This window comes from Legionella adelaidensis, from assembly GCF_900637865.1.
GTDB lineage: Bacteria > Pseudomonadota > Gammaproteobacteria > Legionellales > Legionellaceae > Legionella_A > Legionella_A adelaidensis.
The window spans coordinates 1-115343 of the sequence record NZ_LR134428.1; the positions used below are offsets into that span (position 1 = coordinate 1).

The window sequence follows — 115343 nt, forward strand, 5'->3', positions numbered from 1 at the left end:
GTTGCCATTTATATGCTAGACAGAATACTCCCTGCCTTTTTAACAATGGCACTATGGGGTTGCTTATGCGTATTTAGTGGTATTTACATGGGTGCGCTGCTAAAGGCCGAATCAAACGCAGGTAAATTACGGCAGGGTTTAGGAATCATTTTTTTACTGTATGGCTTGCTCATTATTATTGGCGCTAGCAAAGGAAACACTAATCCATTTCAACCTTTAGTGACGCCAACTAACCTCGCTTCTTCTACAGAAATAGATAAAGTAGTGCGTACTTTGCCAGAAGCCCAACAAGCCATTCAACTAGCAAGCGGCCAACCTATTCTTTTAGATTTTTATGCGGATTGGTGTACTTCATGTAAACTGATTAAAGCGACAACCCTAAAAGATATAGAAGTCAAAAACCAATTGAAAAATTTTGCCGTCATTACGGTCGACTTATCTGCAAATAATGAAGCAAGTAAAGAGCTGTTGAACTATTTTAAGGTGGTTGCTCCGCCTACATTTTTATTTTTGAATGACAAAGGTCAGGAAGTAAGAAAATTGCGATTGGTAGGGGAAATAGATAAAAATACCTTATTAGCAAAAAGTAAACATTTAATGTAGGCTTGGCACCGAAGGTTCATTATTCCTTACCAAAATTGTTTTTATGGACCTTCGGCATCAACCTACATGTATGTTATAATCCGTCCAATTTTTTAACAACAAGAAGTATATGAATCATAAAGTCGGTTTTGTTAGTCTCGGTTGTCCCAAAGCATTAGTTGATTCCGAACGAATTATTACGCAATTACGTGCACAAGGTTATGAATTAGTTTCTACTTATCAAGATGCGGGAGTAGTAGTCATTAATACTTGTGGGTTTATTGATGCGGCTGTGAAAGAATCGCTCGATACTATTAAAGAGGCCATGGCAGAAAATGGGAAAGTGATTGTTACCGGCTGCTTAGGCGCTAAAGCGGATATTATCCGTGAAGCCTGCCCGGACGTATTACATATTAGTGGTGCGCATGCTTATGAAGAGGTAGTTCGAGCAGTACATAGGCATCTCCCACCTCCTGCCGATCCCTTCACGCAATTAATACCTCCACAGGGAATAAAACTTACTCCGCGTCATTATGCTTATTTAAAAATTTCTGAGGGATGCAATCAGAAATGTACTTTCTGCATCATTCCAACTATGCGTGGAAAGTTGCAAAGCTATCCTATTCAGCAAGTTTTAAGTGAAGCTAAAAAATTAAAAGATGCTGGAGTGCAAGAGTTACTGGTAATTTCTCAAGATACAAGTGCTTATGGCGTCGATACAAAGTACCAACCTGTCACCTGGCAAGGCAAAGAAATAAAAACCCGCTTTTATGATTTATGCGAGCAATTGGGAGACTTGGGAATGTGGGTGCGACTTCACTATGTATACCCCTATCCGCACGTAGATGAAATTATCCATTTAATGGCACAAGGTTTAATCCTTCCTTATTTAGATATTCCTTTACAACATGCAAGCACCAGAGTTCTCAAAACAATGAAGCGTCCTGCCAGTAGCGAAAATACATTAAATCGTATTAAGAATTGGCGCGCCATCTGCCCAGAGATTACCATTCGTTCCACCTTTATTGTGGGTTTCCCCGGGGAAACTGAAGAAGAGTTTGAGGAATTGTTAGAATTTTTACAAGAAGCGCAATTAGATAGGGTAGGTTGTTTTCAATACTCCCCAGTTGAAGGTGCCAAAGCAAATGACTTGGCTAATCCAATTGCCGAAGATATCAAAGAAGAACGCTATCATCGTTTCATGCAAATCCAGGCAGAAATTAGTCAAAACAAATTAAGAAAAAAAATAGGCTCTACACAAACAGTATTGGTAGACGAAGTTCTTGAAGACCAAATTATTGCCCGCAGCATGAGTGATGCACCTGAAATTGATGGTCTGGTTTACTTACCCTTTCACTCTGAAGTAAAAGCAGGGTCTAAAGTTGAAGTGAATATTGTAGATAGTGATGAGTATGATCTATATGGAAACTATATATCTTAAAATATATCGTTCTAAAGTAGAGAGCATAACAAAGATTTAATCTTAATTTATGCTAATAGACTTCTATGTAAAAATTCATGGCATAGCATATAGGCATCGGATAGTTTTTGCAGCGTTTCTTTTGGCAAAATCCCTAACTCGCCTAACTTCTTCATTTGTTTTAAGGTATTCGTGTGATTGAAAAGAATTTTGTGCGGGTTTGATAATAGTAAATATTGCACGAAAAACTCTATGTCTAACAAAATACTGGTGGCCTCATCTACCAACTCTTGTTTTATGCTATTTTTTCTAATTTTTAACCGCATCTCTTCAATATCACTTGCTAGAATTTCTTTATTCCTCTGCTGCATTAAAACTTCATTTTTTAAGGCAATAAATTGATTTTTTAAGTTAAGGTTAGTAGTCAAAATTCTTGCTTTTAACAGCGCTTGGTGCTCCCAAGTCCAAGCTTGTTCTTTTTGATACTTTGCAAAAGCCTCCAAATGGCTAACTAAAAGTCCCGAAGAACCTGAGGGCCGCAAACGGGTATCTACAGCATATAAAACACCGGATTGGGTTCGTGTAGTTAAAATATGCAATATTTTTTGACTTAAACGCGTGACCAATGCCTCTTGATTGCTCGCGGTGTTATATAAAAATACCAAATCAACATCCGAGTTGTAATTCATTTCCTGGCTTCCCAGTTTGCCATATGCAATGATCGCAAACTGCGATTGTATGGCAAGGATTTGGGGATATCTGGCCGCTAAAGCTAAAACTGCCAGGTTCAACACTTCAAGTAAGAGAATTTCTGTTACCTGCGATAAATAAAGGCTAATCTCGGCAGCATGACAATATCCATAAAATTCAGCTCGAGCCGCCAATAACCACGCACTTAATTTAAATTGCCTTAGAACTTCCTCTTTTTCTTCTAGACTCACACAATGCATTAATTTTCTTCTTAACTGCTCTTGGATGTGAGCCCTTGTTGATGGGCGCCAAGAGATTTTTTGATCGATTAATACTTCCAATAAAAAAGGATGGTTCAAAATAAGATTGGAAATAAACGAGCTGTTTGCAAATGAATATAATACTTCTTGTAAGACTTCAGGATTTTCAATTAACAAAGCAACATAGGCACTACGGCTAGCGATATTTTCTAATAAATGAAGAATATTACGTAAAATTAAATCAGTACTCGGCTTCTCTGCTAATTCCACGAGTAAAAGCGCGATAAAACGGTCAAGACGTAGCCTGGAAGCATGAGATAGCCTGCGACACTTAGGCGAATTACGAAATGCTTGAATCATTTGAAAACAATTTTCAGGGTTTTCATAATGTAAACTCATGAGCAAATGAACAGCCATCTCATTTTCAAGCTGTCCTTGCCACAAATTCCCTAATTGATTTAATAAAATACTTTTCTCTGTTTCGTATGTTGTGCCTGTGGATAAAACCCCTTGGAAAGAAAAGCTCACGATACGTCTATATTGCTCCACCTTATTATGTAAAGCAGGCCAATTATCAAAACCCATAAGCAAGGCCAATTGAAGCTGCGTCTCAGAAGTAGTAGGCAAACTATGCGTTTGGCGATCATTTTGAATCTGTAGGAAATTTTCTAACTTTCTTAAAAAAAGATACGCTTTTTTTAAGGCTTCTGTATGATTTAATAGATTAAAGTGCTTTAGTACATTTAAAGTATGCAAAGTGTTACGGACCTGGATTTGTGGAAGTCGTCCCCCGCGGATTAATTGAAAGCATTGAACGACAAACTCTATCTCTCTGATTCCTCCTCTGCCACGTTTAATATCATTTAACATAGGCTTTAATAAAATTTCTCGCTCGATAAGTTTTTTCATTCCTCGTAAAGATTCAATAACACTATAATCTACATATTTGCGGTAGACAAAAGGAACAATTAATTGTTGGAACCATGCGATATTTTGTTCTTTCTGGATTAACCGAGCTTTGACCATTGCATAGCGTTCCCAATCGCGCCCCTGTTCTTGGTAATAAGTTTCCATGCTGGGAATAGACAATACCAGTGGGCCACTATCACCATATGGCCGTAAACGAAGATCGACACGAAAAACAAACCCTTCTTGCGTATGAGTTTGTAAAATATGTATAAAATTCTGCACTACTTTTGTGTAAAAAACTTGATTGGGTACGGAATCTTTTCCATCCGTATAACCATCTTTGCTATAACAAAAAATTAAATCGACATCAGAGGATAGATTTAATTCATTACCACCCAGCTTTCCCATTGCCAAGGTAAATAATTGGGGTAAAGGCAGGGTGTCGGCCTTAGGAAAACCATGAATAATAGCTAGCTGGTGCATACAGTACTGTAACGTATGCTCTATAATAACATCCGCACAAGCAGACCAAGATTGCATTGTTTCAGTGGTATCCGCCAAATTTGTCAATTCCCTCAAAACTACCCGTAACAATTGAGCATGGCGAAATTGGCGAAGACGCTGCATAAAAAGTTTCAGGTTAAGAGACAGTGGTATTCCATTAATTATTTTTTGATAATTTTCTGCAGAAAATTTTTCGCTGCAATCATCATGAGCCAATAAATTTTCAAGCACTTCTATATTTCTGGTGGCGAAATCACTAAAGTTACATAATTGGCAAAGAGCCTGTTTCATTGGCTCCGTTAAATGTATAAAATGGTTATCTATGAGCCCAGAATATGGTTGATGGGATTGGGTCTTTTCCACTCGTCTTACCCTTATTTAAAGACTTATTAAAGATACTATACTCAAGAACGGCAAAATACTATTTTGTTTATATACTTATTAAAACGGCTTTTCAGGATAAAGATGAAACGGATTCTTACATTTTTTGTGTTATTTTTTCTTTTTTATATCCCCCATTTATTTGCGCAAGGACCTACATTACGAGTAGCGGTTGCTCATAACTTTCCCCCATTTGTGATGAGAGGAGCAAATAGTCAGTTTTATGGGTTTGATATAGCTATGATGAACTATATTTGTAAAACCCTCGACAGGCCTTGTCGTTTTATCCCCATGGATTTTGTCCAACTTTTAAATGCTGTTATAGAGGGAAAGGCAGACGTCGCCGTTAGCTCAATTACAATCACTGTAGAGCGTTCCCAAATCGTTAATTTTTCTATACCTTATCTACCAAGCAAATCCCATTTTCTCGCGGGGCCTGATACCCCTGTACAAAATTTTAGCCTGGACTTGATTAATGGGAAGCGAGTGGGTGTCGAGACGGGGACAATATTTAGCAATCAACTCGAGCAAATGGGTGCAAAAAATGTGGAAAAAGTGAGTTATGCACGTGAAGACGACATTATTCAAGCGCTTAGTGACGGAGAAATAGATTTTGCCTTGGTCGATGCAGAAGCGGCTGTTTATTGGCAAAGCTATACTACCGGGATTTTAAAAGTTATAGGTCCTCCATTTCCCCATGGATTTGGTTATGGAATCGTTATTTCTAAAGACAATCTTAACCTTCTTACCAGTATTAATCAGGCTTTAAAAAATTATATTCAAAGTGAAGAGTATAAGAAGAATGTAAGAATGTATATTGAGTATTAAGCTTTTTCTTAATGAATTACATGCCCTTGGGTAATGCACTTTGTAATGACTTGGCGAGTGACAAAATCGCCCTGATTGGCGCCATATAATGTATTAAAATGATAGGCTATAGCAATTACCCAATTTGCAATACGAAAATCGAGTTTTTTTTCTTCTGTATCGACTACCAGCTCCAATAACCCTAGGGAATCGCTATTTTGCTCTCTTGCATACTCCTCCATAATTAATTGGGCCGCATGCATATCTTTTTCTTTAGTTGGCCATTCTTTATTCACATCTTTTCCTTTTGCTATGGGCTTGATCTCCATTTTTAGATGGTGGCATGTGCGCCTAATACCAGTGAGGAGATCGTTTTCTTTACCTTTCGGCTGTAACCTACGCTTTATATGGGTATCTTTTTAAAAAATTCAAGTCTCATTGCTTATTGGCTTTACTTCTCTCGTATGTACATACCCTTGCGACTCATGCCAAAGGGTAATAAATAAAACCATAATTACCGGGCCTAAAAATAGACCTAAAATACCCAAGGTTTCCACACCACCTAAAATACCGAAAAGAACCGCTAGAAAAGGTAACTGAATCGCACCACCAATGAGAACAGGCTTAATAAAATGATCCGCTACGAACATAACCAATGTTCCCCATACTACAACTATAATTGCAGCAATCATGCTGTTATATGCGATTAAAATAAGTGCCACCAAAGTAAATACAATAGGAACAACAAAAGGAATCATAGCGGCTACTGCCGTAATAAATCCAAGCAAGGTAGGTGCCGGGAATCCCACTAGTGCATAGCAAATACCCATTAAAATACCGACTCCAATACCCACTACAATCGTACCATTTACAGTAGCTCTCAATGCGGAAGGTAATCTATCTGCATAGCGGTACCAGCGTTTCCCCATACAAATTTCACCAATCTGATTAATTTGTTGAAATAATTTATCCCCATCGCGATAAAAGAAAAATAAAGTTAATAAAGTAAACCCTAACTGAAAACCACGGTGGGCTAAGTTAACTCCAATTTGCTTTATAAAATAGCTCGCGGGCGCAACCGAGAGATGAATATTTGATAAAAAATCTTTTAAAAATCCAGGACTACCAAAATTTTCATCCCAGTAACTTACTAACTCATTACCAATTAATGGAATATCTTTAAAAAAAGCAGGCGCTTGCCCTCCTTCTTTATTAATATGTTGTAAATAGCTAATAAATAATTGCGATTCTTTAACTAATACACTCACTAACCAACTGAGAGGGATTATAAGAAGTAAACTTAGAAGCGTGGTAAAGAGAAAGGCGGCAATATTGGCCCGCGAACCGAACATAACACGCCAGCGTACATACAGAGGATACGTGGCAATTACAATCATTGCGGCCCAAAGGATGGAAGGAATAAAACGATGAATTATAAAAAGAGTAAGAGCCACTATAGTAATAGTTACTCCAATACTAATTAACTCTTTATGTTGTTCGTTCATGCCGCCTCAAGTCTAAGCAATTTCTGCAAAACACCACACTAAAACCTGTAGGCAAGCCCATGCAGGTATAGCTGCTAATAAATCATCTAACATAATCCCCAAGCCACCCTGGACATATTTATCAACAAAGCGAATAGGTTGGGGTTTCCAAATATCAAAAATCCGAAAAAGAATAAAACCAGCTACCATCCAGGGGATACCTATAGGTACCATAAACATAGTAAATAAGTACCCCACTATCTCGTCCCAAACTATGCCAGAAAAATCATGAACTCCAACATCTCTTGTAACTTTGGCGCAAAAGTAAACCCCTGCCATAAAAGCTAAAATAGTAAACGACAGGTAAATGTACCAAGGTTTATGAGCGATCAATAGATAGAATGGTATTGCAGCTAAGGTACCCCAAGTACCTGGAGCAAAAGGCATTAGTCCACTGCCAAAACCAAAAGCTAAAAAATAAATGGGATCTTGCCATACCTTATTTGAAAGTTTAATCATTTGCATGTGCAATCTCAGTGAATTATTATGGGGCCTTCGTCTTAAGTATCGTCACCTTTATTCAACTTTTTTTTATTTTTATTATTCCCGCCTATTTTACCGAAATTTTAAAAATGCTGATACCCTTGTGGTACAAGGCTTTCTATTCCACCTTGTTTTTTTATACGTAAACCCGATTGTGACTGGATTTCACCAATACAAAAACATTCAATGCCTTGTTTTCGCGCATCGCAAATAAACGCCTGTTCTTTCTCCGCAGGAATAGTAAAGCAAAGTTCATAGTCATCTCCACCCTTAAGAGCAAAAGAGGTGGCGTTTTCTTTTTGATATTTTTTTACTAAGGGGTGTACAGGGATTTTGTTTTCTTCAAGCATAGCCCCTACATTACTTTGTTCACATATATGAAATAAATCTGCACTTAATCCGTCGGAAATATCAATTGCAGCGGTGGCGTAGGATTGCAACAAAGAATGAAAGCTTACTCTGGGCTCAGGACGTAATAATTTATCCATTAACATAGTACGATCTTCTTTTTTTATTTCTTTATCTAAAAGAGATACAGCCAAAGCAGCAGCTCCCAAATTGCCACTTACATATATTTTATCTTTAGCTTTAGCACCTTGGCGAGTAATTGCCATTCCCTGCTCAACTAACCCCAGAATGGTAATAGTGATGCTTAGAGGCCCTTTGGTAGTATCCCCGCCCACCAGCGCCATGGAATAGTGGTTTAAAGCGGTACTTAATCCTTCAGAAAAACTTTTTAACCATATTTGATTCAGTTGCGGAAGAGTTAGAGCAAGAGTTATCCATTTAGGCACCCCACCCATCGCTGCAATATCGCTAATATTCACCATTAATGACTTATAAGCGATGTCAAAAGGATCCCATTCACTCAAAAAATGGGTTTCGGCCACCAAAGTGTCGGTACTAACCAGAAGATGCTGGTTAGGGGGTATTTTTATACAAGCAGCATCATCACCAATACCTAAAAGAACACCATCTTCTTTACAGGAAAAGGGTTTGAAAAAAACATTTATTAATTCAAATTCGTTCACTAGTTTTTAAATTCGATAGCACGGGTTTGTTTAGCTACCTCATGCAGTACACCATTTACATAACGATGCCCATCTTGGGAGCCAAATTCTTTTGCTAATGAAATCGCTTCGTCCAACACTACTTTATAAGGGGTCTCGGGACAATACATGCATTCAAAGGTACTTAAGCGCAAAATGGTAAGCTCAATAGGATTTAAACTAGTAAGCGGCCTATCTAAATAAGGGGAGAAGGTTTCTTCCAAGAGGCTAAGCTTAACAGGAATGCCATGTAAAAGACGGGTAAAATATTCTAAATCTACCTTAGCCATATCATTTGCCACTCTAAATTGGGCATCAATTTCGTTTAAATCGGAGCCCGACATCAGCCATTGATACAACGCTTGAACTGCGAGCCTACGTGCTTTACGCTTACCTTTAATTAATTGTTTATCCACCATTACTTCCAGTTGCTTCATCTTTTATTTGATCAATTGTATGTTTAAATTCACTAATATCTTTAAAACGCTTATACACCGACGCAAAGCGAATATAAGCGACATGGTCCAATCTATATAATTGTTCCATTACCCATTCCCCGATTAAACGCGAGTCAATTTCACGCTCACCATTCCTTCTTATCTTCTGCATTATAGCTATAATGGCACCTTCCAGGGCATCTGCGCTCACAGGCCTTTTTTCGAGCGCTCTTAGCATCCCAGCTCTTAAATTATCAATGTTAAAAGGTTCTCGCCGCCCATCTCTTTTAATTACTAAGGGCATTATTAATTCTGCAGATTCAAAAGTGGTAAAACGTTCATTGCATTCAAGGCATTGACGACGACGACGTACTTGTGCACCTTCAGCGACTAACCGTGAATCAACAACTTTCGTTTCTTCAGCATGACAAAATGGACAGTGCATAATTACACGCGATAAACGGGAAATTCATTACACAAGCTTAATACTTCCTTTCTAATTTGGGTAATTTTGTTTTCGTCTTCTAAATTTTCTAATACATCTGCCACCCAATTGGCGACCACTTCAATTTCTGTTTCTTTAAACCCACGGGTTGTGACTGCCGGAGTACCTAAGCGCAATCCACTGGTTACAAAAGGAGAACGCGGATCATTGGGAACGGAATTTTTATTTACGGTAATGTTGGCTTTGCCCAAAGCTGCATCGGCATCTTTACCGGTAATATTTTTATCGATTAAATCAAGAAGGAACAAATGGTTCTCTGTACCGCCTGAAACAATTTTATACCCTCTTCTTTGTAATGTATTAGCCATGTGTTTGGCATTGGTTATTACTTGTTGTTGATATGTACGAAACGCAGGTTGCAATGCTTCTTTAAAAGCAACTGCCTTGGCAGCAATCACATGCATTAAAGGCCCACCTTGGCTACCAGGGAAAACTGCAGAGTTAATTTTTTTCTCTATTTCCTCATTGGACTTAGCTAAAATAAGCCCCCCACGCGGACCGCGTAAAGTTTTATGGGTAGTAGAAGTGACCACATCTGCAAAAGGAACAGGATTAGGATATAAATTTGCAGCTACTAAGCCAGCCACATGGGCCATATCTATCATTAAATAAGCACCAACGGCATCGGCAATTTTCCGAAAACGTTGCCAGTCAATAATTTGTGAGTACGCCGAAAAGCCCGCAATAATCATCTTTGGTTGATGCTGGTGTGCTAAGGCTTCGACCTCTTCATAATTTATCAACCCCGTATTAACATCTAAACCATACTGGAAAGCATGGTATAATTTTCCCGAAAAATTTACGGAAGATCCGTGAGTTAGGTGACCTCCATGAGGAAGTGCCATCCCTAAAACTGCATCCCCAGGATTTAATAAAGCCATCATTACGGCCGCGTTGGCTTGGGAGCCTGAGTGGGGCTGCACATTGACATAATCTGCAGAAAATAACTCTTTAGCCCTTTCAATAGCTAAATTTTCTGCAATATCTACATTTTCACAACCTCCATAGTATCTTTTACCCGGGTATCCTTCTGCATATTTATTAGTCAGCACCGAACCCTGCGCTGCCAGAACGCGCGGGCTAGCATAATTTTCAGAGGCAATTAACTCAAGATGTTCTTCCTGACGAATTTTTTCCCTTTCAATTGCTTGCCAGAGTGCATCATCAAACCCGGAAATAGTATAACTATGGTCGAACATGGAGGTCCTTGGGAAAATTATTTTATAATCAAATCATTACGAACCGATTGTACATTTGCCGTTTTTTTGGCAATTTCACCGGCTTTAACTTTTACACTAGCGTTATTAACAAACCCGCTTAATTGCACTTCGTCCTTATAAGTTTTTACATTAATAGCAAATCCCTCGGCGCCTAATTTATCGATAAGGCTCGCTTTTACTTTTGCAGTAATCGTAGTGCTGTCTAAATACTGACCAGTCGTTTCTGGTTTTGACTGTTTGGCACAAGCTATAATGATAAAGGCAAATAGCGTTAATGAAATGCATTTAAATATCCGTAACATACTTTACCTACTCCCTATTTTTAAACTTAGAAAGCTTAGCATAATTGTGAGGAAAGGAAAGTATCACTCTGTTTTTAAGGACATATGGCCTTATTGCTTTGTTAGGGCTTTTTATGGCAATTTTATTTTGCGTGAAGCATCAATTTAACCGTGCCCGTGCAGGTTCCCCGTAATATTCGGTTGAACTCGCGCTATATGCCCATGCTCGTGACTTTCCGGAGCTACTATAGGAGCGGCACTTTGTACATGACCATGTTGATGTATTGCTGCTACTGGTGCTTGGCCTATATGTCCATGCTGATTTCTAGCGGCCCTAATTGGAGCAGTCGGCGTTATGTGTCCATGATAATGAGGAGCCGGTGGCGGTACAGGTGCTACTGGGACGAAGATTATCTCCTCTTCCTGAACTATTACAACAGGCTTGGTATGTGCATGCACATGGGTTCTTGTCGTTTTTCTTGCTTGTTGAACGATTGGTTTTTCTACAATTTTTTTAGCTACTTTCTTGGCAGCTGGTTTAGGGGTTGGCTTGGCGATCGCTTGCGGTTTTTCTGAATTACAGGAAACAAGTAATAGAGAAGAGACCATTAATAAAAAGATACGTTTCATTTTACAGCTCACATTGGGATAAAAACAGCATCCGCCCGAATTAGTCCAGGCGGATGAAAAGTGATTAATGTGTATTATCGTTTAATCTTTAACTCTGCTTTGGGTTGTTTTAAATAATTAGGAATAATATTTATTGTTGAATAACGCGGAGTATATTGAGAATAAATCGGATACCCGGCTAAATTGGTAATATTAATCATCATTCCATGGCTGCAACGACCATTATAGAAAAGACTTATATAATGTGGAGCATCATTTACATAAATGTAAAAAGGTATTAAGGGAGTTCCATCATTAAACTGGCCAGAGACAATGAAATCCTCATAACTGAAGTTATTGATTTCAATTTCACACAATCCAGGCATTGATACCGAATTCTTCACATTGTCATTTTTCCCTGCCTGAGGATGATAATGCGTGTTGACTGCAAATGCAGAAGAAAATAACCCGAGACAACACACTAATAAGAGTGACTTTAACTTCATATATACACCTTTTGACTTAGATGGAGACAAGATGGTAACAAAGTATTGCTTTTAGTCAATGGGGTATTAAAAGAAACAATACATTCAAAACTTTCCTTTATAAATGCCCACACATCATCCTGCATCTCTTTTAAGTAGTCTTGTATGCACGTGCTTTTGCAACTTACTGTTTGATTTTTAATAATTAAAACTTAATTTGGCGGATCAATTAAAAAATGATATAAGCTACCTTAATTGATTGTAAAAAGGGACACGCAATGAGAAAGCGTATGACCATTATGATAATTGCCTTAGGAATTATCTTTGGTGGGATCATAGGATATAATATTTTCAAAGGGATCATGATGAAGCGCTATTTTGCTCATTTTGAATCCCCAGCTGTTACTGTTTCTTCAGTTACAGTGAAAGAACAGAATTGGGAACCGCGTCTGCCCGCCGTCGGTAATTTTTCGGCAATGAATGGGGTAAACGTAGGTTCAGAAGCTGCTGGCAACGTCGTGCAATTACTTTTTGATTCCGGGCAATTTATTTCTAAAGATGAACTTTTATTAGTGATTGATGATAGCGTTGAGCAAGCCAAACTAAAATATAATCAATCCGAGCTTACGCTGCAGCAATTAAATTACAAACGAATGAGTGACCTTTTCAAGCGTGGAGCCACACCAAGCTCAAGCGTTGATGAGGCAAAAGCACGTTTACAACAAGCAGAAGCAAATGTAGAAAGCACGCAGGCAGCTATTGCCCAGAAGCATATCAAAGCGCCTTTTACTGGTAAATTAGGTATACGCCAGGTAAGTTTAGGCCAATATATTACTCCAGGCCAAACCAATATTGTCACATTACAGTCTCTCGACCCGCTTTTTCTGGAGTTTTATTTGCCAGAGCAATTATTACCAAAATTACATTTAAATCAGCCAATTAATTTTACCGTAGAACAAAACCCAGACGTAATCTTTGAAGGAAAAATCACAGCCCTCAATGCAAAAGTAGATATTAACACCCACAACATTTTAATCCAGGCCACCGTGCCAAATTGCCCTAGTGATGTACTCACCAATCTGACTAAGACTAATCTGTTTAAGACCAGTAAAGATCCAAACAGCGGTAAAACTTTAGTCCAGTGTGACAGTGAATTAAATCAAAAAAATAAAATCAAACAATATAATTTTATTCCTGGAATGTTCGCAGCTATTGATATCAGTCAGCCGAAACTACCTAACGTTATTGTGCTGCCCACTACCGCCATTTCCTATAGTCTTTACGGTAATTCTGTTTTCCTTATTAACAAAGAAAAAACGGATGAAGGCAAAGAAATTTTAAAGGTGAAACGTACTTTCATTGAAACAGGTGATCAACAAGGAAATTATACGGTTGTAACCAAAGGGTTAAAAGCAGGTCAAATCGTAGTCTCCTCTGGCGATCTAAAGCTGGAAGATGATACTCGGGTGGAAATAAACAATACTGTAAATTTACCCAATATCGCTCCTGTTAAACTAAGTGAATAAAACTAATAAGGTTTAAATGAAATTTACAGATTTATTTATTAAAAGACCTGTTTTAGCGACCGTTGTAAGTTTGCTAATTTTTTTGTTTGGTCTGAATTCCATTAGCAAAATACAGGTCCGCCAGTTTCCGGAAATGGATAATACGGTAATCACCGTTACCACCGCATACCCCGGCGCGGATGCTAACCTCATTGCCGGTTTTATCACTACTCCTTTAGAAGCTGCGATTGCAAGCGCTGAAGGTATTGACTACATGACCTCTTCCAGCACGCAAGGGGTTAGTACCATTACGTTAAACATTAAACTAAATTTTGATCCACAAATTGCTTTCACTGATGTAATGAGTAAAGTACAGCAAACGATCAATTTATTGCCACCACAATCACAACAGCCTGTGATCGTAAAATCTTCTGATTCGTCCTCTGCACTTTTATATCTCAGTTTAGACAGTGAAAAAATGACGGCCCAACAGATTACTGACTACGCTACGCGCGTAGTCCAACCACAATTACAAACTGTGGAAGGCGTTGCTAAAGCAGAAATATTGGGTGGACAAACTTATTCCATGCGTATTTTTTTAAATCCCATCAAGATGGCTGCTTTGAAAGTGAGTCCCTCCGAAGTATTTACTGTATTAGCTAACAATAACTTCCTAACTGCTGCGGGTAGTACGAAAGGAGAATATGTTGCGATTGGGATTAATGCCCAAACCAACTTAAATAGCGCCCAAGGCTTTAGTCAGCTTATTGTGCGTAGCGATAAAAGCTCCATTATCCGCTTAAAAGATGTTGCAAGAATTGAGCTGGGCTCTCAAAGTTATGATACGTCCGTTACTTTTGACGGTAAAAGAGCGGTATTTATTGGAATTTCCCCAACTCCCACCGCCAATCCTTTAACGGTTATATCTAAAGTAAGAGAACTCTTCCCTTCTATCGTTAAGCAATTCCCTCCTTCTTTAAAAGGATTAATTGTTTATGATGCTACCGAGTTTATCCGTGAATCCATCCATGAAGTGATTACGACTATTGTGGAAGCGGCTGCCATTGTTGTTTTGGTTATTTACTTGTTCTTGGGCTCTTTTCGCTCTGTATTAATTCCTATCGTGACAATTCCTTTGTCTCTGGTAGGCGTTGCTACCTTAATGCTTTTCTTAGGTTATTCTATTAATTTACTTACGTTACTAGCCTTTGTATTAGCTATTGGCCTTGTCGTAGACGATGCCATTGTTGTGGTGGAAAATATACATAGGCATATTGAAGAAGGTAAATCTCCTTTTCAGGCGGCAATTGAAGGTGCGCGAGAAATTTTTACTCCGATTATTGCCATGACCATAACTCTTGCTGCAGTGTACGCACCGATTGGTTTTATGGAAGGTCTAACGGGGGCTTTATTCAAGGAGTTTGCTTTCACCCTTGCGTCGGCAGTGGTGATTTCTGGTATTATCGCTTTAACGCTTTCACCAATGATGTGCTCAAAGATTCTCACCTCAGAGGTATCCAGCGGCCGTTTTGTGCATTTCCTTGACAACCTTTTCTCTCGCTTACAATTACGCTACAAGAGAGCCCTGCATAGTTTGCTACAAACGCGCTCTATCATGCTTGTGTTTGCTGCCGTTATTCTTTTGGTTCTTCCCTATTTATATAGCCACACAGCAGCTGAAACGGCACCTGAAGAAGATCAGGGGTTTTTCTTTGTCGCCAGTATTGCCCCCCAATATGCCACGTTAGATTACGTAGAGGCATATACAAATTTATTTGGAAAAATATATACAAGCTTCCCAGAAACGAATCATTATTTTACCATTAATAGCCAATCCCCGATGTCTGGAATGGTTTTAAAACCATGGGATCAGAGGGCAAGCCAATTTGCTATGAAAGCCCCCCTACAGTATAAGCTCGATCAAATTACCGGCTTAAAATCCTTCGCCGTAATTCCTCCCCCGCTACCTGGTGGTGGAGGTGGAACCCCAATACAATTTGTTATTAAAACAACCAGTGACTTTAAAACCTTGTATGAAGTTTCAACCAAACTGTTAGAAAAAGCGAAGCAAAGTGGCATGTTTATATATCTTGATAATAGTCTACGTTTTAATAAGCCACAGATTGATCTACAAATAAACCGCTCAAAAGCTTCGGATTTGGGCTTGGATATGCAAGCATTAGGTAGCAGTTTAACCAGTGCTTTATCCGGAGGTTATGTTAACTTTTTCGATCTTCAAGGACGTAGTTATCAAGTAATTCCACAATTAGAAAGACGTTTTCGCTTAACACCCGAAGAATTAGGGCAAGTTTATGTAAAAACTTCTAATGATAGTATGGTGCCTATTTCTACGGTAGTTACTCCAAAAGCATTAACCCAGCCGAATGCACTCTCCCACTTCCAACAATTAAATTCTGCGACAATCCAAGGTGTAACTATGCCTGGAGTAACGCTAGGACAAGGACTTGGCTATTTACAACAAGAAGCAGATAATCTTTTACCGAAAGGGTTTGCTTATGATTATGGCGGCCAGTCTCGTCAATTTTTCCAAGAAGGCAGTACGCTATTAATCGCTTTCTTTCTCTCAATTGTAATTATTTTCTTGGTTTTATCTGCACAATATGAAAGTTTTAGAGATCCACTAATTATTCTAATTAGCGTTCCTATGTCGATTTGCGGAGCATTAATTCCCCTAAATCTCGGAGCAGCTACAATTAACATTTATACCCAAGTTGGCTTAATCACCCTTATTGGTCTGATAAGTAAACACGGTATTTTAATTGTAGACTTTGCTAACCATTTACAACGACAAAAAAATCTAGACAAACAAGCAGCCGTAGAAGAAGCAGCGGCTATTCGCTTAAGGCCTATTTTGATGACTACAGCAGCCATGGTATTCGGTGTGTTGCCTTTACTTTTCGCTTCCGGCGCTGGAGCCGTTAGCCGTTATAATATTGGCTTGGTTATTTCTGCGGGCTTATTAGTAGGGACTTGTTTCACGCTCTTCGTAGTACCTACAATGTATACCTATTTAGCAGCTGATCACAGGCATGACGAGATGGAAGAAAAATCCCCACTCCCTGATGGTTCGCCCGGATAAACAAAATCTCCGCTCCCTCATGGTCGCGTCTCAGATTACCATACCAACCGAGCCGCGCACGTAAGTAAGCGGAAATTTGGTTTACTCTTCATACCAGAAGTCGCTTCAATGCTAAACCCTTCCTTGATTACGTTTCACTCCATCAAGGCTACTTTATGTTTGCAATGACGTGAATAAAACTCTGTGGTAAACTCGCGGGTTTATTTTTTACAGGTTATCTCAATGGAAAAAACGTATTCTCCTCAGCAAATCGAAGAAAAATGTTATGAGAAATGGGAAAACCACCATTACTTTGAGCCAAAAGGAACGGCTAAACCTTTTTGTGTAATGCTGCCTCCGCCTAATGTCACCGGCAGTTTACATATGGGCCATGGCTTTCAACATACTTTGATTGACGCTTTAATACGTTACCAACGCATGATGGGAAGACGTACCCTATGGCAACCGGGAACCGACCATGCCGGAATTTCCACCCAACTCGTAGTAGAAAGCCAATTAGAACGCGAAGGCCTTTCACGAAAAAACATGACGCGGGAAGAATTCTTACAACGCGTTTGGCAATGGAAAGAAGAATCTGGCGGAACCATTACCCGACAAATGCGACGTATTGGGTCTTCCGTTGACTGGTCCCGTGAACGCTTTACAATGGACGAGGGGCTATCAGCTGCTGTTCAGAAAGTATTTGTGCAACTATACGAAGATGGCCTTATATATCGAGGAACCCGATTAGTAAATTGGGATCCTAAATTGGGTACTGCTATTTCTGACCTGGAGGTACTTTCAGAAGAAGAAGACGGATATCTCTGGCATATACGTTATCCCATAGCTAATTCCAATGAATCCATCGTAATCGCAACCACAAGACCTGAAACGCTCTTAGGCGACACTGCCGTTGCCGTACATCCGGAAGATCCCCGCTATACACATTTAATTGGCAAAGAAGTACAACTCCCGCTTTGCGATCGTACTATTCCAATTATTGCCGACGAATACGTTGATCCTGAATTTGGCAGTGGATGTGTAAAAATAACACCGGCTCATGACTTTAACGATCATGAAATTGGTAAACGCCATGCGCTTCCTATGATTAGTATTCTTACTAAAAAGGGAACTATTAATAAAAATGCTCCTATTGCCTATCAAGGAATGGACCGCTTTGTAGCCAGGGAACAAATTATTACTGATTTAGAGGCACAGCATTTATTAGTAAAAACAGAGCCTCATAAGTTAAAAGTTCCGCGCGGTGAAAAATCGAATGTAATTATTGAACCATTACTTACGGATCAGTGGTATGTAAAAACTCAGCCTTTAGCGCAACCAGCTATTGAGGCCGTAAGGAACGGGGAAATAAAATTTGTTCCTGATAATTGGTCTAAAACCTATTTTCAGTGGATGGAAAATATTGAAGACTGGTGTATAAGTCGCCAACTTTGGTGGGGACATCGGATCCCTGCCTGGTATGATAACCATGGGCATGTTTACGTAGGTTACAGTGAAAAAGATGTGCGCTTTAAATATAAATTAGATGCCTCCGTTTCATTAAAACAAGATGAGGATGTTTTAGATACGTGGTTTTCCTCGGCGTTATGGCCTTTCTCTACCCTCGGCTGGCCAGAGCGTACTCCTGATTTAGAGCAGTTCTATCCCACTTCTGTACTTTTTACAGGCTTTGATATTATCTTTTTTTGGGTAGCCCGAATGATTATGATGGGCTTAAAATTTACTGGAAAAATCCCTTTCAAAGACATCATTATTACCGGCCTTATCTGCGATAGTGAAGGCAAAAAAATGTCCAAATCCAAAGGCAATGTTTTGGATCCATTAGACATCATTGATGGTATCGAATTAGAGGCACTAGTGGCCAAACGTACTGACAAATTAATGCTCAACTCCGTGCGTGATAAAATTATCAAAGCGACTAGAAAACAATTTCCAGAAGGCATACCAGCTTATGGGAGTGACGCACTGCGCTTTACGTTCTGCTCTTTAGCCTCTACTGCAAGAACGGTTCGTTTTGATTTAAACCGTGTAGAAGGATATCGAAATTTTTGTAATAAACTATGGAATGCAGCCCGTTATGTATTGATGAGCACAGATGAAGAGCGCATCGATTTTGGGGATGGTGCATTCCAATATAGCCCCGCTGACCAATGGATTCTATCTAAATTACAACGGATAAAAACAACTTGTCATTATTACTTTGAAACGTACCGTTTTGACTTGTTAACCAATACTTTGTATGACTTTGTGTGGCATGAATATTGTGACTGGTACTTGGAACTGTCAAAACCCGTATTAAATGATGACGAGTCTTTAGGTTCTATGAAAAGAGGTACCAGAAGAACCCTCATTCATGTATTGGATCAAATATTAAAATTACTCCACCCCATCATTCCTTTTGTGACTGAAGAAATTTGGCAAAAGATAACAAAATTAACCAGTGAAAATGGTGAAACCATTATGCTAAGCCAATACCCACTGGTAGAAGATGAATTTATAAATGACCAGATTGAAGAAGAGTTAGAATGGGTTAAAAAAATCATTCAGTCGGTTAGAACAATCCGCAGCGAAATGGGAATAAGCCCTGCGAAAGTAATTCCTCTCAAACTTCGTAATGCTAATGAAATCGTTAAAGAGCGCGTGAATAAATACAGTGCTATTCTGCAAACGCTAGGTAAAGTTCATAATATTCAATGTTTAGCCGCTGAAGAAACAGTTCCTGCATCAGCAAGTGCCGTAGTGGGAGATCTGGAGTTATTAATTCCCATGGCAGGCCTCATTGATAGAGAAGCTGAGTTACAGCGATTAGCAAAAGAAATTAGTAAATTAGAAAAAGATATTTCCTTAGCCGAAACAAAATTAGGAAACCCCGCCTTTACCGACAAAGCACCAGCCGAGATCATTGCAAAAGAGCAAGAAAAATTAGCACAAGCTAAAGCGGCTAAGGAGAAGTTGTTAAAGAACAAGGAAATGGTGGAAGGATTATAGATAAGAAAATGGAAAATTATTTTTTTAAAACTATAATTTAACAGGAAGAATTTCAAGGAGTTAATTATGAAAAAAAGTTTTTTTGCGCTAACAGGAAGTATTTTATTGATTTTATGTTCTCCGATTAGCGCTAAAAACGTTAATGCAAATGATGGCAATAACGTAGTAAAAAGTATTACGCTAAAACCCAGTACCCCTTCTTCAGACAAGAATTTTGATATCGTGGTGAAGTTATCAAATGGTGAGACAGTCACTAAAACTATTTCGGAAGAAAATATTGAACAAGTCAAAAAGGGTAATGAGGTCAAATTGAGTCTTGATATATTCGGTTAAACCTTACAATATATTCCTAAACCAAGAGTAAGCAGGCTTATTCTTGGTTTATCTCCCGATCCTAATGAAATTTATATGAACTTTATGTATAATTGTAGTTCTTTTTCGCAGCTAAGTTATTTATGACTCCTCCAATTAAAAAACCAAACCCATCTGCCACTAATTTAATGAAAGTGCAAAATTTAGCCAATAAAATCGTTAATAATAAAGTATTTAGAGACATCGCCTATAGTACATATCAACTTTCATTCCCAATGAATTTAGGTATAGCAGCACGAATATATTATAAAGTTGACAATGGGAATGTCATTCTATACGTCGCAATACCACTTTCGTTAATAGCGAGCGGATTAGGTGCTTATACCGGCAATGAAATTGGAAAATATATAAATAAAAAAGGTTCGCATGACCAAAATTTACCAAGCAAAGTAGTGAGGTGGAGTCCAGGCCTTTTTGCGGGACAACTAGGATTAATGGCTGGTATTCAAGTATATGCAAACTTAGGCCCTCATATTATAGATAATACTTTAGCCAATAGAATATTAATGACCCTTTCTGGTTTATTTGGTGCAGGGCTTGGATGGAAGTTTTCTCCAAATGAAAAAGGGTGGGCTTCTTTCATTCTCCCGAAGATTGCTCCAGAAGGCTTAAAAAACTCTTTTCCTGAATTCTCTCTAGCTCAAAAAATTTTAAAGCATTCTATGCTAGTCATGCCAAGCATAAGAACAATAAATACATTAAATTTTGCTGTAATATTCTATACCTCGTCAGGCCAAGAGCTAAACAGAACATATGACTTAGGAGTTTATACAAATATAATTGGACTAAGTTTAGGTCTATTAAATTTAGCGGCTTTTAAAGGCAATAAGAATTACTTAGGTGATAGAAATAAAAATGCTCTCAGTTACTTAACACATTCTGTTTATATTAGTATTGGTTTAAATTTCTTAATTACACTTATTATGCACCTTGTAGGTGACCCCGAGGATGCAGAAAAACTCGATCTAGGCGGCTTTCTCTATCCAATGCTCGTTCTTTCATTAATCCTTGGTGTTGCCTTGCCATATGATCAACACGAAATGCAATCAATCACTCGCGATGAAGTTCTCAATGAGCACGTTAGAATTATCGAAGGTCAAGAAATGGAGTCGCTCGAAACCGGATCAAGGTCGGAAGCATCTACAGATAGTTCAGACATTTCTTATGATATAAACTCAGATCAATCAACGCCACCGCGTGAAAAACATTCTTATGGAAGCCGAGGCACTGTTTTTATTGAAGAGGTTCCTATTGATACCCCAGTAGGTGTACAAAAAATACTTTCTGTATCTAATAATAGAAATTTATTATTCAATGCTAATTTAAAAAGTACCATTAAAAATGGTGATGCAACATTATCGCAACCCCTATTAGATCCAGAGGCTACACCTGAAGAACCCGGGGTTAATTTTCATTAAAGTAAAGTGAAGAACCAACATAAGTAGCGATCCGTAAGACGTCAGCTATCATATGTTCGCAGATGGAATCTCTCGCCAACGGTTCAAAAAATTATTTTCAAACTGAATTACTGGAGGGTGCGGACAGCGAATAATAGCAATATCTAGAGTTATTAAAATGATACTTGGCTGTATTTTGAAATGTGCTCATTCTTGGCACACAATCTAAATTATAAATATAACTTAAAGATGAGGCCGAGCAGCATGCGTGGGCTGCGATAATTGCCTAGTCATTTCTTCAATTTTACTTGTACTGACTTCATCAAGCCGGCGGATAGCCGCTAAGTCCATCGAAGGCAGGCCATCCTCTCGCCCCCATCCCGGCGATTTACGGGGCCTCAAAATACGGCTGGCCCGTATTAATGCATACTCAGAAAAGCGAGACGAACTAAACAGAGAAATCATGACAGAATTATAAAAATCTGTAGAACGTATAAATTTACCATTGAATTGAGGTAACGGATAAAAAGGGGTAGCAGGGTCACAATAGCGCTGCAACATATGTATTGGGAGTAAGCGCTGTAGCCCACCAATTAACTCGTTGCAGGCGTGACGCTGCTGAAAGGTACGATCGCTGCCATCAACGTTAATTTCATAATAAGTATCATAGTCCTGATAAGCAGTGCAAAGTGGAGTTATATCAAAATGATTTTCGGTGCGCGTTTCGGTAATACTTGTTGTTGTACCATCGGGGATGCCTAATGCATCCAGGTTAGGCTTGTCATAGACATGGGTATACGTTAAACCGCCGCCTGCATCAACAGGAGTAGTTACTTGTTTATATTGTTCTAAAGCGCTGCTCGGATTGCATCGCCTGCTTCGGTTTCTGGTATGCAATGAAGCATCATCTCTATCATTTTAAAATCTTTAGCCCAAAGCGCATATTCAAAGGCGGTGATATTTTCAAAAGTGCGTCCCGCCCAATCCGTGACATCGCCACGCTCTAATAAAAATTTAGGAGATTTTTGCAATAACTCTTTTGCGTAAAGGTGCGATTTAAATAAATTGCCTACATCACTGGGTTTAACAGGGATATTGGCTTCCTTGCTTTCCATACCATACGCTACTGCTAAGAGTAATTGATTAGTAATTTTTCTTATTCGAGTGGTATCTGCTTCTCTATGAAACCGTGAAGTGGCGCCATAAGCGCCTCCGGTTACATATTCAGCAATAACACTAACAACATCCGCAATATTACCTATCGTTTCACTATAATTGGAATGTGTGTTTACGGCCAGTTCCGGTTCTATAATCACCGGTTCTATTATAGTGTAAATATATTGTTCAAATTTCGTCTTGAAAAACCAGGATGCTTTGGCCCATTGAATTAGTTGCATAACTCGATTTTCATCGGGATTTTTTCTATATCCAAATAAACCCCACGCTAGTCTGGGGGCAGATAGCCAAAAACCTGCTTTTTTATACCAGGGTAATTGATTATATTGCTTCATTAATATTGGATAACCATGATAAGGGGTTGGCATGTGATTTTTGTCTCGATTTATAAACCCCCACATCTTACTATAATCACGCATTGTGATCAACTTTAAGTCAATTACAATGCCATGCAATATTTTTTTTCTACTCGTTTAATCATTTCACGACAGCGACTAATTAACCCCACCTCTCTACCTTAATTGTGGATTTGACAAGTTTGCAGTAAAATTTCTTCCTTTTTATTTCTGCAAAAATTCAGGCTTTTAACGCGAATGTCACAGTTTCCGACGTATAGTAACTTTCTTACAGTTCCAACCCCTCAGGAATGGCTACATTTAGCTAACAAGCAGTTACCGTTATTATTAATCGATCATGCTCATTGTGAGCGCAAAGCAGCAGCCAGTGCTATTCATTTCATCAGTAAATATCCAGAGAAAAAAGAATTAGTAACTGTAATGTCCCCTCTCGCAAGAGAAGAAATGCTGCATTTTGAAAAAGTAATTGAGCTGGCGAAAACAAGAGGTGTAAGTTTTGGTCCCTTACAACCATCTAACTATGCTCAAGCACTACACAAAAATGTCACTGTTCGTTGTGGCCATGAGCGGTTACGCGATCAACTCATTATAGGGGCGATAATCGAAGCGCGCTCTTGTGAACGCTTTGCCTCGCTCGTTAATATTTTAGAAGATAAAGAGCTGGCAAGTTTTTACACACACCTGGCCAAAGCAGAAGCAAGACACTTTCATGATTATTTAAACCTTGCTTATTTATATGGAGAAAATGTAGACAAACGGGTTAAAGAGTTTTTGGAAATTGAAGCAGCGGTGATTACAGGAAAAGATACATTATTTAGATTTCATAGCGGGATAATGTAGTTTGGCATGGGGCTCCCGCACGCGCAGCTTGCGAGCATGTAGGATACCTGCAGTGACCCCGCCAGAAAGAAGCCAGATTAAAAGAAGGTTTTGGTAAGATCTAGATGAAACAAGCCTTCTGGCTCATTTATCCGTTTGTTCAATAAAAGGTGACGATACTTCAGGCTGCAAGGCTCAAATTCTAATTGGGAATAGATACCTTAGCTTGTGTTAAATTCTTAATCAATACAGGCAATTGCGTGAGGCTGGTGGTGTCTTTTTGTTGTTGGATGCGCAGTAACTCTGCTTTCCATGCCTTGGAATTCGCCAGTCCATGCATTAAATTAAAAAGTGGTTTTAAAAGTATGCTAAGTGGAGCTGCTTTCTCAAGAGCTTCTCTAATATATGCTACATATAGAGAAACCACTTCCGCTCGGGTTAACATCCTGTCCTCAGGGAAAATTGCTTTATGGATTTCAGCGATTGCATACGGATTATCACACACCAAGCGCCCCAGCATGACTCCGTCAACATGTTCTAAATGGTCTCTAATATCGTCTATTGTTTTAATGTTTCCGTTAATTACTACAGGAACATGGGGTAAATCTTTTTTTATTGCATATACATAATCATAATGTAAAGGTGGGATAGTACGATTTTGTTTGGGGCTTAACCCTTTTAGCCATGCTTTACGAGCATGCACAATTAATTTATCACATCCCGCCTCTACCAGATGAAATACAAAATTGGAAAAAAAAGAATAGCTGTCTTGGTTATCAATACCGATTCGTGTTTTCGCGGTTACTGGAAGTGATACTGATTCTTTTAAAGCCTTAATACACTCTGCAACATGATTGGGCTCGGACATGAGGCATGCACCAAATTTTCCAGCCAAAACACGATCACTGGGACAACCCAGATTTAAATTAATTTCTTTAAATCCCAGTTTTTCTGCTTTTTTAGCACATTCTACCAATTCAGAGACAACCGACCCACCTAGCTGCAATGCCAAAGGATGCTCAACCGGCTGATAATATAAGGCCTTTCCAGGGTTATTAAAAATTGCACCGGGTGTCTGCATATCTGTATAAAGGAGTGCTTGCGGGGCAAGCAAGCGCATAAATATGCGAAAGTGCGTATTCGTCCAATCAATCATAGGAGCAATCGCAATTTGTGAAAATAAAGATGAATAAGTCATTATCAAATTTTTTATAAAATATAATCCTAAATTATAAGTCATTTACACATTGATTAAAATATGTACTTCGTGATAATATTAAGCTCTTAATATTCTCTTAAGAATAAATTTCCAAGATGCTAAAATTTACTGTTGCTAAAATATGAAACTATCTGCCGCTTGCAAACAAAATTTACTCTCCCATGCTAAAAAAATTTATAGCGCTTACCTTGCCTTGGATTTTTTTAAAAATGTTAAGTTAGGCACTGCACACCATCCTGCCTCATTACAAGATATTTGTCTTGCTGCCATAGAGACTAATAAACTGCAACAAACTTTACAAATTGAAGGTAAAGTATATCAACTTACACTTACACCTACAGCGACGGGCTATGATGTAAAATTTGGCCAACCGCTAGGACAACCAGCGGCCCAGTGTAAAAAAATATCTCATTATACCAATAGTGAAATAGTGGATTTGTTAGCCAATCAAACTTTTCATTTACATCGGACCGATGAAGGTTACGCTTTATCAAATACCCTCGACTCAAAAAATACTATTGGGGGTCCTGGCAAAATAGATTTATACCGCTCTCATTTGGTTACTCTGCACAATATTATTGAAAAAATAGATTCCGAGAAAGATATTAGTAGTCTTCTAGTAGCGCTCGCCACGGGATCGGGAAAAACTTATGTGCAAGCATTGTGGATGTATATTCTTTATCTTTCAGGAAACAATGGAATATTTGGAGTTCCTGACAAATTAGTAGCCCAATTTAGGGATGATATTCAATTACTATTACCGGGTACCTTTATGCAGGATCTTGTTATTCTGCGAGAAAAAACGCCTGCACCGGAAGCTACTTCTACTATAGAAAATATTAATCAATTAGAAAGTAACAAAATAATTTTAGGGTCCAGCGAACAGCTACTTGATCAGCATTATCAGCACTTATTAGCAGCAGATAAAGAAAAAACTTTCCTCAGCTTTGATGAACAACACCTGTTAATGAATTCTGAACGCCGTCGCGTTCGTTTGATAGAATTGGCAAAAAATTTGTTAACTATGTTTTTATCTGCGACCCCAAAGCAAGAAACTTACAAATTGGCTGGTAATAAACCTGTAGCGATTATGTCGAATGGTCAAAAGCAAGAAGCGGGCCAGGGCCAATTTCCCGTTTTATTGACTAATCACGCTCGTAATATTTCGGATAAAAATACTTTCCCTCATTTTCGCTTTTGGCAATCTGATTTTTGGCAAGTGGTAATTAATAAATTTTTATTAAAATTTACGGATACCATTCAACCGGAATATAGTTCAGCCGCTGCTTCGATTATTGAAGACTTGCCTTTTTATTTTATTCGCAAACCAAACGAAACATCCATACGGTGGAAGTTACAAGTGCCCATGGCACGCAAACTTTTATGTATTGTTGATGACAACGAATCCTTAGTTAATTTTTGTCATGCGCTGGAAAAACAAGAAAAGAAAATCTATAAGAATGGCAATATAGTCGATCGCCATGATGTCTCTGATTTCTTTCAGCTTCCCGATGCAGAAGAAGATGTTATTCAAGCAGAAAGAGAGAGACGTACAGAGAAACACAACGAAAAATTGGAATCGAATGAATATGCCCTGTTAAGCAGACTTAGCCAAAAATCCCTTTCTGAACAATTAAAATGCAATATATTTCACAACCTTATAGAGTATGTGCTCACCGATGTCACTGGGTTAAGTCAAATTGAACATAATCGCTTACGTAAAGAAAATTATAACGATTTTGTAAAATTGGTTATAAGCAAATTTCAAAATAGGGACGCCGAATATTATAGACAAAAATTAGTCCAACAAATCGACCCTGACGGAGCGGCACAATTAAGCAATCTATTGAGCTTTCTTTCTCAATCTATGCATACAGCTATTACACAAGCCAGTAGAAAGTTGACCACGAGCAGGCTACATGCATTTATTGACAATTGGGGATTAGATGATGGATTGTATGAAGACTTAATGTCGGAGTATCCTTTCTCCTCTAATTTTACAGATTACGCCCATTCGCATTTAGTTTTGGGTGTTATGGAAGGTATGCAAAGGGACGAAACCCCTATTGAAGATTCCAAACCATTTCTCGGTTTAAGCCAAACAGTTTATTCACTGTATGATGGCGACGGTTTAGCCGTAAAAGATGCAAAAAAACGCCAGAGAACATCTTTAGAAATTTTAAATGACCAATCGAGAGAATCACTTTTTACTCCTAATTATTTAGACGTCACTGAAGTGCAAGCTGACAATTATTTTCGTCTAGGCTTTGTTGGGGTATATGTTAGTAACAAAAAAACCGAGGGCTTTAGTGATAAAAATTTACATACGGTAGTCAATGTTTCTGAATCTTCTTCAAGCCTAACCAATAGCCCTGACAAACTTATTCAGGGCATAGGAAGAAACAGGGGATTGGACGATACCGTTGTGCCAGCATATATACATGCTTTAGGCAGAGGACAATACTCGCAGTTTGATTTAAGAAACCTTAATAAAAAAGATTACTACCCCGATTTATTCAAATCCCAAAAGAAATTCCAAAAACAATACATTGCTGTTTTAGGTGAACAGGTCGGCAAGGAAATTATAGCTTGGTATTATGCCAATATGGAAAGAGATGAAACTATTAATCCTGACGTATTAAAAAGACAAATTTTAAAATTTATTGCTAGTGCCCTTCGTGAATTGAATAATCAAAATTGCCATAATATTAAACTGAGCCGTGGGCAATTGAGTAAAGTAGTTGCACAAGCAACGAAAATCCTGCAAGGCGAAGTTAAAAAAATTAAAACACCTTATAAACTTACCTTATTTATTAGGGGCTTTGGCGCTTTACTCAATTTTTTAAGTGAATGCTATTACTTTTTCAAACGCTTTCGTGTTTATCGTGAATTGGCCCGTTATAAAAAATCGCTTCATAAAATTGAACAGGAACAAGCGACAGTTGATAAAGTTTTTATAAAAATTTTGGAAAATAATAATTTTAAAAAATTAGTCTCTCATACTTTAGCCGCTAAAGAATTCAAAGATTGGTTATCCCGCAAAGCAATTGTCGCTGAAGAAAAGATTAAAAAATATATTGACCTATTTTTACAAGAGAAGAAGCAAGAAACCCTAAAACTTCATTTAATAAATACCATTTTTCCTGTACTAGGAAAAATGGTATTGCAAGAGAAATCTGAACAGGTTATTGCTGCTCTGAATAACATGGATGTCCCCTTAGCTTTTATTAATAGTAACGAAAAATTAATAAAAGAAATCTTTGATTTTGGACTTAGCCAACCGGATAAAGAGACCAAAATTCTCGAACTACTTAAAAAAGTTCCAGGCTTGGAAAACCTCACTTTAGAAGATATTGTTTATTTCCCGCAAAAAGTAGCTAACAATCTGGAAAAACTACAAAAACCATTTGAATATATTTTTGAGAATGCACCATTAAAAGATAATTTAAAACGATCCTTGGGACACTATTTAAAAACCACATTTGTGGGACATTTAAGTGCTTTTTTTGTCTATCCAGATGTTATTAGAGCAAAAGATGCGCTTCATCAGGAAAATAAAGCCGAGGAATTTATAGAGTATTGTTTACAACGACTTAAAGCAGGTACACCCTTCGAGGTACGCGCTATTTTGGGGTTATTTAAAGATTTCTTTCAACTTGAAGATTTTGAGACCCAAGACAAAAAAGCAGAATTGTTAGGTACACAGTTTCAGACATTACAAGCCCATTTATTAGACAATCCTTTCCCTTATCTCAATAATGAAGCGCTGTTGCGAGTTGCACAGCTTATTCAAACTGGACTCATACCTTCTTTAGTCAATGCTTTTCCCCTGCAAATTCGTCCTATGCTTATGGGTGCCGCAACGATAGAAAAAATTAGGGATATGTTATTAACAAATGGGGGTACGCTTTTACAGTTGTCTCGAGATAATAATCCTCAGTTACCTGTTAAAGTGTTTGAGTATTTAGGGGTTCCACAGCTTCCGCCCATGATAAACCCCGAAACAGAGATACAAAAGCTAAGTGAATTAATTGCCCGAAAAGGCCATGAAATTGCAACGACTAATAAAATTTTATTTTTATTTAAAGGTCCAAAAGCACGTATAAAAGAATTTCTTCTAAGTGACGAATTTCTTCAAGCTATTTCCATTGTTTTACCTTATACCTCTTGGCAAGCTTTATGTGACATTCTACGTGATGGGCGAAATAGCAAACAGGTAGATGCTGTGGTTGACGCTCTTTTTGAAAATTTACAAGCAGGTCAGCAGCTTTCCGGGGATGTTTTTTTAAGCTTAATTAACGAAAAATTTAACTGCAATTTTTTATCTACCCCCGCCAGTCTTGCTGCTTTCAAGCAACAAATGCAAGATGTAATGCAACGCTTTTCTACGGATCCACATGTTCTTAATGAGGAAGCAAAATCACAATTTGTAGGATTGACAGAAGAGGGACTGCTCCCATTATTAGCCACTTTTATTAAAGATGACAGGCAAAAATCAGAGTTCCTCACTATGTCTCGTTCGCCCGAGCAGTTATTAGAGTTTACTTATAAAAATAAAGATTTATTAGGTGAGCTCACTCATAAAGAAGGAGAAGAGCGGAAAGAAATTGCTCTCTCATTAATCAATCAATTAGTACCGCCTTCCTCTCATTTACCTGTTGAATCCGTTTTAGATGTACAATCCCATGCATTACAACATGCATCTATTTGTGAGCAAGAAATTAGAGAAGTTACGATAAGAACTTTTATCACGAGTGAAGAGTTTAAATCGTTTACAGCTGACTTATTTAATCCAGAAGATAATGCATTGATATTAGCGGTATTAGCAAATCCTGATACCGTTACGGTAATAACCAAAAAATTAAGTACACATTCTGGCATCGATAAAAACCTTATTCTAGATGTACTAAGATCCTCTGACGCCTCTTTAGAGAATATAAAAACTTTAAACCAACGACTAGACGATGTAGGTGATTTTTTCCGCGAACTTGATAAACTTGAAAACTCTCTTGATAAAAATAAAGTAGCCCAATTACTTGCCGAGTTATATTCTGAAATCATATTTCACCCTAATTTTGGCACCACTATTGCTAATCTCGTTGGTTTCTTAAATGAAAATGACTTTGCTGTTATTCTTGATGCAAAAGGAGTTAAAAACCCAGGGGAAGAAGCTAAAAAGCTTACCCAATTATTAAAAGTTATTGCGTCTAAAGACAAAGAGGGTCTGCAACAATTCATGACTTTTACAAAAGACGATAAGTTTGAATTTGACAACTTACCAGCAAAAAAAATATTAGATAACTTAACCAAAGTGATAGAAGAAGTATTTGATTGCCATTGTCATTTAAACCACCACGACAAAAAAGGTGTGCAATTTACGGTTCCACGACCCCAGTTATTAAATAAAATTTCTTGTAACTTAGGCGATATACAAGTTGAAGCCTCTTATAGCTTCTTTGGCTTATTCTCCAGAAGGATATTTTTCCTTCAGGGAATTAAGAATGGTCTTTCCATGACTTGTAAAATTAATGCGGATTCCAATAGCCATAAAGTTAAAACTTTAGAAACTATTCAGCGAAACATCTTAAACCCATTGTGGTGGAGTTTAAATGTTTTTAATATAACCCATGGACTTACTCGTTTTGTAAGTTACCTTAGTCAAAAAATTACTAACTTGCGGTTTACTTTAATAAACGGTTGTAAGGCAGTCGCTAATGCATTTTCACGTAAACCGGGGTATATTTTAACTCAAAAAAACGAAGATAGTGTGGACTTCAAGGAAACCACCTTTGATTACTCCTATGAAGTTAATCAGCTAACTCCACTCACTCCCCAAAAAGCGGCAGAAACAACCTGCCCTCTAGACGTGGTCATGGGAGTCGAGGATTTTGTTGAAAAAAGACCCACACGTACGCGTTTTTTTGACAGAATGAAACCTCAAATTGTTGATGGTGTTGAGAGTATACGTGTTGTACCTTAACTATTTTGGCACAAATTAAATGGGATTATTATGAGCCTTCCAGAAAATGCGTTTACCCAAGTTGAAGCTTATTTACTGAGCCTGCAAAATTCTATCTGCGAAGCGTTGGAATATACCGACGGAAAAGCGAATTTTTTAACAGACTCGTGGGAACGTAGTCAAGGCGGCGGAGGTATTTCAAAAGTTTTGAGTAATGGAAATGTCTTTGAAAAGGGCGGCGTTAATTTTTCTCATGTATTTGGGGAACAACTACCCTCTTCTGCTACTGCAAGTCGGCCTGAATTAGCAGGAAGAAACTTTCGGGCCATGGGCGTTTCTTTAGTCATTCATCCTGATAATCCTTATGTTCCTACTGTTCATGCAAACGTCCGTTTCTTTACTGCTTTAAAAGAAAACGCTGATCCAATTTGGTGGTTTGGAGGGGGATTCGATTTAACTCCTTATTATGGTTTTGAGGAAGATTGTAAGTTTTGGCATCAAAATGCCAAAGCCGCATGTGATCCTTTTGGCTCTCATTTATATGAAGAATTTAAAGAATGGTGCGATCGTTATTTTTATTTAACACATCGCAATGAAGCCCGTGGTATTGGCGGGCTTTTCTTTGATGATTACAATGCAATCAGCTTCGACCATAGTTTTGGCGTAATGAGAAGCATTGGGGATCATTTTATTAAAGGTTATGTACCCATTGTAGAAAGAAGAAAAGAAACTCTATTTGGCGAGAGGGAAAAATCCTTTCAATTATATCGGCGTGGAAGATACGTAGAGTTTAATTTAATCTACGACCGAGGAACCCTATTTGGTCTGCAATCCGGGGGCAGAACGGAATCTATTCTGATGTCTCTCCCCCCTGTTGTGAACTGGGCTTACAATTGGCAGCCAGAGAAAGATTCGGAAGAAGAAAAGTTATATACCCAGTTTTTACCTGTGCGTGCCTGGATATAGACGGCAGCAAACTAATAATCCTTTCAGGATTGGTAGTTGTGCCGTTGGCACCAACCTACAATAAATAAGCTAATAATAATGCGGCCAGAATGTTTAATATCCCTAAGATAAGAAACACGCCTATTATTGAGATATTCAAGTATAAAAAAAACATTACTAACAGCGTTCCTATAACCATAAAAAAAGCATTGGTAATGTTATTGGTTGCAATACATCGAGCCCGCAAGTGGCCTTCCGTCAGTACTTGTAAATAAGTATAAAAAGGGACCAAAAATACTCCACAACAAACTGCTGCCAAGAAGAAGTCTATTACTACCCGAATATTCGCCCACAGGTGAAAAAACACAAGGAAGGATTGAGGCTCTTGAGGTACGTTTGTGGGCGTGGCAAAGTAAAGATCAATTATAAAAAACGAAAGAATCAACATAGCGTGCGGTGTATATTTCAGGGTGATTGCCCCCTTTAAAACATAATTGATAAAAAGAGAGCCTACAGCAATTCCTATAGAAAATAAGGCAAGAAATAAAGCAAAAATTGTGCTTTGCGCATGCAGTACATAGTTAGCGTAATCAGGAAGTTTAGTTAATATAACTCCACCTACTAACCAGAACCATGAAATTCCAAAGACCACAGGAACAATTTTTGCCTGCTTTCCCACCTCTCGCAACATGCGTCGGGTTGCACGCCATGGATTCCAAACGATTTGCAGGTTGTGAGTATGCGATGTAGTAGGGGGAATAAAACAACTTGCTATAAACCCCACCACTGCTATGCAAATAATTAACAAAATTGCATTAAATGCCCTTTCTCCAGTTCCCGCAATACTTAAAGTGCCTAAGGTTGTCCCCAATAAAATGGCTATAAACGTGCTCGATTCAATCAGTGCCGTGGCACCTAATAGTTCTGTTTTTGGCAAATGATCGGGCAAAATGGCATATTTTACAGGACCAAAAAAAGTAGAATGGATGCCCATACCCGTTAAAGTAATCATCATTAACGTGATATTCCCCGAATAGAGTGAAAGTCCGCCTAAAGTGGTCAACACAATTTCTAATAATTTAATGATGCGTGTCAGTACTGCTTTATCATATTTGTCTGCCAATTGTCCTGCAGTACCTGAAAATAAAAAAAAAGGAAGTATAAACAGTCCACTAGCAATGGCTTGATAATTTTCAGATTGAATTTGCGAGCTACTTAAATGATAACTAATTAAAGTCAACATAGACATTTTAAATGCATTATCATTAAATGCACCAAAAAATTGCGTCAGAAATAAAGGCAAAAACTTTTTTTTCTGCAATAAATAAAAAAGCGGCGCTGCCATACATATCCTTTATTTGGAATGCTTCATTGCCCTTTTACTTAAACTGGCAATTAATTTCTCCAAACTATGTTCGCTGGGAGTACTCTCTGCACTTATAGCATTAATTCGCTGCTCGGCATAAGCTTTTACTTCTTTATCCGGCAAGATATAAAAGGTTTTTTTTTCAATTTCGCGCATTATAAAGTTGGCAACTTCTGCAACCGGTCTACTTCGTTCCATTAATTGAGCGACTATTTGACCTAATTGGCTGGGGTCTTTTTCCAATGAGTGAGCAATTAAGTTGGTATTAGTAAAAGAAGGACAAACTACAGATATATCTATAGGAACGTTATGTTGCTGCAATTCAAAATACATAGACTCTGAAAATGCCAGCACCCCATGTTTAGAAACAGCATAGGGGCCCATATAAGAGCCACTACATAATGCATAAACGCTGGCCATATTTACAATGTGGCCTCTTTGCTCTTGCGCAGTCATTCGAGCCAGGAACGCATGTGTGCCATTAATCACTCCGAATAAATTAATAGCAATAATCCGATGAATTTCTTCTAAGGTAAGTTCCCAAAATGGAGCCAGGCGACCGCTAATGCCAGCATTATTGATCAGCAAATCCACGCGCCCAAACTGCTCAAAAACTTGGTCCGCTAATTTTTTAACATCACTAATGATGCTTACATCGCAAAGAATACTTTGAACTTTATTGGAGAAAGCTGATAGAGAACCAAGCGTTGTGGAGATGTTATGGGTGGCTATATCGGCAATAACAACATGCATGTTGTTCATTAAACAGGCTTCTGCTAATGCCAGCCCAATCCCACTTGCTCCACCTGTAATTACCGCTACTTTTTGCTCTTCACTCATTCTCTACTAGAACATCTTGCGCTTTAAAACCTTTTGGCCCTTTGTCTAGTACAAAACTAACTTTGTCATTCTCATGCAATGTTTTAAAACCTTCACCCTGGATGTCTTTATAATGAACGAAAATATCATCGCCATTTTGATTGATAATAAATCCAAATCCCTTCTTTTCATTAAACCACTTCACTTGTCCTACTTCTCTTTGCGACATCCGCATCTCCTTTTAAACAATAATTCAGAACGTATGTTCACTTACTATTCTATTTCCATTTATTCCGTCAGGTCTTATACTGCTACAAGACGACCATATAACTTAACATACATTTTTATGGAGTGTTAACGGTTTTTTTTAGTTTTTTAAAACAATGGCCAAAATGGAAAATATAAAAAAAGAATTTATTGAACTCGCTTTAGAATATAAAGTTTTACGCTTTGGTGAATTTAAATTGAAATCAGGGCGTCTAAGCCCCTATTTCTTTAATGCAGGGCTTTTTTATACGGGCCACTCTTTAAAGAAGGTAGGGGAAATGTATGCTAAAACTTTACTAGCAAAGAAAATCTCTTTTAATAATCTCTTTGGCCCGGCATATAAAGGATTACCTCTTGCTACCGCCACCGCTATTTCTTTATCAGAAATGGGTATGGATGTTACTGTTACCTTTAATCGTAAAGAAGCCAAAGATCATGGCGAAGGTGGAATACTTATCGGTGCCCCGCTATCAGGGAATACCGTCATCATTGACGATGTTATTACAGCCGGTACCGCGTTTAGGGAAGCCAAAACTTTAATTCAATCTCATGGAGGAAACTTAAAAGGCGTAATCATTGCATTAGACCGCTGCGAAAAAGGTCAAGGAAATAGCTCCACTGTAATGGAAATCGAGAATCTCGATGTAACAGTTGTTTCCATCATTACCTTCTTTGATTTATTAGACTATTTAGAAGAAAAAAATCAAACTGAGCAGGTACAACACCTACTCAGTTATCATAAACAATATGGGGTTAGAAAAGATATTTAGCTTGTTGGCGATCTTTGGGTAGTAGTTCGTGCCACTTTTGCAGCTGGCAGATGGTCATTCGATGAACTACGGGGTCCTAAAAAACTGCCTCTTACTTGGCTAAGGCGAATAGGAGTATCCGTGGGATGGGCTGGTGTTGCTTCATCATCGGAGGTGTCTGCGTCTAATACCGAGCTTTGTCTAATCCTTGCCCTGGAAGGTGTAACTCTTAAAGAAGGAGGAGTTGCTTCTCTTTCACTATCCGAATTCGCCGCACCCATTGCATCTAAAAGACCATTAATCGCTCCCTGTACTTTTTCAATTTTTTTAGTCGAGGAACCCAATTTTCTTCTCAAATCATTGTTTGCCATAGCTTGTTCATGATAGTCCCGCTGTAGCCTAGTCATATCTCGAGTGATGCTATTCATGTGCTGCTCAGCTGCCTCGGCTTTTTTATTCGCCAATTCTATACTGTAACGCAATTCAGCAATTAGGCTCTCTCTTTGTTCTAATTCTTCTCGTAACTTAAAATTGCTAGACTGCAGCCCCTCTATTTCCTCACTTTTCCCTGTTAGTTCTTTAACAGTTAAATCATAAGAGGCGGTTGCAGCTTGATATCTTGCTTCCGCTGCTTGCTCTGATGCGCTCTTTTCTGCTAATTCTTGCTCTAACCGCCCACATTTAGTCCGCAAGCTAGTTAATTCACTTACAAAATCTTCAAGGGTCGTCTTTCTCAAATCAGGCATTACCCTTTTACGTTGGCTGTATCTTTTTATGTCATCGAAAGTTAAAGCCAACATATCTCTCTCTTGGCAAAATGCCACCCTATTTTGCCACTCAGGACTATCACAGTAGTTAGCAATGTATTGACGACTATTGAAAATTTCTTGCACCCCGCACCGTTCTGCCAGAGCAATTAAGTCCCTAATATAAGAAATTTTTTTATTAAAAATCAGCTTACTGGTAACTCTCTCCCCATCTTCACGTAAAAATTTATTTTTCATGAAAGTAAGAAGCTGTTCTAGTTGACGATAATATGAAGGGCCAAGATCTTGGGTCAAGCTTTCAGTTACAGCAATTCTATGTAAAATAGATCGCGAATTAATCGTACGAAAATTTGCTAGTTCTTCAAGTTCTTGGGCATCCAACGCAATAAAAAGCTGAATTTCATCTATTGAAAAACCCAAACAACTTTCCTGTAAATTATTTACCAAACTTAATGTATGTTCTTTCATCAAAACCTCTAGTAAGTAGCAGCTATGTCAATAGTATTCATAGCAAGATTAATGGGTTTCCCATCTCGTAAAACAGTTAGGGTTATTTTCTCCCCAACTTTAATGTCAGTTAATAAGTTGTACAGTGTATCATAATTTGGTACAGAATGACCGCTTAGGGCAACAATAACATCCCCAAGCACTATATGGCCAAAATGATTGCGGTAAGTTGGCTTAAGACCTGCTTTTTCAGCGGGGGTATCAGGAAGTACGTCACCTATTAGAACGCCTTTTTGTATACCTAATTGCGAAGCAATGCGCGGTTCTACTCGTTGAATGCCAATTCCTGCTAATACTACACGCCCATTTTTTATAATTTGTGAAGCGATCCGGGCAATATCATCTGCGGGAACAGCAAAACCTACGCCTGCAGAAGAGCCCGATTGTGAAAAAATAAGCGTATTCATACCAATTAAGCGCCCAGCACTATCCAGTAAGGGTCCACCTGAATTACCGGGATTAATCGATGCATCGGTTTGAATCATGTCGCGAATAGCAACCCCGCCTATTCCCGGCATTTGTCTTCCTACTGCAGAAATAACACCGATAGTTAAACTATGATCAAGACCAAAAGGGTTGCCAATAGCAATAGTTTTTTGCCCAACCATCAAATCATGGGTATGTGCAATTTCAAAGGGAGTAAATGATTTCAGTAAAGCAAGTGCTTTTGGAGACTTTAGTTCTAAAACCGCAATATCTTTGCGGGGTTCTGCGCCAATCACTTTTGCGGGAAAAGTGCTTTTACCAATGCTCACTGCTACCTTATCGGCATCTTTTATCACATGGAAATTAGTAACAATATGCCCTTTATCGTCCCAAATAATTCCACTACCTGCTCCTGCAGGTACTTCCATAGGTCGTAAAGACCTATTTAATACAGTTGCCAAGCGATGCACAAAAATCACCTTAGGGGACGCTTTTTGAAATACCTCGATGGTATTACGCTCATCTGGTAATAATCTATTTAGATCGGCAGCTGAAGAGACGGCTGTAGTAAAAGAAAAGAATAGAAATAAAAATAAACGTTTGATTTTCATAGAAAAATACTCCATGTTTGCACAATGAAATGACTTAAAAATTGTTTCAAAGTGTAAAATTTCTGTATTATATCTTATTTATGCCCAAGATGGCAAATAAAAATTTATTTTTGTGAGATTTATTTGGGGATATTTTAAAATTTTTAAAGACCCATCAACATGCCCTGTTCTAAATTCTTACCCGTCAGAAGACCAGGGGGTATTTATAAGGGAGAGGAAACAAAAATCTATATAGATAACTCTGGGGTTTTTTCGTTTTCTTTTTCTATTTCATCCTTTGCTTCATTAATATCAGCTTCGGCATTTTGCACTTTTTTACGCGCCTCGATTTCCTCCACGGCCCTATCGGGTGAAATATTCCTGGATCTGAAAAAATCGAGAAGCATCCGTAAAGGGGATGTAATGATTTTGAAAGAATCTGTACCCGCATCAATGGATTTCGTGGCAATATGCTCCGCAATTTCATTATGGCGCAAATAGATTTTCTCTAGCACATTGCTATGACTTTGATAAATAGTATCTAAAATTTGATTACGTGATTTTTCTTGATCAGTTAGATAGCCTAACAGCTCTCCATGAGCATCCCAAATAGCAGAACGTCTCGCCTGGAGTTGTTGCAACTCGCTATCATAAAATTTTATTTCCTGATCAATTTCTTGTTTAAGCAAATCACAGGCCACTTTCCTCTCTTGATTATGCGCACCATCAATAATTGCCGAAGATTCTTTAGCAACAACCTGCGTATAACGAGTAATAAGAGCCATTTTTTTGCTTAGGATTTCTTCTATTTTTTGATCAATGTATTGAATCGCCTCTTTATTAACACCCAGGACTTGATAATGCGAGTCATAGCGCTTTCCACTTTCCAGCTGTTTTCGTAGTTTCTCAAGCTCTCTGGTTTCCTGAGCAAGAGCACGGTGCTGCGCTTTATCATTCAGATTTTTATCACGACTCAATAATATTTGACGAATAAATACTGAAAGAGCTGTTACTGCACCAAAGACAACTGTCCCTATAATTGCTATTGCTACAGGCTCCATAACCCACCTTCCTTAGTTCAATTGAATTAATTGGGTATGTATCTCTACCGCAAAGTAACGATTGAATTCCTGGAATGAATTAACTTTTGGCCAATAATCAGAACGATCGCACATACGATACATTTCAGTTTTATAAATAGGCCGAAAATAATGTTCAAGAAAAGGTTTTATTTCTGACAACTGGGTGAAATTCTTTACAATCACGGTGGCATTTTCAGCTAAATGCGAAATATTTACCCGTTCTAAAACAGTGGTAATTTCTTCGTCTGGTTCTTCTATAGCCGTTTTTATCCATTTTAATAGAACAGAGCGAGGTTTTACACATAATAATTGCTGACCAGACTGGATACTAGATTCCATTAATACAATTTGTGAATGCAATTCAAATTTAAAACAACATAAAAAGTCTAGAAAGCTTGCTTTTACCTCATTACCGATATCTTCACCTAACCAGCGACTAATTTCATGACTAAACATGCGTGTGTAATGACGCTCTATTTCGTCAAGGGTTTTTTCCTCATCGTCAAATTTAGGAATCACATAGGCAGTGGTATCCGTTTGGATCAACCGTAATTCAGGCAATTCAATATCAGGTAACTGGGTAGATAAAAAAGAAAGAAAAACTTGGGTAGGTTTTAAAATAACAACTTCCCACTGGCTTTGTTGCATGGTTTGCTCTCCTTAGTGTTTTTTGTCTCATCCTGAGTACAACCCCTTTATTAGGATTTTTTAGGGGGGAAAATCAGATTATCATTTTGAAAAGAGAAAGGGAATAACCAAATTGCAAAAGCGACAGGTTTTCATCATAGCGAGTTACAAATGAGGCGTAGTAGCAGTCAGCGCGCTACCTTGGCAGTAGGTAGAGGTCGAAAGGCCTACCTACATTTTATTTAACCAGAGCAGGAGCTTTCTGGGTTGACTATACAGTTGCACTCCTACTATTCTATTGAAATTTTCCCTCCCCAAAAAAATCATGATGAACTTAATACAAAAAATAATCTTCTCGCTCATAGCCCTGGGGCTTGTTTCTTTTATTTTTATTTGGTACTTGACTAAATCAGTAAGTTTGGAGGTCATTCACGACCTATTTAATAAACAACTTTCTGAATTAACTCCGCTCCACAGCGAAATTAAAGGAAATATTCGCTGGCAAATTTTTCCTAAACCAGGAGTGAAAATAACCAATGTTAAGCTGGAAAATGTCTCTTCTTTTCCCCACTATGCTCTTTTTATTGAAGATGTTTTTCTAAATTTGCAGTGGGGGGCTTTATTTAAAGGTAAATTGGTTTTTACTCAACTACATGCTGATGATTTTACCTTGACCTTTAATTTGAATGAAAAGAACCATGAGATACAAGCCGTAGTTACTAAGCCTAAAGAACAACAAGTCCTGGAAAAAGTTAAAAAAATACCTCAATTTTCAATAAATAATCTTTTACTTACTCACGGACAGATTACAATTCTTTATGGCGACAAACAATTTATCCTTTCAGGTTTGCAGATGGGGGCTACCCAATTAAACCTACATAACGATTTTTTCCCTATAATCGTAAAAGGTAATTTACTAGCCTCACTACCTAATGATCATTTTAGTAGTAGCTTCCACTTTAAAGGAAGGACTCACTTAAAAGCTCTCATTCTAAATCCTATTAAATTTTTGAAAGAAAAAGGTTTGGAGGGGCAGCTGACTGTTACCAATTTGCGCTATAAAGATATTGCAATTGATACGATCAAAACGACACTTTTATCTTCAGCCGATGAACTTATTTTAAATCCATTGAATTTGTCTTTATATGGCGGAGAATCTGTAGGAGACCTCAGTTATAACTTTGTTGCCCAAAAGCTCTCAATCAACCAAACCGCAACTACGATTAATTCTAATCACCTGATAAATAACTTATTAGGATTAAATTTGGTAAACGGTCTTTTGGATTTTTCTATTCATGCTTCAGTACGACTTAAAGACGATAACTGGAAAGACGATATTCAAGGTAATGGTAGTTTAACTATCAAAGAAGGTGTGCTTTATGGCATTAATTTAAATAAACTAGCCAAGGATCTTACTAGTAGAGTCCACGCGCTATTTACTAATGATGAGCTCGACCTAAAGTTAGCGCTAAAACCAGAAATATTTAGACCTATTTCTTACGAAAATGGCCAAACGCATTTTGACTTATTAAGTATTCAATACCGATTGCATAATAGTTTTTTCTTAAATGATACGTTGTTGTTACAAACCAACAATCTGCAACTTTCTGGTAATGGCCATATTAATTTGCAAGATTTGCAAGTGGATAATGAGCTGGGTGTAAAATTACTAACCCAGGATGTCCTTTTAGAAAAATTACAAACATTTTTAAATGGTAATTTACCCTTACGACTCACCGGAAAAATTACTAATCCCGTATTGGTTGCAGATGCTGACAAGATTAATCCCTTCGTTTCTAAAGTTCTGTTAGAAAAGTCATTACATCAACCTATAAAACATTTAAAAAATTCGTTAAAAAATCTTTTAAATGAAATTTCTTAAATAAAATGCTTGAGTTTGGTCCACTTCTCTTAAAATGGTTTGCCTGCTCCGGTAGAAAAAATCTACCGTGGCAGCATCCAAAAACTGCTTATCGCGTGTGGGTTTCTGAAATAATGTTGCAACAAACCCAAGTGCAAACCGTGATTCCTTATTTCATACGTTTTATACAGCAATTTCCTTCCGTAGAGGCGCTGGCAAACGGACATGAAGAAGAAGTTTTACGCCTCTGGTCGGGCTTAGGCTATTACAGTAGAGCACGGAATTTACATAAAACAGCAAAAATTATTGCCTTTGAATTAGACGGTCAATTTCCGGATGAGCCACAGGCTTTAGTTAAACTTCCCGGGATAGGACCATCTACGGCTGCAGCCATTACCTCTTTAGCATTTAACAAACCGACTCCAATTTTAGACGCAAATGTAATGAGAGTTCTTTGCCGTTATTTCGCAGTAGAAGAAGATCCTAAAAAAGCCAGAACCAAGAAGAAATTATGGGAATTAGCTAAACTATGTATGCCTTTGCATTCATGTGCACAATATACGCAAGCTATTATGGATTTCGGGGCCACTTTGTGTACGCCGCAAAAACCACAATGTGGTATTTGCCCCTTTGCTCTTTCATGCTTAGCTAAACAACAAGGAAAAGTAAATATTCTGCCTTATAAACAAGCTAGAAAATCGTTGCCGACTCATAGTAAAACATTTTTATTACTCCACAGAAATAACCAGGAAATTTACCTGGAAAAAAATCCGCCCACTGGCATTTGGGGAGGGCTTTGGTCAATGCCCATATTTGGAGGAAACAATTTAGAGGAATTTTTAGGAGACAATTTTTCATATAAACCAATAGAAATCCTTTCTTTATGCAAGCTAAAACATAGCTTTAGTCACTACCATTTGTCCATGGAGATTATTTCAATAGAAATAGCCCCATTAGAAAATTATGTTAAAGAAGTTCCGGGAAAGTGGATTAGCATTGAAAAAACAAAAGAGTATGGGCTTCCTCAACCCATTCGTAGTGTCATTGAAACATGGTGTCAGATTGACCGCGTCTAAACGCCACTAATTTGTTAAGGCAGAAATGTTCGGCCTGGCCGGCGCTAACCTACATTTGAAAATATAAGTCATATTTGTAGACAACCACGAATTGCTCCCTCCTAATTTTAAATGCTACTATAACTTTTTTCCGAGATTCCTCATGAGCGCTATTCTTTTTCTTTTAATCAGTATAATTACCCTCTTTTGGGCAGCCAATCATTTGATAACAGGTGCTATGGGTATTGCTCATTCCTATCGTTTACCTCCTTTGCTTATTGGTCTTACCATTGTGGCGATTGGCACTTCCAGTCCTGAAATTATGGTTGGCCTCAGTGCAGCCCTTTATGGCAGTAATGATCTAACTTTGGGCAATGCAATCGGATCGAACATTGCTAATATTGGGTTGGTTCTTGGAATTATTATAGTGATCCGTCCTTTAGTTATTCAATCCACTATTTTGCGGAAAGAATATGCCCTTTTGTATTTAGTTATGCTTTTTACCTATTCACTCATGATTGATGGATATTTAAGTGTATTAGACGGCACCCTGTTTCTATTAGCTGCCATAGGTGTTGTCGCTTATTTTATTTATTTAGCCAGACACAATACTGTTGACCCTTACGCACGCGAGTTACGGAAAATGATAAAAACCAACCGCTCCATCCAGCTTAATTGGATTAGCGTAATAATAGGAGTTATTGTTTTACCCATCAGTGCCCACTACCTGGTAATTAATACCGCTAAACTTGCTTCTTCGCTTGGCGTTAGTCAATTAGTAATTGGATTGACCGTAGTAGCCATAGGTACAAGCTTACCTCAAGCAGCCACATCGATTATGGCTGCTTTAAATGGGCAGGATGATATTGCCATAGGTAATATTTTAGGCTCCAACATGTTTAACTTACTATTAGTGTTGGCCTTTCCTGCGATTATTAATCCCTCCGCAATTAGCCATGCTATATTATGGCGAGACATTCCTATTATGCTTGGCATAACGCTCGTCCTTCTACTAATTAGCTTTAAATTTAAAAAAAGAATCTCTCGCTGGTATGGGGGATTATTGTTGCTTATTTATGGCTCATATATAACGGCCCTGGTTGTAAATGCGATAGTTGCCCTATAGGCCAAATTTAAACGGATTAATATGCACTTGCGTGACCGATGGAAATAAATGGTGGAGCGAAAGGAGAGTTCCCGCATGCACAGCTTGGTGGGCATGCGGGATATCTGGGCTATGTCAGCCGTAATATCCACCTCCAAATCCATAGGAATAAGGTTGGCCATAACCAACCTGATCATACTGAGGGGCAGGTGGTGCAGTGGGCTCTACAGGAGCTTGCGAGTAAACCGGAGGATATATACCTGCATGCCTTACTGGAGCTTGCGCCGAAGGGTATTGCATACGCTCATAGGTTAGTTGTTGGGGCCTGTCTTCAAAAATAAAATGTAAGAAGCTCACAAAAGGTCTAATAATTAATCCAACTATACTTAAAGCGGCATTACACATACGGGCAATAATTCCCGACAATGCATGCTTAATGGATGACCATGCATCAATAAGTTCCCGTTTAGTGTCATGGTCTAAGATTGAATCAGACTGCTGTTGATTAAGCGTCCATAGATATGCTGCTCTTAAAAGGGAGGCACTTGCATTGAGCAAGTGGATAGAGGCTTCAATTGCATAGGCCGGGGCCAATACGAAAACATCCACTGCAGGGGTTAAAAGAAATGCCCAAAAGTCAGATTTTTTTTCTTTCGTGGCTTGAATAGGTTCTGCTAATGAAAAAAACCGATGTCTGGTGGAAGTAAAGTATCTATTTTCTTGTTGTTCAAAAATGGGTTGTAATAAACGCATGTATTATACCTATTTATAGAAAAATGAGCCTTGTAATATACATTAAAATCATTTTTTGGGCAAATATTGCCTAAAATTACCAAATATTTGTAGCGCCCTCCTGATTGTCATAACTCTTTCTTTACCTCATTGAGTAATTGACGCACCAAATTGAGTGGAAGCCCCATAACTGCATAATAACAGCCATTAATCCTGGGTATAAACTGGGCAATATAACTTTGAATGCCATAAGCCCCTGCTTTATCTTTATAATTATCTACTTTTAAATAAGCATGAATATCTTCATCTGTTAATCGGTCAAAGTAGACTTGGGTTTTATTTAATTGAATATTTTGATAATTACAATATTTAACTCCCACACTAGTTAACACCCAATGGCTTTTTTCTGAATAACTTTTAAGAGTGTTAAAGGCATCCTGATAATCTTTAGGTTTGCCTATAATTTTATTTTCTATTACTACTTCAGTATCCGCACAAAGTATAGGCAAATAGGGTAACTTTTCTTGTTCCAAGAAATCCCAGGCTGCGTTTAATTTTTCTTTTGTAATACGTTTAGAGTATTCCTCTGGGCTTTCCCCTTCCTTTTGCATTTCGGGGATATCGATTTTTAAAACTTCGAACTCTACCCCCATTAGAGAAAGTAACTGTTGTCTTCGCGGGCTTTTTGAGGCCAAATAAATTTTCATTAATCATTACCTATGACACAATATTTTGTTTTTAACTTTAATGAAGCATACAATTGTATGCAATTTAGAAAATTATCGTTGTTTATGCGAATTCTTTCATTTCTTTTATTATTTATTTCTTTTTCTGTTTTTGCCGATACGCAGTTTCTAGTTATTACCGACATTCATTTTGATAAAGCCATTTCTCACCCTTCTTCGGAATCTGATGCGGGCGTACTTCTTCTAGATTCAGCCATGAAGAAACTAACCGAGCTTTCAAAAAATGTGGATTTTATAATTACCTTAGGCGACTTCCCCGGACATACTTTTTTTAATTCTGTTAAAAGACAAGAAAATATTAGTACTGTTTTTCATAGCTTATTCCTGGCGAATATCTATTCAAAACCGTTTTTTTACATTGCTGGAAATAATGATTCTTTATCAGGGAACTATCAAGCGTTTCAATCTAAAAAAGGTTCGCCCTTAAGCCTTGCCAAAGATTGGCAAGGCTCCTGTTTACATTGTACTGAGTTAATGATTGATGACTCTTCAATGCAAGAGTATGGCTACTATTCAACTTATGTAATGAAAGACAATAAAGATATCATTTTAATTGCGCTAAATAGTGTGCTATTTGCCAAACTCCCCTTTTATATCCCTAAACCGCCTCACCAAAATGAAAATGCTATCCATCAATTACAATGGTTTGAAGAACAGATAAAAAATCATACCGGTAAACAATTATTAATTGCCATGCATATTCCTCCGGGGTTAAATAATCATGATCACCCCCTGTGGGAGAAAGCATACGTTAAAAAATTCATCCAGATCCTGGACACATATAGCTCTCACTTTACCGAAGTAACTCTCTTAACTGCGCATACCCACATGGATGAAATCCGAAAAATTGTCACTGGCTCCAATTTAGGGATCTATGCTTTTTCCACCCCTTCAATTAGCCGCATTCATGCCAATAATGCAGCAATGAAAGTGTTTACTTTAAATGCAAACTATCAAATTACCAATTATAGGACTTATTATGCAGAAGAGGATGAGAAATGGGAAAATCTTCATTACGATGCAATCAATCCTAATAAAGGAATTTTCCCGTGCAGAGGCCAAACATTAGCGAGCTGTTTAAATAATCTCGAAGTTGAAGAAGTTTGCAACCACTTGGACAGGGAACATTTCTATAGCGCCAAAAGTAAAAAAAGCGGATATCAGGTTTGTAAGAAAACATTTCTTGTGGAAGAGCATTAACCCCCTTTCTTTAATTCGACTGTGCTAAATGAAGAATAAATTCTCGCCTACGCGGGAATGACAGCTTATTGTCTCAGTACCTTTCAAAAAAACTGTCATGCCCGGAAGGCGGGCAACCCTTTCTGATTTGGTGCTGAACAATAGCTTGTCTGCTTTGCGAACATAACAAAATTTTTGTCAGGAATTAATATTATCAGACGGGAGAGAAAGTTGTTCCCAAGCTTTGAAATTCTTTGTGGAAATTAGCAAACATACGTTCTGTAGCGGTAGAAAATGTAAACCAGTGATGTTTTCGGTGCGATGCGATGAGACTAGCATTCTGTTTTTCCCATTCAAAGATGCATTTAATTAATTCAAAAAGTCCTAGTTCAGCATTTTCAGTAACTTGCTCGTAGAGTTCTTTTAGTTTTTTAAATTTTTCTATAGTCAAAGGATTATCTTGTTGTGACATGCAAATTTCGTCTAAACGGCTATATAAACGCTCAGCGATAGTTTTTTCCTTACCTGAGAGCCCGAATGCCCCAGGAGGTAGTGGTAATATGTAGAAATACCCTTCGGTTACGAGGCCCTGGTTATTCTTTGCTTTTAATGGGGGGGGCTTGAGGAAAAAAGTTGAAAGTCCTTTGCCAAAAGAGTGATGCCCCACTTTATTTGCTAATTTTATAGAGGAATGTCTACAAGTATTTCCTAAATGAAGCGTGCTATAACTGGGTAAATCCTCAGCAACTTCACTCTCTTTGTCATTATCTGATCTCTGCTCGGATAGACGGGCCCAACGTAAACCACCATTTCCGCTGGGCAAAAAAGCATAAAAATAATCCCTCCAACTTAAATTATGCCCCTGTTTTACTTTTTCATCATTCTGCTTTTCTTCTAAAACTTTTAAATAATTCAAAAATTCAACATATTGTGCAAAAGAAATGGTAAAAGCTTTATATTGAATTTCATGCGCTTTTTCAAATATAAAAGTTTCGTCCTCTATCCAAGAACTCAAACCAAATAGAATCTGCCACGGTTTGCAGGAATCAAAAGCCCAGGCTTTTTTTCCAAAAGATCCTAAAAAGTGAACACGGTTATCAACTTTAACCCCTAAACTCAAAAAAGAGTGGCCTTTATAACCGCACAAGGCTATAAAAAAATTGGGACTCTTTCCTATGGATATGTAGTTTTGCATAAGGAGCTTAAATAAAACAAAAAGTTGTTAAATTATAATCAATCTGTTTTTTTTGTCGAATACGTTAGCAACACCGTGCATTTTTAACGAGAGATTTATCTAAATGATTGCCCAAGCTTTCACGTGGGCAATTCCCTTTTATCATTTGATACATGCGAACTCCACCCCATATGGCCAAAAATAACACAATCCCTGCAAATGCGAAAGTAAACAAGGCATCTATATAATCATTCATAATTACCGCCCGCATTTCAGTTAATGTTTTGGCGGGGGCAATCAATGAGCCTTGCTGTATAGCTTCTTTATATTGTTTCGCATGCGCTAAAAAACCCAGTCGGGGATCTGTAGCAAACAGTTTTAAAAAAGCAGCCGTTTCAGTACAAATTAAAAGCCAAATGGTAGGGAGCAAAGTAACGGGCAAGTAGCGTTCTTTATTTTTTCTAACGAGATAAACGCTGGCCAAGATAAGCGCCATGGCTGCTAACATTTGATTAGCAATACCAAATAAAGGCCATAAAGTATTAATCCCTCCAAAAGGGTCCACTACTCCCTGATGAAGAAAATAGCCCCACAAACCCACACAGACAGAGGTGGCGATTATATTTGCCAACCAGGATTGGGTATTACCCATACGAGGAAAAAACTCGGAGAATAAATCTTGCAACATAAAACGCCCTGCTCGAGTTCCGGCGTCTACTGCTGTTAAAATAAATAAAGCTTCGAATAAAATGGCAAAGTGATACCAAAAGGCAAGTGTGGCCTGATTAAATAATTGCGAAAAAATTGTAGCAATCCCTATAGCTAAAGTAGGAGCCCCGCCGGTACGGGAAAGAATCGTTTGTTCTCCAATTGTTTGAGCGGTGTTAATTAGCATTTCCGGGGTTAATGAAAACCCCCATTGATTAATGGTGGCTGAAGCTTGCTCAATGGTGCTACCAATAAACGCAGGAGGGCTATTTAACGCAAAATAAAGACCCGGCTCAAGACAAGACGCCGTACAAATAGCCATTAACGCAACAAAAGACTCCATTAACATTCCACCATACCCGATTAAACGGGTATCTTTTTCGTTGGCGACCATTTTAGGAGTAGTGCCAGAAGCAATTAATGAATGGAAACCAGAAATAGCCCCGCAAGCTATGGTAATAAATAAAAAAGGGAATAACTTACCAGCCCATACGGGGCCACTTCCGTCTATAAATTGGGTGAATGCAGGCATTTTTAAAACAGGCGATATAAAAATAATAGCCAGTGCTAATGCCAACATGGTCCCTATTTTAAGAAATGTCGATAAATAATCTCTGGGTGCCAGCAATAACCAAACAGGAAGTATAGAAGCAACAAATCCATAGCCTGAAATCCACCAAACTAATTTTTCAGCAGATAAGTCAAACAATGGAGCCCAACCGGGATTTTCAGCTACTAACCTTCCTCCATAAATGGCTAGAATTAATAAAAGCAAACCAATGACAGATACCTCCCCCACACGCTTCGGTCGGAAAAAATATCCATATAAACCCATAAAAATTCCTATAGGTATAGTGGCAGCGACAGTAAAAAGGCTCCAGGGGCTATGGGTTAAGGCTTTCACTACAATAAGAGCAAGTACAGCCAAAATAATTACCATAATTAAAAAAGTAGCAATTTTAGCAATAAAGCCTGTTTTTTTACCTAAATCATTGGTTATCAAAGAACCCAAAGAGCGCCCATCCTGGCGCATTGAGATCACTAATATAAAAAAATCCTGTACCGCCCCGCCAATAATCCCACCAATTAAAATCCATATGATTCCAGGAGCAAACCCCATTTGCGCAGCTAAAACGGGACCAACTAAAGGGCCGGCTCCGGCAATAGCGGCAAAATGATGACCGAATAAAACCCAACGGTTTGTGGGAACGTAATCAAGGCCGTCATTATATTTTAATGCGGGTGTTATCGCTGAAGAGTCTAACTGCAAAATACGGTTGGCTAAAAAGTAGCTGTAAAAACGATAACCAATGAAAAAAGTCATTAAAGAAGCGAGAACAATCCAAGCTGCATTAATAGACTCTCCATTTTTTAATGCAACTACGGCAAGACCTACACTTATCAATATACTAAAAACAAATCCAACAAATCCTACAAAAAAATTTTTCATCCCATTCCTATTGGAGATTTTTATTATTCTGATTTTTGTATCATATTTTATTCTTTGATACACCTTATAAACAAAGGAAGTCAGAAAAGAAATGTTTTTGAAGGAAGAAAGTTTTCATTTAATTAGATATTATATGCCCATATTTTGAATAGGGGTGCTGGATGCATATTACACAGCAAATGGTAAGGGAATTTTTACAAACGAGTAGAGTTTTACTTGAAGAGTTAAAAGCGATTCCTTCAACAAATCCCAGACAAGCCCTTATTCTTTTCGAGAATAAATTAACCCTGCTTAAGCTCAATGAATTATTTCAAGAAGTCACCTTAAAAAGCCTCCCTCTACCGCAATTCAGGGAAAAGGTAATTACTTTTTTTAAACAGCGATGGGACCGCATTCGTGGTACCTATTGCGCTTATACGGAAAAGCACCACGAAGTAATTTTAAATTACACTAATATGTTTTGTTTAGATATTGCCAGAGTACTTTCGGATATCCCTGACGATATCTACGATCTTCCTCCGGGAGAAGGCCCTTATTTTATTCTTATGCCTACCCTCCAGGTAGACAAGGATATTACAAATTGCAATATTCACGAGTATCGATTACACGAATTTGTTTTGTCTGATGACGACACCTTATTTATCCCTGTATATACAACCCTGGCATACGCAGAAGGAAGTGCCACAGGAAAGCCCTGCCATCTGTGTACTACTGATCCTGAAATGAAGAAGTTTTCTTCACTCTCACCATCAGAATTAAAAAGAGTCACTCATCATTCACAGTACGCACAAAATTATTATCAATGTATACAAAGCTATCATACCCAGCGGCTGTATGCTTCCAGTTTCTGTACCGCTTTGGGGAAACTTTACGAGGCTTTAAAAAAAGGGTCTGTAGCCATAGATATTGGTCATGGACAAGAATTTGATGCCCATGCTTATGCTAATGAGGGGATTGTACAATTCTTTGAATATTGGAATGATTTACCCGAAGAAACACAAAAATTTTATTTCGATAAGTACCCAGCTCATATAGTTAGAAAACGCATCTCTCTCACAGAAGTTATAGAAGAAGAATGGCCGTCTTTGGAAGAGATTCTAGGCAGACTAGCAAGACCCAAATCTGCTGATTACTCCGAGGTTCTTTATTGTGTGTATTTGCTTGGTGATTATATAGACCCTATTATTAAACAGGAAATCAAAGAAAACGATAACATTTCACGCGCTTTAGAAAAAATGGCAACCCAAAGGCGGTTTTTGGAAAATAAAATGCAGGAACCCGCTTTTTTTTCTGATGAAACGACTAACTGTCCACCCCGGGTTTTCCCACCTATTTTTGAGCTCTCTCCTGAACAACAACGTAATTTGTTCCCAGATGTGGAATGTAATAGCCCGTGGCTTTATTTACTTGAAAACGATATAGAATATCTAAGTGAAATTTTAAAAAAAAATCCTTCCCTATTAAGAAGCAGCAGCCTTTTTACTATTCTTACTAAAAAACTTCAGAGCGGAGATTATTTTTTTACAAGAATAATAAATAAAGGGCATCTCCCATTAGCGCAAACACTTCTGGAAGCGCACCCTCAATTAATTATACAAACGAATCAAAATGGTGATTATCCCCATCATATAGCTGCTAGAATAGGTAATATAGAATTACTTGAATATTTGCTACCTTTTTATAAAGGAAATGAAACAAATAAAGAAGGTGACACGTGTTTACATATTGCTTGTAAAACAGAAAATGTAGACGTATTTCAACTAGTAGCTCCCTCATGTTCAATTTTAGTTAGAAATCGACAACACGAAAATGCTTTAGATATCGCGATACAAATAAGCTGCGGTGATATTATTGATTCTATAGTACTTGCCTCTGCTTCAATGGACGCTCGTTCACAGCGCTCTTTATTTTCCAGAGTCGAAGGCGGAATATATGAATCATCTTTATCTTATATTGTCCTCAAAAGATCGCATCTGTTAACTCCTTTTCTACACAGTCCCTTTCACTCTGATAATCTTTCCGTTTTAAGAGGGTCATCCGGTCAAGTTCCTCTGCTTATCACCGCTACCAAAAGAATACAAAATTTGCATCAAATAGAAGTATTAGTTGGCTTCGATGCTGAGTTGTTGTTATCTACTGATAGTCAAAAAAATACAGCGCTCCATTGGGCTATAGCAAATAAATCTTATGAAATTGTAAAATTTTTAGCTCCGCTTTATGCTGCACGCAAAATAGTCAATATTAGAAATAAAGACTATTTTACGCCCTTACATTTAGCCGTTCAGGCACAAGACCCGGAACTTACTGAAATACTTCTACAAGCAGGGGCGGATATTGCATTGTTTACAATTTCGGGAACTGGCGTACTTAAATTTGCTCTTGGCCATCCAGCATTATTTAAAAGATTACTGATGGCGGGTTTATTTCTCTCGCTAAACAAACAATCCATCTATTTGGGCCAAATAACTCCCAACCAGACTTGCGTTCTTTCTTATATCATCGAAGAGCAGCCATTCTATTTTGCAGAGGCGATGGCTTCTTTGATGTCTTTTGAAAATCCCATCCATCTTGTTGATACGCTAAGGTCACGAGATAAAGCAGGCAATACCCCCCTCCTTCTATGCCTGCGTCATCTGGAACTCAGCGAAGTAGAGTTACTTCTAGCAAATGGAGCTAACATTCTAGATGAAAATCATTTAGGAAATAATGCGCTTCATGCTGTTGTCTCTTCAAGTACCGGGAATGACATACGGGAAAAAGTCCAGTTAATTCTTCAAGTAGCTCCTCAGCTAATTTCACTTGTAAATAAAGAGAAAGAAACACCTTTGCATGCCCTTTTACGAAATATGGATATTAGCGTAGAGGATAAAATAGCAATCGCCTTGCTTTTAATTAAGGCAGGGAATCCTCTGACAGTGACAGATAAATCGGAAAAAACACTGCTTAATTTATTGGAAGAATTAAAATCTGTTCAGCAACAAGTAACTCAACATGTCATGCCGACTCTTTTACTAAATGCAATTAAGCTCCCTGTTCATGAACAGCAAATCCTTTTAAGAAGTTATAATGTTAGGCGCGGCATAGCCGTTTTAATTTTTTCCCCCAGTTTTCGATTTCCCGATATATTATGGTTCGCTGCTGAACGATACCCTTCGCTCCTTGAACCGCTTATCCTTCAATTAAGAAATCTGCCTGCTTCTCATTGCGCTATATTGTTAAACAATAAAAATTTACAAAAGCAAACGCTCCTTATCCACGCTGTAATAATAGATAACCTTGCGTTGGTAAATAATTTATTAGCAGTAAACATAAATGTTTTATTATTTGATGACGCAGGATGTACTGCGCTCCATTATGCGAAAAATAAAAAAATTATTCGTGCACTAATCAAAAAAGGAGCGCAATTAGAAGCACAAAATGTTGATGGACAAACCCCACTCCTTAAAGCTCTAATGGACAACTATCCAAGTACCGCCATTTGTGAGTTACTAGAATCTGGAGCGAGTATAGATCCCATACGAGCATTCCCTCTCTTAGCCACCCGTCATGATTCTTTAGGGATGTCATTGATGAAAAGGCTAGTACTGTTAACTTTTAGACAACAAATAGAATTCCTTACTCTAATTGGTATGCAATATGTGGCAAGAAACATTTATTTTTTTGCTCGTCTTCGCTACCCGGGCAGGGAGAGCGAATTAATTGAAGTTTTAGAAAAAAATCACGCCTTAGGAAACCTAAAGCTTTTAATGGAATCACGAGATGATCAAGGGAAAACACCTCTTTATTTAGCCACTGAGGCCGGGGCAGTAAATATAGTTAATCAGATACTTCGGTTGTGCTCTTCTATTTGCCTGGATGTAGACTCCGAAAATGGTGAGATAAAGGACACAGCACTAATAGCGGCAGCACGTCTGGGAAATGAAAAAATAGTAAAAGCCTTGTTACAAAATAACGCACAGGTTGGTAAAAAGACTATACATGGAAATACTGCTCTCCACCTATGCGCCTCTCGAGAGGTAGATGTACGTATTTATAATCACTTACTGCAATATGGGGCAAAATGGGACTGTGAAAATACATTTGGAAATACTCCCTTCGACATTGCATTAGTCAATTTAAATGTGCCTTGTTTAATAATCATGATGCATTATGGGTTACCGCTGACCCTGAGAGGACACAATGGTCTAAATATTCTGGATTGCGCTGATCGAAAAGTTTTCGCTGTGGGGGATGTGTTAACTGCTGCAGCACTTTTAAGTCCTTCAGAACAAGTAGAGATTCTCAAGAAAATTGATGACGGACGCTACCAAAATATATTTAACTTTACACAAATAAAATACCCGGAACATCTTCCCTCGGTTTTAAAAAAAGCTGGAAAAGAACAGGAATATGCAAAAGCAAAGGTACAACTTCAAAAGTTTATTCCCCTACAAGAACACATAGAAACTCTGACTGCAAAAAAATTGGAAATGCAAGATAAGCAAAGCAATAAAAAATATGCTCGTGCATATATAACCCTTTCTGCCCTTATTCAAACGTTAAAGGAACAAGAAGCAGCTTTTCTTTTTTCCGACGTTGATGAGCAAACTAAAAAAAGAAAATTAAAGGTAACTTGTTTACAGGCAATAGAACAAGCCAAAGAAGTCCTAAGCGAACATAGAAGCTTAGTAAAACTACTTGCCCGCATTTTTATAGCGATTCTCACCGCCCCCATTTCACTCCCCTTATATGCTTGCGGTTTCTTTAGTTTTAAGACAGATACGCATCAAAAATTAGAATCCTTACAGAAAGATTTAAATACCATGCAAATTGGTGCATAACCAGATTTTAAGGCTAACCTACTTGAAAAAAATTTTTTTTGTTTCTAGTCTAGTACTAGGAGCTTGTTAAGGCCATTCTGGGATGGAGTACAGGATTACTAACCAAAGCAGTAGCCTCACTCTTTCTACATTATTTGATGCTGCTTGAGTAAGGAAGAGTCAATGCAAATTCTAAGCACTCAGGTTTTAAAAGGGCCTAATTATTGGTCTAATTTTCGTAAGAATTTAATTGTAGTAAAACTGGATTTACAAAAGTTCGAATATTTACCTACTAACAAAATCTCCGGCTTTAATAATCGATTGAAAGAAATGCTGCCTACTTTATATGGGCATTATTGCTCCCCGGGAAAACCGGGAGGGTTATATGCGCGCATGGAAGAAGGAACATGGTTAGGCCATGTCATTGAGCATGTGGCTTTAGAGCTACAAAGTTTAGCTGGCATGGAATGCGGTTTTGGCAGAACGTACGGGACTGATGACTTAGGTATTTACCATGTCATCTTCTCTTATAAAATCGAAAAAGCAGGACTTTACGCAGCCAAAGCAGCCGTAGATTTGGTTCATTCACTTGCAGAGAATAAGCCCTATTCGCATTTACCCGTGGTAATCGCAGAACTAAAACGGTTAAAAAATGAAGCGCAGTTATCTCCTTATTTATCAACTATTGTAGAAGAGGCAAATAAAAGAAAGATTCCAGTTTTTAAAGATCACAGATTACCCTGTGTTACTTTAGGATATGGAGTTAATCAACGAAGTATATGGGAATCTCCTGATGCTAATATAGATGAATGTGCTTTATATCTGTCCAAACTTTATCCCGACAATTTCTCCTCTTCTCGCATACCTATTATTGCCGTTACGGGTACGAATGGAAAAACAACGGTAGTTCGTTTAATTGCTGAACAAGCCAAAAAAGCTCTTCGTTCTGTAGGTTTTACAACCACCGAAGGTATTTATATAAATAACAAAATGGTTCATAAAGGCGATTGTAGCGGCCCCACGAGCGCACAACATGTCTTGCAATCTCCTGAAGTGAATTTCGCCGTTTTAGAATGCGCAAGGGGCGGAATACTTCGCTCGGGCTTAGGTTTTGATTATTGTGATATTAGTATTTTAACCAATATAACGAGCGACCATTTAGGGTTAAACGATATTCATCATATTGATGAAATGGCAAGAGTGAAAGGAGTGGTTTTACATAGTACAAAAAAAGATGGCTATGCGATTTTAAATGCAGAAAATGATTTGGTATATGAATTTAAAGAGGAGCTAGCCTGTAACATTGCTTTATTTAGTACAAAAGAGAACGCACGGATCATCGATCATTGCCAAAAAGGGGGGCTAGCCGCCTTTGTAAACCATGATCAAATTACTATACAAAAAGGCGATGCCTCCTACGTGCTCGGAAACGTAAAAGATATTCCTCTTACATTTGAGGGAAAAGCACCTTGTATGATTGCCAATTTACTACCGGCTGTTTTAGCAGGATTTATCAGTAAACTTCCCCTTCCATCTATACAAGAAGCGATTTTTAATTTTGTTCCTAATCATGAAAACTTGCCTGGACGCATGAATCTTTTCGATTTTCCCCACTGCAAGGTAATGATTGACTATGCTCATAATGAAGCCGCTTTTGCAGAACTTAAACACTATCTTGACACCCATAACTGCACAAAGAAAGTGGGAATCATTACTGCAGTAGGCGATCGCAGAGAAGAAGATATCGAGCAAGTAGGTTACCAAACGGCCCTCCTCTTTGACGAAATAATTATTCGCCATGATAGAGATTGCCGTGGGCGTACCCACGAAGAAATTACGCAACTTTTAATAAATGGGATTAATAAAGCCCCTTCCCCTCCTATAGTAAAAATTATCTCAGATGAGCATGAAGCCGTGACCCATGCGATTAGGCATGCGCGCGTAAATACTTTTATACTCTATGCAGTAGAGGATGTTTTTTCCTCTATAGAATTTATTAAAAAAGAGCTGCAGAAGTTAAAAGTTGAAAATGAGGTAGCGTATGGCGCCTAAAGCAAAACTATTAATTATAGGTGGAGCAGAAGATAAAGGCGGAGCTCCTCCTGACTCTCTAGAGCAACAAAAAGAATTTAAACGGTATGAAATTTTAAGTGAATTACTTCCCGAGTCGAATAAAAAAATCGAAGTCATTACTACTGGCTCTGAAATTCCAAATGAAATCAAAAAAACCTATAAAAAAGCTTTCAATGACATGGGATATAGCAATATAGGATTTATTCCTATTAAAAAGCGCTACGAAGCCCGAACGAAAGAATATTTGCAAAGAGCAGAAGACGCAGGCGCCATATTCTTTACAGGAGGTGATCAATTTAGACTCTCCACCATCTTGGGAGGAACCCCTATTGTTGAAGTAATTAAACAGCGATATCAAAAAGATGAAGACTTTATTATTGCAGGCACTAGCGCCGGTGCTATGGTGATGTCTTCTGTAATGATTATGGGCGGTGGCTCCTCGGAAGCTCTGATTTACCGTAATCTATCCACTTCAGCAGGTTTAGGAATTTTGCAATATTGTATTATTGATACGCATTTTATTAAGCGCGGTCGATTTGCCCGTTTAGCGCATGCTATCATTATGAATCCCGAACAGTTGGGAATCGGTCTAGGCGAAGACACTGCGCTCATTATCAAAAATGGCTCTGATGCAGAATGCCGTGGTTCAGGTATGGTGGTAATTATTGACGGCAGGCATATTAACCAAACAAATATTACTGAAGTTGCGGAAGGTGAGCCTGTTTTTGTAGAAAACTTGAAAGTACACCTGCTGGTAAGAGGCTGTCAATTTTCAATTGCTAATCGTTGTTTGGCCGACCCGGCCATTCCTGACAATCTTGGATATTCACAGGAAAAATAAACATGAAAAAAATTGCAATTGCGGTGCACGGTGGAGCAAGTGAGGAAACAAAGTTCCTGAAAAGCCACATAAAAGAAAGCGAAGAAGGATTAGCAGAAGCTGCTGAAGCAGGCTATCGTGTTTTAAAAAATGGAGGTAGCGCTCTCGATGCAGTAGAAATAGCAGTACGTTCCCTGGAAGATAATCCTATGTTTAATGCGGGTTGTGGTTCTGCGCTAAATTGCAAAGGTGAAGTTGAAATGGACGCCTCTATCATGGATGGCAGCAATCTAGACGCAGGAGCCGTTTCCATGGTTCGCCATGTTAAAAATCCTATTAGTCTGGCTCGTATTATTATGGAAAAAACGCATCATATCTTATTATCCGGCTATGGGGCTTTAGAATTTGCCGAAATTAATAAACTTCATTTGGAACCTGATTCTTATTTTATTACACCGCACCAATACGAAATCTTTAAAGAATTAAACGAAATTCAAACGAAAGAAGAGGTATTAGCCAACACAGGCACGGGAACAGTAGGAGCCGTCGCACTGGATATGAATGGTAATCTTGCCGCAGGCACCTCTACGGGAGGAACGAGTAACTGTCTGGCAGGGAGAATTGGAGATAGTTGCCATATTGGAGCCGGTTGCTATGCCAATAATAATACTTGTGCAGTATCAGGTACCGGAGAGGGTGAATTTCTTATACGCGGAGTGGTGGCTCACACTATTGCCATGATGATGGAACACAATATGTCATTAAAAGAAGCTTGTCATTACGTTCTTTTTGAAAGGGATAAAATATTAGAGGGGGGGATGGGTGTCATTGCAGTAAGTAAAGATGGTGAAGTTGGAATTTCATTTAATACAGAGATTATGAAAAGAGCGTGGATGACTACAGATAATGACTTAAGGGTAGCAATCTATAAGTAAGTCCTGATAGAGAGCAAGCCACCACAAACTGTTCAAAAATTAACATTTTAAATGTATCTTGGGTATAATATCGGTTTCCTTTGGACTTCTTATGTACTTCGTAAAGTTATTTCTACATAAATTACGCAAAAATAAAGTTAAAAGTATTTTTTTAACCCTGGCGCTTGGAATGTCAAGTTACGGAATTAACGCTTATTTCTTTGCCCTGCCTCCACCTGAACCAGAACGTAAAATAGTAGAAACTAAAACGATTTCCCCCCAGCTATTTGAATATAGTGTGAAATTACTAGGTACCGTCCACCCTAAACATGCCACCATCCTCTTTGCAAAGACTACTGGTATGCTGGATATTCTAATTCCCAGCGGCAAATCGATAAAGAAAGGAACATTGATTGCTAAAATTGTTGATCCCAATCAAGAGGATACGGTGGTCCTTACCCAAAATAGTGAAACACTATTAAAGTCTCAATTGAAGCGTTTAGCTCCTTTACATAAGAAAGGTTTTATCAGTGCTAACGATTTAGAGGAAAGAAAACAAGCCTGGTTATCTGCCAAAAAAGAATTGTCTCGCACTAAAATTGAATTAGATAACTTTCGATTTTATGCCCCTTTTGATGCAAAAATTGGAATTTATAAAAAAAGAGAAGGTACACAAATTAATAGTGGTGAGCCGTTAGTTACCCTTTATGACCCCCAAAATTTAGTTGTGGATTTTCATATTCCGTGTACTAACTTACCTAAAATCCAAACGGGCCAGCAGGTACGCGTTTTAAATAAAATCTACTCTTTAACAAATTTTCAAGCAATGTTGGATGAGGAGACACATATGTGTCCTGCTGAAGTAGAAATAGAATGCCAGGATTGCTTGATTGGTGACACTATACCTTTAGAGCTTGTGATCACTTCCAAACCAAATAGTATAGTTATTCCTTTTGAAGCCGTATTTTATAAAAACTCTACTCCATATGTTTATACCGTAGAAAATCAAAAGGTAATTTTAACCAGTATTAAGATAGGGATTCAGAATAAAAACCAAGTAGAAATTCTAGAAGGTTTGGCGCCAGGCCAACAAATTGTTATCAGAGGCCACGAGCGACTTTTTCCTGAGATGATAGTAAGTACTATCCCGATCGGTGAGTCTAACAATTTAGGTTGAAAATGAAATTCGCTGATTATTTTTTAAAAAACCCCGTTTCCGCAATTGTTCTAAACAGTCTTTTAGTCATTTTAGGAATGCTTTGTTTGTTCCAGTTGCCGCTTTGCGAATATCCTGACGTGAGCCTGCCCGTTATTAACGTCAGTACATATTACCCCAATGCTAGCGCGCCTTTGGTAGAGTCTTCTGTAACAAATGTATTAGAAGAACATTTGGCAGGGATTGAAGGATTAGAAACAATCACTTCACGGTCCAACGCCGGATCATCACAGATCACGCTAAACTTTTTACCCGTTACATCAATGGATAAGGCATTTAACGCGGTCCAAGAAGCTGTTAGCAATTCAAAGGGATTATTACCACCGGAGGTAAAAATCCCTTTTATTGAAAAGCAGAAAAAAAATACAGGGCTTCCCTTCATTGCAATAGCGGTAGAGTCTAACAAAGAGAGTTTTGGAGAATTAACTCATTTCACTACACTTAATTTAAAAAACCAATTTAGAAGCATTCCAGGCGTTTCTTCTGTAGAGGTCTGGGGGCAACCCCTCTCCTATCAAATTACACTTTCTCCAGAAAAACTTTACAATTATGGGATTAATACTTCTAATATTTTTGAGGCTTTAATTAGCAGTAAAATAGCATTACCGGCAGGCAGCTATCAAAATAAAATTCCCGTTACCCTGCAAACCGAACTAAAGACATTGGAAGATTATGAAGACTTACGCATTAGCACGAGGGGAAATAGTTCTGTTCCTTTAAAGGCTATCGCTAAAATTACTTTAGAAAATGATCAAAGCACTTCGCGTACAAGGGTAAATGGGAACCCAGGGGTGGTAATTAGCATTAATAAAGCAAATGATGCCAATCCTTTGGAAGTATCACGAGAAGTAACGAAAATGCTACAACAACTTCAAGAGTCTTTGCCTTCTTCTATAAAAGCGCAAATCATTCTTGATCAAAGTGAATTTATTCAATCCTCTTTAAAAAATATTAAAAAGGCCATTAGTGAAGCTATTTTCCTGGTTGTGCTTATTGTTTTCTTATTTTTGAGAAATTTTCGTGCCACCTTAATTCCCATTATTACCATCCCTATTTCATTATTAGGTGCACTGCTATTTTTGCGCCTTTTTCATTACTCGCTCAATCTTATGACTTTGTTAGCAATGATTTTAGCGATTGGCCTCGTGGTCGATGATGCTATCGTAGTTTTAGAAAATATTTGGCGGCATATCGAAGAAGGAATAGCTCCAATAAAGGCAGCTTATAAAGGGGTAAAAGAAATTGGCTTTGCCATTATCTCCATGACCGTAACACTTGCCAGTGTCTATCTACCCATTGTTTTTATTAACGGAGTTTTAGGGCAAATATTTATTGAATTTGCTGTGGCCCTTGCTGGAAGTGTATTGATTTCAGGCTTAGTAGCTTTAACACTTTCTCCTTTAATGTGCGCAAAGCTATTACAGATGAAAGAAAATACCATTTGGCCTCAATTTGATAATAAATTTGCAGTTTTAACCACAAAATACGTCTCTTCTTTAGAAAAAATAGCTGGGAGAAAGAAAATTGTCTTAAGTGTTTTATTTCTCTCTAGCTTCTTATCCTATGAACTCTACTCACTAATTCCGCAAGAATCTGCGCCGAAGGAGGATCGAGGTTTAATGGGTCTTTATCTACCTTCTCTTTCCGGAGAAAAACTCGATGATTTAGATAAAAAAATAAATGCTATGGAAGATAAATTGCATTCCATACCTGAAATTCAAAACAGGCTTACTTTTATAGGCGACTGGGGCGGCACAACCATTATGCCACTTAAACCGCACTCTCAAAGGCATAGATCAACCAGCCAGGTAGTAGAAGATACAAGGCCTAAACTGGCGCAATTACCTTCCGTAGACCCACAGCTATGGAGCTGGGATTTTGGGTTACCGGGTACTGACGCTCTCAATAATCAATCTGAGTTAAGCCTGAATATAACAACTACTGAAGATTTCTCCAGGCTTTTGGAGCATACGAATACCTTGAAAATGAAGCTGGAAGAAAGTGGGAAATATACCTATGTTGAGCATGAATTACGATTAGACAATATTGGATACACCATTCAAATTGACCAAGATCAACTAGCCAAACTAGGTCTTACAACTACCCAAGTGGCAAAAACAATTGAAGTCTTTTTTAGTGGGGATAAAAGTCAAACATTTGAAAAAGATGGGATTAATTACAATATTAATGTAAAAGGAAATGTGAATCCTTGGAGTGTCGATGAGTTGTATGTGTTTACTCCACAAGGCAAACCCGTTTCTTTAGGTGCAATTTGCAAAATGATCCCCGAAACGATGCCTGAGGCGTTAACTCATTATCAACAACAGCATTCCACCACTTTGCATGTTCAACCAAAAGCTGGAACATTAGCATCTGCTTCTGTAGATTTATTCCATATTGCAAAATCTATATTACCTCCCTATTACAAACTAAGCTGGAATGGAAGCGTTAAATCATTTCAGGAATCACAACATACTATGCAATTATTAATTCTTTTATCGCTTATTTTTATTTATGCGGCCTTATCCATTCAATTTAGCTCCTTTTTAGACCCTCTTATTATCCTAATAACCGTTCCCTTAGCTAGCACCGGTGCATTATTGCTTTTGTACGTCTTTGGACAAACATTAAACATATATTCCCAAATTGGATTAGTAACTTTAATTGGTCTTATCAGTAAACATGGCATCCTATTAGTGGAATTTGCCAATCAACAGATACAATCCGGAGTTTCTCTAAAAAAAGCTATCTTGGCTGCGGCAAAAATCAGATTAAGACCTATATTAATGACCACAGGCGCTATGGTTTTTGGTGCTCTTCCCCTCGCTTTGTCCCATGACGCAGGTTACGAAGGCAGACGAGCGATCGGCATGGTACTCATTGGTGGGCTTTGTTGGGGTACGTTATTCACCTTATATATACTACCTGGCGTTTATCTGATGATAACTTCATTGAAAAAAAACAGGAGCTGGGCTCGAAGTGAACTAGAAGTGTAACGTAGCGCAATCAAGGGAGGGATCTGTAGTCATGGTATAAATCCTTGATTACATTTCACTACATCAAGGATACGATTCTACTGTTTCTATTTTTTAATAACCGAGGCGGTCATTCTGGAAACACACGTTTGTTTCCCTAATTCATTAAAGATATCAATATGCCAAACATGTGTGGTACGGCCAATATGAATGGGCTTGGTGATTGCTGTTATGATTCCCTCTCTCGCTGAGCGTATATGATTAGCATTTATTTCTAAGCCCACGCAATAAAACTGATTTCGATCGACTACAGCATTAGCGGCTGTACTAGCTACAGTTTCTGCTAATACCACATTCGCTCCCCCATGGAGTATACCAATAGGCTGCTTGGTTCTTTCGTCAACCGGCATAGTTGCAACTAGAAAATCATTGCCCACTTCAGTAAAAACTATCCCTAGAAATTCTGCCATGGTATTTTTACCACGGTTGTTTAAATCTTCCACTGTTATTTGTTGAAACCAAATGGCCATATATTTCTCAAGCACTTATCAAACAATTATTCTAAAAAAAATAAATAAAAAAAACGAATATATTTTCTTGATACGAATGAAATTTTTATCCTAGCAGGCTCAATGCACACAATGGCGGCATTAAAAAAACATAGTGCCGATTTATTTTGCAATTAAGGGTATGGCTATTGTAGAATTGCGCCGCATTAACAGGATGAAACCATGCCGCATTCAATCGAAAAACATGAAACTTGGCCGCGAATTTTTACTCATTTAAACGGGATGCTAAAAAAACAATGTTTCGCATCCTTACCGAGCCATATTGAAATTACTCCCTCTATGCGCCAAGAGCTATTATGTCTTTGCGAACAAGCAATTGTCATAAATGCAACAGGTCACTCCTTTTATACGGTAGCTTACGCTACGCTTTTTCATGAAATTGAAAGATTAACCAAGGAAAACGAGTCACACAAAATAAAACTTCCTGCGAGCAGCTTAAAAAGCGCGCTGGGACGAACGCTGGATCTGCCCGGAGCAATGGAGGAGCTTGAAACATTAGCTGAGAAAGTTATTGGTAAAGTTTTAAACATAGCTGACCCCAGGCCAGCTGATGATGAACTTTATTTTAAATCGCAAGTTGACTTGGATATTTTAGAAGACCAAATCAGAACATGGGTTCAATATGAATATCCCCGCGAGCAGGTTGATGAGCGGTTTTCTCTCTGTAGCAATCGCAAACAACGCCGTATGGATAGCTGCGCTCGTTTGCTCTCCCTATCACCTATAATATCTGTGTGTACCGCAATAACTATTGATAGTTCTTGCTCACCCCCTCGACTCATTATTGCTGCAAATGTGGGTAATGCTAACCACAGCATGCAAATCCTCTACCACTTAAAAGAAAAAATTGCAGCTATACGCAAATTTTTAATTGCGTTAAAAAATGAAAATAAAGAGTTAGTGTTACCTCATTTAGAAAGTCAATGCACTTTATTAATTTCGGAACTTGAAAAACATTCTAGCAATGGACTTCCGGCGGACATCCTTCTCCAGGCTGCTATAAAATTAGCGCATGCTCTTTGCTTTGAAAGTGAAACATTTACGGAAGAAGAGAAGTCTGCTTTTTTTAACGAAAACGCCGAAATTGTCTTTCTTTTTTCACAAATGGAAAAAGAAAAATTAAAGTTAGTAGCTCATTCGGAAGCAAGAGGGTGTTCATCGTCACACGTATTTGAATTACCCCACTTAAAAAAAGGAAATATTAAACATTTACATGCTGAGCAATTGATTGGTTATTTTCTATTTAAAATTATTAGAATTCCTACTGAAACCCCACTTAATCTTGGTATTTCCAAGCTCTGTTGCTTTGAATGCTTTAGTGCATTAAAAACTTTTACTGGCGTAATGGTTAGAGGGCACCATGGGCAAACTTACGAAGGGGTATTTAATCTATTTACTGGAGAAACGTCACCTGTATCGAGTAATAAAACAGCAATTACCTTTCCTTGGTGCAGTCCCAAGGATACCCCTTCAAAAAAAGAGGGAATAAGCAGCCCTTCAAGTACTACTACAACAGCACCTGTCGAAACATCTAGCAAAGCAGCCAGACAGCTTTTTGGCCTATTTAAACCAACAGCTATTACTCCACCACAACCACTAATTACCAACGTCCCTTTATAATGTAATATAAAAATATCAACTGAGCCGCACACGTTAGTAAGCGGGGAGCCTTAAAAACCAGAGAGGAATGCAGAAACCCTGGCTCTTCCTGCATCAAGGCTATGTCCTCGTTGAATTCATCATATAGGTGCCTCTGAGTAACTCCTTTTCGCGAAACGCTCAAATAATATCCTATAATTCTAATAAATAGACATTAGGGAGATAATAATGCCAGAATTTTTTCAGAAAATGGACATTCATGGTAAGGCAGTAGACAGCTATTTATTAAAACATATTCCGTATGATCATGAGGATAAACAACACGCTGACCTGGTAGTAGACTGCTGTGATGACGTACGCAAAAATCTCACAAAGTTGCAAAGAATTGATAAAAAAATTGTAGTTGGATTAGCATTGGCTTCGGCCGCTAGCGTGGTTTCATTTGTATTTCCTATTTTTTCACCCTTAATAATGGCTGGGGTAGCATACGCAGCCTATCAATTTGGATTAAGGGAGAAAGCAAATGATGAATACACCCGCTCGATAGAAAATTTGGCAAATTGTTGTAAATGGACTTTAGGTGGGGAAAATGCCAGTGCCCCGTTACTTAAAAATGAAGATATTGCAGATATGTTAAGAACAATAGGTCCAATAACAACGAAAGAACAGTTAAGGGAATTAGTATCCAGTAAAATTGCCAATCAATGCATTATCCAAGCCAAACAAGATATTAAGTTTTTAGATACTCCTGTGAGTAAAGAAGAACATCGTAATCTTTTTTATGCGATGTATGGCTATCAACAGGGAGGCCCCTTAAATATTATTAAATCCCTTGGTTTTGTTATTAAAAACGCATTCCAAGGCTTTAGGGAAAGTATTTCTACCAAGTTAGAAGGATGGCGGGATGAACAACAAGTGAAATCATCTGTATAACTTATAGGTCGACTACATTTTCGTGTTGTTTATTAAGCCTGATTTCTGGCAATTGGGTTATGAATCGCCAACTTAGTATATTTGTAGTAATGAGTTTGCGGTGTGGTTCCATACATACTGAATTTGGCACGGATGTGGCAAAACGAATTTGTAGAAAAGATTGATAGTTAGTACTGGTTATTAGCCAGTGATGAGTACCATTTACTCGGCCATTTACCTTCATTTGCAGACAAGGGACGACTCCGAGATCAGTGAAGAGATAATTTACCTTTCCCATTTTACAAGGTCTGTTTTCTAATTCACTAAAAATAGTATTGGGATTTATTAAATTGGAATAGCATAGATTTTTCTTTTTAAACGCTGCTATTAACTGTAAAGTTTTAGCTTCTAAATAATAAAAATTTTCATTATCGCGATCTATTTGGTTGATTGTTTTAGTAAATAAAAAAATATTCTGTAAAGAAGCCAAGGTAAAAGTGGCAATAGAAAAAATTAAAACGATACAAATTAATAAAACAAAACCGCGCTTATTGTTCAAGAATTTCTAACCCGGGAATAAAATTCTAACGAATCATCATTTTCATCAATTAGGGAAACCTTCAGTAACTTTCTTTCACTTTTCTGCCATGAAATAGTAACTGCTTTTATGACGGCGCTTAGAAGATCGTTTCGCTGTAACTGATAATATAGGGAAGCATTTTTAATAAAAAAATACTCTTCAATCCAGTTACCAATATATGCAGGTGCTTGGTATTCAAAGAAAAAAGGCTCTTTTAGTATAACCATGTCGTTTTCCCCGATTTTTTCTATTCTTTCTATTTGATGAATTTCAGCATGAAAACAATCCGCAATAACAATAGGTTTTTCTTTATTTAATACATGGGCATGTAAAAGCACACGATTAGGTAGGGTGAATTTAATAATCTCGTCAAAAAGATAGTTCATCCTTCGAGTAATGAAATTATTTGGCTCATAACTCAACACAGACGGAATAGGTTTGAACACACGTGTATCTATTGTTTGTAAATAATCTAACCCTACACAAGGGGTAAACCCTGCATTTCTGATGCTATCTGAAATCAAGCCTTGCAAATTTAGCTGTTCTAAACTCTTCCCTGTTTTTTTAATAAGAAATTCAAGATGCTCTTTTGAGCTGAGGAAGTGGTTGACCAAAGCACCAATGATAAGGCTAGCAAGTAGTGTCGAGATTAAAAATTCCGATATGCTAAATCCCCTGTTTTTCACAGAATACCACCCGCTTTAATGGGATTAGATTAAGCCGACTGGATTTCCAGCATAGCTCCACTTGTTCTCCTTGCATCATGCTAAAAATAGTAAAACCAAACATCTCCTCCGCCGGCAAGGACCAACTCCCTTGTACGGTTAACTTTTCTGATAGCGAATTTATCTCACTTATTTTTGTCGCTTTTATCTGTTCTTCTTTAAAAAAAATTAAAGACTTCCATTGGTTATTCATAAGAAATAAGCTAGAACTGGTACCTAGCATTAAAATAATCAGCACCTCATATATTGAAAAACCTTCCATAGTTACCCCTCTTACTGGTAGCAACGAAGATATATAAATTGCAGACTTTTTCTTATCACCAAACACAGTTATTGTTGGGAGAAATTAGCTCTTACTTGAATCAGGTGTTCACCCAGTCTTTTAAAATAATTAATAGGAACCAGGTTGCAAGCAACCTGGTTCCCCATTTAAGATGATAAATTCGCTTTATTAAGGAGAATTAAGTGACCTGCGATTTTCTTCAACTTCCCCATAAAGGAATACAAACATTGACCCCTTATGTTCCTGGAAAATCAGCTTTGGAATTAGCAAAAGAACAAGGTATTTCTGATATTATTAAATTGGCAAGCAATGAAAATCCTTTAGGTTGCAGTCCTTTAGTAATGAAAGCGCTCGCTAACATGAGCGAGCGGGAAATTGCTATTTATCACCCCACAGCAATACAGCCCTTACGCGAAAAACTGGCTAAGAAATTATTAATTGATGCGAATATGTTATTTTTAAGTAATGGTTCCGACGCGCTTTTTCCATTAATTTTAATGAGCTTTGCCTTACATAAAAATAAACGCATGCTGGTACAACAATACGGCTTTAACATTCCCAATATCCAGGCGAAAGCCTTAGGTATACCAATTCAAGAGATAGCTCTTGCTTCTGATTGGGAAGTGAATGTTCCCGAACTCATTAAAGCATGTGATGAAGAAGCAGGCCTTATTTATTTAGCCAATCCCAACAACCCTACCGGTACTAAAATTAACTTGGAACAAATCGCATTTATTCTCCAGGAAATTCCCGCGTGCACTATTTTATTATTGGATGAGGCTTATCATGAGTATCAAGAGGAAGATAATACACTGGAATTATTGAAAAAATACCCTAACTTAATTATTACTCGCACTTTTTCCAAAGCGTACGGGCTGGCAGGTTTACGCTTAGGGTATGCTATTGCTAATCCTGATATTATCTCCATATTAAATCGCGTTGTACTTTCATTTACTGTTAATTATGCAGCATTGGTTGCCGGTACTGCGGCTTTGGATGACGAAGCATTTTTAGCGAAAGCGCGCGAGTCCAATAAGCGCGGGCTAGAGCAATTAAAACAAGGTTTGCAAGAATTTAATTATACCTATCTTCCTACAGCCGCTAATTTTATTACTATTGACTGCAAAAAAGACGCGCAATCTATTTTCTTAGCCTTGCAAAAAAAAGGAGTGATTGTTAGACCGTTGCATCCCTATGGATTATCTAACTTCATTCGGGTAACAGTGGGTACGAAAGAACAAAATAATAGATTTTTAGAATCTTTTTATTGTATTAATACTGAGGAAAATGTATGAAAAGTGACTTAGGTAGTAAACATTGTGAAGCGTGTGAAGGGATAGGAGAAGCGTTAAATCCTGAACAAATAAAAAATCTAATGCCGCAATTGAATAAGGGTTGGACAGCTGACTCGCATCACAAAGAAATAAAAAGATCCTTCTCATTTGCTAATTTTTACGAAACAATGAGTTTTGTAAATGCCATTGCATGGATGGCAAATAGAGAAAATCACCATCCTGATTTAGAGGTAGGATATAACTATTGCCATGTGCGCTATAGCACGCATGCATTAAAAGGTTTAACCCACAATGATTTTATTTGTGCGGCGAAGGTAGACAGGTTATTAGAGGATTGATGACAGAAGGAGAATTAATTTCACTCCCGTCATAGTCGCGGCTTCAATTAACCGAGCATTTATCGAGCCGCGCACATTTGTACAGGCCAAGTCATTACGGCCTATCGTCAATCTCTTTCCGTTGCGATGGCATAAAATCTTTTCTATCGAGACCTAATACCACAGCTAACGCACCGGCTACATAGATAGATGAATAGGTACCTACTAAAATCCCAACGATTAATGCCAATGAAAATCCATGAATAGTTTCACCACCATATATAAATAATGCAACGACCACAAACAAAGTAAGCACAGAGGTCATAATAGTACGTGATAAGGTTTGGTTAATGGAAATGTTCATAATTTCAATGGGACTCGATCTTCTTAACTTTACAAAGTTCTCCCGAACTCTATCAAATACCACGATCGTGTCATTTAAAGAATAACCAATAACCGCCAAGAGGCCAGCCAATGCTTTCAAGTCAAATTCAATATGGAAAAAAGCAAAAATGCCCAATATCAAAACAGGATCATGAATTAAAGCCACAGCTGAGCTAAAACCCAAACGGTATTCAAAACGCATAGCAATATAAATCATGGTAGCCAAGAGTGACACCAATATAGCTAATGCTCCTTTCGTAGCAAGCTCTTGCCCTACTTGCGGGCCCACAAAATCCACACGCTGTTTAACCGCACCGGGTAAGGCCTGCATTACTTTCTCTACCAAAATTGTTTGGTCAAAATCGTCACGCGGGGCAATACTAATCAACACATCTTTAGAAGTTCCATAGCTCACTACTTGCGCTTCTTTAAAACCAGCAGTATATAAATTCTCGCGAATTTTTATTAAATCAGCTGCTTGTGGATAAGTTACCTCTATTTGGGTGCCCCCAGTAAAATCCAATCCCCACTTTAAACCGTTAATTACCAGAGCCGCGAGGGAGCAGACGAAAATTAGAATTGAAAATAATGCAGTCCACTTGCGGGCCCCCATAAAATCAATTTTTGAATTTGGATTAAAAAATTCCATTGATACCTCTTTATATGGGTATTAAATACCGATTGAAAGTTTCTTTACGTTACGACCACCGTAGAACCAATTCACTATTGCCCGGGTAAAAGTAACTCCAGTTAACATCGAAGTAAGTAGACCTAAACAAAGTGTAATTGCAAACCCTCTCACTGGGCCGGTTCCGATAGAAAAAAGAACGACCCCTACAATCATGGTTGTAACGTTTGCGTCCAGGATGGTAGCAAATGCACGATCATACCCGGCATAAATGGCAGCTTGGACAGAGACCCCATTACGTAATTCCTCACGAATACGTTCATAAATCAGCACGTTGGCGTCCACCGCCATACCCACGGTTAAAACGATACCCGCAATACCTGGGAGAGTAAGTGTTGCTCCAATCATTGATAAAAGAGCAGTCAGTAAAATAAGGTTTAATACCAAAGCAATATTGGCTACTAAACCAAAAAAGCGATAGTACACTAACATTAATATTAAAATTAAACCCATACCTACTTCTAAAGAAACCATCCCACGGCGTATATTCTCTTTACCCAAGGTAGGTCCAACTGTGCGCTCTTCCACTGTGAAAATTGCAGCGGGCAACGCACCGGCACGTAATAATAAGGCTAAATTGCTAGCTTCTTTATTATCTTGTAAGCCGGTAATTTGGAAATTATTGCCTAAAGCATTTTGAATAACGGGAGCACTAATCACGCGCTCTTCACGTTTTGTAGTGCGCGTTTCCACCCCATTGACTAATTCTGTTGTGGTTTTATTCTCTACAAAAACAATAGCCATTCGTTTACCGATATTGTCGCGGGTTACTTTACTAAAGAAAGTCTCTCCGCCACCGCCCAATTGCACTTGAACGGCCGGTGAGGCGCTTTGTTGATCAAAGCTGGAAACTGCACTGGTAATTGAATCACCACTTAAAACGACTTGACGCTTTAATAATATAGGACGGGTATCCATCATATATAATTTACTATTTACAGGGATAGCACCACTTTGCTTGGCAATTTGTGCATCGTTTTCTTGATCCACTAGATGAAACTCTAAGGTCGCAGTTCCACCAAGAATTTGCTTCGCTCTGGCAGCATCCTGAATTCCAGGAAGATCCACTGCTACTCTTGTACTACCTTGTTGCTGAACTACTGCTTCCCCTACCCCCAGCTCATTTACCCGATTACGCAAAATACTCATAGTTTGCTCAATCGTATTTTGACGTATCGAATTTAATTCTGCAGGCGACAGGGAAACATTAATACTCGAAGTGATCTTGGACTGAGTGAAAACGAGACCGTTAAATTTTTGTTCTATTTCAGTGTAAGCCTCTTCCATAATTTCTGGTGTACGGAATCGGATATCAATTCCTTTGTCAGCTATATAACGAATACCTGTATAGCGAATCCCGGCCTCTCTTAAGTCTTGGCTAATACTTTTCATTAAACCTTCATAACGCCGATTAACCACACTTTCAATATCTACTTCCAAAAGAAAATGCACACCTCCTCGTAAATCCAAACCTTGTTTCATTGGTTCGGCACCGATAGAAGTAAGCCAATTAGGGGTTGAAGAAGCCAGATTAAGAGCGACCGTATAATTTTTGCCCAATCCATTTTTAATTATATCGCGTGCTTGTAATTGGGTATCTGTAGAGGCAAAACGCACTATTATGCCATCGTCGGTCGTTTTTACATTGGTATAGTCAAGCTTCGCATTTTTTAATAAATCTTCAACTTGTATGGCCAATTGTTGTGTATCAACCGTTGTCTCTGATGAAACCTGGACCACGGGATTCTCGGTATACAAGTTGGGTATTGCATAGATCAAGCCAATAACCGTAATGATTATTAGCATTAGATTCTTCCAAAGTGGGTATTTATTTTGCATTTAATACAGTCTCTGAGATTTAACGCGGAAAATTAAGTAAGCGATTTTAATGTTCCTTTTGGTAACACGGAGCTCACAGCATTTTTTTGTAAGCTAATCTCTACTCCCTCGGCAATACTAATTTTTAAATATTGCTCTTCAATACTAGTGATTTTTGCTAATAGACCGCCCGTAGTAATAATTTCATCGCCCTTCTTTAAATTACTTATTAAATCCCGATGCTCTTTCGCTCTTTTATTTTGAGGTCTAATTAACATGAAATAAAAAAGAACAAAAATAGCCGCAATCATCAAAAAAGAAAATGAACCATCCGGTTGCGCGCCAGGAGCTGGAGCGGCAGCTATTGCATCACTAATAAAAAAACTCATTTCTGACTCCTATAGCGTAAAAAATATAGAACCTGTTTTAAGCGCCACATAATATACCCAAAATACCTCAAAATGCTAGCGATAAAGGCTTGGGATTTATGATTCACATATAGGTTGGTGCCGAACCCAACAAACGAGCTCAGTTTAAATAATGCGTGTTGGCTGTGCACCAATCTACAAATTCCAAGCATTATGCTGAATTAATAATCGATGACAAAGTAGCGGCGTATTAAAATAGAGATGGTGCAGGTATGCTTTGGTAAAATTTAAATTGCAAGAAGGGCATTGGCAAGCATTATCTATTTTTTCAAAATCAAGCGAGTAGGCTTCATCTTTTAAATCAACAAGATTGCCTTGGCTAATAACAAACCCCTGCACACCTTCTTTTGCTAAAAAATCAGTTTCAATGGATACTTTCTTTTCTTTTAAACGCTCCAGCGCATAAAAATCAAAATCTCCACTTACATAACATGAGTAATCACGATAGCTCTTAATAACTTCTAAAAATTCCGTGAAGTCCTGGTGCTGATATCTTAAGTAAATTCCATAGGTTTTTTTACTATTAATCGGTAAACACTTTTCGCTAACGTAGACAAAAATTTCCTTGGGTATCTGTTCTAAAAAATCATTCATCTTGTTACAAAATCTTTCAGGAATAATTACTTTTTCCGGTTTTAAAGAAATTACCAAGGCTAAAATTTCTGACGTTGTAGTGCTAATTATGCTGCCATCATAAGGAGAGCGGATTTTTATAACTCCTTCATCATTAGCCTTTAAACCATCCAGATTTAGTGCAATTTCGCCAGGCCAACTAATATATTGCTTTAATGGTCTTTCTTTTAATAACTGGATACCGGGTTTTATAAGCAAATCAGATAAATAACAGGCCACTTTTTCAACGCCTGCTTCTAGCCAGTTAGCGAAAGTTAACGAAGCACCCTCTTTAGAGGTAATAATAGGTATTATACTCATTGAAAGATCCCTTTTATAAAAGCAAACTGGCATCGCCATAACTGAAAAAGCGATATTTATTTTCTATAGCCACGCGATATAAATCCATCGCCTGGGGGTAACCGATAAATGCCGAAACTAACATAAGTAACGTTGATTCAGGTAAATGAAAATTTGTAATCAGAGCATCGCAAATTTTAAATTGATAACCTGGATAAATAAAAATATCTGTTTCGCCACTATAAGGCTCTATAGTTCCAGATGCGGTAGCCGCACTCTCCAGGCTACGCAAAGCTGTTGTGCCAACTGCAACAACTCTTTTACTCTTTACTTTGGTTTGATGGATTAAATCACACAAAGAAGGGGTTATAGAAAAAAACTCGCTATGCATTTTATGATCCTGCACATTTTCACAGCGAACGGGGCGAAATGTTCCAGCACCGACATGAAGGGTTACATAAGCGATATTCACTCCCTTTTGTCTTAACTCTTTTAAAAGCTCTTCATCAAAATGAAGCCCGGCGGTAGGTGCCGCAACCGAACCTTCATGACAGGCATAAACAGTTTGATAGCGATCGAAATCTGTTTTTTTATCTTCTCTGGTAATATAAGGCGGAAGTGGTATATGGCCTATTTCGTTTAATACTGTTTCTAACCTTTCATTTATTTTGCATTCAAATAAATCGTCATGCCGATTTGTGATTTCAAAAAACCAACCCTCTTTAAGGCAAATTTTGTTACCAATTTTAGGCGCTTTACTGGCTTTTATATGCGCCAAAAAGCTGTACTCACTTAACTTGCGCTCAATAAGCAACTCTACTTTTCCGCCTGTTAATTTGTACCCATATAATCTTGCCGGAATCACTTTGGTATTGTTTAAAACCAATAAATCCCCTTCTTCAAGGTATTGAATGATGGACTTAAACTGCTTATGCTCGTAGGTTTCCGTCTTTCGGTTATAAACTAACAAGCGTGAATCACTACGATTTTCAAGAGGATATTGGGCAATGAGCTCAGAGGGTAACTCAAAATAAAAATCTTGTTTTTTCATTCTACAATCTGAAGTAAAATAATTCGAGATTATACCCAAGATGCTTCAAAATGCTAGATTTTAAGGTATTCTATTTTGTTAGTAAGGGATTAACGCCACGATAATAATCCCAATTGGAGAATTTTTGCTTTCTCATACATAAATAAGCAAGCGATCAGAAAATAGAATTTTGAAGTCTTTGGATATTTACTGTTAATTGACCGATAATAGCTATTTATAAAACCTTTGGAGAAACCATGTTCCGAATTAAATCCATAATCATTGGTACTGTACTTGCAACCAATGCTATAGCAACCACTTTACCTACTGTTCCACCCCATAATTTAACCACTCATAATCTAACGAACGTTTGGTCTGAGGCCTTTGTAGAGGGAACGATTCGTACTGAAAAAAATGCAACCCCCCCTAACACTACAAAAAAAGTGGCCTGGACAGAAGTTCTTTTTATTTGTCATAAAAGACCACAGTGCTGGGCATTGGTTAAAATGAACACAAAAGGTGATAAGAGCGTTGATTTATGTAAAGTAACCCTGGATGTCAAAACCGGTATAATTACACCCGAAGCACTCTGTGCTGGAAATAATGGTTATGCTTTAACGGTGAATGGCCCAGGCGAAGTGACACTTACAAGGAAATAAAAAGAATCACCTTGAAGTCTGTTAACATTTCATCTCCTTCTACGTGCCGCAGCTTGTCTGCGGCATTCTGTAGATACTGAAATAAAAACCGCATTACTAATTCATTGTCTGGTTTTTACTCTCTAGATCAATTTTCTATGATCCGCTTTTTTTAATAAACAAAAGATTTAAGGTCACAATTTGTGACCTTAAATCTACTTACTTTGAATATAAACTTATCTACCCCAAAATCATCAGATCTTTGGAGTTAAACGGGGTTAATTTAATAAACAGCAGAAGCCACCACACTCAAATGATGCTTATCATTTTTCATATCATCGTGTAAAGCCAAGCGCTCCTCACCTTTTTGCAACACTACTTCATAACCAAAAGATTTAGCTATCTTTATTAAATTACTTACTCTGATGTCCGTCTGCTTTCCTGAGCGAAGATCCTGGATAACAGATGGAGATGTCGGCTTCTTTTGCTAAATCCCGTACAGACTTACCATCATCTTCCATAATAGAAATAAGGAACTCAGAAAAAAGAAATTCTTTATAATGTTGCTCATACGCTTTTTTAAATTGCTTATCCTGCATTTTTCGTTCGTACGTTGACATAGGCTTATTCCCTTTAGAATCAAAATACCATCCAATAGTGGATTTCGATCCATTAAAGACAATATATTCCTTTAGTTGTTTAGTCTTTTTATTCATAACCAATTGCACTACTTAACCGGTACAAAATCAAGATTTGACAAAAATAGTTTACTAAATGATCTCACCAGCCCTCTTCATTTTCATTAGGAATACTTATTTCACTTGGAATTTTCCTGGTTTCATTAGCCCACTCTCCCAGGTCAATAAGTTTGCATCGAGAGGAACAAAAAGGTTTAAAGGCGTTTTGATCATGCCAAATGTCATTTTTCCTACATGTTGGGCATTGTATCTTTTTAAGATTCATATAAATAACTTAATTAAGTTAAATAGCTTAATCAATGAGCTACACTTACAGTCAATTTTATTCCCTCAGCTTCTTGTAATACGCTAATAACAGAAAATAAAGACTCTGCCGTTGGGTTTCCTGATTTACTAAACATTCGCTGTAAGCTTTTACTATTCTTATGAATTTTTTTAGCAAGTGGCTCAAAAGCTATTGTGGCATTGATGTAATCTCTTAATAGAGACTTCGCCACATCTAAATTATCTGCTAGTAACTCACTCACCGCTTCAATTAATAGCGCTTGCCTGAAACTTTTATCATTTTGAGCTCTATCTCGAATTGTTTTTTTAAAGTCACTGGTTAATGCCATAACTACCTCTCTTTTTTTAACCTTTTGTACTCTTTCCAAAGCTCTTTCGCTATTTGGATATCTTTGCTTTGTTGTTTTTTGGTTCCCCCACCTACCAATATTATTAACTCTTCACCCTCTTGGCCAAAGTAAATTCGATACCCGGGACCAAAATGAATTTTATTTTCATAGATGCCATCACCCAAACTTTTTATATTAGAAAAGTTCCCCAATTCCATTCGATATAAGGCTGTAGCAATTTTGGCAGCCGCAACCGAATCCAGTTTGTTAAACCATTTTTCAAATGGGATTGATCCATCCTCTCGATGATATTGTTCAATTCTTACTTTCATAGTTTATGGTAACATATAAGTTACTATTATTCCAGGTTTTCTTTTTATTTTACATAGGAGCTAAGATATACAGTCCATTTTTCATTAAAATGAATTGCAAATATGTGGTCTTTTAAGAATACCCGCGAAATTGTCTTCCTATTTTTAGACCAATAAATTTAAATTTTTAATTTAGTAAAAAACCATCTTGTAGTATGGGTACACTGGTGCTGATGTCATATTGGGATGCCAAATTTATATCGTTTTGGAAACCCCAATCAATAAGCTCTATTCCGCTATATAAATTATAAATATTTTGAAAATGTTGTTGCTGAGAATCAATGAACATTTTTGATGCTGTAATTGCTTCCTCTGTTTTATCACCGGTTAATGAATGGATAATTGCACCAGCTCCTATTAGATCCTCGTATGATACACGCATTGAGCCATCCCCCCATTTTTCTCCAGCAGGTATCAAGCCAATGCGTTACGGTGTATTGGGATGATATCAATGAAGACTATTGCCTTGTTCACACACAACAGACCCGCCTGAATAACAATTTGGAATCAAAATGCCATTTATCGTCAAATTCAACACACACGCTTGATGATGGCCCAGTGTAAACGGATTGCCACAATAACCGCTGCACCAATAAGTCTGCCCTTATTCTATTGTCCATACTCCTTGTAAACCAACCAAATGAGCATGCACTTTTGAACTTCCCGCCACGGTATAAGCATTATTTTCATCAAATACTTGGGTTTTATCGAAAGTTGAATCGTCAGCGGCAAATAAATAAGTATAGCCAACATCAAATCCCAATGCGGACGTCATTTGATAATGAGCACCCGCAGATAATGCCCAGCGGTTAGCATCAGGTAACCGTACATCACGTTCAGCATCCACAGTGGGAGTTTGATCATATCCGCCACCTACACGAAGTTGCCATTGCTCATTAACGAGATAATTTGCTCCTACAGCAAACCGCCATGCATTTCTATAATCCTGGGGAGTAGTAATATCTAATACGGTAGGGCCTGCAATAGAAAAAGCAGCTACGTTATTTAATTGCGTTTCTTTAAATACATTCCAACCTGTGTAAACCACAGAACCTAACAAAGCTACCCTGTTGCTTATATCTTGATAACCACTGAGGGTTATTACCTCGGGTAGTTCTACTTTATTACTGGAAAGGATCTCACTTCGAAAAATAGCATTCGGATCATCTAAAAAGGGATCAGCCAGTGGCCCTGTTAATTGACTGTATCCATTAAATTTGTGTGTTGTTTTAGATTGATAATTAATCCCCACACGCGTGTGGTCTTGGTTAAAATGCGTGAGAATTCCAGCATGAAATCCCATAGCGAAAGAATCACCTTGATTATAGCTTTGCGAGTCAAAGGCCATAGGATTTTGACCAGGGATAGTAGGAATTCCTACCATGGCATTAAACTTTACTTTAGCCCATTGTAAATCTAACCCCCCACCGATGGAGACGTTCTCGTTTATTTTATATCCCAGCTCGGGTGATAAATTTGCTGTAATCAATTGGGTTAAAGTGGCTGCATAACGAACGGGCGAATTGACTGGATAATCCGTGGACAGACCAAAAGGTGAAACGACACTGAGCCCTCCGACTAAACGATCGTTAAAGGGTACTGCAACATGAAGCGCTGGCACTATCGCCCGCTTTCCACCCTGTAAATCAGAAAATGTTTGAATATAAGAGGGTAGGCCTGCGGTTTCAAAAGTACTGACACCTGATATTTTACTGCTCGGAATAACGCCAACACCACTTAGCAAAACTTGTTTTTTTGTTAATAAAGTTAATCCAGCCGGGTTATACCAACCCGTTGAAGCGTCTATGGCTTCGGCAGCACTTCCCGCTGCAAAATTTCCTACAGCAGTAGTGCTGGCCTCGGTATATAGCGAAAATCCACCTGCGTGGAGATTATTAGCCATTAGAACTGTTAAAAAGGAGCTTAGCGCGGTTTTTATGGGTTTTTTATTATTCTTCACCACTTTTCCCTTTATTTTTATTTTTTGGGAAAATGATAATAAAGGATGGAACCAGATTTTCATAGAATTAAATGTAACTTGGGGTCGGAGGCCTTGACGGCAACCTTCACCTCTTGCATTGCGGTTGAATTTTAAGCGTGTTAATGTTGTTTCTTTTTTGTTCTTGAGAAAGTCATGCGACAACAATTGGTAACCAAATTTGGTGGTACAAGTGTCTCTACACGGGAAAATTGGAAGAATATTGCTGCTATTACTAAAAACCACCTAAAAAATGGATTTCAACCCGTTATTGTTTGCTCTGCTTTAACGCAAGCTTCAAATAAATTAGAAAAATTAATTGAAGCAGCATTGTTGAATGAGCATCCTCCTCTTCTACAAGAATTAAAAGAAGATCATTTTAAATTAGCTGACACTTTAGAAGTGCATCATGATCTTATCAAAAATGAGCTGGATCAATTAACGCAGTGGTTAACCGGGATTGCCCTTCTAAAACAAGCGCCAGCTAAAACAAGAGCTCAAATATTAAGCTTGGGCGAGATTATGATGACCCGTTTAGGCTTAGTATTTTTACAAAATCAGGGTATTAACACCCAATGGTTTGACGCGCGGGACGCTCTCAAGACTACCCCAATTGACGGGGGTGATTCTATTAATTTTTTAGCCGCGCGCTGTACTAGTGAACCCAATTCGCAATTAAGCAGTAAACTCGCAAATTGCGAAGCTGATGCAATAATTACGCAAGGATTTATCGCTGCAAATAAGGAAGGCGAAACTGTTTTATTAGGTAGAGGGGGCTCAGATACCTCTGCCGGGCTTCTGGCTGCTATTTTATCTGCCCATAGTTGTGAAATTTGGACAGATGTCCCAGGAATTTATACGGCTAACCCTCATCAACTCCCTCACGCGCGTTTGTTAAAACAATTAAGTTATGACGAGGCACAAGAAATTGCTTCCATGGGGGCAAAAGTTTTACATCCTAATTGCATTCCCCCCGTGCGACGTGCCGGTATACCCATGGTGGTTAAATATACCCGTTTACCCGAACATTCTGGTACTAAAATCACCTATGCTAGTGATGAATATGCTCCGCCAATAAAATCAATCCAGGTAAAACAAAACATTACTTTGATATCAATTGACACGTTAAATATGTGGCAACAAGTGGGTTTTTTAGCAGACATCTTTAACGCCTTCAGGACGCACGGATTTTCAGTAGATTTACTTTCCTCTTCGGAAGCAAATGTCACCCTCTCCCTGGATACCAATGCCAAACTACGCGATCGTGCTGCTTTAGATGCACTCATTGCCGAGTTAAACACATTAGGAAGAGCAAAAATTATTGAGCCTTGCAGCGCAGTTAGTTTGGTAGGCCATCATATACGTACCGTTTTGCCTCAACTAGGCCCTACATTAGAAGTTTTTGATGCGCAGCAAGTCTATTTAATGTCACTAGCCTCAAACGATTTAAATCTTACTTTCGTAGTAGATGAAGCCAAGGCAGACAAGCTTTGCCAAAAACTTCATCATCTTTTAATTGAAAATAACCCTCAAAGTTTTTATTACTCGAAAAGTTGGCAAGAAGAATTTGGAACACCTAATCATCGTGTTGCCCCATGGTGGGAGCGAGAAAAAAATAAGTTATTAGCTTTAGCGGAAATGCAATCTCCCTGTTATATCTATGATTTAAATACGCAGCGTGAGAAAGCCGCTCAGCTATTGCAATTAAAATCCATCGATCGCCTCTTCTATGCCCTTAAAGCAAATCCGCACCCTGCTCTTCTAAATACGCTCTATGAAAAAAATATTGGCTTTGAATGCGTATCAATTTTCGAGTTAGAGCACGTAATAGCGCACTTTCCTCGCATTGAAAAACAAAAAATTCTTTTTACTCCCAATTTCTCAGGAAAAGCGGAATATAAATTCGCGTTTTCCTTAGGCTGTTATGTAACGGTAGATAATCTTTTTCCTTTAGAAAATTGGCCAGAGCTCTTCCAAGATCAATCTATTCTCATCCGTGTTGATCCTGGTTGTGGAGCAGGCCATCATCGTTATGTTTGTACAGGCGGAAATGAATCTAAATTTGGAATTCCGCGGCAAGATCTCTTGCGCGTTGCAAGTATTGCCAAGAAATATAATATAAAAATTATAGGCCTCCATGCGCATTCGGGGAGCGGCATTTTAACACCGGAACTATGGCAAGAAACCGCCTTAATGTTGGCAGAGGAAGCAACCCACTTTCCAGATGTAAGGATTATTAATTTGGGAGGCGGATTAGGTATTGTAGAAAAACCAGGACAAACCCCGTTGAATCTTGCGGCTTTAGACGAGTCTATTAACGCAGTAAAAACCCGCTATCCTCATCTTGAATTTTGGTTAGAACCAGGCCGTTATTTTGTTGCAGAATGTGGGGTAATTTTGGCTAAAGTTACGCAATGCAAAGAAAAAGGAAAAGTAAAATTCATAGGCATTGAGACAGGAATGAACTCTTTAATGCGCCCCAGCCTTTATGGCTCCTATCATGAAATTACTAACCTTACCCGCGTTGATGAAGAAAAAACAGAAGTGGCACATATTGTTGGTCCTATTTGCGAATCTGGCGACACCTTAGGCTATGATCGTTTATTACCGAAAACAGGGGAAGGTGATGTCATTCTAATTGCCAATACAGGCGCTTATGGTCATTGTATGAGTTCTTCCTACAATTTACGTCCTCCGGCTGAAGAAATTATTTTGGATTAACCATGGAAGATAAGGAACAACGGCTAAAAGCAACAGACCCCGCCTTTTCTTTTATAGTGCAAGCTCCCGCAGGTTCGGGCAAAACAGAAATATTAACGCAACGATACTTACGCTTATTAGCCACAGTTAAAAATCCTGAACAAATCCTCGCTTTAACTTTTACCCGGAAAGCAGCTAACGAAATGCGTGAGCGTATTTTGTTAGCTTTACGAAAAGCTGAGAAAAAAGAGGTTCCTCAATCTGCGCATCAAAAGATGACAATAGAGTATGCTCAAAGAATTTTAGAGTTAGATTATCGCTATAACTGGCAATTACTTAATAATCCCACTCGTCTCAATATTTTCACCATTGACGCGTTATGCCAAAAGATTACCTCCTCCATTCCTTTACAGGAAAAAACACTGCCTTTTGCAAACATTAGTGAAAGGCCTGACAAACAATATCGCTTGGCAGCGCGTGCTTGTTTGAATTATGCAGTAGAGAATACTCCTTATCATACCGCCATTAAAACATTGCTATTACATGTAGATAACAATCAAGAAAAATTAATAACGCTATTTTCACAATTATTATCGCATCGCGATCAATGGTTAAGCACACTTTATCAAGCCAAGTTACAACAAAAAACAGATTTTGAGAAAGCATTGGGGTTGATTGAAAGGCATGAGATAGCTCGCTTTTATGCAAGTATCCCTACGGATTGCCATGATGATTTAATGAGATTAGCGAGGAAAATGGCAGACCTGCAAGAAGATAATCAGTCGCCTGTATGTCTTTTGCAAGGTTGGACTTCTTTTCATAATTTAACGCAGGAACAAATTACTGGTTTGGCTCGCTTATTATTAACCAGCCAGGAAACCTTGCGCAAAAGTTTTGATCATCACGTGGGCTTAAAAAAAGCAAATTGTAATCCAAAGGATTATGAGGAAATCAAAAACGATAGTAAGTATTTATTAACGCGTTTAGAAGCATCTTCAGAGTTTCCTGGTGCTTTAGTACGCGTAAAAGATTTACCCGAACCACAATTTGAACCAAAGGATTGGCAAGTCTTACAAGCATTGTTACAAGTGCTTCCGTTACTAACCGCACACCTTTTTGTCGCTTTTCAAAAGGCCAATGAAATAGATTTTATCGAAGTGGCACAACAAGCGTTTTTAGCATTGGAACAAGACGGAAACCCAACTGATTTAGCACTTTATTGGGATAATCAAATTACCCATTTACTTGTTGACGAATTTCAAGATACCTCCATTTTACAATTTGAGTTGTTAGAGCGTTTATTACAAGGATGGGGAAATGATGAACGAACGGTATTTTTAGTAGGGGACCCAATGCAATCTATCTACCGTTTTCGCTCCGCGGAGGTGGGTTTATTTCTAAGAGCAAAAAAATACGGGATTGGCCCGGTTCAACCTCTTTTTTTGGAGTTAAAAACCAATTTCCGCTCTTCATCACTTATCGTGGATTGGATTAATAATCAATTCTCTACTATTTTTCCTTCCTTAGACGACATTGAGTCAGGAGCTATCTCCTATTCTGCCTCTTATTCACAGAAAGAAAGTGTAAGTAGTGTATGTGAAGCGTATTGCTATGAAAATAAAGAACAAGAGGCAGCCGGCATTTTAAATTGTATTACTAAAGAATTGGAGACCTATCCGCAATCTACCATTGCCATTTTAGTTCGCTCAAGAAACCAACTTGTGGAAATAATACGCTTACTGCGGCAAGCTGGAATACCGTTTCAAGGAGTTGAAATTGACTTATTGTCTAGCCTCCCTCATTTAAAAGACATATGGATTTTCACCCAAGCACTTTTGTACCCTACCAACCGGTTAATATGGTTATCTTTATTACGCAGTCCCTGGGTAGGAATGAGTCTTTTTGATCTACATTGTATTGCCAATTTCGACAAACAGAAATCTATCTATTTTGCTCTGGAAAATGCCCATGCGATTCAGGGCCTAAGCCAAGAAGGCATTTTACGTGCGCAATTTCTATTTCAAACTTTTCAGCAAGCCTTTTGTTACAGGTATCAAAAAAATTGTATAGCATGGATAGAAGAAACGCTTAATCATTTGCATCTTCAAAAGATATTAAGCCCCAGTGAACGAAATGATATTGAGCAATTTTGGTTATTATTGGAAAAATTTATCAATAAAGGCCAATTAGAGGATTTAGAAGGATTTCAACAAGCATTTAACTCACTTTATTCTAAAAAAGTCACCTTGTCCCGTTTGCAGGTTATGACTATTCATAAATCCAAAGGACTTGAATTCGACTGTGTTATTTTGCCAGGATTAAGTGCAAAAATGCAAAATCGCGATCGGCCTTTAATGCGCTGGTTAAAACTTCCCCATGAAGAAAAGGAGTTATTGCTATTATCTCCCGTCAAATCAAGCGAAGAGGATAATTCACTGCTTTATGACTACATAGGTAAACTGGAAGAGCAAAAAAACACTTATGAAACCCAACGCTTGTTATATGTGGCTGTGACCAGAGCGAAAAGCAGGCTCTATTTGTTTGATTATCAAGAAAAAGAAAGTGCTGGCTCTTTTCGTCATTTATTAAAAAAACAACCCTTTCAATCTTCTAGTGTAGAAACGGTAGGAGTTAGTACGGAGGTAACTCATAAACATTTACCTATTGAATGGTACAGCACGCCGCCAAAATCACCACCAGTGCAACTTTCACAAATTCATTTGGAAAATAGCGCGCCAATACCTCGCCTTTTCGGGAGCGCAACGCATGAAATATTACAATGGATTTGCGACAATCATCCTTACTCTGTGGAAGAGATCCCCTGGGAGCTATTCCAACATTTTTTAAAAACAGCAGGAGTTTCAGGAAATTTATTAGAAGAAGCCACGAAAAGCTTAATACAGCAAATAAGCAACCTTTTTCATTGCCCGATTGGCCGATGGATTACTCAGGCCCAAGCAGAAGAGTATAACGAACTGGAGCTTCTTTTAGAAAATAATGGAGAAATGATAACTCGCATAGTTGATAGAACGTTTATCAATGAAGGAAAACGTTGGGTAATAGATTTTAAAACGGGAACGCAAACAAATATCGAAAAGCATAAACAGCAGGTAAATGAATACGCGCTGTATCTTTCTAAACTATACACGGAACCCATTCATTGTGGTCTATATTATTTACAAAATAATAATTGGGTTAACTGGGAATTTATAAGGCAGGTGTAGTTTAAATCCTCTGTACATACAAAAAAAAAAATGGTTGCCCGCCTGCGCGGACATGACAGATTTTTTTGTCATGTAGAGGTTTAAATCAAATGCAGGTTGCGTTCACAAATAGGTGTAGCTATGATCTCTTATTTTATTATTCCCCATTCATGACTATAAAAACCAAAATTCAATCGCTTTTAGAAAGCAGCTTAAAAAACTCCTTGCATTTAAATGGTAACGAGCCTTCTTTCAAAACCATTGTCACGTTGGAAAATACCCAACTAACTATCAATCTTTGCTCGGAAATTCCTAAAGGGTTTTTAATAGAATCATTCATTCAAGATTTCAAAGCCGCTATATGCAAAGAATTTCCCCAGTATTCTATCGAAATAGGTTTGGATCAATTTATTAAAGCACATCGCACCCAATTACCCGGACAGGCACTCAGAGGGATTAAAAATACAATTGCCGTAGCTTCTGGTAAGGGAGGCGTGGGCAAATCTACTGTGGCTGTAAATCTTGCTATTGCTTTGGCCAAAGCTGGAGCGCGTGTGGGAATATTGGATGCCGATATTTACGGCCCGAGTATTCCAATTATGTTAGGCGGCCCTAAAGAAGTCTTGGTAAGTGGAGAGCACTATTTACCGGTTGAAGCTTGTGGGATTTATGCTATGTCCATTGGTTATTTGACGCAAGATGATCCCGCTTTAATTTGGCGCGGGCCTATGCTTGCCAAAGCATTGTTACAAATGATTAATATCACCCAGTGGGATGAGCTGGATTATTTATTTATAGATCTTCCTCCAGGTACAGGGGATATCCAGTTAAGTTTGGTACAAAAAATCCCGCTCACTGCAGCAATAATAGTAACCACTCCTCAAATGGTAGCGACAGCAGATGCCGAAAAAGCAATTAAAATGTTTGAAAAAACGAATATAGACGTACTAGGCCTTGTGGAAAATATGTCTCATTATCATTGTACCCACTGCGGACACGAAGACCATATTTTTGGGGCTGGCGGCGCTCGTAGGCTCAGTGAACGATTTAATTGTCCATTATTAGGGGAGCTTCCTTTAGAAACACAAGTAATGAGTCACTCTGATAAGGGTGAACCTATAGCATTTACTGAAAATGCTATAGCTTTGCCTTATTGGAAAACTGCATTTAATGTAAGTTTTCAGTTGAGTAAGAAACCTTTAAACTATGCGGATAAATTCCCTCCTATCGTGGTGGAATAAACAAGAGGTGTATATGTTCCTTCTCTATTTTTACGTTCCAGCTACGCATCTCGAGATAGTAAAAAATGCCATTTTTGCTGTCGGCGCAGGAACAATTGGGAATTACACCCATTGTTCGTGGGAAATAAAAGGCGAAGGGCAATTTATGCCCAAAGAAGGTAGTAATGCCTTTATTGGCACGGTTAATACTATAGAAAAAGTAATGGAATATAAGGTGGAGATGGTTTGTTCTGAAGAGGTGGTTAGAAAAGCAATACACGCTTTAAAAGAATCGCATCCTTATGAAACCCCTGCATATCAAATTATTCGTTGTGAGCAAATATAAATTCACTTATACAGAAATGCAGATATACAAGCGAACTGAAAAACCTGGTTGACTAGCAACCAGGTTACGATGATAAGCGCATTATTTAAAGCGCGGTGATTCCTCCGACACTGGTGGTTCCAACTCAAATTCTAGTCTAGGGCCCAGATTTTCATACTCTAATGTTCTCTGTTTTCGAAGGGCTTTCATAGCTCTCAAATCAACGTCGGCGCGCTCTTTAGCCGCAGTAACCAACGAATTTGAGTAAATTTGTAATTGCAAATTGGCTGGTAGTACTTGCACTGTTCGCAATATAATATGTGCTTATGTTAAACTATTCATTTCTGTGAGCTTCAACCACATGTCCGAAAATTACACAGCCGAAGCAATTGAAGTATTACACGGGCTTGAGCCGGTCCAGCGTCGTCCTGGAATGTATACTGATACCACAAGGCCCAATCATTTAGCCCAAGAAGTAATCGATAACAGTGTTGATGAAGTCTTAGCGGGGTTTGCCACTACAATCAAAGTCACTTTGCACGAAGACGGCTCCATTGAAGTAGAGGATAACGGCCGCGGTATGCCGGTGGACTTACACCCTCAACTCGGGTTGAGTGGTGTTGAAGTTATTATGACGCGTTTACACGCTGGGGCGAAATTTTCTGATAAAAACTATACTTTCTCCGGGGGCTTACATGGTGTAGGTGTTTCCGTGGTAAATGCTTTATCCGCCAAACTCGAAGTTTTTATTAAACGCAATGGAATTATTTATCAAATGGCTTTTGCGCATGGCGCAAAACAAATTGAGTTAAACGAAATAGGGCTCACAAAAAAAAGAGATACCGGTACGATTATCCGCTTTTGGCCAGAAGAAAAATATTTTGATTCCACGCGCGTTTCTATAAAACAATTAACCCATACTCTCCGTGCCAAAGCCGTCCTTTGTTCTGGTTTATCAATGACCTTTATAAACAAAATTACCAACGAAGAACTCCATTGGTGTTATGAGAAAGGGTTAGCAGATTATTTAAATCAATCAGTCCCGGTAGATTCACTTCCCGAAGAGCCTTTTACCGGTGAATTTAAAAGTGAAGAAACCATGGTTGATTGGGCTTTGGTATGGTCAGCAAATACAGCAGGCTCGGTTAACGAAAGTTATGTAAATTTAATTCCCACCATCCAAGGAGGAACCCATGTTAATGGGTTGCGCTCAGGCTTATTCGAAGCTTTGTCAGAGTTTTGTGAATTGCGTAATTTGATCCCGCGCGGAGTCAAGCTTGCAGCAGAAGATTTGTGGGACTCTTGCCAATATGTTTTATCGGTAAAAATGAAAGAGCCTCAGTTTGCCGGTCAAACCAAAGAACGTCTCAGTTCAAGACAAACTGCCGCTGTGGTGCATGCCGTTATTCGAGATGCGTTTGCCCTATGGCTTAACGAGCACCGTACCCAAGGTGAAGCAATTGCTACCATGGCCATTGAAAAGGCACAAAAACGGTTGCGTCAAGCCAAACAAGTGGCCCGAAAAAGAGTACATCAAGGTCCGGCATTGCCCGGAAAATTAGCAGATTGTTTACAGCAAGATTTAAGTCAGGCTGAATTATTCTTAGTAGAAGGCGACTCTGCAGGCGGCTCTGCCAAACAAGCCAGAAATAAAGACTTCCAGGCAATTTTACCTTTACGTGGAAAGATATTAAATGCTTGGGAAATTGACTCCAATCAAATTTTGGCTTCTCAGGAAATTCATGATATCTCCGTGGCAATAGGAATAGACCCGGGCTCGGCCGACTTGAGCAGTTTACGCTATGGCAAGATATGTATTCTTGCTGATGCCGATTCGGATGGCGCACATATTGCTACCCTTATTTGTGCGTTATTCCTAAGGCATTTTAAACCCCTGGTGCAAGCAGGCCATGTTTTTGTTGCCATGCCCCCTCTTTTTCGTATTGATGCAGGGAAAGAAGTACATTATGCCTTGGACAATGAGGAGAAAGATAAGTTAGTTGCTCAACTCACTAAAACTTACAAGGGTAAAATTAATGTTCAGCGTTTTAAAGGGTTGGGAGAAATGAATCCTTTGCAATTGCGGGAAACGACAATGAACCCTAACACCCGAAGGTTAGTACAACTGACACTAGAGGATGACGAATATACCATGTCTATTATGGATATGATGTTGGCTAAAAAAAGAGCTAATGATCGGAAGGTATGGTTAGAAGCAAAAGGAAATTTAGCCGAGGTCGGTTAATTATTGTTTTTTCACACTTACAGGTAATTGATCTGGGATAGGTTCATTATGGCCTGTATTGTCATTTGAGGGCGTTAAATCAATTACTGCTTTTGCTGCAGAGCCCTCAGAGTGGCTAAACATACCCACCTTGCTTGCACTCACTTGAGTATGTGCTGGAGATTTTACTTGCGCCCTCAGAGCAGGAGTTGACCCAGCGGCCGCAGTACTTTTAGCGTCTAATAATAAACCATCGATTAAGCTATGCCCTTCTCTCATGGGAGCCATTTCTAACGAGGTATCCAATGTCGGTTTAGTGCCTTTGGCTGCTTCTTCCTGTTCATATTTTTCAAATGTTTGTTCTAACTCTTCTTTTAAGCGATTTTCGCTATATTTGTTTAGCAATGTTTTAGCGAGGTACACCGCACCGATAGCAGCTACTGCAGCCACACTTAGGAAAATACCACCGGGTATGAAAGACCAGACAGCAATAATCCCTACCATGGCACCTGCACCACCGAGTGCAATAAATAAATTATTGCGTGCCTTTTTATATTCAAAATCTGCTCTTGCTTTTTCTTGTTTGTCAGCCAAAGAATCATCTGGATTTATCTTTCTCTCAGGAGAAGTTAATTTTAGCTTAATTAAATTAAAACTTTCTTTCAGGACATCAACTGAAGATGCAGCAACAAAAAGAATGGCTGCTACTGGATTAACGGAAACTGCTGCGGAAATAAGAACACTATAAGCCGCAACATTTAAAGCAGTACTTGCCGATAAAAAGAAATTATCCGTAAAACGTTGCATTACCGGGGTTTTAAAATCAAAAACGCTTTGATATAGCGTATAAAGACCCGTTGCAATGGTATATACAAGACCCACAACTGGGAAAAAGATGGCAGATCCCAAAAGGGCTTCAATCATGGGTAAATTATTTAGAAGGACGGGAGAAAGTGTCAGTATGCCTATTGCACCAATAGAAGTGACTGCAGCTATATTTTCCAATCTTTTATCTTTGCTATTTATTATGCGAATAAATTCATTAACTTGCGCGTTTTGTCTTTTAGTAATTTGTTGTAACTCAGAAAGGAATTCATAAAGTGTTATATTAGCGTTTTGAAAGCGCTCTTTTTTAATCTGATCTATATTTATTAATTTCAAGACTTCCTGTACAGCGGCGGCAATTTCAGCATCTTCATTAATTTTTTTAGTATGAAAATCACTGTAAATTTCGGCTAATTTGTTCCCATAGGCTGCTTTTAAATAGCTGGCTAAAGTGCGTTTGTTTTCGCCTTTTAAAAGTTCGCAAAAAAATTCTAATGTTTGAGTTATTCGTTTCATTACAATTCTGCCAATGTGAGACAATTTAAGTATATAAAACGGATATTAAGAAATTATTAAGCCATATTTTAAATGGTTTACCATTTCATCAAAGGTATAAGATTTGAATAATTATCAGTCCACACCATCTCTTCTGCTTTTGTTACAAAACTCCAATTTTGACGCATCATATGAAAGGCCAATTCCTCATTTTGCGTGAGTGCCACCCACTCCGATGAAAATTGACCACGCTTTAAATTTCCGGGATCTTTCTGATGCAACACAATTAAGTCGAGTCCTCTCCCTGCTCCCAAGACTACAGGTAACAAGTTTAGATGGCGATTACTAATATTGACTAAAATGACCCCCCCGGTGGTTATTTTCTGTTTGTAAATGGCAAAAGCTTCCTTCGTTAATAAATGAACAGGAATAGCATCTGAGTTGAATGCATCCAAAATCAGTGCATCAAACGTATTATTTGGCGTAGCTACAACAGCGAGTCTCCCATCTTCTTTAATAATATATTTTTGTGGAGGACAGTCTCGTAAATAGGTGAACAGTCGTGGAGTTTGTGCAATAGAAAGAACCTGCTCATCTACTTCTACTAAAGACAAACTGTCTTGTGCCCGAAATTGGCAAGCCATTAAACCAGTTCCTACACCTAAAATAATGCCCTTTATTTTTGGATTTTTTTCTTGTAACCATTTGATGGCGATAGCGGGAGGAGCATAATAAGCAATATCCCCTTGCGATATCTGATTTACCACTTGAAAACCATGTGCCGTGGATTGGCTCATTAAAATGTGCGTGCCTTCGTTATGAATGACTTGTTTTACTCCATAAAAATTACGTACTTGAATTAAATAGTCTCCCTTTTTAAACCAAGGCAAAAAGATGAATATAAATAAAAGGGTCATCCCTGTTAAAAAGCTGCGCTTGCTTTGTACCCATATAAATAAAACAGCCAGTGCGACCAGCTCTAAAACATGATAATTTTCCACCCATTTTAATAAAGCTACATCAGCCAAGAAATAATTTAGGATTATTAGAAAGGAAGCAATCGATACGCCTACCCATTCATTATTTCGCTTTTTTATAGGTATAGCCGACAAGGATAATAAGAATACCAAAGGGTATTCATACGCGTTGGAAAATAAATAGGAGGCGACAATCCCATTAAACAACCCCGCTAATAAACCTCCTAAAGCCAGACAGAAATAAAAAGTAGTTAAGGATTCTGGCTGGGGACGCGTTCTAACCAGCTCTCCATGACATAGCATAGCCATCATAAAAAAACTCGCCAGGTTGGCTAAAATAATTTGCCAGGCAATAATTTGGTTAGCCCCATACACAAATCCAATTAGAGGAAAAATAAGAAAAAATAGACTATTCCTAACCACCCACTCATGGCGTAGAACCGGCTTTTTTGAAAAGGTAATAATGAAAGAAAGCAAATACAAACTTAAAGGCAGCACCCAGAATAAAGGACTAGCCGCCACATCCGTACTAATATAAAAGGTTACCCCCATCATCAAACTACAAGGGAGAAAACTAAGCCAAATCCACTTGATTTTCTGACGTAAACTAATCGAGACGTGCTCTATCTTGATAACAGAATGGATGTGTGTAGGGAGTAAAAAAATTACCAATAATAAAAACAGATAGATGAAATATACTGTGTTCCAGAAATAAAATTGTTGGCTCACTGTATAAAAACGTTCGATTAACCAGGGATAACTTAGTAATGCAAGCAAACTTCCTGCGTTGCTAGCTGTATATAAATAATAAGGATTTGCACCGGGATTATTTTTAATTTTTACAAAAATAAATTGTAATAAAGGGGCAGAAGCGCCTAATAAAAATAAAGGTATACCTATTTGTTTTATTAAAACCGCTAATATAGAAAACTCAGGAAGATAATTTAATCGCTCAGGTATGAAATGAATAGGTAGATAAACCATACTGAGCACTACTAATCCAATATGAATGAGACGCCACACCTTATTTTTACATTTACTTAAAAACCATACGTAAGTATAAGAAAGCAATAACAATGTTTGGAAAAACAACATACATATTGTCCAAACCGACGGCGTCCCGCCGTAGATAGGAAGCAATATTTTGGCAACGACAGGCTGAATAATAAATAGTAATAATGCACTGCAAAAAAGAGAAAAAATAAATAGCGTACTAAGTGCCACAGTTATATAACGGGGTTGTCTGTAACTAGCAGTTTTAGCTATTTTTCGGCTCATGTCCTCGCCACAATCGATTAAGTTATCGGCTTTATACTTTGTCATTATCCCCCCGAATTCGGGTATTGAATTAAAAATCTGACTACTCAAATCGCATACAGGTTGACATTTTTCATCACACATACTATCAATGAAGAAGATGTCTTCATAATTACTTAAGGATTCTCAGCTAAAATTTACATAAGTCGGTGCATACCACCTCTTCCCTGGGATTTTTCAAATGACATATTGTAAGCATTTTATAGCAGGTATAAAGCAAATAAATTTTTCTCCGGAAACTGCATCGACATTAAGGGTGGCTTTGATCCAAAGTGCCCTCCTGGATCTCACTACCCAGCAAGAAGTAATTTCAAAAGAGCTAGCCCTATTGCCTGAGAGTATTCCTGAAAACACCAACGCCGATAAATTACTCCAGGAATATAAAGAAAAAAGAGCCGCCACAGTTCAAGGTATTGCTGAACAAATAGAAGATATAAAAACGGAGAATCCTACATTGGATTGGGAACAGCATATTGCCATTTCCCCTGATTTTATTATCCAATTTGCAGAGAATTTCAAAAACCTGCCCCATCTTGCTGAAACACTTAGTGATGCCCCTCCCGTTATTAAACAATGGCAAGCCCAAATCTTTGCTCATGTTTTATTTGGACTAAATAAAACAGAACAAGAAGAGCAACTGGCTACGTTAACGAGCGCTCAAATCAAAGATATGGTTGAGCAAGCAGTTCAAACCTATGACACCACCGAGGATTCGGAATTGCGTTCACAATGTCAGCAATTAGCCGAACTTGGCGTTTTTGCTATTATGGAAAGAGAGGCTGATAAGACTTCTTCAGTTGTTGATAGACGGCAAGGAATTATTAATTATGGTCAATTTTTACGTCATCTCAATGAACAATTACCAGAAACACACCAATCTGGCATTTTTCATAGTCTAGCTAATTACCATAACTCAGCGGGTAAAACACTTCTAACCCTCATTGAAAATGTTGCTGACAAATTGCAAGTAAACACCGCTAAAGATTGGAATGATGCAGACACCATTCAAGCCTTAAAGGATTTCAGCACGCTTTGCCATACCTTACGTTTTGGTCAAGAAGATCGGCAAGAATATATTAGTAAGCGTCAGGATAATATTGCCCTGGACTTATTTTGGGGTAGAAATATTCGCGATATTGAATTATTTACCAAACAAGGCGACTTAGGTAATTGGGTTTATCGACACATCGTAGAACGATTGGCTATTGCTAAATATGGTGCTATGTATACCGTAGCACCTGTTGAAACGGTAGGCTCTGGTAAAAAATTAAACCCTGTAGAACGTAAGCTTGAGATAGCTTTAGAGGTGGTAAAAAAAATGCGGGTAGATCCTCCACCTGCTGCTGACCTTCTTTCTCCCCCAAAGCAAAGGAAACCTGCAGCAGCGCACGCGTTAGCTTCTCCCAGCGCGGACGATACACCCAGTTCACCTCGCTCAATAAGCTCTTCGGTTTCCGCAAGCATTAGGGAAAAAATCTTTCCTTTAGGTGATTTAAAAACATCTAAACAATTTACTGCAAAATCAACTTATCGCACCAATGCTACTGATCTTATAAGAACAGCCATTAAAAATGAGTTTGACAAGCCAATTATCGAGACGGATCCCTCCGGACCCATTTCCATAACATTTTGTTCTCCCTCAGTAGATGAGGAAACCATACTGGATACTATCCTACATAGTGGTGGGTTTAATCAATCCGCTTATACTATAGTTCTTAGACTTATTCATGAGTCTCCGCCTCCTATGAAAAAAGTGTATACGGGCAGGACTCTCGAAGAAATTGCTAGAAAAATTGATTTCGATGGCGATACAACCTGCCGCCAAAAATTTATCGAAGCGAGAAAACAAATACTTTTGGATCAAGTAGAAGATATTTCCCAGTTAGGCCTCACTGCAAGCGATGAATTAATTTTACGAAAATTACTCGAAATAAATTTGGTAACGCCCTATATTCAGCCTTTATCCAGAGAGCTTTCTTTTGCGCTTGAGTTAATGGATCAAGGGAAATTCCAAGAAGCAGTAAAAGTCTCCGGGATTTCAGAAGCCATTGACGCTACCATGGCTCGAATGACGCAGGTCCGATTAGACGACATACCTCCCGATTTAAGAGTAATTTTTAACAAAGCATTAATATTGCAATCTAGCACGCAAGAGCGGCAAGAAAAATTAGCTCTCTTACATACTATCTTTGAATCAGATCAAAGTGACGATAAGAAAATTCACGCTTTAACAACTCTTTTTTTAGAAGAATACCATGCCATGTTACCAACACTTGGCCTCAGTGAAAGCGATTTGCCAAGAATTGAAAATGACATTACAGAAATGGCAAGAGACTTTGTTACTTTAAGTTCTCGCATTCATTCGGGCAAGCCCGTTTTGACGGATGATGAAAAAAATACCTATTTTAAGGCGATAAGCCAAGTTGCTCAACAATTAGGAACGCAAGATTTTAGCGATTTTCAATTTAAAATCACGCATTCAAAAAAGAGCCCAATCACGGTTACTTGTACACACAAAGATGGAAGAGAAATGCAGGTTATGCTTGATTTGGGAGATAAGACTTTACCTTACTCGCTTATTAAGCCAAAAGGTAATGCCGAATTTATTTTTTCATATGGCGGTAGCCGGGGGATTGTGGCGCCTTTTGCTGGACTGGAAGAAGCCTATATTGGCGCTGGCAAAGAGCAAAAGCGCTTTTTTACCCATAACCGTTTATTAGGTGTGGGCCAATATGGTTCGGTTAAGGAAGTTGAGGCTTTATTATCTGGATTAAATCAAGTCATCAAGAAAGGATATGTACCCGTTGCCGACCCCACCTTCCAAGAAAAAGCAAGAGAAGATTTAAGAACACGCCCTATAACGGCTCGTGATGATCCACTTTATCGGATTGAAAGTGATATCATGCAAAACCTTTCTGCTGCACAGTCCGCGAGTGGAAAAGCCCAAACTACGCAATATTGGATAACACCCGGAAAAGAGAAACCGAAAGGACAGCTTTTTACCGGTACAGGCCCGGTGCATGAGTATCAGATACTAATGGATAGAGCGCAAGGCGATACATATGCGGATATTGCCAATCGTCAATTAGTTAAATTTAGAAAAGATAGTATTGCCTATCATAATCCTCTTCAACGACCCTCTGCGAACCTGGAAACGGACTTGGAATCCAGGCTGCGTTTAGCAAAAGCTATCGTCAAAGAAACCCAAAGATTCGCGGGACTAGGCTTTGCCCATAATGATATTAAACCGGAAAATTTTCTCTACAATGGCAGCGAAGTAACATTTATTGACTGGGCAACTGGTGGCTTTCAACAAAAATATACTGCGCCCGATGCAGGTGAAGCAGATGTTGAAAAGATTTTTCAACAAATCTTTGGCAAAGATTTGCCTGCAAAAAAACAAGGTGAGGAAGTAACAGATGCGCAAGGTCGATTCGTAAAAAAAGTGGGCGTGGATATTTTTTATGGAATTAACCCGCACTTACAGGTACTTCATGGTGCACGGAATGGCACGCTTGCTTATATTGCCCCTAATTTAGTCTTGGGAACCGATCGTCGTAATATAAGTCTACCGCCCGGTATGCTAGGAATTGATACAATCTTGGATAATAGCGATCCGCGTATGGATAATTGGGCTCTCACCGCAATGACTTTTGGGATTTGCAATCGTCAAGCCTATTTTGAACTCGTTAAAGGACGTGCGGTTAATGATTATATTGTTCCTGATGTGCTTGAGGTGGACCAGGGTGTACCGCAGGGCTTAAAAATTATAAATGCGGAGAAATTTAATGAATTTTTCGCTTGTGGACGGGGTGACACAATTGATGTCCAAGAAGTTGTCCCTCCCGAAGTATACAGTAATCCACGTGCAGTTATGTACATTCCCTCTAATCAGCGCGAAGGGGAACCTTTACATCTTTACAGGCATTTAGTTGAATTACAAAGAAAATGCAGTACTAATCCTGTCGAATCGGATCTTAAAACGCAAATTCAAGCGAATATTGCTAAAGTATTACACGGTGTCCACACCGCAGTAGCTACCGGCGAAGGCTTAACCAAGGAAGAACTGAGTGCCAATTTAGATTTAGCCCAAAAATGTATAAGAGATTATCAAAAATTATTAGATCCTGATTATTTACAATCTTTAAAAGATACCGACCTCCTTACTACCGTTTTAGAGAAACATGCACATTCTGAGGAAGTTTCCTTAGGAAGCTTATTAGAAAAAAATGGCGTCCTTAGCGAATTAGAAATTATTGCAACACTACCCTCAACTGACGCGGAAAAAGATAAAGCCGAGGCTATTTTAAGGAAAGCTGTTAGCCCTCAAAAATTTGTTGACAAATTTATACCAGGCGGTCCTCTTTATAACTTATTAAAAGACATGATTGCCAAAGGGCAAAACCGCTTGGCAAATGTTTTATTGGAACAAGTCCAGGTGGAAAATCCGCATTTTGTTGCACAAGTAGCAGAACAAGGATTGCTTCATTTTGCTCTGGAAAGAGGATTCACTGATACTGCCAGGGGAATAGTAGAAGCCCTTACTAAAGCGGGGATGAAAGAAGAAGATATTTTTGCTTTAATGATGAAGGAATATGGGCCCAGGGAGAACCAACCTCATATTAAATGGGCAACTAATGCATTCCATATTGCTATTCGCAATAATAATAGTGAGCAACTGGATTTAATTTTAAAATACTTACCTCGTAGTAATGTGTATGATGAGCAAATTGCCCAAGCGATGCATTTATCTTCTATTTTTGGTAATGAAAAGCTTTTCAGCTCAATGCTAAGTGCTTACAATGCAGTCCATTCTAAAAATCCAATGACTGCCCATTCAATAATTAACATGCCTTTTTTACCGGACGATGTAACTGCTTACCATAATTTTTTAAAAGATGGTAAAACCAATACTGCTATTGCATGGAAAGAGCTCGAAGCAAGCCCTAAAGATGCGCATTCTTTTTTATTGACTGCACCAAAGGGTACTAATGCCTTCCCTGCTTTAATTACGGCGGCACATTCAAACTACGAAGGTCTTGATCGCTTATTACGTCTAGCCGAAGCAACCGGCTTTACTTCTGAGCAATGGAGCACTTTGTACAAACAAACGGATGAGAAGGGAAAAAACCTTTGTAACTATTTATTAGAGCAAAAACAATTTGGACGGTTAGAAAAACTATTATCTGCTATTCGAACCCAGTGTGGAGAAGAGGCCTCTGAAGTTCTCGTTGACTTATTTAGCAATCCGCATCCTGTAAATCCTCTTGCAAATTATTTGAACGCCCCCGGTATTTTTGATGAAAAGATAAAAGTCTTGCGCATGACTTTGGACAGTATTTCCTCTGATCACACTCGGGCAACTCCTACCGAGCAACAAGCGCGGGTTATCGCTTTATTAGTTAACCAACGCTGGTTAACAGAGCAAGCTAAAGAGGAAAACAATCACGCTGCTTTACGCGCTTTATTACAAAATGATGCAATAGCATTACCTTACATACAAGGAATGCTAGTTACCTTAAAAGATGGTATACAGGAAGATAATGTTGCTAAACAATTCTTCACCCGTCTTTTAGAAGAAGTTACACCTAAAGCTTCCCGGGTCGAGCATGCCAAGGTAAACCTTGAACTGGTAATGCCTGAAATTTTAAAGCAAGTGGCCATTCAACAACACGATTTTCCCGCTCTATTGAAAGCCTTTGCAAAACAAAGTGTAGGCACACTTCACGAACGTATAGTTCAACTAACCGAGCAAGTAAAATCTCTGGAATTAGAACTTGGTAAAGTTCATCCTCAACTACAAACGCATCAAGTAGAAGCGGAACGTCTTAGAATTGCCTATAAAAAAGCGCAAGCAGAATTGGAAGAAGCAAATGCCCAGGCTAAAGGTGCGCAAGATGAGTTAGCGAGGACGCGTTCAGACCATGCAGTGAAAGTTAGCCTTCTAGAAGGGAAAATACAGCAATTAACCCTACTTAAAGACGCCAATGCAGAGTTAGAAAGAGCAAAAGCTGCGCTTATTAAGGAAAATGAAGCCCATGCGGCAATGATCGGTAGATTACAAACTAAAGTTAGCCAAGGCGATGAACAAAATTCCCAACTGTTAGCGCAAATTGCAGAGCTACGGTTAAATTTAGCAAGCAGTGAAGCCGACGCAGTAAAACTACGATCGCAAATTAGTGGCTTTCAGAAACAACAAACCGAATTACTGCAGCGTATTGAGGGATTACAAGGAGTAGAAAAAGAAAAAGAAGAATTAGCTAAAAGATTACAAAGACAGCTGGAACATACTGAAACCGCTGAACATGAAGCCGTTAAATTAGCCAGCCAGTATGCTGCTTCTAAACAAATAAATGAACAACTAGAAAGTAGGGTAGCCCAGTTAATTCAGGCTAATTCCGAGATGGATTCCTCCCTAACCCTGGCTAAACGACAAATAGAATTATTACAGACGCAACTAGATGAAGCGACTGCATCAATAAAAATTCAAACTGCGAGGACACATAGTGCAGAAGAAGCATTAGCCTCCACCCGTGATGCGTTGACTAGAGCCGAACAACAAAATGCAGCGTTAGTCACCGAAGCCCAAAGGCTAACCCAAACGCATAAAGAAGAATTATCTCATGTTAGAGATACCCATACTACGCTGATAGAGCAATTAAAAGCGGAGCACCGTAATGCGTTGGAAGCGGAACAATCTAATTTAGCTTCCTCTCGTGGCGAAATAAGCAGATTGGAGCAATTGTTAGCGGAGCAAAAAGAGCAAATTAAAATTCAGCATGCCCGCTTTGACACGGTTTCTCATGCTGCACAATCAGCACAACTTAAATTATCAGCGACAGAAAGTGAGCTCACCACTGCCAGGGCAAAATTAGAAGAGCAGCAATCAGCCCTTGAAACATTACAAAGGGAACAAGCAAAAGAAGTAGCTAAGCTTAAAAGTGAAGCTAGCCAGGCACTGGAATCTCTTCGTGCGGAATATGAAGAAAGAATAGCACCTATTGAAGCCGAGCTACGAACCACCAAGCAGCAAATTAGTGAATTACAAAGTTCCCTAAGATCTACTAGCGACGAGCTTATGGCAAAAGAAGCTCGCATTGCAGAATTAAGAGCACAACTGGAGTCAGCAGCCTCCCTTCAAGCATCTACACAAGAAGAACTTGCTGCCGCACAAGCAGAAACCCGCGCTAAACAAGAAGAGCTGGTACGATTAGAAACAAAACGCCGAGAGGATTTGGCCAGTGCGCAACGCGCCAAAGAGGATGAAATTGCCTCTTTAAATGCAGACCATGCCAGCCGAGTAGAAGAACTCGCTGCCCAACAAGCCACTACGGAAACAGAAAAACGCCGGTTACAAAAAGCTTTAGACGCCTTACAAGTCGAACTGCGAAGAAGCCTTGATGAAGCAGAAAGAAACAATACTGAAACAATACAACGATTAGAAACACGGCATCAAGAAACCCTTACCCCTCTTAGAGCTGCCTTGGATGAAAAACAAGAACAAGTCACCTCTTTACAACAACGTTTAGACGCTAGCATACAAGGTAATACTGAGAGTCTCGAGCAAATTGAAGCGCTAAGAGCACAACTGGAGTCAACAGCTTCCCTTCAAGCATCTACACAAGAAGAACTTGCTGCCGCACAAGCAGAAATCCGCGCTAAACAAGAAGAGCTGGTACGATTAGAAACAAAACGCCGAGAAGATTTGGCCAGTGCGCAACGCGCCAAAGAGGATGAAATCGCCTCTTTAAATGCAGACCATACCAGCCGAGTAGAAGAACTCGCTGCCCAACAAGCCACTACGGAAACAGAAAAACGCCAGTTACAAAAAGCTTTAGACGCCTTACAAGTCGAACTGCGAAGAAGCCTTGATGAAGCAGAAAGAAACAATACTGAAACAATACAACGATTAGAAACACGGCATCAAGAAACCCTTACCCCTCTTAGAGCTGCCTTGGATGAAAAGCAAGAACAAGTCACCTCTTTACAACAACGTTTAGACGCTAGCATACAAGGTAATACTGAGAGTCTCGAGCAAATTGAAGCGCTAAGAGCACAACTGGAATCAACAGCTTCCCTTCAAGCATCTACACAAGAAGAACTTGCTGCCGCACAAGCAGAAACCCGCGCTAAACAAGAAGAGCTGGTACGATTAGAAACAAAACGCCGAGAAGATTTGGCCAGTGCGCAACGCGCCAAAGAGGATGAAATTGCCTCTTTAAATGCAGATCATGCCGCCCGCGTAGAAGAGCTCGCTGCCCAACAAGCCACTACGGAAGCGGAAAGACAACAGTTACAAGCAGACTTGGAAGCCTTGCAAGCCGAATTGCAAACAAGGCTGCAAGAAGCCGAAAGAAACAGTGCTGAAGCATTACAACGATTAGAAGCTCAGCATCAAGAAACCCTTACCCCTCTTAGAGCTGCCTTGGATGAAAAGCAAGAACAAGTCAGTTCTTTACAACAACGTTTAGATGCGAGCCTGAGGGATAATGCTGCTAAACAAGCTCAAATAGAGCAATTAAGCGCACAACTCGATGCAGCATCTTCTCTTCAAGCTACTACACGAGGAGAACTTGAAGCCGCACAAGCAGAAACCCGCGCCAAGCAGCAAGAACTCGAACGGTTAGAAGCGCAGCGCCAGGAAGAATTAACCAGTGCGCAACGCGCCAAAGAGGATGAAATTGCCTCTTTAAATGCAGGCCATGCCGCCCGCGTAGAAGAGCTCGCTACCCAACAGGCCACTACGGAAGCGGAAAGACAACAGTTACAAGCAGACTTGGAAGCCTTGCAAGCCGAATTGCAAACAAGGCTGCAAGAAGCCGAAAGAAACAGTGCTGAAGCATTACAACGATTAGAAGCTCAGCATCAAGAAACCCTTACCCCTCTTAGAGCTGCTTTGGATGAAAAGCAAGAACAAGTCAGTTCTTTACAACAACGTTTAGATGCGAGCCTGAGGGATAATGCTGCTAAACAAGCTCAAATAGAGCAATTAAGCGCACAACTCGATGCAGCATCTTCTCTTCAAGCTACTACACGAGGAGAACTTGAAGCCGCACAAGCAGAAACCCGCGCCAAGCAGCAAGAACTCGAACGGTTAGAAGCGCAGCGCCAGGAAGAATTAGCCAGTGCGCAACGCGCCAAAGAGACTGAAATCGCCTCTTTAAATGCAGAACACGCCAGTAGAGTAGAAGAACTGGCTGTTCAAAATGCTACTACGGAAGCGGAAAGACAACAGTTACAAGCAGACTTGGAAGCCTTGCAAGCCGAATTGCAAACAAGGCTGCAAGAAGCCGAAAGAAACAGTGCTGAAGCATTACAACGATTAGAAACACGGCATCAAGAAACCCTTACCCCTCTTAGAGCTGCCTTGGATGAAAAACAAGAACAAGTCACCTCTTTACAACAACGTTTAGACGCTAGCATACAAGGTAATACTGAGAGTCTCGAGCAAATTGAAGCGCTAAGAGCACAACTGGAGTCAGCAGCTTCCCTTCAAGCATCTACACAAGAAGAACTTGCTGCCGCACAAGCAGAAACCCGCGCCAAGCAGCAAGAACTGGCACACTTAGAAACACAGCGCCAGGTAGATCTTGCCGCAGTGAGAAGAGAAGCCGAGCGCCAAACTGCTGAGCTTATGGCTAGTCATCAAGAGGAAGTGGATTCTTTACGCCAAGAATTGGCAGATACAAGAAGTACGGTTGAAACTTTACAAGCAAGAGTAGAAACCCAATCAGCCCTTCTTGAAAGTAAAAATCAACGCATCACTGAATTAACTCATGAACTTGCGCAATCACGCAAACAACAGAGTGATGCGACTCGGGCGTTACTTGAACAGCGAGAAGAAACAGCTAATCTCCTTACTCAACTAGACGCGCTCAAAGAACGTCACGAAGCTGAATTAACCAGGGAAATAGAAAAGTACCAACGAACAATCGAAGGCTTACAAGCTGATCAAGTCAGAGAGCGCACTGAATTACAGGAAAAGTTAGCAATTGCTGAACAGAGCGTTTTAGATCTACAGCAATCCCTACTACAACAGCAAACAACCATTGATGAACAAGCCGCATTGCTCAAGTTACAAGAAGAAAGAATCGCTGACTTACTTACTCAAAATCAAGGCTTACAAGATCAATTGCATACATTGAGAGACTCTTCAGCTGAAGAAAGAGAGCAATTAGAGGTTGCGCTAAGGGAACAAAAAGCCGAAGCTTCCTGGCTTTCTGACTCATTAACAGAACTTAGAGGAACCCTTGAGGTACTTGATCAAGAGCGTTTAAGAGAAAAGCATGCAAACCAAGACTTACTCGCCCGAAATCAAGATTTACACCAACAATTGACAGCCCTAAATCAAGACGCTTTGCATAACAAACAGGCTTTAATGGAAAATCTTTTGCAAGGATTTGCTGAAACTTTAGAAAAGGCAGCAAATATAAAGAATAAACCTGAATTTGGTGTTCTGGAATTACTTCATGAAAAAATTACAAAATTTGACGCACGAGTTACAAAGCTTAATCAGCAATGGGATAAAGTAGATCCAACCTTTACCAATGAAACTTTTACAGACTATTTAAGAAAATACCAACAAATTCATGCAGAATGGGAAGCTCAGCTCAAATTGTTACAACAACAAAAAGAAAAACAAGAAGCAGATGCTCTAAGGGCAGCAGAGGAAGAGGAACGTGCCAGGGCCGAAGCACCTAAAGGAAAAGCAAAACCTGCTGAAGATGCTCGTATTGAGACACCACCAGTTGACCAGCCTGTGCCAAAGATGTCTTCTATGCGAATTTACGCTTTATTACAAAGAAGCATATCTAGAGAATACCATAATGAGCATCTTAACCCTGATGCGGATCATGAAAACGAAATAATTCTTACAGTAAATGCTACTACTTTAACCGAACCTGAATTAGAGGACTTCTGTGAAAAAGGGCTCCGAGTTGAAGCACCGACTGGTCATAAATATATTTTTAGTTATAAAGATGATATTCCTAGAGCAGTTTTAACAGAAAGTGGTGCTAAACAAAAACCAGACGAACCTCCGGCTAAATATCAACAACGCTTAGCGGGCACTATCATTAATATGATTGATAATGTTTTAAGTAAGGGTACGGAAGTAAAAATCAACACAAGAGACCCTTTTGTTGCTAAAATCGCTGAACAATATATTGCTCACTTGAAAACGACTGGCTTAATGATAACCGAATCCGCGGTGAATCTTAAACAACCTGCTACCCCGGATAATAAAGAAGCAAAAGAGAGAGCGGCTCAAGAAATTTTTGAGGGATTCAAGGGCAAACAACTGTCGGCTGCTAACATTACCAGCTCAGAATGGTATAAGGCTGCGATGGAAATCAGGAAAACAATTTCTGAGCCGCACCCTGAGCCATCCGCACGCTCGTTAGATCGATAAATTAATCGTACAGGGAGGTATAATGCTTTTTAAAAGTTTTTCAATTTTTTTTATTTGTATTAATAGCTTTGCAGCTACCACGACTTTAGAAGATAAAATTACCCTTCCTCTCTCCTACTATGCGGAGCTTGGTGTCTACACAACACCTATTCATGTTGGTAAAACCAACGCCCAGCCCATTGAAGCTATCATAGACACCGGAAGTTCAAGTTTGGTTTTTGTTGGAAGTCCCGAAATTTGTCCTACTTGCAAGAATGAAATTACCAAAGGCTCTGTGAATCCCGATGCTTTGCAACAAGGTGAAACCAAAAAAACTATTAACCTTACCTACGGCTCTGCCAATGATAAAGCACTCGAGTTTTTGACCCCCCTCACCTTTGGAGCAGAAGGTAAGGGGCAAACCAAAATGAAAGTTTTTGTCTTAAAAGATAGTACCCAGCCCTCCAGTATTATGGGACTAATTCACTATAATTTGCGTGAAGATCAAGTGGATTTTGTTCCATTTTTATTACAGGTAACGGAAAATTTTAACAAATTTTCTGATCTGACTTTCATATTATGTGCTGATAAAGGAAAAAGCGCTTTACATATAGGCTCTTATAAAATGAAAGAACCTCCCATGCTCGTGAGTACCAGAGTCCCAAGCAAGTTCTATGAAATTCATACTTCCGGCTTTTATGATAAACAGGGAAAGCCTATCATAAAAACGGCTGATAAATTTGAAGGCGCTATTATAGATACGGGTACAGGAGGATTTATTGTTTTAGATCCTGAATTATTTACACCTTTACACCAATATATTTTTCAACATGCGGGTGCCGCTAATGACAAGTTGGATGAAAAATTTTGGAATGAAAATTATTGCATAATAAAAAAAGACGTCAATTTTTCAGCCTTTCCTACCGTTCAAATAGGTTTTGAAAACGCAAAAACAAATCAGGTAAGTTTTTTAAAGTTAGATCCCAAAACATACCTCAATCGCGCTGGCTGTGATGAAGGTTATGTAAGGTTAGTTTTCACGAAAGGGTTACCTCCCGCTCACCCGACAGCTTTGAGAAACCACCACGAAAGAAAAGCACAAGGAGCCACCCCCGCAATGATTATTGGGACTTCCTTACTTAGCGATTATGCAATGCAAATTCATTTTAAAGATAACCCACGTATTGAGTTTTATGATAATAAGTCTTTGTGCCATATGTAGGAACGCAGGTTGGGCCCACCGGCCCAACCACCAAAACTGCTTTCAGTTGGTATGTTCTGCCAAACTTAAAGACTTCTCAACCAGATCTTTGCTTCCGCACTGATTTTTTCATCCTTAAAAACTACTTCATATAGTTCTTTTTTACGCGCACTCTCCTCTCCATACATATCGTCTAAAACTTCATTCCAAAGCTTTAAAACGATTGATGCAGGAGCTTTTCCTACTTGCGAAAGAATGCCATAAATTCTATCACGCCAATACGCATCCATTGCTTTATCCATCCAAGATACTACTTCAGGCGTTAACCCCACTTCCTCGAGACCTTTCCCTTCCCCAAAACCCTGCTCAAACTTTTTTGTTCTGAGGTGAGCATATTTTTTTCCATAAACTCCATTAACCCATTCCATGGTTTTCTTGCCTAAACGAATACCTACAGATGAACAAGGATCTTCATCAAGGTTAGCTTTAATCTCTTCGACTAGATCTAACCAAGTTTTTTCAAATGCCACTTTTTGTTCAGGTGTTGAATTTTTCTTTAACTCCTTTTCGAATTCTGCATATTGTTTTAATTCAGTTGGAGTGAAAATTTCTGCAACCCAGCTATGTTCCAATTTTTCTGTCATGTTATATACCTCTATTAAATGAATAATTGTTTCCCAAGGGATAGATTGCTCATCGTCAACAGAATCAATAATACTACGTAAGGTTTTCGCCCCTTGAAGTAAAGCATTTGCCTTTTGCTCCAACACTTGAGCTTGGTTTCCAAAGTGTTGAATGGCATTACTTCCCTCAAAAAGCAAGGCTTTAATTTTTGATAATTCAAAACCAAAAAACTTCAAAGCAATGATCTGCTGCAATTTCAATAAATCCTTTTCAGAGTAGACACGATAACCATTGGACAGTCTTAAAGACGGTTGTAGTAACTTTATGCGATCATAATGGTGTAACGTTTGCACCGAAACGCCAGTTAACTTACTTAAATCTTTTACGAACCATTGAGTCATTGTGTCCCCTCCTTAAAAACAAAGGTAAGGTATATAGCAACAATAGGGTCAAGCTGTTTTTAAAAATTTTCTTAGTAAATGACAAAAATTGGGGTGTACTAAGAAAAATTTTATAAAACTTTACTTAACGCTGTTTTCCATCCCTGGTAATCTCTCTCAATCCTATTTTTATCCTCTTCAGGAAAAAAAGCCTTTTCGAAAGTCCATTCTTCTTGCAGCTTCTGAATAGAAGAGATTTCCCCACAACCCAGGGCGGCTAAAATAGCAGCTCCCTGTGCAGTAGTTTCAATATCATGGGGTCGTTGAATCTGTAAATTACTTTGTGAGGCTAAGAATTGTAAAAACCAATCGTTGGCTGCCATCCCCCCATCCACACGTAGTATAGAAAAATCGAGTTCAGTATCATCTTTCATACAAGCTAACACTTCTCGAGTGAGATAACATACGCTTTCTAAGGCTGCCCTGGCAAAATGAGCACGATTACTATTGCGCGACAAACCACAAATAAGTGCCCCAGGTGTATTTGTCCAATAGGGCGCACCTAAACCGGTAAACGAAGGGACTAAGTAAACACCTTCGTTACTGGATAAGCTTCTTGCCAGGGATTCTGTGTCACTAGCCAGATTGATAATTTTTAGCTCATCTCTTAGCCATTTAACCGTTGTGCCGGCATGGTATAAGCTACCCTCTATACCATATGCCAATTCTTCTTTTATTTGATAGGCAATTGTAGTAAGTAATCTATACCGAGAGTGTGAAGGTTTGTTTCCTGTGTTTAACAATAGAAAACCACCGGTACCAAAAGTTGCTTTAATACTTCCTATTTGAAAACCTCTTTGCCCTACTAAGGCAGCCTGCTGATCACCAGCCACGCCGGTTATTGGAATAGATTTACCAAACAATGTTTTTTCTATCGTGCCAAAATTTGCATCACAGCGATGGACCTTTGGGAGAATGGAGGCCGGGATTTTAAAAATCTGTAAAAGCTCTTCGTCCCAATGGCAATCATTAATGTTAAATAACAATGTCCGTGAAGCATTTGTTATATCAGTTACATGTGACTTCCCTCCTGTCAATCTCCAAATGAGAAAAGTATCTATGGTGCCAAAAGCTAATTTGCCTTGTTTTGCCAACTCTCTCGCTGGCTCTACATTATTTAATAACCACTGTAGTTTACTCGCAGAAAAGTAAGGATCCGGCAGTAATCCTGTTTTATTTTGAAAAACTGCAGTGTCCGCAAGGAGTGTTTCGCAAAAAACATGCGTACGCCTATCTTGCCAAACAATAGCTGGATAAAGACATTCCCCTGTTTCTTTATTCCAAATGACAGTTGTTTCCCGCTGATTAGTTACCCCACAAGCAATTAATTTTTTTACCTCTACTTTTGCTATAACTTCCTTAATTGCGCGCAATGTTTTTTCCCAAATTTCTTCCGGATTTTGTTCTACCCAGCCAGGATAGGGATATTTAGAAAGAACAGGATATTGACTGGTTGCAATCATTTTTCCACTAGTAGTATAGATAATTGCTCGTGTGCTACTTGTCCCTTGATCAATAGCTAATATAAAGTGCATAAAGTTCCTTTTTAATATGCCGGAATACTTCATTTGAAATGTTTTAGGTAGGGGATTTATTTTAATCAACCAACAGCGATTGGTATTCTGTCGATCAAAATTGCAACGCCCCGCGCTTAATTCCAGCTTACCTATTCAACAAATTGCAAACGTTAATCAAATGATTATAATCAAGAATTCTTTGGAACTAAAAGATAACTATGGATGTTTACGACGTCGCTATTATTGGTGGCGGCATCAACGGATGTGGTTGTGCAGCTGATGCGGCTTTAAGAGGTCTTAAAGTTTTTCTTTGTGAAAAAGACGACTTGGCGTCTCAAACATCCTCAAGTAGTACGAAATTGATCCATGGAGGGCTGCGTTATTTAGAGCTCTATGATTTTGGTCTTGTTAAAAAAGCCTTAGAAGAAAGACAAGTTCTCTTGGAAATAGCCCCTCATATAGTAAAACCTCTTCCTTTAGTTATCCCCTATATTAAAAAAATGCGGCCACGATGGCTCATTCGTTTAGGTTTATTTTTTTATGATCACCTCAGCGGCAACAACAAACTCCCCAAAAGCAAATCGCTCAGTAGAAAGAAAAATGAAGCATGTTTTCATTCTCTTGAGGAAGAATTCAAAAAAGGCTTTCTTTATTATGATGCTTCTACAGATGATGCCCGTTTAACAATCGCTAATGCACTGCAAGCCAAACAACATCATGCAAAAATTGCTACCAGAACAGAATTGATTAAAACAGAAGCAAGAAACAACTATTGGATATTAACTCTGAAGCCAAAGCAAGGAGATACTTATCAAATCAAAGCCAAAAGCATTATTAATGCTAGTGGTCCATGGATGGAACAAATAAACCAATTAATGAAAATTCCGATTAAACATAAATTAACGCTGGTAAAGGGGAGCCACCTGGTAGTACATAAATTATATGAAGGGAACCATGCTTATTTATTACAACATAAAGATAAACGGGTAGTTTTCATTATCCCTTACCACGGTTTTACTCTAATAGGCACAACAGACGTGGCTTTTAACAAGCCGTTAATCGACATAGCTATAGATCCTGAGGAAGTCAACTACTTATGTTCTATTGTTAATACGTATTTTCACAAAAAAATAAAGAAAAATGACATTGTGTACACCTATAGCGGAGTACGCCCTCTTCTGGCAGAAGATAGTCGCGCCTTAAAAAATATTAGCCGTGACTATGCATATCACTATACGGATGCTCCTGCCCCAACAGTTACGATTTATAGTGGTAAGATTACCACTTATCGTCAAGTAGCAGAAAAAGTTATAAACGAACTGGGATCCGTTTTTCCCTCATTAAAGAAATCTTGCACACATAAAGTATTGTTACCGGGTGCATGTTATCAAAATATGGAACTAGAGGAATACAAACATTATGCCCGGCAAAAGTATTATTGGTTAGATGAAGAAACTTTTAATCGCTATGTCACTACCTATGGTTCTCGGCTGGAAGAGTTATTAGCGGGAAAGCATTCTTTAGAAGATTTGGGAGTCCTTTTTTGTCCCACCCTCTATCAAACGGAAATTGATTTTTTAATACGCGAAGAGTGGGCGATTACTGCGGAAGATATTTTAATGAGGAGAACGAAATTAGGGTTAGGGTTAGATTTTGAGGTGGTTAAGAGGTTGAAAGAATACATTAATCAAACAGAGTCACGACCGTAAGGAAACAGAGATCTTTGGTTTCTGCGCTTACTCACGTGGCGCACCAACCAAAAATTTCCGCTTACTTATGTGCACGGCTCGGTATGCGCGGATCGGATTACTAGGTTGCTATCGCTGGAAGACTACCAGGACTTACGAAAAACGTTGAGGTCAAGGCAAAAATGATTTTCATGAGGGAGTTTAGATTAACTAAATGACTGAATTAAAAATCATTCTTTAACGAAGAGATCGACGTTTTGCTTAAGTCCTGACTATTTTTCTTTTTCCAACTCTTCTTTAATCTTACTGATATCAACCACCTTGGCTTGCTCTACCAACTCTATAAGTGTTGATTCTGGCATGCTGCCTGGCTCTGAATAAATGGCAATCCCTTCTTTAAATATCATTAAATGGGGAATCGAGCGAATTTGAAAGACTTCGGCTAAGTCCGGTTCTTCCCCGATATTAATTTTGGAAAAAACTATATCCGGGTACTGTTGTGCCGTTTTTTCATATACCTGAGCAAATTGTTTACAAGGCGCACACCAAGCTGCCCAAAAATCAACAAGGACTATCTTGTTGTCATTTATTAACGATTCAAAATGTTCACTTTTAACCGCTCGAATATTCCCTGTCATTGAATGCTCCCTAATGTTCTATCGCAGCTAAAATACCATGAAAAATTTCATCCACAGTCCCTATTCCCTTAACACGATGAAAAGCAGGTGAGTGGGGATCATTTTTGTTAGACCATTCGCGATAGTAATTTACTAAAGGCTCTGTCTGCTGATGATAAACATCCAAACGTTTACGAATAATTTCCTCTTTATCATCTTCTCTGATGATTAAAGGCTCCCCTGTTACATCATCCAACCCCTCTTGTTGAGGAGGATTATATTCCACATGATAGATGCGCCCCGAGGCGGGATGTGTTCTTCTCCCACAAATGCGTTTAATAATTTCTGCATCATCAACACTGATTTCAATAACATGATCCAGGAAAATATTTTCTTTACGTAATGCTTCAGCTTGAACAATTGTTCTTGGAAAACCATCCAGTAAGAAACCGTTTTTACAATCGTCCTGCTGTAGACGCTCTTTAACCAGTGCTATGATAATATCGTCAGGTACTAATTGACCGGATTCCATGATTTTTTTCGCACTCAGGCCTAAAGGAGTCCCTGCGGCCACCGCACTTCTTAGCATATCTCCCGTTGAAATTTGCGGGATATTAAAATGCTTAATTAATAATAATGCCTGCGTGCCTTTACCAGCCCCAGGACCACCTAATAACATCAATCGCATTAACGACTCCAATAAAAAATTCGTTCCTATTCAAGGTACTTTACCATAACTTAAACCAAGAAGAGGAAAATTCGCCTTTACATTTATTTAATTGCCCCTGATATAATTGTGCGCGGGCACTTACCTTATGCGCAACCCCCAAAAGCCACTTCTTACGCAAATAGGTTTTGCGTTGATATCCACCCACACCCTCATGATAAGCAAGATAAAGATTGTAAGCATCACTGCGAGAGATACCTGCTTTTTGATGGGCAATATTAGCGTACCATCCAATAAAGTCCACGCCATCACCGAATCGATCGCGTGCAGAAAATAAATGACCATTCGTTTTTTTGTATTGTGCCCACGTCCCACTTAAGGCTTGCGAGTAACCATAAGCGGTTGAGGGCCTTGTCCATGGAATAATCCATAATAACTTAGTCCGTTGTGGTTGAGCCCGGCCATTAAATTTTGATTCTTGGTGAATAATCGACATTTGTACTGCAACAGGCACCCGCCAACGACGCTCCACATCTTTAGCATCTTTATACCATTGCGGGTACTGCCTAAATATACTACAAAGGTTATCTACATTACGAGGCGGAGGACTAACGCAACCTGATATGATTAAAAAAGCTAAAGCAACGGATATGCGTTTCACTTCCCACTCCCGATTATTTTATAAGATTCCACTTCGGCTATTAGTAACAAAATTTAGCGGTAAATTAAATATATTTTTATCTTTCTTAAAGGAAGATCGCACTTTATCTTTAAAATATGCGTTTATTTGCATTCCGGCGCCAGACCCATTTTCTTCAAGTTCGACGCGAGGTTTTAGAGCGGGTGATTTTGCCCGAAGGCCATTCTTATGTTAGCCTTGATATAAAAATTTGAGCAACCCATGACAGTATTGGTTTTTGATATTGAAACGGTACCTGACATTGAAACAGGACAAAAACTCTATTCCTTAGAGGGGCTTTCTGAACAAGACACTGTAAGCGCACTTTGTGCCTTAAGAAGAGCCAAGGTAGGTAATGAATTTTTACCGCATTATTTACAAAAAATTGTTGCTATTTCCTTAGTAATCAGTAGCCCCGGTCAGTTAAGAGTTTTATCTATTGGCGATGAACACTCTGCGGAAAAAGACTTAATTCAACGTTTCTTTAATGGGATTGATAAGTATACCCCTATACTGGTTAGCTGGAATGGATGCGGGTTTGACTTACCCGTTCTCCATTACCGCTCTCTTTTCCACAGCATTACTGCCCCTACTTATTGGGAAAATGGCGATTCAGTACAAGGGTTTCGTTACAATAATTATTTGAGTCGTTTTCACTATCGCCATTTGGATTTAATGGATGTTTTAGCAGGTTATCAGAATAGAGCTTTTGCTCCTCTGGATGAAATTTCTTCTATGTTAGGTTTTCCAGGAAAAATGGGTATGGATGGGTCCAAGGTTTGGGAAGCCTATCGTGAAGGCCATATTCAATCCATACGAAACTACTGCGAAACAGACGTATTAAATACTTATTGTGTGTATTTACGTTTTGAATTGATGCGAGGCGTATTGCAAACAACCCAATATCAAAAAGAAATAATACGTCTTCAAGAATATTTAAGAAGTGAAAGCGATAAAGAACATCTGCAAGATTTTTTGAAAAGAATGGAAAATCCACTTAGTACATGACAATTTTAAAATATGCAAAACTGTCATCCCGCGAAGGCGGGGAGTGGATCCGGGCATATTTATACATCAGGATATATATTAGGAAAAATGAGTTCTTATAACCCTAATTGATAAATTGGGTGTCATTCTCGCGAAAGCGGGAATGACACCCAATTTTTGTTAAGATTTCACTTTTTTTTCTTTGGCAAATACAAATCAGTAATAGTTCCTTCAAAAATTTCTGCAGCCTGAGCTATCGTTTCTGATAAAGTTGGGTGTGGATGGATGGTTAAAGCAATGTCCTCCACATCACAGCCCATTTCTATAGCAAGCGCTGCTTCAGATATCAGATCACCCGCATTGATACCCACAATACCGGCTCCGAGTATTCGTTTGCTTTTTGGGCAAAACAACAGTTTAGTCATTCCTTCTTCTCTGCCCATACTCAATGCCCTGCCACTAGCTACCCATGGAAAAGAGGCTTTTTCATAGGGAATGTTATCTGCTTTGGCTTCTTTCTCTGTAAGACCTACCCAAGCGATTTCTGGATCCGTATAGGCCACACTGGCTATACATTTTGGGTCAAAATAGTGTTTTTTACCGCTGATGACTTCCGCAGCTACTTTGCCTTCAGGAATGGCCTTATGCGCCAACATAGGCTGGCCGACCACATCGCCAATAGCAAAAATATGATCAACATTAGTCCGCATTTGTTTATCTACAGGAATAAAACCTTTCTCATCAACTTTTACCCCTGCTTTTTCGGCAGCAATTGTATTACCGTTGGGTTTTCTCCCTACCGAAACTAAAACTTGCTGGAAGCATGCCGGTTTTTCTGTTCCATGTTCCCCTTCCATTGAAACATAAATTCCATCTTTCTTAGCTTCAACTTTGGTTACTTTTGTCTTCAAAAGGAACTTTACACCCTTCTTAGCCATACGCTTTTGCAAAACATTTACTAAATCAGCATCAGCAGGAGGGATTAATTGGTCCATAAACTCAACAACAGTGACCTCAACTCCCATAGCCGAATAGACAGTAGCCATTTCAAGACCAATAATGCCTCCGCCAAGCACTAGTAAGTTGCCCTTAATATCTGCTAGCTCCAAAGCACCCGTAGAACTAAATATACGCTTGTCTTCCGGTATAAAAGGTAGATTAACCGACTCACTACCTACAGCAATAATCGCATGCTCAAATTCAATGGTAGTGTCTCCGTCTTTACCAGAAACGACAACTTCATGAGCACCTTTAAACTTCGCTGTACCGGTTACAATTTCAACTTTACGTTGTTTTGCCAACGCTTTTAGACCACCGGTTAGCTTGGACACTACCGAGTTTTTCCAAGCAACCATTTTCTTGTTATCTAATTTAGGTTTACCAAAGCTTACACCCTGATCAGCCATTTCATGCGATTCATCCACTACTTTGGCAATATGTAATAATGCTTTAGAAGGAATACATCCAACGTTGAGGCAAACACCCCCAATATTATCAAAACGTTCTACCAGGATTACTTTTTTTCCTAGATCTGCAGCCCGAAAAGCCGCCGTGTACCCGCCTGGGCCACTACCAATAACAACTACATCCGTCTTCATTTGATTTGCCATCGTAAAAACCTCTTTGCTTATAATAAGACGCGGCGAATGTCGCTAAGACTTTCACTTATGTAGCGAGAAAATCGAGCTGCTTCAGCTCCATCAATCACGCGATGATCATAAGAAAGTGACAAAGGCAGCATTAAACGCGGTTTAAATTCATTTTCTATATACACAGGTTTAACAGAAGAACGCGAAAGCCCTAGAATAGCCACTTCAGGACTATTTACTATAGGAGTAAAAGCCGTCCCTCCTATTCCACCCAGACTTGAAATAGTAAAACAACCACCACTCATATCTGTCGGCATTAACCCTTTATCCCGAGCTTTAGCACTTAATCTAGCCATTTCTTTGGCTATTTCATTCACTGATAAACGATCCACCCCTTTAATTACAGGAACTACCAGACCGTTTGGAGTTTCTACCGCAATTCCAATATTAAAGTAATGTTTATAAATTAAATGGTTCCCGGAAGCATCCAACGAGGCATTAAACTGGGGGAATACCGCCAAAGCTTTACTAACCACTTTACAGACAAAAGCAAGGATAGTCAGTTTGACCTCTTCTTTATTTCTTTGAATTTCAACTTTTCGGAAAGCCTCAAGATCAGTAATGTCTGCTTCATCGAATTGCGTTACATGAGGAATCGTCACCCAAGAACGGTGCACATTTTCACCGGTTAAACGTTTAATTTTATTCAATGGTTTGGATTCAACTTCACCAAACTTACTAAAATCAATCTCAGGTGCGGCAGGTATTCCGAAGGTACCTTTAGCCCCCTGTTGCATACGCGCTTTTATATATTCATGAATATCTTCTTTGCTAATCCGCTCTTTTCTGCCGGTTCCTTGAATCTCAGTTAAATTAACGCCTAATTCTCTAGCTAAGCGGCGAACTCCCGGACTGGCGTGAATAACTTCTTGTTTTTCAGCAGTTTGTTTTTTTTCATTTGAAAGACTGGGTAGCTCTTTCTCCTCTGGCTTATCCAATATTTCGGTCATTTGCTTATCTATTACTGCCTTAACTGCTTCTTCGCGATCTTTTTCAGGTTCTTTTTCTTCTTTATGTGAAGATTCTTCAGCAGCAGGCTCTAATAATAAAATAACATCGCCTTCTGAAACCTTATCCCCCATTTTTACAGAGAGTGATTTCACAACACCTGCAGATGGGGAAGGTATTTCCATACTGGCTTTATCCGATTCTAGCGTAATTAAAGGAGTTTCTTTTTCAACGCTTTCACCTTCTTTCACCAAAATTTCAATAACATCCACACCGGATGCCCCACCAATATCTGGGACTTTAACTTCTTGTGTACTAGCCATTCTTATCCTCGGCTTATTCTAATTAATGAGTAGCCGGATCAATTTTGTCCGGGTTTATACCATAATGTTTTATTGCCTCTTCGACCACTTTTACAGGAATCTCCCCTTGTTGCGCCAGAGTAGACAAAGTAGTCACTACAATAAATTTCGCATCGACCTCAAAAAAGTGCCGTAATTTTGCACGGGTATCACTGCGGCCATATCCATCTGTACCTAAAGTTATATAGGGCACATGAATAAATGGGCGAATTTGATCAGCATATAAGCGCATATAATCCGTGGCCGCAATAATGGGGCCTTTTCTATTTGCCAATTGCTGTGCCACATAACTTTGCTTCGCTTTTTTCCCTGGATGTAAGCGATTATATCGTTCCACAGCCAGCCCATCCCTACGCAATTCTGTAAAGCTGGTTACACTCCAAATATCTGCACTTATCTGATAATCATCTTCCAACATGCGAGCCGCTTCTATAACTTCTCTTAAAATAGTTCCACACCCAAGAAGCTGAACATGTGCTTTCCCTTTTTTCTTACTTTCTTGTAATAAATACATACCCTTTAAAATACCTTCTTCTACGCCTTTAGGCATATCAGGGTGCGTATAGTTTTCATTCATAACCGTTATATAATAAAAAACATTTTCACGGTTAACGTACATCCGCTTTAAACCATCATGAATGATAACAGCCAACTCATAAGCATAAGTCGGGTCATAAGAAATACAGTTTGGAATAGTTGAAGACAAAATGTGGCTATGACCATCTTGATGTTGTAAACCTTCTCCGGCAAGGGTCGTTCTTCCGGCTGTTCCGCCCAATAAGAATCCGCGCGCTTGCATATCTCCGGCAGCCCAGGCCAAGTCTCCAATACGTTGAAATCCAAACATAGAATAATAAATATAAAAAGGAATCATAGCCAACTTATTGGTACTATAAGAGGTAGCTGCAGCCATCCACGAACAAAATGCCCCCGCCTCATTAATGCCCTCTTCCAGAATCTGCCCATCTTTGGCTTCCCGGTAATACATGACCTGTTCACGATCAACAGGAGTATACAACTGGCCCACGGGGGAATAGATACCAATTTGCCTAAATAAACCTTCCATTCCGAATGTCCTGCACTCATCAGGAATGATAGGCACGATTCTTTGACTGATATTTTTATCTTTTAAAAGCACAGACAGGATACGCACAAAAGCCATGGTGGTAGAGAGCTCTCTATCCCCTAAACCTTTAAGCACTGTTGAGAAAGCATCCAGTTCTGGAATATTTAAAGGTTCTATCTCGGTTGTGCGTGATGGCAAATACCCGCCTAAAGCTTCTCTTTGTTTTTTTAAATATTGAATTTCAGGACTATTTTCCGCAGGTCTGTAGAAAGGAACGTCGTTAATATGATCGTCGCTAATAGGTATACTGAAGCGATCGCGAAAAGCACGTAATTGCTCTATAGACATCTTCTTTTGCTGGTGAGTAATATTCAT

Annotated in this window: 86 protein-coding genes (1 of these 86 running past the window's edge); 36 read left to right on the forward strand and 50 right to left on the reverse strand. The window is 38.7% G+C overall.

The window, feature by feature from the left end:
• The first annotated feature begins 12 nt into the window (after positions 1-12).
• Entirely contained in the window at positions 13-603 is a 591-nt protein-coding gene (locus tag EL206_RS05975) for a thioredoxin fold domain-containing protein (RefSeq protein WP_141117164.1), read from the forward strand.
• 109 nt (positions 604-712) lie between these two features.
• The gene (gene rimO, locus EL206_RS05980; RefSeq protein WP_058461888.1) at positions 713-2023 is read left to right on the forward strand and encodes a 30S ribosomal protein S12 methylthiotransferase RimO; all 1311 of its coding nucleotides are present in this window, start codon (positions 713-715) and stop codon (positions 2021-2023) included.
• Positions 2024-2070: 47 nt separating this feature from the next.
• Here the strand turns inward: rimO and glnE are convergent, their stop codons facing one another.
• Positions 2071-4728 carry a bifunctional [glutamate--ammonia ligase]-adenylyl-L-tyrosine phosphorylase/[glutamate--ammonia-ligase] adenylyltransferase gene (gene glnE / locus EL206_RS05985; RefSeq protein WP_267885270.1) on the reverse strand — a complete coding sequence of 886 codons (2658 nt, stop codon included), beginning with the start codon at positions 4726-4728 and terminating at the stop codon, positions 2071-2073.
• A 102-nt stretch (positions 4729-4830) separates the two neighbouring features.
• Between glnE and EL206_RS05990 the strand changes: the two genes are divergently transcribed.
• Complete coding sequence (locus tag EL206_RS05990; protein WP_058461887.1) at positions 4831-5574, forward strand: transporter substrate-binding domain-containing protein; 744 nt, start codon at positions 4831-4833, stop codon at positions 5572-5574.
• A gap of 8 nt (positions 5575-5582) precedes the next feature.
• Here the strand turns inward: EL206_RS05990 and EL206_RS05995 are convergent, their stop codons facing one another.
• The 10 genes from EL206_RS05995 to EL206_RS06040 all read right to left on the reverse strand — a co-directional run bounded on the left by EL206_RS05995 (position 5583) and on the right by EL206_RS06040 (position 12187).
• Positions 5583-5849 carry a hypothetical protein gene (locus tag EL206_RS05995; protein ID WP_058462376.1) on the reverse strand — a complete coding sequence of 89 codons (267 nt, stop codon included), beginning with the start codon at positions 5847-5849 and terminating at the stop codon, positions 5583-5585.
• A gap of 132 nt (positions 5850-5981) precedes the next feature.
• On the reverse strand, positions 5982-7058 hold the full coding sequence (locus EL206_RS06000) for an AI-2E family transporter (protein ID WP_058461886.1): 1077 nt from the start codon (positions 7056-7058) through the stop codon (positions 5982-5984).
• 12 nt (positions 7059-7070) lie between these two features.
• Complete coding sequence (locus tag EL206_RS06005; protein WP_058461885.1) at positions 7071-7562, reverse strand: phosphatidylglycerophosphatase A family protein; 492 nt, start codon at positions 7560-7562, stop codon at positions 7071-7073.
• Between the two features lie 101 nt (positions 7563-7663).
• The gene (gene thiL / locus EL206_RS06010; protein ID WP_058461884.1) at positions 7664-8611 is read right to left on the reverse strand and encodes a thiamine-phosphate kinase; all 948 of its coding nucleotides are present in this window, start codon (positions 8609-8611) and stop codon (positions 7664-7666) included.
• A complete protein-coding gene (nusB, locus tag EL206_RS06015) occupies positions 8611-9045 on the reverse strand; it encodes a transcription antitermination factor NusB (RefSeq protein ID WP_058462375.1) in 435 nt (144 codons plus the stop codon). Before nusB ends, thiL begins: the two co-directional genes overlap by 1 nt.
• Positions 9038-9511, reverse strand: coding sequence for a transcriptional regulator NrdR (gene nrdR, locus EL206_RS06020; protein WP_058461883.1), 474 nt, complete (start codon positions 9509-9511; stop codon positions 9038-9040). The genes nusB and nrdR overlap by 8 nt, the downstream gene beginning before the upstream one ends.
• 2 nt (positions 9512-9513) lie before the next feature.
• The gene (glyA, locus tag EL206_RS06025) at positions 9514-10770 is read right to left on the reverse strand and encodes a serine hydroxymethyltransferase (RefSeq protein ID WP_058461882.1); all 1257 of its coding nucleotides are present in this window, start codon (positions 10768-10770) and stop codon (positions 9514-9516) included.
• Between the two features lie 17 nt (positions 10771-10787).
• Entirely contained in the window at positions 10788-11093 is a 306-nt protein-coding gene (locus tag EL206_RS06030; RefSeq protein ID WP_058461881.1) for a BON domain-containing protein, read from the reverse strand.
• A 144-nt stretch (positions 11094-11237) separates the two neighbouring features.
• The gene (locus EL206_RS06035; protein WP_058461880.1) at positions 11238-11702 is read right to left on the reverse strand and encodes a hypothetical protein; all 465 of its coding nucleotides are present in this window, start codon (positions 11700-11702) and stop codon (positions 11238-11240) included.
• A 74-nt stretch (positions 11703-11776) separates the two neighbouring features.
• Positions 11777-12187, reverse strand: a complete 411-nt coding sequence (locus EL206_RS06040; protein ID WP_058461879.1) for a hypothetical protein — start codon at positions 12185-12187, stop codon at positions 11777-11779.
• Between the two features lie 257 nt (positions 12188-12444).
• On the opposite strand from EL206_RS06040, the gene EL206_RS06045 reads away from it, so the two are divergent.
• The 5 genes from EL206_RS06045 (at position 12445) to EL206_RS06065 (ending at position 21549) form a co-directional block, all read left to right on the forward strand.
• Positions 12445-13692, forward strand: coding sequence for an efflux RND transporter periplasmic adaptor subunit (locus EL206_RS06045; protein WP_058461878.1), 1248 nt, complete (start codon positions 12445-12447; stop codon positions 13690-13692).
• A gap of 16 nt (positions 13693-13708) precedes the next feature.
• Positions 13709-16771 (forward strand): efflux RND transporter permease subunit, encoded by a 3063-nt coding sequence (locus EL206_RS06050; RefSeq protein WP_058461877.1) that lies wholly within the window; start codon positions 13709-13711, stop codon positions 16769-16771.
• Between the two features lie 222 nt (positions 16772-16993).
• Positions 16994-19759: a valine--tRNA ligase gene (locus EL206_RS06055; RefSeq protein WP_058461876.1), complete on the forward strand. Its 2766-nt coding sequence runs from the start codon at positions 16994-16996 to the stop codon at positions 19757-19759.
• A 66-nt stretch (positions 19760-19825) separates the two neighbouring features.
• On the forward strand, positions 19826-20092 hold the full coding sequence (locus tag EL206_RS06060) for a hypothetical protein (protein WP_058461875.1): 267 nt from the start codon (positions 19826-19828) through the stop codon (positions 20090-20092).
• Between the two features lie 122 nt (positions 20093-20214).
• Positions 20215-21549 (forward strand): hypothetical protein, encoded by a 1335-nt coding sequence (locus EL206_RS06065; RefSeq protein ID WP_058461874.1) that lies wholly within the window; start codon positions 20215-20217, stop codon positions 21547-21549.
• Between the two features lie 222 nt (positions 21550-21771).
• Here EL206_RS06065 and EL206_RS06070 read toward each other — a convergent pair whose 3' ends face one another.
• Together EL206_RS06070 and EL206_RS06075 are read right to left on the reverse strand one after the other, a co-directional pair.
• Positions 21772-22425 (reverse strand): hypothetical protein, encoded by a 654-nt coding sequence (locus EL206_RS06070; RefSeq protein ID WP_131739699.1) that lies wholly within the window; start codon positions 22423-22425, stop codon positions 21772-21774.
• Entirely contained in the window at positions 22377-23123 is a 747-nt protein-coding gene (locus tag EL206_RS06075) for a hypothetical protein (RefSeq protein ID WP_141117165.1), read from the reverse strand. The genes EL206_RS06070 and EL206_RS06075 overlap by 49 nt, the downstream gene beginning before the upstream one ends.
• Positions 23124-23297: 174 nt before the next feature.
• On the opposite strand from EL206_RS06075, the gene EL206_RS06080 reads away from it, so the two are divergent.
• The gene (locus EL206_RS06080; protein WP_058462786.1) at positions 23298-23900 is read left to right on the forward strand and encodes a MiaE family protein; all 603 of its coding nucleotides are present in this window, start codon (positions 23298-23300) and stop codon (positions 23898-23900) included.
• Between the two features lie 181 nt (positions 23901-24081).
• Here the strand turns inward: EL206_RS06080 and dusA are convergent, their stop codons facing one another.
• On the reverse strand, positions 24082-25077 hold the full coding sequence (gene dusA, locus EL206_RS06085; protein ID WP_084758887.1) for a tRNA dihydrouridine(20/20a) synthase DusA: 996 nt from the start codon (positions 25075-25077) through the stop codon (positions 24082-24084).
• Between the two features lie 142 nt (positions 25078-25219).
• Here dusA and EL206_RS06090 point away from each other — a divergent pair, with 142 nt between their 5' ends.
• Positions 25220-31078: a DEAD/DEAH box helicase family protein gene (locus tag EL206_RS06090; RefSeq protein WP_058462787.1), complete on the forward strand. Its 5859-nt coding sequence runs from the start codon at positions 25220-25222 to the stop codon at positions 31076-31078.
• A gap of 30 nt (positions 31079-31108) precedes the next feature.
• Positions 31109-32023 carry an oxygen-dependent coproporphyrinogen oxidase gene (hemF, locus tag EL206_RS06095; protein ID WP_058462788.1) on the forward strand — a complete coding sequence of 305 codons (915 nt, stop codon included), beginning with the start codon at positions 31109-31111 and terminating at the stop codon, positions 32021-32023.
• A gap of 55 nt (positions 32024-32078) precedes the next feature.
• Here hemF and EL206_RS06100 read toward each other — a convergent pair whose 3' ends face one another.
• Genes EL206_RS06100 through EL206_RS06110 form a run of 3 tightly spaced genes read right to left on the reverse strand, consistent with a single transcriptional unit; the run spans position 32079 to position 34416 of the window.
• A complete protein-coding gene (locus EL206_RS06100; protein WP_058462789.1) occupies positions 32079-33347 on the reverse strand; it encodes an MFS transporter in 1269 nt (422 codons plus the stop codon).
• 9 nt (positions 33348-33356) lie between these two features.
• Positions 33357-34208 carry an SDR family NAD(P)-dependent oxidoreductase gene (locus EL206_RS06105; RefSeq protein ID WP_058462790.1) on the reverse strand — a complete coding sequence of 284 codons (852 nt, stop codon included), beginning with the start codon at positions 34206-34208 and terminating at the stop codon, positions 33357-33359.
• Positions 34201-34416, reverse strand: coding sequence for a cold-shock protein (locus tag EL206_RS06110; RefSeq protein WP_058462791.1), 216 nt, complete (start codon positions 34414-34416; stop codon positions 34201-34203). Before EL206_RS06110 ends, EL206_RS06105 begins: the two co-directional genes overlap by 8 nt.
• A 163-nt stretch (positions 34417-34579) precedes the next feature.
• On the opposite strand from EL206_RS06110, the gene pyrE reads away from it, so the two are divergent.
• Positions 34580-35224: an orotate phosphoribosyltransferase gene (gene pyrE, locus EL206_RS06115; RefSeq protein WP_058462837.1), complete on the forward strand. Its 645-nt coding sequence runs from the start codon at positions 34580-34582 to the stop codon at positions 35222-35224.
• Here the strand turns inward: pyrE and EL206_RS06120 are convergent.
• The 4 genes from EL206_RS06120 to EL206_RS06135 all read right to left on the reverse strand — a co-directional run bounded on the left by EL206_RS06120 (position 35221) and on the right by EL206_RS06135 (position 39223).
• Complete coding sequence (locus EL206_RS06120; RefSeq protein WP_058462792.1) at positions 35221-36438, reverse strand: coiled-coil domain-containing protein; 1218 nt, start codon at positions 36436-36438, stop codon at positions 35221-35223. The genes pyrE and EL206_RS06120 overlap by 4 nt on opposite strands.
• An 8-nt stretch (positions 36439-36446) precedes the next feature.
• Positions 36447-37514, reverse strand: coding sequence for a S1C family serine protease (locus EL206_RS06125; protein WP_058462793.1), 1068 nt, complete (start codon positions 37512-37514; stop codon positions 36447-36449).
• Positions 37515-37741: 227 nt separating this feature from the next.
• Positions 37742-38554: a hypothetical protein gene (locus EL206_RS06130; protein WP_058462794.1), complete on the reverse strand. Its 813-nt coding sequence runs from the start codon at positions 38552-38554 to the stop codon at positions 37742-37744.
• 12 nt (positions 38555-38566) lie between these two features.
• Positions 38567-39223, reverse strand: coding sequence for a hypothetical protein (locus EL206_RS06135; RefSeq protein WP_058462795.1), 657 nt, complete (start codon positions 39221-39223; stop codon positions 38567-38569).
• 304 nt (positions 39224-39527) lie between these two features.
• Between EL206_RS06135 and EL206_RS06140 the strand changes: the two genes are divergently transcribed.
• From EL206_RS06140 to EL206_RS06150, 3 genes are all read left to right on the forward strand, one after another.
• Positions 39528-41084, forward strand: coding sequence for an AsmA family protein (locus tag EL206_RS06140; RefSeq protein WP_084758884.1), 1557 nt, complete (start codon positions 39528-39530; stop codon positions 41082-41084).
• A 5-nt stretch (positions 41085-41089) separates the two neighbouring features.
• On the forward strand, positions 41090-42139 hold the full coding sequence (gene mutY, locus EL206_RS06145; protein WP_058462797.1) for an A/G-specific adenine glycosylase: 1050 nt from the start codon (positions 41090-41092) through the stop codon (positions 42137-42139).
• A 142-nt stretch (positions 42140-42281) separates the two neighbouring features.
• The gene (locus tag EL206_RS06150; protein ID WP_058462798.1) at positions 42282-43244 is read left to right on the forward strand and encodes a calcium/sodium antiporter; all 963 of its coding nucleotides are present in this window, start codon (positions 42282-42284) and stop codon (positions 43242-43244) included.
• A 114-nt stretch (positions 43245-43358) separates the two neighbouring features.
• On the opposite strand, the gene EL206_RS06155 is transcribed toward EL206_RS06150, so the two are convergent.
• Positions 43359-43976, reverse strand: a complete 618-nt coding sequence (locus tag EL206_RS06155; protein ID WP_058462799.1) for a hypothetical protein — start codon at positions 43974-43976, stop codon at positions 43359-43361.
• Between the two features lie 107 nt (positions 43977-44083).
• Positions 44084-44662 (reverse strand): Maf family protein, encoded by a 579-nt coding sequence (locus EL206_RS06160; protein ID WP_058462800.1) that lies wholly within the window; start codon positions 44660-44662, stop codon positions 44084-44086.
• Positions 44663-44746: 84 nt separating this feature from the next.
• Between EL206_RS06160 and EL206_RS06165 the strand changes: the two genes are divergently transcribed.
• The gene (locus tag EL206_RS06165; RefSeq protein WP_162261883.1) at positions 44747-45901 is read left to right on the forward strand and encodes a metallophosphoesterase; all 1155 of its coding nucleotides are present in this window, start codon (positions 44747-44749) and stop codon (positions 45899-45901) included.
• A 193-nt stretch (positions 45902-46094) separates the two neighbouring features.
• Here the strand turns inward: EL206_RS06165 and EL206_RS06170 are convergent, their stop codons facing one another.
• Positions 46095-47075 (reverse strand): hypothetical protein, encoded by a 981-nt coding sequence (locus tag EL206_RS06170; protein WP_058462802.1) that lies wholly within the window; start codon positions 47073-47075, stop codon positions 46095-46097.
• Positions 47076-47139: 64 nt separating this feature from the next.
• Complete coding sequence (locus EL206_RS06175) at positions 47140-49212, reverse strand: carbon starvation CstA family protein (RefSeq protein ID WP_058462803.1); 2073 nt, start codon at positions 49210-49212, stop codon at positions 47140-47142.
• A gap of 161 nt (positions 49213-49373) precedes the next feature.
• On the opposite strand from EL206_RS06175, the gene EL206_RS06180 reads away from it, so the two are divergent.
• From EL206_RS06180 to EL206_RS06205, 6 genes are all read left to right on the forward strand, one after another.
• Entirely contained in the window at positions 49374-54032 is a 4659-nt protein-coding gene (locus EL206_RS06180) for an ankyrin repeat domain-containing protein (RefSeq protein ID WP_058462804.1), read from the forward strand.
• A 162-nt stretch (positions 54033-54194) separates the two neighbouring features.
• Entirely contained in the window at positions 54195-56063 is a 1869-nt protein-coding gene (locus tag EL206_RS06185) for a cyanophycin synthetase family protein (protein WP_058462805.1), read from the forward strand.
• Positions 56053-56925 (forward strand): cyanophycinase, encoded by an 873-nt coding sequence (locus EL206_RS06190; RefSeq protein ID WP_058462806.1) that lies wholly within the window; start codon positions 56053-56055, stop codon positions 56923-56925. The genes EL206_RS06185 and EL206_RS06190 overlap by 11 nt, the downstream gene beginning before the upstream one ends.
• A gap of 2 nt (positions 56926-56927) precedes the next feature.
• Positions 56928-57839: an isoaspartyl peptidase/L-asparaginase family protein gene (locus EL206_RS06195; protein ID WP_058462807.1), complete on the forward strand. Its 912-nt coding sequence runs from the start codon at positions 56928-56930 to the stop codon at positions 57837-57839.
• 91 nt (positions 57840-57930) lie between these two features.
• Entirely contained in the window at positions 57931-58995 is a 1065-nt protein-coding gene (locus tag EL206_RS06200; protein ID WP_058462808.1) for an efflux RND transporter periplasmic adaptor subunit, read from the forward strand.
• Positions 58996-58997: 2 nt separating this feature from the next.
• Positions 58998-62030 carry an efflux RND transporter permease subunit gene (locus EL206_RS06205; protein WP_058462809.1) on the forward strand — a complete coding sequence of 1011 codons (3033 nt, stop codon included), beginning with the start codon at positions 58998-59000 and terminating at the stop codon, positions 62028-62030.
• 86 nt (positions 62031-62116) lie between these two features.
• On the opposite strand, the gene EL206_RS06210 is transcribed toward EL206_RS06205, so the two are convergent.
• Positions 62117-62539: a hotdog fold thioesterase gene (locus tag EL206_RS06210; protein WP_058462810.1), complete on the reverse strand. Its 423-nt coding sequence runs from the start codon at positions 62537-62539 to the stop codon at positions 62117-62119.
• Between the two features lie 201 nt (positions 62540-62740).
• Here EL206_RS06210 and EL206_RS06215 point away from each other — a divergent pair, with 201 nt between their 5' ends.
• Together EL206_RS06215 and EL206_RS06220 are read left to right on the forward strand one after the other, a co-directional pair.
• Complete coding sequence (locus tag EL206_RS06215; protein ID WP_058462811.1) at positions 62741-64198, forward strand: hypothetical protein; 1458 nt, start codon at positions 62741-62743, stop codon at positions 64196-64198.
• A 207-nt stretch (positions 64199-64405) separates the two neighbouring features.
• A complete protein-coding gene (locus EL206_RS06220; RefSeq protein WP_058462812.1) occupies positions 64406-65110 on the forward strand; it encodes a hypothetical protein in 705 nt (234 codons plus the stop codon).
• A 1-nt stretch (position 65111) separates the two neighbouring features.
• Here EL206_RS06220 and EL206_RS06225 read toward each other — a convergent pair whose 3' ends face one another.
• Genes EL206_RS06225 through EL206_RS06235 form a run of 3 tightly spaced genes read right to left on the reverse strand, consistent with a single transcriptional unit; the run spans position 65112 to position 66656 of the window.
• Positions 65112-65648 carry a hypothetical protein gene (locus EL206_RS06225; protein WP_058462813.1) on the reverse strand — a complete coding sequence of 179 codons (537 nt, stop codon included), beginning with the start codon at positions 65646-65648 and terminating at the stop codon, positions 65112-65114.
• A complete protein-coding gene (locus tag EL206_RS06230) occupies positions 65645-66355 on the reverse strand; it encodes a hypothetical protein (protein WP_058462814.1) in 711 nt (236 codons plus the stop codon). Before EL206_RS06230 ends, EL206_RS06225 begins: the two co-directional genes overlap by 4 nt.
• Complete coding sequence (locus EL206_RS06235; protein WP_058462815.1) at positions 66336-66656, reverse strand: hypothetical protein; 321 nt, start codon at positions 66654-66656, stop codon at positions 66336-66338. The genes EL206_RS06230 and EL206_RS06235 overlap by 20 nt, the downstream gene beginning before the upstream one ends.
• A 203-nt stretch (positions 66657-66859) precedes the next feature.
• On the opposite strand from EL206_RS06235, the gene hisC reads away from it, so the two are divergent.
• Together hisC and EL206_RS06245 are read left to right on the forward strand one after the other, a co-directional pair.
• On the forward strand, positions 66860-67972 hold the full coding sequence (gene hisC, locus EL206_RS06240) for a histidinol-phosphate transaminase (protein WP_058462816.1): 1113 nt from the start codon (positions 66860-66862) through the stop codon (positions 67970-67972).
• Complete coding sequence (locus EL206_RS06245) at positions 67969-68310, forward strand: 4a-hydroxytetrahydrobiopterin dehydratase (RefSeq protein WP_058462817.1); 342 nt, start codon at positions 67969-67971, stop codon at positions 68308-68310. Before hisC ends, EL206_RS06245 begins: the two co-directional genes overlap by 4 nt.
• Before the next feature lie 94 nt (positions 68311-68404).
• Here EL206_RS06245 and secF read toward each other — a convergent pair whose 3' ends face one another.
• From secF to queA, 5 genes are all read right to left on the reverse strand, one after another.
• Entirely contained in the window at positions 68405-69322 is a 918-nt protein-coding gene (gene secF, locus EL206_RS06250) for a protein translocase subunit SecF (RefSeq protein WP_058462818.1), read from the reverse strand.
• A gap of 21 nt (positions 69323-69343) precedes the next feature.
• A complete protein-coding gene (gene secD / locus EL206_RS06255; protein ID WP_058462819.1) occupies positions 69344-71200 on the reverse strand; it encodes a protein translocase subunit SecD in 1857 nt (618 codons plus the stop codon).
• Positions 71201-71232: 32 nt separating this feature from the next.
• On the reverse strand, positions 71233-71568 hold the full coding sequence (gene yajC / locus EL206_RS06260; protein ID WP_058462820.1) for a preprotein translocase subunit YajC: 336 nt from the start codon (positions 71566-71568) through the stop codon (positions 71233-71235).
• A 174-nt stretch (positions 71569-71742) separates the two neighbouring features.
• On the reverse strand, positions 71743-72540 hold the full coding sequence (locus tag EL206_RS06265; protein WP_058462821.1) for a hypothetical protein: 798 nt from the start codon (positions 72538-72540) through the stop codon (positions 71743-71745).
• A 13-nt stretch (positions 72541-72553) separates the two neighbouring features.
• Positions 72554-73570, reverse strand: coding sequence for a tRNA preQ1(34) S-adenosylmethionine ribosyltransferase-isomerase QueA (queA, locus tag EL206_RS06270; protein WP_058462822.1), 1017 nt, complete (start codon positions 73568-73570; stop codon positions 72554-72556).
• 236 nt (positions 73571-73806) lie between these two features.
• Here queA and EL206_RS06275 point away from each other — a divergent pair, with 236 nt between their 5' ends.
• The gene (locus tag EL206_RS06275) at positions 73807-74208 is read left to right on the forward strand and encodes a hypothetical protein (protein WP_058462823.1); all 402 of its coding nucleotides are present in this window, start codon (positions 73807-73809) and stop codon (positions 74206-74208) included.
• Between the two features lie 392 nt (positions 74209-74600).
• On the opposite strand, the gene EL206_RS06280 is transcribed toward EL206_RS06275, so the two are convergent.
• The 6 genes from EL206_RS06280 to EL206_RS06305 form a co-directional block, all read right to left on the reverse strand.
• Complete coding sequence (locus EL206_RS06280) at positions 74601-74903, reverse strand: hypothetical protein (RefSeq protein ID WP_058462824.1); 303 nt, start codon at positions 74901-74903, stop codon at positions 74601-74603.
• Between the two features lie 64 nt (positions 74904-74967).
• A complete protein-coding gene (locus EL206_RS06285) occupies positions 74968-75150 on the reverse strand; it encodes a DNA gyrase inhibitor YacG (protein ID WP_058462825.1) in 183 nt (60 codons plus the stop codon).
• 31 nt (positions 75151-75181) lie between these two features.
• Positions 75182-75499 carry a helix-turn-helix domain-containing transcriptional regulator gene (locus tag EL206_RS06290; RefSeq protein WP_058462826.1) on the reverse strand — a complete coding sequence of 106 codons (318 nt, stop codon included), beginning with the start codon at positions 75497-75499 and terminating at the stop codon, positions 75182-75184.
• Between the two features lie 2 nt (positions 75500-75501).
• Complete coding sequence (locus EL206_RS06295; RefSeq protein WP_058462827.1) at positions 75502-75831, reverse strand: type II toxin-antitoxin system RelE/ParE family toxin; 330 nt, start codon at positions 75829-75831, stop codon at positions 75502-75504.
• Positions 75832-75997: 166 nt separating this feature from the next.
• On the reverse strand, positions 75998-76252 hold the full coding sequence (locus EL206_RS06300; protein WP_058462828.1) for a 2-phosphosulfolactate phosphatase: 255 nt from the start codon (positions 76250-76252) through the stop codon (positions 75998-76000).
• A 222-nt stretch (positions 76253-76474) separates the two neighbouring features.
• Positions 76475-77830, reverse strand: a complete 1356-nt coding sequence (locus EL206_RS06305; RefSeq protein ID WP_058462838.1) for an OmpP1/FadL family transporter — start codon at positions 77828-77830, stop codon at positions 76475-76477.
• Between the two features lie 174 nt (positions 77831-78004).
• On the opposite strand from EL206_RS06305, the gene EL206_RS06310 reads away from it, so the two are divergent.
• From EL206_RS06310 to parE, 5 genes are all read left to right on the forward strand, one after another.
• On the forward strand, positions 78005-80569 hold the full coding sequence (locus tag EL206_RS06310) for a bifunctional aspartate kinase/diaminopimelate decarboxylase (protein WP_058462829.1): 2565 nt from the start codon (positions 78005-78007) through the stop codon (positions 80567-80569).
• Between the two features lie 2 nt (positions 80570-80571).
• A complete protein-coding gene (locus EL206_RS06315; RefSeq protein WP_058462830.1) occupies positions 80572-83772 on the forward strand; it encodes a UvrD-helicase domain-containing protein in 3201 nt (1066 codons plus the stop codon).
• 149 nt (positions 83773-83921) lie between these two features.
• Positions 83922-84992 (forward strand): Mrp/NBP35 family ATP-binding protein, encoded by a 1071-nt coding sequence (locus EL206_RS06320; RefSeq protein WP_058462831.1) that lies wholly within the window; start codon positions 83922-83924, stop codon positions 84990-84992.
• Between the two features lie 13 nt (positions 84993-85005).
• Complete coding sequence (locus EL206_RS06325; protein WP_058462832.1) at positions 85006-85317, forward strand: YqfO family protein; 312 nt, start codon at positions 85006-85008, stop codon at positions 85315-85317.
• A gap of 340 nt (positions 85318-85657) precedes the next feature.
• Positions 85658-87541 carry a DNA topoisomerase IV subunit B gene (gene parE / locus EL206_RS06330; RefSeq protein ID WP_058462834.1) on the forward strand — a complete coding sequence of 628 codons (1884 nt, stop codon included), beginning with the start codon at positions 85658-85660 and terminating at the stop codon, positions 87539-87541.
• On the opposite strand, the gene EL206_RS06335 is transcribed toward parE, so the two are convergent.
• Together EL206_RS06335 and EL206_RS06340 are read right to left on the reverse strand one after the other, a co-directional pair.
• Positions 87542-88861, reverse strand: a complete 1320-nt coding sequence (locus tag EL206_RS06335; protein WP_058462835.1) for a hypothetical protein — start codon at positions 88859-88861, stop codon at positions 87542-87544.
• Between the two features lie 77 nt (positions 88862-88938).
• On the reverse strand, positions 88939-91140 hold the full coding sequence (locus tag EL206_RS06340; protein ID WP_232048530.1) for a spermidine synthase: 2202 nt from the start codon (positions 91138-91140) through the stop codon (positions 88939-88941).
• 175 nt (positions 91141-91315) lie between these two features.
• Here EL206_RS06340 and EL206_RS06345 point away from each other — a divergent pair, with 175 nt between their 5' ends.
• Together EL206_RS06345 and EL206_RS06350 are read left to right on the forward strand one after the other, a co-directional pair.
• Positions 91316-102544 carry a hypothetical protein gene (locus EL206_RS06345; RefSeq protein ID WP_141117166.1) on the forward strand — a complete coding sequence of 3743 codons (11229 nt, stop codon included), beginning with the start codon at positions 91316-91318 and terminating at the stop codon, positions 102542-102544.
• A 22-nt stretch (positions 102545-102566) separates the two neighbouring features.
• Entirely contained in the window at positions 102567-103745 is a 1179-nt protein-coding gene (locus EL206_RS06350; RefSeq protein ID WP_058461831.1) for a pepsin/retropepsin-like aspartic protease family protein, read from the forward strand.
• A gap of 65 nt (positions 103746-103810) precedes the next feature.
• Here the strand turns inward: EL206_RS06350 and EL206_RS06355 are convergent, their stop codons facing one another.
• Together EL206_RS06355 and glpK are read right to left on the reverse strand one after the other, a co-directional pair.
• The gene (locus tag EL206_RS06355; protein ID WP_058461832.1) at positions 103811-104749 is read right to left on the reverse strand and encodes a MerR family transcriptional regulator; all 939 of its coding nucleotides are present in this window, start codon (positions 104747-104749) and stop codon (positions 103811-103813) included.
• Between the two features lie 110 nt (positions 104750-104859).
• Positions 104860-106323: a glycerol kinase GlpK gene (gene glpK, locus EL206_RS06360; RefSeq protein ID WP_058461833.1), complete on the reverse strand. Its 1464-nt coding sequence runs from the start codon at positions 106321-106323 to the stop codon at positions 104860-104862.
• A gap of 200 nt (positions 106324-106523) precedes the next feature.
• On the opposite strand from glpK, the gene glpD reads away from it, so the two are divergent.
• Positions 106524-108014, forward strand: a complete 1491-nt coding sequence (gene glpD / locus EL206_RS06365) for a glycerol-3-phosphate dehydrogenase (RefSeq protein ID WP_058461834.1) — start codon at positions 106524-106526, stop codon at positions 108012-108014.
• Positions 108015-108265: 251 nt separating this feature from the next.
• Here glpD and EL206_RS06370 read toward each other — a convergent pair whose 3' ends face one another.
• From EL206_RS06370 to EL206_RS06380, 3 genes are read right to left on the reverse strand one after another with little or no spacing between them, the layout of a single operon-like run.
• Positions 108266-108631, reverse strand: coding sequence for a thioredoxin family protein (locus tag EL206_RS06370; protein ID WP_058461835.1), 366 nt, complete (start codon positions 108629-108631; stop codon positions 108266-108268).
• A 10-nt stretch (positions 108632-108641) separates the two neighbouring features.
• A complete protein-coding gene (gene adk / locus EL206_RS06375; protein WP_058461836.1) occupies positions 108642-109298 on the reverse strand; it encodes an adenylate kinase in 657 nt (218 codons plus the stop codon).
• Between the two features lie 40 nt (positions 109299-109338).
• Positions 109339-109938, reverse strand: coding sequence for a transglycosylase SLT domain-containing protein (locus tag EL206_RS06380; RefSeq protein WP_058461837.1), 600 nt, complete (start codon positions 109936-109938; stop codon positions 109339-109341).
• 240 nt (positions 109939-110178) lie between these two features.
• Between EL206_RS06380 and EL206_RS06385 the strand changes: the two genes are divergently transcribed.
• Positions 110179-110964, forward strand: a complete 786-nt coding sequence (locus EL206_RS06385) for a 3'-5' exonuclease (protein ID WP_058461838.1) — start codon at positions 110179-110181, stop codon at positions 110962-110964.
• 167 nt (positions 110965-111131) lie between these two features.
• On the opposite strand, the gene lpdA is transcribed toward EL206_RS06385, so the two are convergent.
• The 3 genes in view from lpdA to aceE are tightly spaced (at most 22 nt apart) and all read right to left on the reverse strand, a layout consistent with a single transcriptional unit that may run on beyond the window.
• Positions 111132-112553 (reverse strand): dihydrolipoyl dehydrogenase, encoded by a 1422-nt coding sequence (gene lpdA, locus EL206_RS06390; RefSeq protein WP_058461839.1) that lies wholly within the window; start codon positions 112551-112553, stop codon positions 111132-111134.
• Between the two features lie 17 nt (positions 112554-112570).
• Positions 112571-113863, reverse strand: a complete 1293-nt coding sequence (aceF, locus tag EL206_RS06395; protein WP_058461840.1) for a dihydrolipoyllysine-residue acetyltransferase — start codon at positions 113861-113863, stop codon at positions 112571-112573.
• A gap of 22 nt (positions 113864-113885) precedes the next feature.
• A protein-coding gene (gene aceE / locus EL206_RS06400) for a pyruvate dehydrogenase (acetyl-transferring), homodimeric type (RefSeq protein WP_058461841.1) crosses the window boundary here: on the reverse strand, positions 113886-115343 show its 3' portion. It continues 1206 nt past the right edge of the window; the window shows 1458 of its 2664 coding nt (coding positions 1207-2664); the start codon falls outside the window, past its right edge; the stop codon is at positions 113886-113888.

Excerpts from the sequence above, each read along its gene's own strand:
- EL206_RS05975 (WP_141117164.1), top strand. The coding sequence starts at position 13 with ATGCTAGACAGAATACTCCCTGCCTTTTTAACAATGGCACTATGGGGT.
- rimO (WP_058461888.1), top strand. The coding sequence starts at position 713 with ATGAATCATAAAGTCGGTTTTGTTAGTCTCGGTTGTCCCAAAGCATTA.
- EL206_RS05990 (WP_058461887.1), top strand. The coding sequence starts at position 4,831 with ATGAAACGGATTCTTACATTTTTTGTGTTATTTTTTCTTTTTTATATC.
- EL206_RS06000 (WP_058461886.1), bottom strand. The coding sequence starts at position 7,058 with ATGAACGAACAACATAAAGAGTTAATTAGTATTGGAGTAACTATTACT.
- EL206_RS06005 (WP_058461885.1), bottom strand. The coding sequence starts at position 7,562 with ATGCAAATGATTAAACTTTCAAATAAGGTATGGCAAGATCCCATTTAT.
- nrdR (WP_058461883.1), bottom strand. The coding sequence starts at position 9,511 with ATGCACTGTCCATTTTGTCATGCTGAAGAAACGAAAGTTGTTGATTCA.
- glyA (WP_058461882.1), bottom strand. The coding sequence starts at position 10,770 with ATGTTCGACCATAGTTATACTATTTCCGGGTTTGATGATGCACTCTGG.
- EL206_RS06030 (WP_058461881.1), bottom strand. The coding sequence starts at position 11,093 with ATGTTACGGATATTTAAATGCATTTCATTAACGCTATTTGCCTTTATC.
- EL206_RS06035 (WP_058461880.1), bottom strand. The coding sequence starts at position 11,702 with ATGAAACGTATCTTTTTATTAATGGTCTCTTCTCTATTACTTGTTTCC.
- EL206_RS06040 (WP_058461879.1), bottom strand. The coding sequence starts at position 12,187 with ATGAAGTTAAAGTCACTCTTATTAGTGTGTTGTCTCGGGTTATTTTCT.
- EL206_RS06045 (WP_058461878.1), top strand. The coding sequence starts at position 12,445 with ATGAGAAAGCGTATGACCATTATGATAATTGCCTTAGGAATTATCTTT.
- EL206_RS06050 (WP_058461877.1), top strand. The coding sequence starts at position 13,709 with ATGAAATTTACAGATTTATTTATTAAAAGACCTGTTTTAGCGACCGTT.
- EL206_RS06055 (WP_058461876.1), top strand. The coding sequence starts at position 16,994 with ATGGAAAAAACGTATTCTCCTCAGCAAATCGAAGAAAAATGTTATGAG.
- EL206_RS06060 (WP_058461875.1), top strand. The coding sequence starts at position 19,826 with ATGAAAAAAAGTTTTTTTGCGCTAACAGGAAGTATTTTATTGATTTTA.
- EL206_RS06065 (WP_058461874.1), top strand. The coding sequence starts at position 20,215 with ATGACTCCTCCAATTAAAAAACCAAACCCATCTGCCACTAATTTAATG.
- EL206_RS06075 (WP_141117165.1), bottom strand. The coding sequence starts at position 23,123 with ATGCGTGATTATAGTAAGATGTGGGGGTTTATAAATCGAGACAAAAAT.
- EL206_RS06080 (WP_058462786.1), top strand. The coding sequence starts at position 23,298 with ATGTCACAGTTTCCGACGTATAGTAACTTTCTTACAGTTCCAACCCCT.
- dusA (WP_084758887.1), bottom strand. The coding sequence starts at position 25,077 with ATGACTTATTCATCTTTATTTTCACAAATTGCGATTGCTCCTATGATT.
- EL206_RS06090 (WP_058462787.1), top strand. The coding sequence starts at position 25,220 with ATGAAACTATCTGCCGCTTGCAAACAAAATTTACTCTCCCATGCTAAA.
- hemF (WP_058462788.1), top strand. The coding sequence starts at position 31,109 with ATGAGCCTTCCAGAAAATGCGTTTACCCAAGTTGAAGCTTATTTACTG.
- EL206_RS06100 (WP_058462789.1), bottom strand. The coding sequence starts at position 33,347 with ATGGCAGCGCCGCTTTTTTATTTATTGCAGAAAAAAAAGTTTTTGCCT.
- EL206_RS06105 (WP_058462790.1), bottom strand. The coding sequence starts at position 34,208 with ATGAGTGAAGAGCAAAAAGTAGCGGTAATTACAGGTGGAGCAAGTGGG.
- EL206_RS06110 (WP_058462791.1), bottom strand. The coding sequence starts at position 34,416 with ATGTCGCAAAGAGAAGTAGGACAAGTGAAGTGGTTTAATGAAAAGAAG.
- pyrE (WP_058462837.1), top strand. The coding sequence starts at position 34,580 with ATGGAAAATATAAAAAAAGAATTTATTGAACTCGCTTTAGAATATAAA.
- EL206_RS06120 (WP_058462792.1), bottom strand. The coding sequence starts at position 36,438 with ATGAAAGAACATACATTAAGTTTGGTAAATAATTTACAGGAAAGTTGT.
- EL206_RS06125 (WP_058462793.1), bottom strand. The coding sequence starts at position 37,514 with ATGAAAATCAAACGTTTATTTTTATTTCTATTCTTTTCTTTTACTACA.
- EL206_RS06130 (WP_058462794.1), bottom strand. The coding sequence starts at position 38,554 with ATGGAGCCTGTAGCAATAGCAATTATAGGGACAGTTGTCTTTGGTGCA.
- EL206_RS06135 (WP_058462795.1), bottom strand. The coding sequence starts at position 39,223 with ATGCAACAAAGCCAGTGGGAAGTTGTTATTTTAAAACCTACCCAAGTT.
- EL206_RS06140 (WP_084758884.1), top strand. The coding sequence starts at position 39,528 with ATGATGAACTTAATACAAAAAATAATCTTCTCGCTCATAGCCCTGGGG.
- mutY (WP_058462797.1), top strand. The coding sequence starts at position 41,090 with ATGCTTGAGTTTGGTCCACTTCTCTTAAAATGGTTTGCCTGCTCCGGT.
- EL206_RS06150 (WP_058462798.1), top strand. The coding sequence starts at position 42,282 with ATGAGCGCTATTCTTTTTCTTTTAATCAGTATAATTACCCTCTTTTGG.
- EL206_RS06155 (WP_058462799.1), bottom strand. The coding sequence starts at position 43,976 with ATGCGTTTATTACAACCCATTTTTGAACAACAAGAAAATAGATACTTT.
- EL206_RS06160 (WP_058462800.1), bottom strand. The coding sequence starts at position 44,662 with ATGAAAATTTATTTGGCCTCAAAAAGCCCGCGAAGACAACAGTTACTT.
- EL206_RS06165 (WP_162261883.1), top strand. The coding sequence starts at position 44,747 with ATGCGAATTCTTTCATTTCTTTTATTATTTATTTCTTTTTCTGTTTTT.
- EL206_RS06170 (WP_058462802.1), bottom strand. The coding sequence starts at position 47,075 with ATGCAAAACTACATATCCATAGGAAAGAGTCCCAATTTTTTTATAGCC.
- EL206_RS06175 (WP_058462803.1), bottom strand. The coding sequence starts at position 49,212 with ATGAAAAATTTTTTTGTAGGATTTGTTGGATTTGTTTTTAGTATATTG.
- EL206_RS06180 (WP_058462804.1), top strand. The coding sequence starts at position 49,374 with ATGCATATTACACAGCAAATGGTAAGGGAATTTTTACAAACGAGTAGA.
- EL206_RS06185 (WP_058462805.1), top strand. The coding sequence starts at position 54,195 with ATGCAAATTCTAAGCACTCAGGTTTTAAAAGGGCCTAATTATTGGTCT.
- EL206_RS06190 (WP_058462806.1), top strand. The coding sequence starts at position 56,053 with ATGGCGCCTAAAGCAAAACTATTAATTATAGGTGGAGCAGAAGATAAA.
- EL206_RS06195 (WP_058462807.1), top strand. The coding sequence starts at position 56,928 with ATGAAAAAAATTGCAATTGCGGTGCACGGTGGAGCAAGTGAGGAAACA.
- EL206_RS06200 (WP_058462808.1), top strand. The coding sequence starts at position 57,931 with ATGTACTTCGTAAAGTTATTTCTACATAAATTACGCAAAAATAAAGTT.
- EL206_RS06205 (WP_058462809.1), top strand. The coding sequence starts at position 58,998 with ATGAAATTCGCTGATTATTTTTTAAAAAACCCCGTTTCCGCAATTGTT.
- EL206_RS06210 (WP_058462810.1), bottom strand. The coding sequence starts at position 62,539 with ATGGCCATTTGGTTTCAACAAATAACAGTGGAAGATTTAAACAACCGT.
- EL206_RS06215 (WP_058462811.1), top strand. The coding sequence starts at position 62,741 with ATGCCGCATTCAATCGAAAAACATGAAACTTGGCCGCGAATTTTTACT.
- EL206_RS06220 (WP_058462812.1), top strand. The coding sequence starts at position 64,406 with ATGCCAGAATTTTTTCAGAAAATGGACATTCATGGTAAGGCAGTAGAC.
- EL206_RS06235 (WP_058462815.1), bottom strand. The coding sequence starts at position 66,656 with ATGGAAGGTTTTTCAATATATGAGGTGCTGATTATTTTAATGCTAGGT.
- EL206_RS06245 (WP_058462817.1), top strand. The coding sequence starts at position 67,969 with ATGAAAAGTGACTTAGGTAGTAAACATTGTGAAGCGTGTGAAGGGATA.
- secF (WP_058462818.1), bottom strand. The coding sequence starts at position 69,322 with ATGGAATTTTTTAATCCAAATTCAAAAATTGATTTTATGGGGGCCCGC.
- secD (WP_058462819.1), bottom strand. The coding sequence starts at position 71,200 with ATGCAAAATAAATACCCACTTTGGAAGAATCTAATGCTAATAATCATT.
- yajC (WP_058462820.1), bottom strand. The coding sequence starts at position 71,568 with ATGAGTTTTTTTATTAGTGATGCAATAGCTGCCGCTCCAGCTCCTGGC.
- EL206_RS06265 (WP_058462821.1), bottom strand. The coding sequence starts at position 72,540 with ATGAGTATAATACCTATTATTACCTCTAAAGAGGGTGCTTCGTTAACT.
- queA (WP_058462822.1), bottom strand. The coding sequence starts at position 73,570 with ATGAAAAAACAAGATTTTTATTTTGAGTTACCCTCTGAGCTCATTGCC.
- EL206_RS06275 (WP_058462823.1), top strand. The coding sequence starts at position 73,807 with ATGTTCCGAATTAAATCCATAATCATTGGTACTGTACTTGCAACCAAT.
- EL206_RS06280 (WP_058462824.1), bottom strand. The coding sequence starts at position 74,903 with ATGAATAAAAAGACTAAACAACTAAAGGAATATATTGTCTTTAATGGA.
- EL206_RS06285 (WP_058462825.1), bottom strand. The coding sequence starts at position 75,150 with ATGAATCTTAAAAAGATACAATGCCCAACATGTAGGAAAAATGACATT.
- EL206_RS06290 (WP_058462826.1), bottom strand. The coding sequence starts at position 75,499 with ATGGCATTAACCAGTGACTTTAAAAAAACAATTCGAGATAGAGCTCAA.
- EL206_RS06295 (WP_058462827.1), bottom strand. The coding sequence starts at position 75,831 with ATGAAAGTAAGAATTGAACAATATCATCGAGAGGATGGATCAATCCCA.
- EL206_RS06300 (WP_058462828.1), bottom strand. The coding sequence starts at position 76,252 with ATGCGTGTATCATACGAGGATCTAATAGGAGCTGGTGCAATTATCCAT.
- EL206_RS06310 (WP_058462829.1), top strand. The coding sequence starts at position 78,005 with ATGCGACAACAATTGGTAACCAAATTTGGTGGTACAAGTGTCTCTACA.
- EL206_RS06315 (WP_058462830.1), top strand. The coding sequence starts at position 80,572 with ATGGAAGATAAGGAACAACGGCTAAAAGCAACAGACCCCGCCTTTTCT.
- EL206_RS06320 (WP_058462831.1), top strand. The coding sequence starts at position 83,922 with ATGACTATAAAAACCAAAATTCAATCGCTTTTAGAAAGCAGCTTAAAA.
- EL206_RS06325 (WP_058462832.1), top strand. The coding sequence starts at position 85,006 with ATGTTCCTTCTCTATTTTTACGTTCCAGCTACGCATCTCGAGATAGTA.
- parE (WP_058462834.1), top strand. The coding sequence starts at position 85,658 with ATGTCCGAAAATTACACAGCCGAAGCAATTGAAGTATTACACGGGCTT.
- EL206_RS06335 (WP_058462835.1), bottom strand. The coding sequence starts at position 88,861 with ATGAAACGAATAACTCAAACATTAGAATTTTTTTGCGAACTTTTAAAA.
- EL206_RS06340 (WP_232048530.1), bottom strand. The coding sequence starts at position 91,140 with ATGACAAAGTATAAAGCCGATAACTTAATCGATTGTGGCGAGGACATG.
- EL206_RS06345 (WP_141117166.1), top strand. The coding sequence starts at position 91,316 with ATGACATATTGTAAGCATTTTATAGCAGGTATAAAGCAAATAAATTTT.
- EL206_RS06350 (WP_058461831.1), top strand. The coding sequence starts at position 102,567 with ATGCTTTTTAAAAGTTTTTCAATTTTTTTTATTTGTATTAATAGCTTT.
- EL206_RS06355 (WP_058461832.1), bottom strand. The coding sequence starts at position 104,749 with ATGACTCAATGGTTCGTAAAAGATTTAAGTAAGTTAACTGGCGTTTCG.
- glpK (WP_058461833.1), bottom strand. The coding sequence starts at position 106,323 with ATGCACTTTATATTAGCTATTGATCAAGGGACAAGTAGCACACGAGCA.
- glpD (WP_058461834.1), top strand. The coding sequence starts at position 106,524 with ATGGATGTTTACGACGTCGCTATTATTGGTGGCGGCATCAACGGATGT.
- EL206_RS06370 (WP_058461835.1), bottom strand. The coding sequence starts at position 108,631 with ATGACAGGGAATATTCGAGCGGTTAAAAGTGAACATTTTGAATCGTTA.
- adk (WP_058461836.1), bottom strand. The coding sequence starts at position 109,298 with ATGCGATTGATGTTATTAGGTGGTCCTGGGGCTGGTAAAGGCACGCAG.
- EL206_RS06385 (WP_058461838.1), top strand. The coding sequence starts at position 110,179 with ATGACAGTATTGGTTTTTGATATTGAAACGGTACCTGACATTGAAACA.
- lpdA (WP_058461839.1), bottom strand. The coding sequence starts at position 112,553 with ATGGCAAATCAAATGAAGACGGATGTAGTTGTTATTGGTAGTGGCCCA.
- aceF (WP_058461840.1), bottom strand. The coding sequence starts at position 113,863 with ATGGCTAGTACACAAGAAGTTAAAGTCCCAGATATTGGTGGGGCATCC.